Origin of the sequence: uncultured Gilvimarinus sp., from assembly GCF_963972205.1 — a bacterium.
Lineage (GTDB): Bacteria > Pseudomonadota > Gammaproteobacteria > Pseudomonadales > Cellvibrionaceae > Gilvimarinus > Gilvimarinus japonicus.
In genome coordinates, this window is sequence record NZ_CAXAUC010000002.1 from 1 (window position 1) to 115,343 (window position 115,343).

Below are 115,343 nucleotides of genomic sequence, written 5' to 3' on the forward strand. Positions count from 1 at the left end.
TTTGAGCAAGAAGCCCTCGCTAAATTGAGTGTCTAGTTTTGATGGTAGGGATCAAAAAGTGTTCTCGAGGAAATTGAGTCCCATCATGGTGTTTTAGAAAAGTATAGTGCCGAATCTTATACTTTTAGCCATGTATCTTTTCAAGAGTATTTCGTGGCTTGTGCTTTAGTGGCTAAGCATGTAGAGTTTAATTTTGTAAAGAAAAATTATTTCAATGTAAGGGCGTCTTCAGTAATAATATTTATGGTTGCTTTAATGGATGATCCTACCCCAATAATTTACTTTTTGATTGAAAAGTCCAATTTAAAAGGAATTAAGACTTATCCTGCTATGAGCAAGAGGATTGATGTTTTAAGTCTTCTATATCGCTGTATGAACTCAGGCGTATCTATACTTCCAGAGTTCAGAAAGAAAGTATATCGTCATATTGCGGAGTCTCAATTTGAAATATCTAAAATATATAGAGATGCAAAAACATTCCCAATAGCAAAGCTAGAAGATGATGGTGTTAGTCACACATTTTTTTATATCGGAAAAGTTAGAAAAACTCTTGGGGATGCCTTGATTTCATATCGGAAGCTGGCAAATGAGATATTGCTATCGCCGAATGAAAGCTATGCAGAAACTGCAATTGAGGTGTTAGATGAAACAAAAGACTTCGATAGGCCAACTATTAATTTTTGCGTCAATGGGTGCTTGGTAGTACCTCTAGTTGGGGTGATTCCAGAAAAAGTTTTGAGTAGGCTTTATAATCTTAGAGATAGTATGAGTGATGAAAGTGTGTTTTATAAAATCGCAGAAAGTACAATAGAAAAAGTAAAAAAAGTTTATCTAGAGTGATGTGTGGAGTCTGGGTCGGCCTGTAGCCGAATGGTGTCAGGAATTCGAATTCTGGGGACAGTTTACTTAATTAGCCTTTCAGGTGTTGTTAGATGAAGCTTCATTTGTAGGAATGTGTAAGTTTTTCGGCCCACGCCAAGGAAAAGTTAAATAGTGGCACGGTGCAAAAGTCCCTTGCAGCTCGCTGAGTGGAGGTCGATTTTAGGGGGTGAGCGAAAGGGATTTCGCGAAATAGCTTGTCGGGGCATGGAAGCCCTGTCAAGCCGTGCCGCTAAAATCGGTTGGAGCGAGGCTATCCGTATCGCTACATGGATGTAGCTGAATAGCGCAACGCAGGAGCAGTTGCCGAGGGCCGAGGTGCGCTTTTGACGTGAAGGGGTTTACTAATGCCGTGAGCGCACGTGGTTCACATGGATGTGGGGAAGTAGAACAACGCAGGAGCAGTTGTCGAGATGCGCAGGAACGGCTGAGTCCCTTTTTCGTCGTATCACAAAAAGGGACTCGCCCGCCCGGCGACTGAGGGCAAACAACTTGAAGAAAAGCCAAATGTTGGTCGTATAGCGCGGATCTCAGGTCAACGGGCTCAGCGTTGTTGATTTTAGTAAAGCTCTACGGTCAGTAATTCGGCGCCATTGCCCTTGCCGTCGGGCCCGATTTTTACCAAATAAACAGTCATTCGCTCGCCTAGAGATACCGCTTATAAAACAGCACGGCTGCTCTGCCACCTCGCCCCACCTTGCTAGCACCACGGCAGGAATGTGATACTAAAGCTCAACGTCCGAATCTCTTAAATGTTTTACGCCTTATGTCTGAATCCGAGCAAGCGCTTGCCGCTATTATCGACAGTTGCCAGCCTAGCACGATCGTCGCGCTGGGCGAGATGGCACAGGGGTTGGCGCAGCGGTGGTCTGAACATCACAAGTGTGAGGTTACGCGCGTGAGCGCTGATGATACCGAAGGGGCATTATCGCTCTGTGGGGTTCAGGATCTCGGTTTGGTCTCCGACACGTTGGAGCATGTGAGTTTCCAGCAAGGGCAGATACTGATCGGCCAGTTGCGCAATTACGGCACTCGCCAGATCGCGGTGCTGGTGAGGGATCAAAGTTGCTGGAAGTTGAATGACTTTATCGGTCTGGGTTTTAAAAGAGAGGCGCGGCTAGAGGCAGAAGAGGGCGGTGAAGCCTTGATGCTCTACACCTACAATATCAGCAGCTATAACCACCAGCGCCCTTGGAATAACCCCAGATTTTGGGCCAACCCGCATATGTGGGATAAAGCGCGGTGGTAAGGATGCTAGATCGGACTAGTTCCCCCGGCTAATTATTTTAATATCGGTACGCAAATTAATGGCACAGTCGGTTAGATTGGGTCTATCCTAATCAATCTAAGGTGTCGCTCTGCACGATGGTTTGATTGTTACTAATAAAAAATAAGAGATACGTTATGCCATTTTCCCAAGAACAACTTAGTGAACTTAATCTGCTCGCCTCGTTTCATTCATCGTCTTCGCAGGAGGGCATTAAAGTCCATCAACACTCCGCCGAGCCTGCTACCGTGGCCGCCGCGCAGCGGTTACACCAGCGGGGCCTTGTTACCCAGTCCGATGGCGGGTATCTCACCCCTTTGGGCAGTGAAATCACCGAGCAAGTCCACAAAATACTGTCGGTGTTAAGCAGTACCCCTTAATCGCCCCCCCCCCTCAAGCCCAGCAGCGAGCTTCTTATAAAGCCCGTTATTCCCGGTATAGATCAAGCCCTGGCGTCGATAAAAGCCTAAAATTAACCCCACAGACTTGTTAACCCAAACTCTCTCTCTGGGTTGACAGATCCCCCCCACAGATTACTATAGCCACTAACCAAGATTAGCCGCTGCCGGCCGCCGAGCTGGCAGTAGCATTTAAGATTCAAAACGACTTAAAAAGTTACCCGGACGCCTTTATGAACGCCTCTATTACCCCTGCTCCTGTACGTCACGACTGGACTCGCGCCGAGATTATGGCGTTGTTTGCCCAGCCGTTTAACGATTTGTTGTTTCAGGCGCAGACGGTGCACCGCGCCCACTTTAACCCTAATGAGGTGCAGGTAAGCACCTTGTGCTCGATTAAAACCGGCGCTTGCCCGGAAGATTGCGCCTACTGCCCGCAAAGTGCCCGCTACGATACCGGGCTTGAGCGCGAGCGCCTGATGGCGGTAGAGAAGGTGGTGGAAGAGGCTCGTGCGGCCAAGGCGTCGGGTGCGACGCGCTTTTGTATGGGGGCCGCGTGGCGCTCGCCCAAGGGCAAAGACATGCCTTACGTAACCAAGATGGTACAAGAGGTTAAATCCCTCGGTTTAGAAACCTGTATGACGCTGGGCATGCTGGATGAGAAACAAGCGGGCGATTTGGCCGCCGCCGGACTGGATTACTACAACCACAATTTAGATACCTCGCCCGAGTACTACGGCGAAATTATCACCACGCGCACTTACCAAGACCGTTTAGAAACGCTGGATAACGTGCGTGCCGCGGGCATGAAGGTGTGCTGCGGCGGTATCGTGGGCATGGGCGAAGAGGCGGACGACCGCGCCGGCTTGCTGCAGCAGCTGGCCAATATGCCCGAGCACCCCGAGTCGGTGCCCATTAATATGCTGGTTAAAGTGGCCGGCACGCCGCTAGAGACCGAGGCCGATCTGGACCCGCTGGAGTTTGTTCGCACCATCGCGGTGGCGCGTATCTTAATGCCGCACTCCCATGTACGTCTATCGGCAGGCCGCGAAGAAATGAGCGATGAGATGCAGGCCATGGCCTTTTTTGCCGGCGCCAACTCGATTTTTTACGGCGAGAAACTGCTGACGACCGCCAACCCCGAATCAAACAAAGACATGCAGCTGTTTAAGCGGTTGGGCATTAAGCCCGAGTCGCGCGAAGTGCATGAAGACGACTCTGAAGCCGAGGCCTCTATCGCCGCCTCGCTGGAAGCGGCACACAACGACAAATTCTTTTACGACGCTGCCCAGTAAAGCCACTACCCCAGCCCATGAACCCCTTTGATCAACACCTGCAGGCGGTGCTCGATGAGCGCCGTTTACAGCATCGCTATCGCCAGCGGCGCGAGGTTAGCTCGGCCCAGGGGCCGGTGCTGACGGTCGACGGCCGCGAGCTGGTTGGCTTTTGCAGCAACGACTACTTAGGTCTGGTCGCCCACCCGGAGATGGTTGACGCCATGGGTATCGCCGCCCGCGAGCTGGGTGTGGGCAGCGGTGCCTCGCATTTGGTGTGTGGCCACTCGCGCGAGCATCATGAGCTTGAGCACGAGCTGGCCGAGTACACCGGGCGCGAGCGGGCGCTGTTGTTCTCTACCGGGTATATGGCCAACCTTGGCGCTATTACCGCACTGGTGGGCAAGGGCGATGCGATTTGGCAAGACCGCCTTAATCACGCTTCAATGCTGGATGCCGGCGCGCTATCGGGCGCGCGCTTTGGCCGCTTTTTGCATAACGACCCGGCAAGCTTGCACAGCAAAATGGCGGGTTTTACGGGTAACCGCCAATTGGTGGCGGTGGATGGTGTGTTTAGTATGGACGGCGACTTGGCGCCTTTGCCCGAGTTGGCCGCCACGGTAAACGACCATAACGGTTGGTTGATGGTGGATGACGCCCACGGCTTTGGCTGCTTGGGCGCCACCGGCGCCGGCAGTTGCGAGCATTTTGGTTTAAACCAGACCGATGTGCCGGTCATGATGGGCACCCTGGGTAAAGCCATTGGCAGCTTTGGGGCATTTATTGCCGGCTCCGAGCGTTTGATTGAGTCGTTAATTCAATTGTCCCGCAGTTATATCTATACCACCGCCATGCCCCCCGCAGTGGCCGCTGCAACACGGGTAGGGCTGCGCTTGGCGCAAACCGACTCCTGGCGCCGCGAGCATTTAGATGAGCTGATCGCACACTTCAGAAAAGGCGCCAGCGAGCTGGGTTACCAGCTGATGGACTCGCCCACCCCTATTCAGCCCATTGTGATTGGCGCCGATGCCGACGCCGTGGCTTTATCCGAGGCGTTGCGCCAGCGCGGCTTTTGGGTGAGCGCTATACGCCCGCCCACCGTACCTGAGGGCAGCGCCCGGTTGCGGGTGACCTTAACCGCTGGCCACAGTGTGGCGCAGGTAGATGGGTTGCTGGCCGCCTTAAAGGATGTGCAACCGTAACATGCCCCTTCATATTCAATGTTTGCCATCGGCCGCGAATCACCCGGAGCCTATCGTGTTACTGCACGGTTGGGGCTTTGATTCGCGCGCTATGACGCCGTTAGCTGAGGCGTTAACCACCGTAGCCGAGGTGTGGTTAGTGGATGTGCCGGGCTTTGGTGAGTCTGACGCACCTCGCGAGTGGCGCGGAGCGCACGTGCTAGAGCAGCTTGCCGAGGCGCTGCCTGAGCGCTGTCAGTTGGTGGGCTGGTCGTTGGGTGGAATGTTGGCCACGCAGTTTGCGCAATACTATCCCGCGCGGGTGAGTCGTTTAGTCACCCTTGCGAGCAACGCCTGTTTTGTGGCTCAACCCGAGTGGCCGCAAGCCATGGCCCCGGCGGTTAACGCGCAATTTAACGCCGCCTTTAGCGATCAGCCTGCCGCCGCCGCGCGACGCTTTGCCGGGCTGGTGGCGAGCGGTAGCCCCGCCGAGCGCGAGCGTTTAAAGCAGTTGCGTCAGTGGTTGCCCGCTCAAGATGTTATAGCGGCTAGCAAAAACAATTGGTGTGCCGCGCTCGACTATTTAGCGACAAGTGACAATCGCGCCGCGTTGCAGCAATTACAGATTCCCGTATTGCATTTACTGGCCGAACACGACGCCCTGGTGACGGCGGCCGTTGCTCTGCCGCTGGCAACACTTAACCCAGCTCATCAAGTCAGCGTGATCGCAAGCGCCAGCCACGGCATGCATCTAGATCAGCCACAGGCGGTTACGCAGGCAATTTGCGATTTTTTTAAGGCGGGCAATGCGCCGCTTAACCGCCTCGATAAGCAACAAGTCGCCCGCTCGTTTAGCCGCGCCGCCGCTACCTATGAATCGGCCGCCCGCTTGCAGCGCGCGGTTGGTGAGCAACTATTGAGTGCGATTAACCAGCCCGCAGCGCGGGTACTTGATCTGGGCTCTGGCACCGGATTGTTTGGCGCCGGGTTGCGCCGTGCCACAAGCGCGGATCATCACTGGGCGCTGGATTTGGCCGAGGGCATGCTGCGCTATAGCCGCGAGCACCACCCGGAGCCGACCGCCTGGCTGTGCGCCGATGCCGAGGCGCTGCCGCTGGCGGCCGAGAGTGTCGATTTGGTGTTCTCAAGCTTGGCTATTCAGTGGTGCGAAAACTTACCGGCACTATTTGCCGAGCTGTACCGGGCGCTAGCACCCGGTGGCCAGCTGTATATTGCTACGTTGGGCCCTGGCACTCTGGCCGAGTTACAACGCGCTTGGCGGGCGGTCGATGCGTACGTGCATGTCAATAATTTTGTGCCGGCCGCGCACTTGGTACAGACGGCGCGGGCGGCAGGCTTAAGCGAGGTGTGCCAAAGCGTGTACACCGAAACCCTGTTTAGCGCTAATGTGCGCGAGCTAACCCGCGAGCTAAAAGGCTTAGGTGCACACAATGTGAACCGTGGCCGGCCCCAAGGGCTTACCGGCCGCCGGCAACTGCAATTGTTGGAGGCCGCCTACGAGCAATTCCGGGAGCCCCGTGGGCTGCCCGCTAGTTATGAGGTGGTGTATCTAACCGCACGCAAGCCGGAGCTGAGTTCATGAAGCACTTTTTTGTCACAGGCACCGACACGGATGTGGGCAAAACCCAAATCGCCAGTGCGCTGTTGTACAAAGCGCGGCAGACGGGTTTAACGACGGCGGCGGTAAAGCCTGTGGCTGCTGGTTGCGAGCACGATGGTGAGCGCTTACTTAACGATGATGCCTTGCAGTTGCAGGCGCAGTGCTATCCGCCGCTGGAGTATCAAGTGGTTAATCCGGTCGCGTTTGCGGCGCCTATTGCCCCGCACATTGCTGCGGCCGAGCAGTGCGCCGAGTTGAGTGTGACGCAGCTGGCGCCACAGTGTGAGCAGGTGTTGGCGGCGGGCGCTGAGTTTGCATTGGTCGAGGGTGCTGGGGGGTGGCGCGTGCCGCTGAATGATACCGAGACCTTGGCCGATTTAGCGGTTGCGTTGTCGCTGCCAGTTATTGTCGTGGTGGGGGTGCGCCTTGGTTGTATTAATCATGCGCTGTTAACGCTTGAGGCTGTTGAGCGTGATGGTCTTGCGGTGGCCGGCTGGGTGGCAAACGTTATCGACCCGGATACCAGCCGTCTAGAGGCTAATATTGCGGCATTAAAGCAGCGGATAACCGCGCCTTGCTTGGGGGTGGTGCCCTATTTGTCGGCGCCTAAACCAGCGACGCTAGCCCCGTATTTAACGCTTGATTCGCTTATTTGATTCGTTGGATGAGTTATTTGGCTATAACGCGGCGCTTTTTAGCCCTAACTAATCTTACATATGGCGCAATTGGCGATGTTGCTGGCTGTTTTTTGTGCGGTTTTGGCGCTAAAATAGCAGTAAGCATTAATTTTTCGCTCGTTCATTAATCGGAGTGCCCTCGTGGATATCGGATCGGTTGTTAATCAAAGTTTAATTGGCATGCAGAACTCCCGCGCCGAGATGACACAATCGGCGCAACAAATTGCGCAGGCCACGACCTCGACCAGCCCTGCCGTGACCGGCAGCCAATCGGCTGATTTAACGACGCCGTTGGTGAATTTACAGGTGCAGCAGCAAGTGTTTGATAGCTCAGCCCGTGTGCTTGAGGTGGCTGACCAAACCATTGGCGCGCTGCTGGATGTAAAGGCGTAAGCCCAGATGCTAAATACGCTGCCGTCAAACTTTGCCAGTGCCGTTACGCCCTACACCCCACTGGGGCGGGCGCCGGTAAGCGAAGAAAACGTCGAGCAAAAGGCGTCTAGCTTTAAGCCGCTAGAAGAGGGCGCCGAGGCGGCGCGCAACCAAAATCGCCGCTCCCCTGAAGATCAGCCCAATGAAACACAAGAGCAAGAGCGCACCCGCGCCGATGCCCAGGCTAAGGCGGCCGAGGCGCAACAGCTAAAAGAGCGCCAAGAAGAGGTGACTGAGCTGGCTAAGCGCGATCGCGAGGTGCGTGCCCACGAGCGCGCCCATGCTGCCGCCGGCGGCCAGTTTGCCGGTGCGCCTACCTACGAGACAACCCGTGGCCCCGATGGCGTAAGCTACGCAGTGGCGGGTGAGGTAAATATCGATACCAGCAAGGTGGCGGGCGATCCGCAGGCTACGCTAGCCAAAGCGTTGCAGGTTCATGCGGCCGCGACGGCTCCGGCCGAGCCGTCGGCGCAGGATCGCCAAGTGGCGGCCGAGGCCTCACGCATGGCCGCCGATGCGCGGGCCGAGCTGGCGCAATTAGTGCGCGAGGACTTAGCGCAGGACACTGAGTCGGTCAAAGAGCGGGCGCAAAATCAAAAGGACGATAAACCGGTGCCAGTCGATGGTGCCGAGAATAGCGCTGGCGTTGCTGCAGGGTTACAGCCGGCCAGTAGCAGCTCGCTGCTTTATAGCTTGACGTCTCAGTCGGCTGGGCCATACACGCCGGTAGATCTTCGCGCGTAAATACTCCCCTTTGGCATTTATTGTTTTGACGCGGTTGGCTCGACTGCGGCGGCTTGCTATTCTCGGTGCAAATCTACAGTGAGAGAGGTTTAATCATGCCGAGTAAGTTATCGCCCGAAGATCAGGCGCGCGTCGACCGGGTTATAAATAGCGGCATTCACCGTACTGAGCGCAAACCGTTTCGGATCAAAACGTTATTTTTTGGATTGATTTTGTTGCTGACGGGGATGAGCCTGTTGAGTTACGCCATTGCATGGTATCACGGGGTGGTATAGCCATAGCCGTGCGACGCTTGTTGTGGTGCCTTGGTTTAGCTTCGCGCCGAGTGGCGCCTAAAAATCGTTTAGCTGTGTAAGCTCATATTAAGGGTCGTGCACAAGATTGCCTGCAACCTAGCGTTACAGGCAATCTTAACGCGCTTATGGCTTGACGGTAATGGTAATTTTGTCTGACATGACGGGTGTTTTGTGTGGGCGATGCAGGTAATCGCCCAGCAGTAGTTGCAGTGTGTGCTCACCCGGTGCTAGCTCTAGGGTGGTCTCGGTTTGCCCGCCACCAAAATGCTTGTGGTGCGCATCGGCGGCAATGGGTTTGCTTAGGTCCGGGGCTTCGTCTAAGTCAATCAGTAGATGGTGGTGACCGGTGTTGTCGCGCTCGACACCCGCGGGTGCTACGCCCATACCACTGAGGCCAAACTTTACTGTTACCGGACTCGAGACGACGGCGCCATCGCTGGGCTCAATAAAGTAAACGCTGGGCTCGGCGGCCAGCACAGCGCTGCTGAGTAACGCGCTGGCGAGGGACAAGCCAATAAGTTGGGGCTTTAGTTTTGCGATTAGCATAGGTTTACCTCTGTCATAATGTTGTGAAATGCCCCTCCGGTGGAGGGTGTGTTTTTGAGCATGACTACTGCTGAGTGTGACGCGCCTTTGTTGTGGCTCGCCGGAGGCTTCGGTTGCGGCATATGCTGACACATATTGGTGTCATTTGTTGTGGGGTTGATTATAAGCCGACAAGCTTGCTCTGTCATATTGGGCGCCATGCGGTTAGCTTATAGCCAGATTGCCGGCTAAGTGAGCTAACTACCGGTATTTTAAAAGTATTTTGGAATCGGGCTTGACCGATGCCTAAGTGCTCCCTATAATGCGCCACCTCGGTTCAGGGAATACCCGGAAGCGAGTTGATGATGCGGGGTGGAGCAGCCTGGTAGCTCGTCGGGCTCATAACCCGAAGGTCGTTGGTTCGAATCCAGCCCCCGCTACCAAATTACAGTTTGGCGTTGTTTTGAAAGGGGTGTTTATCCCGTAAAAATATCGTTAAACTTGACTAGACGCTTAATTAAGCAATAGTCGGCACGTTACGTTTTTGCGTGCAGGCAGCTTGCCGGGGCTGCTGGAAATACAGATCGTTAGTGTTGTTTGTACATTGTTATAAGCAGGCATGTAATGATCATTGCGCTGAGTGTGCGCAATCCTAAAAGCCCCTGTCTGGGGCTTTTTTGTACCTAAAAATCAGTGGCGTGCCACTGCCACTTTTATCGGTGGTGTAGATGTCAAGGTGGGCCTAGGGCCCATTTTTTGTTTCTGGGCTGGGGCGTCCCCCGCGCTGAAAATTGACTGCTCTGCGCCTCCCGACTTGCGGGCGACTTGCGGGGTTGACCCGCTGCCATTTTAGCGCCGCACTGTGGTGGCGCTACATGTTCATTTAAATCGTTTTGTGTAATCAGTGTTGTCGGGGGCAGTTATGGCGTCGAAAGAAGAGCAGTTGTTAGCGATGTTTGCGCCCGTGGTTACCGCGCTGGAGTGTGAACTTTGGGGCGTCGAGTATATGACCAGTGGCCCCGGTAAAGTGTTGCGCGTTTACATCGATAAAGAAGGCGGTGTTGCGTTAGAAGACTGTGAAAAAGTCAGTCGTCAGATTAGTAGTTTGATGGATGTTGAAGACCCTATTGCCGGCGAGTACAACTTAGAGGTGTCGTCTCCGGGGATGGATCGTCCGCTTTATACGCTAGAGCAATTTCAGCGTTATATCGGCGAAGTAATTGCGGTTCGTTTGCGTGTGCCTTTTGATGGGCGACGTAAATTTAAAGGAAAAATGATCGGCATCGAAGATGGTGATGTCGTTGTGGTAGTGGATAATGAAGAGTATCTGCTGCCGGTAGACTCGATTGAAAAAGCGAATATTGTCCCCCAGTTCTAATCAGACGATTTGATTAGCCCAGGAGTTGAACGAGGCAAACTCATGAACAAAGAAATTTTGCTGGTCGCCGACGCGGTATCCAACGAGAAAGGCGTAGAAAAGGACGTAATTTTTGAGGCGATTGAAAGCGCTTTGGCCATGGCCACCAAAAAGCGTTTTGATGAAGACTCGACCATTGAGGTGACTATCGATCGCGCCACTGGGGACTACGACACCTACCGTAGCTGGGAAGTGGTTGCCGACGATGTACTGGCCGAGCTGGGCACCCAGTTAACCACGCAAGAAGCGGCCGAGGCAGATCCCAACTTGCAGATCGGTGATATTCATCGCGAAAAAATTGAAAACGTCGAGTTTGGTCGTATTGCCGCGCAAACCGCCAAGCAAGTTATTGTGCAAAAAGTTCGCGAAGCCGAGCGCGCGCAAATGGTTGATGAGTATCTCGATCGCGTGGGTGAGCTGGTAAGCGGTACGGTTAAAAAAGTGACGCGCGATAGCATTATTGTCGATTTGGGCAATAATGCCGAGGCGTTGCTGCCGCGCGATCAGCTGGTGGGCCGCGAGATTTTCCGCATGGGCGATCGAGTGCGTGCACTGTTGCAAGATGTTCGCTCGGAAGCGCGCGGGCCGCAATTGTTTTTAAGCCGCTCGTGCTCAGAAATGCTGGTCGAGCTGTTTAAGATCGAAGTGCCAGAAATTTCGGAAGGTATTATCGAAATGAAAGGCGCCGCCCGCGATCCAGGCTTGCGAGCCAAAATTGCCGTTAATACCAACGATGGCCGTATCGACCCCGTTGGTGCTTGTGTCGGTATGCGCGGTTCGCGAGTGCAGGCCGTCTCTAACGAGCTGGGCAATGAGCGAGTTGATATTGTCTTGTGGGACGATAACCCAGCGCAGTTTGTCATTAACGCCATGTCGCCGGCCGAGATCGAGTCTATTGTGGTTGACGAAGACAGCAACTCGATGGACTTAGCCGTGGCAGAAGAGAATCTTGCTATGGCCATTGGTCGCGGCGGGCAAAATGTGCGTTTGGCTTGCGAGCTGACTCAGTGGAAGATCAATGTGATGAGCATTGCCGACTGGGAAGAAAAACAGCAGGCCGAGACCGGCGGTTACATTCAGGTGTTTATGAATGCGCTGGATGTGGATGAAGACGTCGCTGAGGTGTTGGTTGAAGAAGGCTTTACCACCATCGAAGAAGTCGCTTACGTACCGCTGGAAGAAATTGCCTCCATTGAAGGTTTTGACGAAGACGTGGCCGAAGAGCTGCGGGCGCGCGCTAAAGACGCGCTGCTGACTCAAGCGCTGGCATCGGAGGAGCAGCTCGAAGGTGCAGCGCCGGCCGATGACCTGTTGAATATGGAAGGTATGGATAAAGAGTTGGCTGTAATATTGGCCAGTCGTGGCATCGTCACCATGGAAGATCTCGCCGAGCAGGCGATGGATGATCTTTTGGGGATTGACGGCTTGGATGAAGAGCGCGCTGCGGCATTGATTATGAAAGCCCGAGAGCCCTGGTTTGCCTAAGCGCCAGTAGCAATGATTGGTGTTGTGGGCAACATACGAAACTGAGGATATGAAATGGCAGAAGTAAAAGTTAGCGAACTCGCCAAATCAGTGGGTACTCCCGTTGAGCGACTGCTGAAGCAAATGCAGGAAGCCGGGCTGACGCATACCGCTGAGGATGCATTGGTCTCTGATGAAGAAAAACAGCAGTTGCTGGCCTATTTAAAGACCAGTCACGGCGATTCGGCGTCAGAAGAGCCGAGCAAAATTACTCTCAAGCGTAAAACCACCACAACCCTCAAAACGGGTAGTGGCAGTGGACGTAAGACGGTAAATGTTGAAGTGCGCAAAAAACGCACCTACGTCAAGCGCAAGCCTGCCGACTTGTTGGAAGACGAGCCGGCCGAAGAGGCAGTAGTCGATACGCCGGTAGAAACGCCTGAGGCGGTTGCGGCGCCAGAGCCTGTTGTCGAAGCGCCTGAGCCTGAAGTTGTGCCGGAACCTGAGCCGGAGCCTGCTCCAGAGCCCGAACCTGTGGTCGAGCCAACGCCGCCGCAACGCAGCTCGTTTGTGGATGACATTGAAGAGAAGCGTCAGGCTGCACAAGAGCGCCGCAAGGCGGAAGAGGCCGCGCGCGAAGCGCAGTTGCGACAAATTGAAGATGCGAAAGCGGCCGAAAAAGCCGCCGCTGAAGCGGCACCGGCCAAGCCTAAGCCCGCCGCTAAGCCTGCGGCACCGGCAGCGCCTGAAGCGCCTGGTGCGGGCAAGCCAGATACTAAACACGGCCGCAAAAAAGAGCGCCGGGGTACCAGTTTTGATGACGACGATAACCCGCGTGCGAAGCGTGCGGGCAAAGCCGGCAAGAAAGGCATGGGTCCGAAGAAATCATCTAAAGCCGATTTGTATGAAATGGCTAACGATGATGTCGATCAGGCGTTTATGGCACGGCGTAAAGCCGCACGTGCGGCGCACAAAGCGTCTAATCAACACGGCTTTAAGAGGCCCACGCAAAAAATGACGCACGAGGTGGAAGTACCCGAAACGATTATTGTGTCTGAGCTTGCTCAGCGCATGAACGTTAAAGCCGGTGATGTGATTAAGCAGCTGATGAAGCTGGGCGTTATGGCCACTATTAATCAACCGCTGGATCAAGAAACCGCCCAGTTTGTGGTCGAAGAGATGGGCCATAGCGCTAAGCTTGTGAGCGAGAACGACATCGAGATCCACCTCGAAGAAAACATTAAGGTGGAAGGTGAAGAGCACCCGCGTGCACCAGTCGTCACCGTTATGGGACACGTCGATCACGGTAAAACGTCGCTGCTCGATTATATTCGTAAAGCGAAAGTCGCCTCCGGCGAAGCCGGTGGTATTACTCAGCATATTGGTGCTTACCGGGTTAAAACCAGCCAGGGTGAAATTGCCTTTTTGGATACCCCAGGTCACGCCGCGTTTACCGCTATGCGTGCTCGCGGTGCTCAGTGTACAGATGTGGTGATTTTGGTGGTGGCCGCCGATGACGGCGTTATGCCACAGACCGAAGAAGCCATTAACCACGCCAAAGCGGCCGGTGTGCCAATGGTTGTTGCGATTAACAAATGCGACAAAGAGAGCGCCGATCCGGATCGCGTTAAAAACGAGCTGGTTGCCAAGGGTGTTGTTCCGGAAGATTGGGGTGGCGATACGCAGTTTGTTCAGGTGTCGGCACACTCTGGTGCCGGGATTGATGAATTGCTGGAAGCGATCTCATTGCAAGCTGAATTGCTAGAGCTTAAAGCCGTTGTCGATGCGCCAGCGCGCGGCGTGGTAGTTGAGTCGCGGGTCGATAAAGGCCGCGGCGTGGTTGCCACCTTGTTGGTACAGCAAGGTACCTTGAAGCACGGTGACTTAGTGTTAGCCGGCCAAAGCTATGGCCGCGTCCGCGCCGCCACTAACGAGCTAGGTCAGCAAGTGAAAGAAATCGGCCCATCATCGCCGGTAGAGATTCTTGGTCTTGATGCCGCGCCTAGCGCCGGTGACGACTTTGTGGTGCTGAGTGATGAGCGCAAAGCGCGCGAAATGGCTGAGTATCGCACTGAGAAAGAGCGTGCCGATCGTATGCAGCGCCAACAGGCCGCCAAGCTTGAAAACATGTTTGCCGGCATGGACGGCGGCGAGAAGAAGGTCTTGCCGGTGGTTGTTAAGGCTGATGTGCGCGGCTCGCTGGAGGCGATTATTGCCTCGCTAGGCGATATTGGTAACGAAGAGGTTGAAGTGCAAGTGGTGTCATCGGGTGTCGGTGGTATTACCGATAGCGATATTAACCTTGCCTTGACCGCTAACGCCATTGTTTTGGGCTTTAACGTTCGCGCCGGCAGCGGCACTCGTCGTATGGCCGAGCAAGAGAGCGTTGAGATTCGCTACTACAGCATTATTTACCAATTGCTGGATGAAGTGAAAAGCGCGCTGTCCGGTATGCTTGATCCTGAGCGTGTCGAAGAAATCATTGGTATTGCCGATGTACGTGAAGTGTTTAGTTCGCCTAAGTTTGGCCAGGTGGCCGGCTGTATGGTGACGGAAGGCACTGTGCACCGTAACAAGCCTATTCGTGTTCTGCGCGATAACGTGGTTATTTTTGAAGGCGAGCTTGAGTCTTTGCGCCGCTTTAAAGACGACGTTAACGATGTGCGCAACGGCATGGAGTGTGGCATCGGTGTGAAAAACTACGATGTTAAAGTCGGCGATCAAATCGAAGTCTTTGAAGTTAAAGAGGTGGCTCGCGAGCTGTAATAGCCGCGATACCGCTTCGCCCGGCACTGCGAAGTGCCCTTCAGGGTGTCTCTATTTATAGAGGCGCCCTTTATTCTTTTATGGCGGCTCATCTGTCGCACTCATTGAGCAGGTATACCCATGCCTAGAGAATTTACCCGTTCCGACCGCGTTGGTGATGCGATTCAGCGTTACTTGGCGAATATGATTCAGCAAGAAGTTCGCGATCCCCGTGTGGGGATGGTCAATATCAACGATGTCAAAGTCACTCGTGATATGGCCTACGCTAAAGTCTATGTGACTTTGGTAGGTGCCGATGAAGACGAGAGCCGGACCAGCGTTAGCGTGCTTAACAAGGCGTCGGGCTTTTTGCGCACTATGTTGGCTAAAGAGCTCAACATGCGCACGGTGCCCAAGCTGCAGTTTTATTATGATCACACCTCGGTGCGTGGCCAAGAGTTGTCCTCGCTGATTGACCGTGCGGTGGCCGCCGATAAAGCCAAGTCAGACGACGAGAGCGAATAATGGCGCGTCGACGTAAAGGCCGGGCCGTTGATGGCGTATTGTTGTTGGATAAACCTTTAGGCGTAAGCTCCAACCATGCACTGCAGCGCGCCAAGCGCTTGTTTTTTGCCGCTAAAGCCGGCCATACCGGTAGCTTAGATCCGCTGGCGACTGGGGTGTTGCCGGTGTGTTTTGGCGAGGCCACCAAATTTAGCCAGTTTTTGCTGGATGCCGATAAGCGTTACCGTTCGACCTTTGTGCTGGGCGAAAAAACCGCCACGGGGGACGCCGAGGGCGAAGTGCTAGAAACCCTCAGCGCCGCGCATGTTACTGAGGCCGAGGTGCTTAAGGCTATACAGGCGCTGACTGGAGCGATCGACCAAGTCCCGCCGATGTATTCGGCCCTGAAGCAAAACGGCCAGCCGCTGTATAAATTGGCGCGCCAGGGCATCGAGGTCGAGCGCAAGGCTCGGCAAGTGACTATTTACGAGTTTGAGCTGCTGGCGTTTCGGCCCGGCGAGCGCGCTGAGATCGATGTGGACGTTAAGTGCAGCAAAGGTACTTATATTCGCTCGCTGGCCGAGGATATAGGTGAGGCTCTCGAGTGCGGTGGCCACGTTAGCGCCTTGCGCCGCACGGCTACAGGGCCGTTTGATGAGTCTCAGTGCGTTACCGTCGATGAGCTGAATGCCGAGCGCGGCGACGGTTTGTCCGAGCTGCTGGATCACCACTTGCTCCCCACTGACACGCCCGTTGCAGCCTTGGCGGCACTGACCTTGCCCGAGTCTAGCGCCTATTATTTCCGTTTGGGAAACCCGGTAATGGATGCTCAGGTCTACCGCACGGGCGAAGAAGGTGATATGGTGCGTGTCTTTTGTGAAAGTGGCCAATTTTTAGGCGTTGCCACCATTGATGAGGGCCGTGTCGCCCCTAAACGTTTAGTCGCAAACCCCGCTAGCGCAAGCTGAGCGGTTGATTGTGCAGGCGTAATATAAGCGCTTTCGAATTTACCGATTTGTCGGTAAATCCCTTGTCTACGGACTGGGGCTACTATCTGCCCAGCAGATAGCCTTGCTAGTAAGCGATCTTGCTAGTGATAACCTTGGCCTACCTGTAAATATGCACGGGTATGGCTGTAAATCACGCATATTGAATGAGGATATGATTATGGCACTAAGTGCTGCTGATAAAGCTGAAATTGTAAAAGAGTATCAACAAGCTGAAGGTGATACTGGTTCTCCTGAAGTACAAGTTGCACTGTTGACCCACAACATCAACAAGCTGCAAGGTCACTTCGCTGGCCACAAACAAGATCACCACTCCCGTCGCGGTTTGATCCGCATGGTAAACCAGCGTCGTAAGCTGCTGGACTACCTTAAGGGTAAAGATACCAGCCGTTACGCTGCACTGATTCAAAAACTGGGTCTGCGTCGCTAATTGCACTGTGCCCGCTTATGCGGGCACTTTTTTGTTGTACACCATATTTGACCGACAAGCTGCGTAGAGCAAGCAAACGCAAAAAAGGATAGAAGAGTGAATCCGATTATTAAGAAATTCCAGTATGGTGATCAAACCGTAACTCTGGAAACCGGACGCATCGCGCGTCAGGCTACCGGTGCGGTTATGGTGACTATGGGCGAAACCGCAGTATTGGTTACTGTGGTTGGCGCCAAAGAGGCCAAGCCAGATCAGCCGTTTTTCCCGCTGTCTGTGCACTACATTGAAAAAGCGTACGCTGCCGGCAAAATCCCCGGTGGCTTCTTTAAGCGCGAAGGTCGCCCGACCGAAAAAGAAACCCTGACCTCACGCTTAATTGACCGCCCCATTCGTCCGCTGTTTCCGAACGGCTTTATGAACGAAGTGCAGGTGGTTTGTACCGTTATGTCTACCTGCAAAACCACCGACCCAGATATTGCGGCAATGATTGGTACTTCTGCGGCACTGGCGGTATCGGGTATTCCGTTTAGCGGCCCAATTGGTGCGGCGCGCGTTGGTTACACCACCGACGGCGGTTACCTGTTGAACCCTAACTATGAAGCGCAAGGCACTTCTGAGTTAGACATGGTTGTAGCCGGTACAAAAGATGCGGTATTGATGGTTGAGTCAGAGGCTAACGAACTGCCTGAAGACATCATGCTGGGTGCGGTACTGTATGCTCACCAAGAGATGCAAGCAGTTGTTCAGGCTTGTGCCGAGCTCGCCCGCGACGCTGGCAAGCCAACCTGGGAGTGGGCGCCTGCGCCGGAGAAGACTGATTTAGTGGCTGCGCTTGAGCGCGATTTTGCTGAATCTATCGGCGTTGCCTACCGCATTACCGATAAAGCTAAACGCTATGATCGTTTGGGCGAGCTGCGCAATCAGGCGGTTGCCGAGCTGGCTAAAGAAGGCTCTGAGTACAGCGAAGACGACGTTAAAAAAGTCTTTGCCAAAGTCGAGAAATCCATTGTTCGCAGCCGCATTGTGGCCGGCGAGCCTCGTATTGATGGCCGCGACGCTAAAACCGTTCGTGCGATCGACGTTGAAGTCGGTGTGCTGGGTAAAGCTCATGGCTCGGCCCTGTTCACCCGTGGTGAAACGCAGGCTATTGTTGTTGCTACCTTAGGCAACGCTCGCGATGCACAGATTATTGATGCCCTGGAAGGCGAACGTAAAGACCCCTTCATGCTGCATTACAACTTCCCGCCTTACTCAGTGGGCGAAGCCGGCCGTATGGGTGGCACTGGTCGTCGTGAAATCGGTCACGGCCGCTTGGCGCGTCGTGGTATTGCAGCCGTTTTACCTGAACTGGAGTCTTTCCCTTACACCTTGCGTGTTGTGAGCGAGATTACCGAGTCTAACGGTTCTAGCTCGATGGCCTCTGTATGTGGCTCGTCATTGGCACTAATGGATGCCGGTGTACCGCTTAAGGCGCCTGTTGCTGGTATCGCCATGGGCCTGGTTAAAGACGACGAGAAGTTCGCTGTTTTGACCGATATTTTGGGTGATGAAGATCACCTGGGCGACATGGATTTTAAAGTGGCCGGTACCTCTAGCGGTATCACGGCGCTGCAAATGGATATCAAGATTGAAGGTATCACTGAGCAGATCATGGAGATTGCATTGGAGCAGGCCCTGCAGGCTCGTTTGCACATCCTCGATGAGATGAACAAAGTGCTTTCTGTATCGCGCGATACCGTGAGCGACAATGCGCCACGCTTTGAAACCATCAAAGTTAATCCAGATAAAATTCGTGACATCATCGGTAAAGGCGGCGCTACTATTCGCTCGATTACCGAAGAGACCGGTGCCTCTGTGGACATCGATGACGATGGTACTGTTAAGATCTACGCCGTTGACGGCGCAGCGCTGCAAGCGGCCGTTGATAAGATCGAAGGTATTACCGCCGAGGCCGAGATTGGCGCCACCTACGAAGGTACCGTGGTTCGCATTGTCGACTTTGGTGCGTTTGTTAACTTCTTACCCGGTAAAGATGGCCTTGTGCACATCTCGCAAATCGCCGAAGAGCGTGTTAACGCTGTAAGCGATTACTTGAAAGAAGGCCAAGTGGTGAAGGTGAAGTGTCTGGACGTGGATCAGCGTGGTCGTATCAAGCTGTCTATTAAAGAAGCCATCGCCGACCAAAAAGCAGAGCAAGGCGGCGACGCTGAGCCTGTGGCGCAAGAAGAGCCAAAAACAGAATCGTAATTGTTTTTGTCGCTTAGCGTGAAAAGCCGCCTTCGGGCGGCTTTTTTATGCCTCTATAGAAATCGTCGTCTATGTTTGGCACTAATGAGCTGGAGTCGGACAATAACAGGGAGTACCTGCGTGGTGAAGGGTATTGCAGAAAGGTTTGACAACGTTGTCTTTAGCGGATATTGTCTCTTTAGTGAGACAAATAAGTCACTATACTAAAAGGCGAGATACACGCCCGTAGATAAGTTTTAACAATAACGATGTTTCCCCACTGGCGGTGATGCCCTGGGGCACTGGAACGTACAGGTACCTTTATGAGTAACGAAACCGTCGCTGCGACTCCTGCGTCACCCCAATCTAGTCATAGCGTATTGATTCCCATGGCTATTGTGGCAGGCCTATTTTTCATATTTGGCTTTGTCACTTGGCTAAATGGCGCATTAATTCCATTTTTACAAACAATCTGTGATTTGACGGCTTTTCAAGCGATGCTAGTCGCCTCAGCTTTTTATGCCGCCTACACCGTCATGGCGATGCCTATGGCGTATATTATCGAACGTACTGGCTACAAAAACGGTATGGCGATTGGTTTGTTTATCGTCGCTGTCGGCGCACTGGTTTTTATCCCTGCGGCTTATGGTCGTCATTTTAGCGTCTTTCTACTGGCGCAGTTTGTCGTCGGTACGGGCCTTACAATTTTGCAAACTGCGTCTAACCCTTATGTTGTAAAGCTTGGTCCTCCTGAGTCTGCTGCGGTGCGTATCTGTGTGATGGGCCTACTTAATAAAGGCGCAGGTGTGGTCGCTCCTATCGTTTTTTCGGCGCTGGTGTTGTCTGGTATTAGCGGTGTGTCTGACGTGGAGCTGGCGGCACTGTCTGAGAGCGCACGCGATGCAAAGCTACATGAGTTGGCAGCTCAGTTGGTTTCTCCCTACGTAGGTATGGCCATTGTTCTGGCGGTGTTAGGTGTCGCGATGCTGTTTGCTCCCATCCCTGACATTGAAGACGAGGTCCTAGAGGGGCAGGAAGAGGGTGATATTCGCTTGTCGGGCGTGTTTCAGTTCCCGCATCTAGTGTTGGGGGCGTTGGCACTGTTTTTTTATGTCGGTGTAGAAGTAATTGCTGGCGATGCCATCGGCTTATTGGGAAAGCAAGCCGGTCTTAGTAGTTCGGTCAGTTCAATGCTCACCTCTTACACTATGATCTTTATGGTAATTGGTTATTTAGCTGGAGTGGTGGCTATTCCGCGCTATATCAGCCAGCAAACTGCGTTGATGTGTTCCGCTATCTTGGGCATTATTTTTACTGTTTGCGTGATGACGGGATCGCTGCAAAGCACTGTTATGTCCGCCGCAACGCTTAGCCTATTTGGTATGCCTGAGATTCCCAACGCCGTTTACTTTGTGGCGCTGCTCGGTTTTGCCAATGCTATGTGCTGGCCCGCCATTTGGCCTCTGTCATTGCAGGGGCTCGGTAAGTACACCAGTAAGGGCGCAGCGCTGTTAATTATGGGTATTGCCGGTGGCGCTGTGCTGCCACCCATCTACGGTCACTTTGCCGATACGGGTGACGGCCAGCTGGCTTATGTGGTTTCTATTCCCGCTTATTTGTATATCTTGTTTTACGCGGTTAAAGGTCACAAGCTTACCCGCTGGAAATAGTTTGGGGTCGCCCGTTAAGATTACTTTTTGCCCGGCTTATGCCGGGCTTTTTTGTTTGCGCCTTTATAGTATCCGCCAGTTATGGCTGCGCAGTTTTGATTCCCGTCTGGACGTTACTGTCGTGCGATTTAACTGCGACAGCCAAATGTAAACTTGCCAAAAAATTCTCCCTTTTTTTTAAGACGGGGCCATCGATTTAGTGTTTTTGTTTTCAAGTTATTGAATCTAAAGTGAATTCCGGTCTGGCATGGTCTCTGCTTATGCCCTTAGCATATTACAAAAAACAGGAGAAATCGGCATGAGCACTAAAACGGTATCAGGTCTTGGGGTATTAAAATTAACGGCGCTAACGGCGGCCTTGGCTATGGCTGGTTGCGGCGGAGGTGGTGGTGACAATTCAGGTTCGGTTGCCAGTAGCTCATCGTCAATATCTAGTTCGGTGACGAGCAGCTCTAGCAGCTCAGAGCCTGCCGGCAATAGCGCGCCTGTGGTTGAGGCCGGCGATACTGTGACGGTGAATGCGGGTGAGGTAGTGCAGTTGTCCGCGACGGCAAGCGACTCTGATGGCGAGGTGCAGAGCGTCGTATGGCGTCAGATATCGGGTCCCCGAGTACCTTTGGATCTCGTAAACGGTGAGCAGGGCGCAATTACCTTTAGGGCGCCTAGTACGGGCAGCTCGGCTACGGCCGATATGGTGCTAGAGGTGACCGCAAAGGATGATGGTGGCGCGTCGGTTAGTGATACCACGACAGTAACGGTCAATCGCGTAAATCGGGCCCCTGTGGTTGATCTTGGCGGTTTGCGCGCCTTGAGTAATGTGCAAGTCGTGAATTTAAATGCAACGGCTTACGATACCGATGGCGAGATCGAAAGCTATTTGTGGGAGCAAGTCGCCGGTCAGTCGGTGACTGTTGATGGCAGTACCAATAAGTCGGCAAGTTTTTCTGTGCCTGCCTTTGAGGATGAAGCGCGCTTTGAGTTTATGTTGACCGCGACCGACAATGATGGTGCAGAAAATTCAGATCGTGTCACGATTGTATTAACCAGCGAAGACGCCCCGGTCGTCGATGTGGCATTTCCGCCAAGTCACTCTTTTACGAGCCAAAACAGCCTTTCGGCTTTTGGCTCGGTTGAGGTGCTAGCCGGTTCTGAAATCACCGAGGTGGTGGTGGACGCGGGTGTGGCGCCAGTAACCGCGACGCTTAATGCCGACGGGACCTGGCGGGCCGATGATGTGTTATTACCTGATGGCGTCAATGAGGTAAAAATGACGGTGACCGCGTTAGATTCAAGTGGTCGGGCAGGTTACGCTGAATCTGAGGTTGTGTTAAACCAAGATTATAATGTTGGCTATGGTGCGAGCTGGGTGCAATCCAAGGCGCTGGTGCTTCAGCCGGATGGCGAGTCGGTCTGGGTTATTACTGATGGTGAGTTAGACTCTGATTTAAATTTGTTAGAGATTGACCTACACACTGGTCGTCGAAGTGCAGTGGAAACTGACCTTGGGGCCCCCTTGTTTAGTGACACGACTGATAGCTATGAAGATTTTGTCTATGACGAAGCCAGTGGGCAATTTTACTTATCTTCAATCACCTACCCCGAGGGCGACGAGTCTGACCCGGTTGGTAAGATTTTTCAGGTTGATGCAATAACCGGGATGCGAACAGAGTTAGAACTTTCTGGTTTAGGTGAGACTCAGCAGCTTGTGACTCCCACCGGTTTGGAGCTGGTTGCACCTGATGAATTGTATGTTGCAGATCAAATGTCGGGTCGGTTATTTCAGGTAAATATTGAATCCTCTGCGGCCAAAATAGTCTTTGAAAATGAGCCTGAGAGCTCGGATTATAATCAGCCTGGCCAGCTAGCCTATGATCAAAACGCGAATAGAATGTTGACGACAGTGGGCGGTTCTGGCTTCGTCAGTTTATTTGGGGTTACCTTGACAGACCCGGCTCAGTTAGAACTAGTGTCTGATGGGCCTGGTGTCGATTTTGGGCCTATTCCGCTGGGTATTGCTGGGGGGCTCTCTGTAAACCATGATGAAAATATTGCGTATATGATTTCAAATTTAGAGAATGGCATCGTTCAAGTTGTTCTGAACGATGGCTCGCGAGAGGTGCTGGCTGAGGGGGCCTTTTCTAGCGCGGCTGACTCACGTGATGTGGTATTTAATCCTGAGTCTGGTGTTATCTACGTTGTCGAAGGCGAAGATTACCGACAACAATTAATCGCGGTAGATGCTGTGAGTGGCGACGCTGTGGTAATCAGTAAAAGCAGCCTTTAAGTTGTATCTTGCCCCGCTTGCCTTTAAGTAGGCGGGGCTTTTGGTTAAGAATCTTTTGTTGTGGTGTTGGGGGATGTGTCGTTCACCAACACTGCGCCCCAAGCCCGCAGTTTTTCAAAGCCGAGCAAACAAATCGCTACAGCGGCGACTGCGCCGAGAACACCCAGCCCGCCAAGTGCTTGATACTCCGAAAAGCAAGTCCAGATAAACTGTCCAACGCACAAGGCGGCAACGACTAGCAGTGTAGGCTTTCGGCCAATCAGTCCAACGATAAAGACTCCCAGAGGGGCTCCCAGTGCCACTACTGGAGCGGCAGCAAGCCAGTTTTCGTACACGCCCTCTTGCCAGCTTCCCAGTGCACTTTTTATTACCACTCCGTAAATAGAGTTCATGGCCATAATGACCACCGAGGTTGGGATGGCGATCTTTAAATCGGCGCGGCACAACAGCACTAGTGCGGCGTAAATGACCATATCGATACCGACGCCGGTAACGGCCACGGCCAGCGCACTGGATAATATGCCCAGCATTAAGCCTAAGCGAATATCCCAGCGCTCGTTAAAGTCGGTCATGCCGCTGTGACCGGCAATTTCATCGATGCGGTATAGGTGCAATAGGCCAAAGCTGCCCCAGAGAACGGCAAAGATAATTTTGATCCAAAGGTCGGCGACAAGCGGGGCAATAAAAACAATGCCGATCGGTGTGCCGATTAAGGCGCCGAGCATTGCGCCTTTTAATATTGGCCAGGCGAGCGGTTGGCGGCGAGCGAAAATAAAGATGCTGGCACTGACCATGCCGATGGACTGTACGGCAAAGCTGAAGTCGCGCCCCAAGCTTGCGGGTAGATCAAATAGTAGCACCAGCACCGGAAACCCTACGGTACCGCCACCCATGGGGGTAGAGCCTGCCGCGTAGCTACCTATGGCCATCGCCAGCGCAATGGGCCAATGATCTTTGGCAGCCGCCCAAGCACCCTCCGCTTGAATCAAAAACAGCCACACACCATAAAAAATGACTAGCCAGAGCAACCATACCCATAAGTGGGGGCGTGGTTTAGGTTGGATTGACATAGCTTGCTTAGTGCTCCAGGTAGGTTCAAGAGGACGGTCTACAGTGGGCGCTATGATACGTTATCTTTAGGGCTTAGGCATCTGGGGGTATTGATAGGCCGCTTGTCATATTTACACATTGCCTGGCGAGTAATGTAGGTTGTACTGTGATTGGCGGCATGAGGCGGCCAGTGGCGTGCGTGTGTGATTGGAACAACCCTTGCCTAGCAACTAGTATGAGAGAAAGCGTGAGGTTATGGCTCGCCTGCGCGTTTTAACGGTGCACTTATTCGTGCGCTCTTATTGCTCGGTTGCCTGAAATCGGGCCGATCTGAAAGGAGAGGTATGTCGACCTATTGGCACCAGACTCTGGCATTTGCACAGCAATTACGCCATGAGTTACACGCTCAGCCCGAACTTGGCTGGCAAGAGCACAACACGGCACAGCGCATTCGTGCCGAGCTCGATCGTCTCGACATCCGCTGGCGTGCTTGCGCGGGCACCGGAACAGTAGCTTGGCTAAACTCCGGGGCTAAGGGCGCAGGCGTGCGCTCAGTGGCGTTGCGGGGAGATATCGACGCCTTGCCGATTCACGAGCAGTCGGCGGTCGAGTGGCAATCCCAAGTGCCCGGTTGCATGCACGCGTGCGGACACGATGGTCATACTGCGGCACTTATGGCCACTGCCGCGTGGCTCAAGCACGTTGAAGCGCAACTGCCCGGTCCGGTTACCTTGCTGTTCCAGCCCGCCGAAGAGGGCGGCCACGGCGCCCGAAAAATGATTGACGATGGCGCGTTGGATGGCGTCGACTGTATTTACGGCTGGCACAACTGGCCAGCCATCGGGTTTGGCAAGCTGGTGTGCCCAGACGGGATCGTTATGTGTGGCAACGGCACCTTCCAAATTACGGTGCACGGCAAAGGTGGGCACGCCAGTCAGCCAGAGCTTTGCCGCGACCCGGTGTTGGCGGCCAGTGCTATTACTTTAGCTTTACAACAAGTGGTGAGCCGCCGTTTGGCGCCGCAGCAAACCTGTGTGGTCAGCGTCACCTCGATTGACGCGCGCGCGGCCGCGACAGTGATTCCCGAGCAAGCCGTGATTGGTGGCAGTATCCGTGTATCCGATACTGCGGCTCGCGATGCAGTCAATCAGCTGATTACTGACATTGCACAACAAACGGCAGCGAGTTATGGGGTTGAGTGCGAGGTAGAGATTATGCCGCGCTATAACCCAACCATTAACCACCCAGAGCCAGCGGCTGCGGTACGCGACAGCTGGCGGGCGCTGTATGGTGATGATGCGCTCGATACCCCCACCCGCCTTCCCATTATGGCCTCCGAAGACTTTAGTTATTACCTGCAAGAAGTCCCGGGCGCTTTTGCGTTAATCGGCGCCGATGACGGAATTGGCCACGCCGATCCCTGTCACAGTTCACACTACGATTTTAATGACCGCTTGCTTGAACCTGTGGTGCGGTTATACGCCCAACTTGTGGGCGCGCCGCTACCGTAAATTTTATTTTGATCGTTGGCACCAGCCGACGTGTTGTGCCAAGGCACTTTTAAGGAGACGAGTATGAGCATATTTGAACAGCGCGAATCCGAAATAAGAGGCTATTGCCGCGTTTACCCCGTTGTGTTTGACACAGCGAGTAATGCGCGACAGACGGATGACCAAGGCAATGAATACATCGATTTTTTTGCCGGTGCTGGGGTACTAAATTTTGGCCACAACAACGAGCGTATGAAAAAAGCAGTCATTGATTACATTAACGCCGACGGAGTGACGCACAGTCTGGACATGCACAGCACTGCCAAGCGCCGTTTTATGGAGCGTTTTACCAAAACGATTTTAGAGCCGCGCGGTATGCCCCATAAAATGCAATTTATGGGGCCCACCGGCACTAACTCGGTTGAGGCCGCGCTTAAAATTGCACGCCGTGCCACCGGGCGCACCGACATTGTCGCCTTTACCCACGGCTTTCACGGGATGACGTTGGGGGCACTTGCCTGTACTGCAAACCAAGCTTTTCGCGGCGCTGCCGGTGTCCCGCTGAACCATGTGTCGCATTACCCATTTGGTGCTGACAAACACACCGCCGACAACCCGCTAAGCAACGGCAAAGATGTGATCGATGAACTGCGCGCGTTGTACCGCGATGGTTCAAGCGGTATTTTGCCCCCGGCGGCTTTTATGGTCGAGACCATTCAGGCCGAGGGCGGCGTTAATGTTGCCGATAAAAAATGGCTGCAAGATCTGCAAGCGCTCGCTAAAGAGGTAGGCTCGCTCTTTATTATCGATGACATTCAGGCCGGTTGTGGACGCACCGGCAGCTATTTTAGTTTTGATACCTTAGACCTAGATCCAGATGTGGTGTGCCTTGCCAAAGGCCTTGGTGGGTGGGGTACGCCTATGGCGATGAACTTAGTCAAACCCGAGGTGGATAAACACTGGAAGCCCGGTGAGCACACCGGTACCTTCCGCGGCCAGGGCCTGAGTTTTGTGGCAGGCGCCGAAGCGCTCAGTTACTTTGAAGACGACAGTTTTATGCAAACGGTTCTTGCCAAAGGCAAAGTCATGCATGAAGCTATCGCACCGCTTGAGAGCACCTTTGACGATGTGCAAATACGCGGTACCGGGATGATTTATGGCGTAGACGTCGGTAACGGTGAACGTGCCAAAGCGATTGTTGCCGCGTGCTTTGCCGATGGTTTACTCGTGTCTGCCTGCGGCTCTGGTGGGCGCGTCGTTAAATTAATTCCACCGCTTACCATCCCCGACGCTGATTTACAGCAAGGTTTGGAAACGTTAGTGACCCACACTAAAAAGGTGATGGAGGTGGCAGCATGAGACAACGGGATGATATGACGTTTCCGTTTGAGGAGTACGAGCGTCGCTTGAGCGAGCTGCGCACACGTATTCAGCAGCGGCATTTAGACGCGGTGGTGATAACCGATCCTGAAAATATTATGTACCTTACGGATTATCAAACGACTGGGTATTCATTTTTTCAGGCGTTGGTGGTGCCGCTAGAAGATGAGCCTTTTATGATTACCCGGGCGATGGAAGAGTCCAATATTATCGCCCGTACTTGGGTCGAACGCACGCGACCCTACCCAGATACGGGGGACGCCATTCAAATGCTGGTGGATGCACTGCGCTCGTTTGGTTTGGCGAATAAACGTATCGGCTACGAGCGCAATAGCTATTTCTTTCCGGCGTACCAGCAAGATTTTGTCCACACTACCTTAACCGACGGTAAGTTATTGGACTGCTTTGGTATTGTCGAGCAAGGGCGCATTTGTAAGTCGCCCGTCGAGATTGATTTAATGCGACGTGCGGCAACGGCCACAGAAGCTGGCATGCAAGCGGGCATTGCCGCCTGTGAAGCGGGCGCTACCGAGAACGAAATCGGCGCGGCTATTAGCTCCGGGATGTTTCGCGCCGGTGGCGAGCCGCCCGCCGTTATGCCCTACGTTACCTCCGGCCCGCGTTCGATGATCGGGCACGCCACGTGGGAGGGACGCGTTGTGCAACCTGGCGAGCATGTGTTTTTAGAGGTTGGTGGCTGTTATCGCCGTTATCACACCGCCATGATGCGTACCGTGGTGATGGGCAACTTGTCCGATTCTATGTACAAAGCGCAAGAGAAAATGAAACAGGCTCTGGCCGCCGTGCATGAAAATTTTCAACCGGGAATGACCGTGTCGGATGCGGATAATTTAGTGCGCAATATTATTTCTGATAATGACGTCGGTGCACGCCTGGTGACTCGTTCGGGTTACTCCATCGGTATTGCGTTTCCTCCCAGTTGGGATGAGGGCTATATCGTCAGTTTAAAACAGGGCGAGTCGACCATACTGCAAGAGGGTATGACATTTCATATTATCCCTTGGATGTGGGGCGTCGATGGTGACAAAACCTGCGGTACCTCCGATACCATTTATATTACCTCTGAGGGCTGTGAGTCCTTCTTTAGCATGGACCAAAATTTTTCTGTTAAGCCCGAGCATGGCGCGGGGTCGGTAGCGCAGCTTTCCAGCTCGCGAAAAAGTAAAAGTGCATCAAGAAATGAGAAAGACAAAAGCGCTGATAAACCGCACAGCGCAGCCCCCGATGATGCTCAACACGACAGCCAGTGAGGACTTTATGTTAACTGCTACGAACCCTTATTCCGGTAAAAAAATTGCCGATTACCCCGCACTTGATCAAGCGGCAATGAGCGAGCGAATCGGCGACGCGAGTGCCGCGTTCAGCTCCTGGAAAGCCAAAAGTTTTGCCGAGCGTGCCGAGGTGTTGCGCGCTGTTGCCAAAAAGCTTCGCGAGCAAAAGCCAGCCATTGCCAAGCTGATGGCCGATGAAATGGGTAAGCCGATTAAAGAGGGCGGCCCCGAGGTCGAAAAGGCCGCCGTGTGTGCGGAGTTTTATGCCGACAACGCCGAAGGTTTTTTGGCGGCCGAGACGCTGGCATCCGATGCGAGCGTAAGCTACGTGCGTTATCAGCCGTTGGGAGCATTGCTGGGGATTTTGCCTTGGAACGCACCATTGTGGTTGGCGTTTCGTTATTTGGCCCCGGCGCTAATGGCCGGTAACACCTGTGTGATGAAGCACGACCCTAATGTGCCGGCTAGCGCGCAAGCCATCGCCGATGCGTTTGCCGCTGCCGGTGCGCCGGCCAACATCATGGTTAATTTGCCCATCGAAACCTCGCTGGCAGAGGCGGCTATTCGCGATCCGCGCATCATGGCGGTCTCCTTTACCGGCTCTGCCGGCGCCGGTGCCAAGGTGGCGGCGGTGGCCGGCAGCGAGATTAAGCCGGCGGTGTTAGAGTTGGGCGGCTCCGACCCTTGTATCGTTATGGCGGATGCCGACTTAGAAAAGGCCGCGAATATTGCGGTGCTGTCGCGTATTATCAACGCAGGTCAGTCGTGCATTGCGGCCAAGCGCATCTTGGTTGAGCAAAGCATCTACCCCGAGTTTTTGGAGATGCTGCGCACCCGGTTGGCGGCATTAACGTTAGGTGATCCGGCCCTCGATACGACCGATGTTGGGCCTATCGCCCGCGATGATTTACGACAAAACCTGCACCGCCAGGTGAGTGAAACTATTAATGCCGGGGCCCGTTGTTTGCTGGGTGGCGAGCTGCCCGCCGGTGACGGTTATTTTTATCCGGTAACCTTGTTGGCGGATGTCACCTCTGATATGTGTGCGTTTCGTGAAGAAACCTTTGGGCCAGTCATGGCCGTGGCTCCGGTGGCCGACTTAGAGCAGGCGGTCAGTATAGCCAACGATACCGAGTTTGGTTTAGGTGCCGCCTTGTGGATGGCCGATAGCAAGGCAGCACAGGAGGTTGCCGGGCGCATAAACGCCGGCCAGGTGGCGATTAACGGTATCGTTAAAACCGATCCGCGCTTGCCCAGCGGCGGTATCAAGCGCTCGGGCTATGGCCGCGAGCTCGGTCCGCACGGCATTAAAGAGTTTGTAAACGCTAAGCAGGTCTGGGTGGGTTAGAGCGGATTGCATAGGGGCCAACTCTGGCCCCTATAGTGTCGACCGGTTGTGGTATCATGTGTTGTTTTTAACGCCACGGTCGCCCCTGACTCGGATCTTTAAATGGTACAGCGCAAATTATTTTTTGTATCAGCACTTTGCTTGCTGCTGGTGTCGGGTTTTTTGGCCACTAGTTTAGTCAGTTATTTTGTCGCCAAAGACTCGGTTGCCACGCAGCTCCAAGAGCAAATGTTACCGCTGACCAGCGACAATATTTACTCTGAAATCCAGCGCGACTTGCTCCAGCCGTTACTTATTTCGTCGTTGATGGCTCACGATACCTTCGTGACTCGCTGGGTTACCGAGGGTGAGCGCGACCCGCAAAAAATCGCCGAGTATCTCGGCCGCATTCAAAGTAAGTACGACACCATCACCGCGTTTTTTGTCTCGGAGCAAACGCGCAATTACTACCATCCTAGCGGTGTTCTTAAACAGGTCGATGCGACTAACCCCGATGACGATTGGTACTTTCGTGCTCGCAGATTATCGGAAGACTACGAGATTAACGTCGATCACGATACTGCGGACCGCACCCGCCTAAGTATTTTTGTTAATTACCGCGTGCTCGACGATCAGGGCAATCTGGTGGGGGTTACCGGAGTTGGCTTGTCGGTAGCGTCGGTGATGGCACTGATAGAAGACTACCAAGAGCGCTATGGGCGCAAAATTTATTTTGTCGATCGCGAGGGGCAGGTCACTCTGCACGGCAGCGGTTTTAATGACGCCATGCGCTTAAAGAACAAAGCGGGGCTCGACCGTTTGTTTGTGCGTGTTTTGACAAGCCCCAGTGCATCGGTCGCGTATAACGCCAAAGATGGCAATAAAATTTACCTTAATAGCCGCTTGGTGCCTGAGTTTGATTGGTACTTAATTGTCGAGCAGGTCAACGACCCGGCCGCCCAGCGCATTGAGCGAGCGCTGATTATTAACGTGCTGGTATCGCTGGCGATTACCGTTATTGTGTTGCTGATAGCTTATTTTACGCTGCGCGGATATCAGCGCAGGCTTGAGCAAATGGCTACCCAAGACAAGCTCACCGGCGCCGCCAGTCGCCAAGTGTTTGATATTGTTTTTAGTCGCGCGGTTAAAGGCGCGCGGCGACGTCACACCTCGGTAGCATTGGCGAGTATGGATCTGGATCACTTTAAAAATATCAATGATACCTATGGTCACCAATGTGGTGACGAGGTGATTCGTACGGTTTCTTCGATTGCCTCATCCTGCGTCCGCGATACGGATACGTTGTGCCGCTGGGGTGGCGAAGAGTTTTTATTACTACTAGAAGATTGCGATCTAAAGCGTGCCACCGAGGTGGCCGAGTCGATTCGCGCGGTGGTGGAAGCCCACGAGTTTCGGTTTGGACGCGACTTGGTCCGGGTAACCGTTAGCTTGGGGGTGACGGTGCAGCGGCCCGATGAGTCGCTTAATGCCTTGGTGGACCGGGTTGATCGTGCGCTCTATAGCGCCAAGCGGGACGGACGTAACCGGGTCGGTGTGCAGGCTTAGCCAAGGGTGGGTTTTCGCAAACGCCTAATATACGTAAAGATGGGCGTGTAACGGGTTACATTGAGGTTTTTAGCTGCTAAGCTTGCCTCAACCATAACCTTAAGGAGTCGCTATGACGTTGCTTCGCTGTGCTTTTATGCGCTTTACGTTACCTGTCTTACTGGGCCTGACAGCTCTGCCTGTGTATGCCTTTGATGAGTTTATTAGCCGCGATGGTCATAGATTGCTGGAGGGGGGCAAAGAGTTTCGTTTTGCCGGCATTCACGCCCCAGAGCTGCATCGTATTGAAGATGACGCCCGTGGCGCTTGCGCGGCGGACCCTCGAGGCTGGGGGCAGTATTTTCGCTGGCCCACCGCCGATGAACAAGAGAACTGGATAAAAGCGCTGGTCAAAAGTGGCCATCGCGCTATGCGTGTTTACGTTTTATCGGTGGCAACTCCGTCGGATGCCGAATGCGGCCGCGAGACCCATATATTGCCCCCTGTGCAAGCCGATGAGATGCCGCGCTTGAATGAGGCGGCGATGGTGCACTACGATCGTATGATCGCCCTGGCCGATCAGTACGGATTGCGTTTGATTTTACCCTTTATCGATCACTGGAAGTGGTGGGGCGGGCGCGAGCAACTGGCCGCTTTTTACGATGAATCGGCCGATGATTTTTACGATACCGAAAGTAAAACTTACGCCGCCTACCAAGATATTATTCGTCAGGTTATTAATCGCACCAATACCATCACTGGCCGCGTTTATAAAAATGAAAAAGCCATTATGGCGTGGGAGACAGGAAATGAGTTAAGAGACTCTACCGAGCCTTTCGTGCGTAAAACTGCCGCGCTTATTAAAGAGCTGGACAGTAACCACTTGGTGATTGATGGCACTTATTTAAAAGTCAATAAGTTCGCGCTGGATGACCCCAACGTGGATATTATCTCTAATCACTTTTACACCACCAACAACAATAATAACCCCGAACAAGTACTGGCGGACTTGCAGGCGATTGACGGCAAAAAAGTCTATTTGATCGGTGAGTTTGGTCTGCGCGATGCCGAAGGCTTGAATGATATTATGCAAACGGCGGTGCACTCTGATTATAACGGCGCAAGAGCGGCCGGTGTTTTTATTTGGGGGTTTCGCGGGCATCGTCATAACGGTGGTTTTTATTGGCATAAAGAGTACACCGGGCACTACAGTTACCATATTCCGGGCTTCCCCGAAGGCGATGCTAACGAAGAGCGTAAGGTGGTGAACTTAGTGCGTACCGCGCAGGCGCAAATGGTGGGCCTAGATGCGCCTGCGCCTTTGCCAAAACCAGAGCCGCCCAAGCTGCGCGCCATTGCCGATCCGCGTGAGCGCATCGACTTTTTAGGCGCGCCACTGGGGCGCACTTATCGCATTGAGCGAGCCACCGATGCGTCTGGCCCGTGGCAGGTGATCGGAGACAACATCTCTGACGGCTTGCAAGAGTATCGCCCGTATGAGCAAGCGCTGTTTCGCGATACCGACGACTTAGTGCCAGGGCAAATGTATTACTATCGAGTCGTTGCCCGCAACGAGAGCGGTGAATCCGACCCCTCTAATGTGGCGCAAGTAGTCTTACCTTAGCGCTTCCTAAAGCGCTTGTTGCACTGCAAAAAATGGCTTAGGGTAGTGGCTGATATGCACACTTTAAGTCATTTATGCCAACGATTATTGCAATAATGTCAGCGCTTGCCGCTCCTGTTAAACGTTATCGGTTTGCGCTGACGTGGCTGCTTTTTAGTGCTTGCTCGCTCGCTGCGCTGGGGGGGTGCTCCTCTGTGCCCTCCTATGGTGAGGTTCCGCAATCGCTCACGATTCATATCTTAGCTAACAGCAGTAAGCAGTTTACCTATCGTTTGGGGCAGGCCGCCGAAATGTCGCCAAGGGCGTTGGTGCAGTCGCCGCGCTATGTTCCCGATCGCCGTGATTACGAGAAACTACAGCGCCGCACCGCTTACGTGGTAGCGGCGACGGGGTATTGCCGCACGGGATACATGGAGCTGGATTTTCGCCTAAATATGCAGCAGCAGTGGCTGCGGGGTGAGTGTAAAGAAAGTGCCAGTGAGGCTGATATTAAACATTTTGCCAATCAGTCCCGCGTGTCACTAGACAGTCTCGCTGAGTAGGTTTTTGGCTCGCCCCTACTACGAATCTAAATCCAAGGTATACTGGCGCGGTTTCTAGCCCCAGATCCTGGAGATCGCCGATGAACCTGCCGAGCCTTTACCTTAAACCACAAACTGACCGACGCCTGCGTCGTGGCCATTTGTGGGTCTATAGCAACGAGGTGGATGTTAAGCGCAGTCCGCTAAAGGTGTTTAGTCCCGGGCAGCAGGTGCGGCTTCTTAATAATCGAGATGAGCTGTTGGGGGTGGCCCTGATCAACCCCGCCAGCTTAATTTGTGCTCGGCTGATTAGCCGAGATGAAACGCTACTCGATGCCCAGTTGCTGCAGTCGCGCTTTGCCCGCGCACTTTCTTTGCGCGAGCAGGCTTTTAGTCAGCCCTATTACCGTTTGATTTTTGGCGACAGTGATTTGCTGCCAGGTTTGGTGGTGGATCGCTTTGGCGATTATCTCGTCGTGCAAATTGCCTCGGCCGGAATGGAAGCCGTGCGGGATATAGTGGTTGAGCAGCTAGTGGCGCTATTGCAGCCTGTGGGTGTTTTGTTGGCCAACGATCACAGCGCACGCGAGCTGGAAGGGCTGACCCGCTACACCGAAGTGGTTTATGGCACAGTGCCAGATGAGGTTGAGCTGATCGAAAACGAAACGCGGTTTGTGGCACCGGTGGCATCGGGGCAAAAAACCGGTTGGTTTTTCGATCACCGGGTTGGCCGGGCGCAGTTGCGCCAGTGGGTTAAAGGTAAGCGCGTTCTGGATGTGTTCTCTTATATTGGCGGCTGGGGTATTCAAGCGGCGACCGCCGGTGCCGAGCGGGTAGTGTGTGTCGATGCATCGGCCCGTGCGATTGCCTGTGTTATCGCCAATGCCGAGCTAAACGGCGTGCAAGATTGCGTTAGCGGGCGACAGGGCAAGGCAATTGAAGTGATGAAAGCGCTGCTGGCCGAGGGCGCAAAATTTGACGTGGTGGTGCTCGATCCGCCGGCGTTTATTAAGCGTCGTAAAGATCAAAAAGCGGGCGAGGCGGCCTATCGGCACATTAATGAGCTGGGATTAAAGTTATTGGCTGATGGCGGTTTGCTGGTGTCGGCCTCTTGTTCTATGCATTTGGCCACCGAGACTTTGACCGATATTGTGCGTGCCAGCGCGCAAAAAGCCGGGCGCGATGCGCGTTTGATTCACTTTAGCGGGCAGGGGCCGGACCATCCGGTGCACTCGGCGATTGCCGAGACTAACTATTTAAAAGCGGTGTTTGCCCGGGTCTTTAATCGCGATCATTAAGCGCGCGAGCTAATGTTGCAATCGCGTCTTGGGTCGCGGCATCATTGCGCGGCTCGGCGCTTAGGGCGACATTGAAAGCCGCCACACCTTCGTCCCAGCGTGAGCGCTGCTGGCGCGCCAGCGTCGGCAGTAGCGCATCTTTTGCATTAAGCACACCCTGTAGGCCGCGGTAGCGCCATCGAATATCACAGCCCTTGGGCGCAAAATTGCAGTGATGTATTTGGCGCTGATGGTTTAGGGTGTCTATCTCGGCCGCCAGTAGTGTGTGCCATAACTGCAGCCGCGCAGGCGGTGTCAGGGCAAAATAGGGTGCGGCGATAGCCGATTGCCGGTCGTTCCACTGGCGGGCCAGTTGCGCACTGTCATCGCACAGTAATTTGCCGCTTAAGGCGAGGTAGTCCCGCCGCCGGTTTTGCGGCTGGTTGACGCTGGCAAGCTCGGGCGTGCTTTTCGTCTGGCGGGCAAAATCGCTCGCGCTGCGTTGCCCGGTTTCGCCAAATAGAATGAACTCTAGCGGGTGCAGGCCCAGGCTTGCCTCGTTGTCGGCGGTGAGTCCGTGCTGCTGACGCAGTGTGGTGTGATTAATCTCAAGGCTAATGTCATTAATCAGGCCGCTATTGGGGTAACCTTCGACGCTGTCGAGGTACCCGGCGGCAATGGGTTGGCGGTCGATTTTACCGAGCGCTTGTGCCAGCGGAGTAAACAAGCCCGGGTTGCGAGTGGCCAGCGACATTGCCATCGTCAGTTGACGCAGTTCGCCGTGCAATTGGCGCCACTGCTGCTGAGTGTTTTGTAATTGGGATTCGGTGGGGTTTTCTAGTAGCTGTAAAACGCTGGACTCCAGTCGCTGACAGTGCTCGGCAAAGTCTTGCAAGCGGGCGCCAGTGTTGTCCCATAGCTCGATGCTTTTACTCGCAATAGCATCGCTATCTAGCTTACTCTCCGCCAATGCAGGCGAGTCGGAGGCCGGGGAAAGCGCCGTTGAATGGGCGCCACTGGTCTCTGTTGTGCGGTCGCAACTACACAGAAAGGCGGTCAGGGCGATCAATATTACATGGCGGGTCATGGCTGCTCGTGTAGATCCAGTATGGGCCAGTTGCGCTCGCGGGCAACCGCTGCGAGGCGTGCGTCGGGATTGACGGCGACCGGATGGGGGACTTGCTCCAGCAGAGGCAAATCGTTAATGGAGTCGCTGTAAAAATAGCTGCCGTCCAGATCTTGGTTGTGCTTATCAAGCCACAGCTTTAAATTGGTGACTTTGCCGGCGCCAAAGCACGGGGTGCCTAAATAGCCGCCGGTGTAGCGGCCGTTTTTCAGCTCGGGGTCGGTGGCCAGAATCTCATCCACTTCGAGGTGCGCGGCGATAGGGCGGGTAATAAACCCGTTGGTGGCGGTGATAATCAGTAGGTAGTCGCCGCGCTCGCGATGCTCAGTCAGTAGCTGTTTGGCTTTGGGCAGCATAATAGGCTCGATGTATTCGCGCATAAAGTCTTTATGCAGTTGCGCTAAGTCACTCGGGCTATACTGAGTGAGCGGCTGAAGGGCAAAGCGCAAATAGGCGTCGATATCGAGACTGGCGCTTTGGTAGTCTTGATAAAATTGATCATTTTGGCGGCGATACGCCTGTTCGTCGACGAGCTTGCGCGCCAGTAAGAATTCGCCCCAAGAATGGTCGCTGTCGCCGTTAATTAGCGTGTTATCCAAATCAAAAATGGCCAGTGCCACGGAGTTTCCTTAAATGTAGAGTGCCAAACGCGCTAGCATAGCGCCCGATGGCGCACCTCTCAAGCTTGGACGCGATGGGTTTGGTATTCGCGCTCGGTTTGTGTAACCTCAATTGCTGCGGCAGGTCTTTTTGTGGAACAATGCAAAAGTTTCACCGCCATGTGATAAGAAGACGGATACAACAGGAATTTAATGTGATAGACGCCGATGGCTTTCGCCCCAATGTGGGGATTATTCTAAGCAACGATCAAGGTCAGGTGCTGTGGGCACGGCGCGTAGGTGGTCAAGATGCTTGGCAGTTTCCTCAGGGGGGCATACATCAAGATGAAACCCCTGAGCAGGCGCTGTTTCGGGAGTTGGGCGAAGAGGTGGGTTTGACCGAGGCCGACGTTGACGTGCTGGCTTGCACGCGCGGTTGGCTGCGCTATCGGCTGCCGCACCGCTTGATTCGGCAAAATGCTCAGCCTTTGTGTATCGGCCAAAAACAAAAGTGGTTTTTACTAAAAATTAAAAGCGATGATGCCCGTGTTTGCCTGGAAAATGGCGGCCGTGCCGAGTTTGATGACTGGAGCTGGGTGAGCTATTGGTATCCGCTGGGCGAGGTCGTCGCATTTAAGCGCGATGTTTACCGCCGGGCGTTAAAAGAGTTGTCGCCGGTGCACAGTCAGCTTGAGCGTATCGCCGCCGGCTGAGTGGGGCCGCGCGGGCCGTTATAGGCAATACCGACTACTTACTAACTGAGAAACTAATGGATTCTATGCTGAACTCGTTGCGCAGTATTGTTCAAGAGGTGAATGCCGCCCGCGACCTACCCAAGGCGCTGGCGATTATCGTCTCGCGCGTAAAGCGGGCCATGCAGACTCAGGTGTGTTCGGTGTATTTGCGTGGCCCCAACGATGAATTCGTGCTGATGGCCACCGAGGGGTTGCAGCAGCAGGCTGTGGGGCAGGTACGCATGGCCCCCGGTCAGGGCTTGGTGGGACGTGTGGTAACCCGCGAAGAGCCGGTCAATTTAGAGGACGCCGAATCCCACCCCGCCTATCAATACTTTCCAGAGACCGGTGAGGAGCGCTTTAGCTCGTTTTTGGGCGTGCCGATTATTCACCATCGCCAAGTGTTGGGAGTGCTGGTGGTCCAGCAGTCAGAGCGGCGCCGCTTTGATGAGGGCGATGAAGCGTTCTTGGTGACAATGTCGGCCCAGTTGGCAGGTGTTATTGCCCACGCCGAGGCCACCGGTACTATGGTGGCGGTTGGTGCCGCAGCCGAGCAGGCGCGCTTTGCCGGCGTCTCGGGGGCGCCCGGTATTGCTATTGGCGAGTCTGTGGTGGTGGCACCACTGGCGGACTTAAAAGGGGTTCCGTATCAGCAGTGTGACGATATCGCGGCGGAGCTGGAGTTTTTTCAGCGCTGCTTAAATGCTGTGCGCGACGATATCAGGGATCTGGGTACGCAATTGGAGGAGCGCCTCAACCGTGAGGAGCGAGCCCTGTTTGACGCCTATTTGGCGATGCTTGATGACGCCGCTCTGGGGGGCGAGGTCACGGCTAAAATTCGCGAGGGAACCTGTGCGCCTTACGCCTGGAGTGAGGTGATCCTCGAGCATGAAAATAACTTTGCCGGTATGCACGATGCCTATCTGCGCGAGCGTGCCACCGATGTGCGCGATTTGGGGCGGCGAGTGCTGGCCTACCTGCAAGAGTCCAATCAAAGCTGCAAAATTTACCCCGATAACACCATTTTGATCGGCGACGAGCTCACCGCTTCTATGTTGGGCGAAGTGCCTGAAGATAAATTGGTGGGGTTGGTCTCAGTGCAGGGCTCTGGTAACTCTCACGTGGCGATTTTAGCCCGCGCAATGGGTATTCCCACGGTTATGGGGGCGGTTGATCTGCCCTATACACGCATGGATGGCCGTCCGGTTATTGTCGATGGCTACAAGGGCGCGGTTTACAGTGATCCGAGCAAGCAGCTGCGCAAGCATTACCGTGCCATTGCCGAAGAAGAGCGAGAGCTGGTTAAAGGCTTGGAGGCTCTTAAAGACTTACCCTGCGAAACCTTAGATAAATACCGTCTGCCGCTGTGGGTGAATACTGGGTTGATGGCGGATGTAGTGCGTTCGCTGGAGCGGGGCGCCGAGGGTGTGGGCTTGTACCGTACCGAGGTACCGTTTTTATTGCGCGATCGCTTCCCGTCTGAAGAAGAGCAGCGCATTATTTACCGCGAACAACTAGAGGCGTTTGCGCCGCACACGGTGACCATGCGCACCTTGGATATCGGCGGCGATAAAGCCTTGCCGTATTTTCCGATTGAAGAGGACAACCCTTTTTTGGGCTGGCGCGGTATTCGGGTTACGCTGGATCACCCAGAGATTTTTCTCGCCCAGATCCGGGCTATGATCAAGGCCAGCAGTGGCCTTGATAACTTGCGTATCCTCTTGCCGATGATCTCTAGCGTCTCCGAGTTAGAACAGTCCAAGGCGCTGATTTATCGCGCCTACCATGAGCTGTTGGAAGAGGGGTATGAGGTTCACCTGCCGCCGCTTGGGGTGATGATTGAGGTGCCTGCCGCGGTTTATCAGGCGCGCGAACTGGCGGCGAGGGTCGATTTTTTGTCGGTGGGCAGCAACGATTTAACGCAATATCTGCTGGCGGTTGATCGCAACAATGCGCGGGTGGCCGGGCAGTATCAGGCGTTTCACCCCGCTGTGCTGCGCGCGCTACAGCAGGTTGTCAACGACGGCCACACACAGGGCGTCAGCGTTGGTATCTGTGGCGAGCTGGCCGGAGACCCTGGCGCCGCGATTTTGTTGATGGCGATGGGTTATGACGTGCTGTCGATGAACGCTACTAACCTGCCCAAAGTTAAATCGGTTATTCGTGCGATTAACTTAGAGCAAGCCGAAGTGCTGCTGGAAGAGGTGATGCACCTAGTCGATGCCGAGCAGGTGCGTGCGCGCATCGACCAAATGCTGTTGGAAACCGGTGTCAATCGTGTGGTGCGGCCGCTGGAAATTGACGCTTAAACATTTTTGCATGGCGCTTCGCTAAGCGTTACCAGTGGCGGCGTTAAAAAGCGCGGCGGTTTTATCTGACACAATCGCGGTGTTATGATTGCCGCTCTTTTTTTATTGCTGGCGTTCGCTCTATGCTCACCCATCCCAATTTCGATCCGGTTGCCGTGTCTATCGGTCCGTTAGATGTTCACTGGTACGGCTTGATGTACCTGCTGGCTTTTGCCTCGGCGTGGTTTATTGCCATGCGTCGGGCGCTGCGGCCCGACTCTCCCGTCACACGGCCCCAAGTTGAGAATCTTATTACCTATGGTGCCTTCGGGGTAGTGATTGGTGGCCGGGTTGGCTATGTGGTGTTTTATAACTTTGACGCCTGGATGCGCGACCCTCTGTGGCTGTTCCGAATCTGGGAGGGCGGCATGTCGTTTCACGGTGGCCTGATTGGCGTGCTGTTGGCGATGCTGTTTTACGCCCATCGCATTCGCGTCCCCTACTTGCGTTTAACCGACTTCGTCGCCCCGATTGTACCTTTGGGGTTGGCTTTTGGTCGGCTGGGCAACTTTATTGGTCAGGAATTGTGGGGGCGTCCAACCGACTTGCCTTGGGCTATGGTCTTTCCTAAAGATCCAGAGTTGCTGCCGCGTCACCCATCCCAGCTGTATCAGTTTGCCCTCGAAGGGGTAAGTTTATTTGTGCTGGTTTATTGGTTTTCTCGCAAGCCGCGCCCGACGGCGGCGGTCAGTGGTGTGTTTTTGATCGGATACGCTGGTTTTCGTATTCTGGCCGAGTTCGCCCGCGAGCCCGACCAGCACATTCAGTTTGATTTGTTTGGCTGGGTGACTCGTGGTCAGCTGTTGTGCTTGCCCATGGCGGCGCTGGGCATTGGTCTATTGATATACGCTTATAAATTCAGTGGTCACGGAAAGCCCGCAGCAGAGCGTAAACCGGCGGCGTCGAAGGAGGCATCGTGAAGCAGTATCTGGATTTAATGCGCGATGTGGTTGCTACCGGCACTGACCGAGGCGACCGCACTGGCACCGGCACCCGTTCGGTCTTTGGGCGTCAGTTGCGCTTTGATTTGCGCCAGGGCTTTCCGCTCGTGACTACCAAGGCGGTGCACTTAAAAAGCGTGATTGTCGAGTTGCTGTGGTTTTTACAGGGGCGCACCGATGTGCAGTGGTTGCAAGAACGCGGCTGCAAGATCTGGAATGAGTGGGCCAGTAGCGAAGGTGACCTTGGCCCTGTGTACGGTAAGCAGTGGCGTAGTTGGGCGTGCCCCGATGGCAGTACCATTGATCAGATCAGTGATGTAATCGAGCAGATAAAGGCCAAGCCCACTTCGCGCCGCCTGATCGTTAGTGCCTGGAATCCGGCGGATCTGCCCGACGAGTCCGTGGGGCCGCAGGCCAACGTGGCCGCAGGTCGAATGGCGCTGGCGGCGTGTCACACCTTGTTTCAGTTTTATGTCGCCGACGGCAAGCTTTCGTGCCAGCTGTACCAACGCAGTGCCGACTTGTTTTTGGGGGTGCCGTTTAATATCGCCAGCTACGCGCTATTGACGCATATGATCGCCCAGCAATGTGACCTGGATGTTGGGGACTTTGTTCACACCTTCGGCGATTGTCACCTGTATCATAATCACCTGACTGACGATATTGTTTATCAGCAGCTGGCGCGCGAGCCAAAAGCGCTGCCGCGTTTGGTTATCGCGCGTCGCCCAGCATCGATTTTTGACTATCAGTTAGAAGACTTTAGCTTTGAGGGGTATGACCCGTACCCGCGTATCAAAGCGCCTATTGCCGTTTAATCACGGGTCAGCGAGAACTGAGGTTTTTTCGATGCAAGTAGCAATGATTGTCGCCTGCGGGCACGACAATGCAATAGGCAAGGGCAATGCGATGCCTTGGCACCTGCCGGCGGATTTACAATACTTTAAGTGCGTGACCTTGGGTAAGCCCATTATGATGGGCCGCAAAACCTATGAGTCTATTGGACGGCCGTTACCCGGTAGGCTCAATATCGTTATTAGCCGCGACCCGAGCTGGCCTGCGCCAGAAGGGGTTAAATGTGTTACCAACATCCCCGAGGCTATTGCTTTGGCGCGGGCCGAAGCGGATGGCGACGAGGTGATGATTATTGGTGGCGAGCAAATATACCGTGCGGCGTTACCTTATACGGATCGTATTTATAAAACGGAGATAGCGGTAACGGTGGAGGGGGCAGATGCATTCTTCCCCGAGCTACCGGCCGAGAATTGGCGGGAAGTTTCCCGGCAGGAGGGTGATGCAGAGGCTCCGCTGCGTCATCATTTTTTGGTATTGGAGTCGTGCGATGACACCGGTTCTTAATAATTAAACTGTATAAGGTCGGTGAGTTTAGCAACTTTGCGCAGATCAACAAATGATCAGGTGTTACTCGGGCCCAGCTGTGGTGCATTAAAGTGTTACCCCTCTGATACCGATATACACATGTGCAATACCATTTGGATAAAGCATTGAATGTAGAGGAACGCTCTTATTACAATGCTGCGTTCTTAAGCTGCCTCGAAAGAGGTATTCGTGGATTATGTGTCTGTGGCAGCATTCTGTCGCATATAACCTGATTGCAAGCACCCGAGTTGGGGGAAATATGAAAAAGCAGCGATTGAAAGCCGTGGCTCTGACCACTGTGCTTTCTGCCAGCGCGCTAGTGGGTAGCGTGGCAATGGCAGATCAAACCCTGGACGAAATTCTTCAGGTAAGTCAGGCCAAAACTACTTTGGCGCGAGATTCTCAAAAGCGTATCGATCGTTTGGCTCAGGAAACTGAGGACTTGCTGGTTCAATTTAAGCAAGTGAACAAGCAGATCGAAGATATGCGCGTTTACAACAGTCAGCTAGAAAAGCAAATTGCGGCTCAGCTGGCGGTAATCAAAGATCTGGACGAGTCGATCGAAAACGTTACGGTTATCGAACGTCGCATTCAGCCTCTGGTTATGCGCATGCTCGACGCACTTGAGCAATTTGTGAAACTGGACAAGCCATTCAAAATGGATGAGCGCTTGGCCCGTATCGAAATGCTGCGTAACAACCAAGATCGCGCCGATATTTCCGTTGCTGAAAAATTCCGTCAGGTATTGGAAGCATACAAAATTGAGAGTGATTACGGTCGTTTCATCGAAGCGTATCGCGACACTTTGGATGTAGGCGGTCAGGAGCGTGAAGTGAACATTTTACGCATCGGTCGTGTCTCTTTGATGTATCAGACTACCGATACTGAATCTTCTGGTGCTTGGGACCCTACCCAAGGCGCTTGGGTTGAGCTAGACGACTCTTACCGCAGCACTATTTTGAAAGGCTTGCGCATCGCGCGTAACGAAGCCTCTAAAGACATTATGTTTGTACCTGTCCAAGCTCCGGAGGCAGCAAAATGAAAATGAAGTTTGCAAAACGCTGCCTGGTAGCGGTAGCTGCCGGCCTAATCAGCACCAGTGCTGTAATGGCACAAGAAAACGATCAAGCGGCTAGCCTTGACGAGCTGCTAAACATGGTAAAAGAGTCGCGCGTGGCTGAAACAGCCGAGCACCGCAAGCGCGAGCAGCAATTTACCCGTGAAAAAGGCAATCAGGCGAGCCTGCTGAAGCAAGCCCAAGATACTTTGGCTGCGGAAGAGCGTCGTTCTGAGCGCTTGGAAGAAACTCACTCTGAGCAAGAGTTGGACGTAGAAGCTAAGCGTCAGCAGTTTAACGAGCGTCTTGGTTCGCTGCGTGAACTGTTTGGTCACTTGACCTCTACTGCAGGTGACTTGCGCTCAACGTTGAGCACGTCACTGATCTCGGCGCAATACCCGAACCGCGGTGAGTTCTTGTCTGAGTTGATTGACAAAATGAACTCAAACACTCGTTTGCCTAGCCTCGAGGAAATTGAGCGTCTGTGGTACGAGCAGCAGCGTCAAATGGTTGAGAGCGGCCGTGTTGTTTCGTTCACCGGTACCGTGATCAAGCCTAACGGCGAAAATGCCGAGCAAGAAGTGGTTCGTGTTGGTTCTTACAACTTGTTGTCCGAAGGCAAGTACCTCAACTACGTTCCAGACGGTTACAAAATGGAAGAGTTGATCCGTCAGCCTGACGGTAATTACTTGGACGCCGCTTCTGAGCTGCAAAACGCGACTTCTGGTTTGGTTGGTGTGGGTCTTGACCCCACGGGCCCTACTGGCGGCACTTTGCTGGGCGCGCTGATTAACAGCCCGACCTGGAAAGAGCGTCTGCTTACCCAAGGTGGTGTGGTTGGTTATGCCATTATGGCTGTTGGTGCACTGGGTCTGTTGATCGGTCTGTGGCGCATCATCTACCTGTTTACCGTAAATGCTAAAGTAAGCAGCCAGTTGAAGTCTGACAAAGCCAACACTAACAACCCGCTGGGTCGTGTGTTGAAAGCGGCCGAAGAAAATCCGAACGCTGATACCGAAACCTTGGAGCTAAAACTCGAAGAAGCGGTATTGAAAGAGCGTCCTGCGATTGAAAGCGGCTTGGCAATTCTGAAGATTATCGCGGCGGTCGCGCCACTGATGGGTCTGTTGGGTACCGTTACCGGTATGATCTTGACCTTCCAAGCGATTACGATCTTCGGTGCGGGTGACCCGAAAAACATGGCAGGCGGTATTTCTTCTGCATTGATCACAACGGTTTGGGGTCTGTTAGTAGCGATTCCTGTGGTACTGATCCACACCGTGGTTAATGGCCGTGCTAAGCGTGTTATTCATGTTCTTGAAGAACAGTCGGCAGGTATCATCGCCGAAAACGCTGAACGCAAGTAGGAGATAAAGCATGCTGGCATTAATGGAAGCTATCGCAGCCATTAGAGCCTTTTTGGATCAGGGCGGTATGGTATTGTTATTTATCGCCGCCCTTACCTTTGTCATGTGGACCCTGATTTTCGAGCGGGTGTGGTATTTCAAAGGCGGTCTAAAAGGCGACCTTCAAAAGTCTTTGGATGTCTGGGAAGCGCGCAGTGAGCGCAAATCTTGGAACGCCCACCAGATCCGTTCGGCACTGATTTCTAAGATCGAGCTGAAGGTTAATACCAATATGGACATGATCGCCACAATGGTGAGCTTGTGTCCTCTGCTCGGTCTGCTGGGTACGGTTACCGGTATGATTGAAGTGTTTAACGTTCTCGCGATGACCGGTGGTGGTGATGCCAAAGAAATGGCAGGCGGTGTATCTAAAGCGACAATCCCGACAATGGCGGGCATGGTTGCTGCGCTGTCAGGCTTGTTTGCCAACACCTACCTCACACGAACCGCCGAGCGTGAAAATCAGTTGTTTGCCGATCACCTGACAATGGATCACTAAGGCTGGCACGTCGTATCAACCAGTAATAAGAGATTTGTCATGAGCAGGAAAAACGAATCTGAAGACGATCAGACCGGGGCGATCGATTTGACCCCTATGCTCGATGTGGTTTTCATCATGTTGATCTTCTTCATTGTGACTGCCACATTTATTAAAGAGACCGGGGTTGAAGTTGAGCGTCCTGAAGCAACCATGGCTGACCCAAAGAAAAATGCCAGCATCTTGATTGCTATTACAGACGAAGATGAGATCTGGATCGATAAGAACCAGGTTGATCCCCGTGGGGTGCGAGCGCAGATTGAGCGTTTGCTTGCCGACAACCCGAGAGGCTCCGTTGTTATTCAGGCTGATGCCGAGGCTAATGTTAAATTGTTAGCCGAGGTTGCCGATACTGCTCGTCAGTTGAATGTGAGCAACGTCGCTGTCTCTACAGCTAAGAAATAGGCCGCTATGAAACTTGTAAGAGTAATTATTGCTGCCGTTTTGGCGGTGGTCGTGACCCTCGGCCTTTTGTTTCTGATGCACTCTTTGATCAACTCCGATCTTAAGGCAGACGAGCAAGAAGAGCAGACGCGTATCGAAGATATTCGGATGCCGGATACCGAGATCGAAGTCCGCTATGAGACGGCTAAACCCGATAAACCGGAAACGCCAGAAACGCCTCCGCCAGATATTCCGGAGCCAGACTTTGAGTCGCCCGATATTAACCCTGAAGGGTTGAACATGACGGCACCATCGTTAAGCTCTGATATCAATGTTAGCGCCGGTGGTATCGGTGGTGACGGTGAGTATCTGCCTATCGTGAAGGTGGCTCCACAGTATCCGCGTCGTGCGGCGCAACGTGGTATCGAAGGCTTTGTGACGGTTCAGTTCACGGTAACCATTAATGGCTCTACCAAAGATGTAGTGGTGATCGAAGGCATCGATAAAGATGGCGACGAGACCAGTATCTTTGACCGGGCGGCCATTAAAGCTGCTGAGAAGTTCAAGTATAAGCCGCGGGTCGTTGACGGTACGCCTATTGAGGTGCCGGGTGTTCGCAACCGCTTTGTATTTGAGCTTGCGCAATAAGGGTGATGAAAATGAAGAATGTAAAATCGATGATTTCAGGCACCTTCAAAAAGTCACTGCTGGCCTCGGCGCTGTTCGCAGCGCCGGCAATTACAGGCTTTGTTGCGTTTGATTTGGTGCCCGAGCAATCACTGTTTGTCGCCGGTAGTGCGCAAGCGCAAAGCGCTAAGCTCATGAAGCCGGCCGAGAAAAAGCTTGATCCGCGCCGTTTGCCAGGTTTGTCGCAAAGCTTTATTGAAGATCTACAGGAAGTCAGTGAAGCGTTAGACCCGACCGAAGAAGCCATTGCTGAGGGTGCTAAGTCGGACCCGCGTAAAGCGTTGCAGATCGTAAACGAAATGGCCGAAGATATGGGTGACTACAACCCGTATGAAAAGGTTATGGTTTACACCTACTACGGCTCTATTTATTACAACCTCGAAAACACCGAGAAAACTATCGAGAGTTTCGAGAATGTCGTAAAGCAGAGTCCGAACTTACCGGTAGGTACCGAAGCTCAGTACTTGTACACGTTGGCCCAGTTATATAGCCAAGAAGATCAGCCGAAAAAAGCGCTGGATTTTCTTAAGCGCTGGAGCAAGATGGTCACCAGCATATCTGCTGAACAGTATGCCGTTATCGCTCAAGTGTACTACGCCAATGATGATCTAGATGCAGCACTGGTTAACATGCTCGAGGCTATTAGTCTGTATGAAGCCGACGGCAAGATACCCAAGGAAGAGTGGTTAGGCTTTACACGCGCGGTTTATTACACGCGTGAAGAGTATCCTAAGACGCTGGAAGTGGTCGAACAGTTGGTGCGTCACTACCCCAAAATGAGCTACTGGCGTCAGCTGGTAGGTCTGTACTACGAGCTGGGCCGCATCGATGATTACTATCGTGCGCTGGACTCCATGTACGTTATGGGTGGGCTGAAAAAAGATGGTCAGTTGCGTACTCTGGCCGGTGGCTTTATCGACAAAGATGCGCCTTACAAAGCTGCTAAAGTGTTGGACAAAGGCATCAATGAAGACAAAATCATTGAGCCCACCTCCAAAAACTTGGAGCTTTTGGCTAACTCTTGGCGTTTAGCTCAGGAGACTGACAAAGCGTTGGTCGAAATGAAGCGTGCCGCTGCTAAGTCTGACGACGGTGACTTGTACTTTAATCTGGCGCGCTTGTTGTTTTCGCGCGATCAGTTTGATGACGCGGTTGCCGCAGGTAACAATGCGCTGAAAAAAGGTGACTTAAGTCGTCCAGATTCAGTTCACTTGACCATTGGTCAAGCGGAGTTGTCACGCAATAACTTTGACGCTGCTATTGCGTCCTTTAAAAAGGCCGCAAAAGATGAGCGCAGCCGCAAGTTTGCCACTCAGTGGACAAGTTTTGCTGAAAGCGAGAGAAAGCGTCAAGAAGCTCTGAAAGACAACTAAGTTAAAAAAGTTGTTTGTCAGCACAAAAAAACTGGCAATTGCCGGTTTTTTTGTGTCTAGTGATTTAGCTTGAGAGAAGTTTTAGCCCCAAAAAGCCCCGCCTCTACCGAGTAGAAGCGGGGCTTTTTTGTGCTGAACAGTTAATCGAGCAAGTTCAAATCTCTTACGGCGCCTTTGTCGGCACTGGTGACCAACTTTGCGTACGCTTTAAGTGACGCGCTGACCTGACGGGGGCGCTGCTCTATTGGTTTCCAGGGTTTTTCACGGTGCTCCATACGCTCGCGGCGCTCGTGTAGTTCACGGGCGCTAATTTGCACATTGATAGACCGTTCGGGGATATTAATGCGAATGGTATCGCCCGTCTCCACCAAGGCGATGGCGCCACCAGCGGCCGCTTCCGGTGAGGCGTGACCGATGGAAAGACCAGAGGTACCACCCGAAAAGCGGCCGTCGGTTAGTAGTGCACAGGCTTTGCCTAAGCCTTTTGATTTAAGGTAGCTGGTGGGGTAGAGCATCTCTTGCATGCCCGGACCGCCGCGGGGCCCCTCATAGCGGATAATAACGACTTCGCCGGCCTTAACTTTGCCGTTCAGTACGTTTTCGACTGCTTGATCCTGGCTTTCGACCACGTGCGCCGGGCCTTCAAATACCAAGATAGAGTCGTCTACGCCAGCGGTTTTAACCACGCAGCCGTCCTCGGCAATGTTGCCGTACAGCACCGCTAAGCCGCCTTCGGTTGAGAACGCGTGCTCAAGCGAGCGGATACAGCCAGTGGCGCGATCGCCATCAAGGCTAGGCCAGCGCGCCGCCTGCGAAAAAGCTACCTGAGTTGGAATGCCGCCAGGGCCTGCCTTAAAGAACTCGATCACGTCGTCGGACGGGTTGCGCATAATGTCCCATTCGTCCAGTGCCGCCTTGAGAGTATCACCGTACACAGTGGGCACTGAGGTATCGAGTACGCCGGCGCGATCTAGCTCGCCCAAAATACCCATTACCCCGCCGGCTCGGTGGACGTCTTCGATGTGGTACTGCTGGGTGTTAGGCGCGACTTTACACAGTTGTGGCACCTCTCGCGAGATGCGGTCGATGTCGCTCATGCCAAAGTCCAGTTCAGCCTCTTGCGCCGCGGCCAACAAGTGCAAAATGGTGTTGGTGGAGCCGCCCATGGCGATATCCAGTGCCATGGCGTTGCCAAAGGCCGCTTTGGAGCCAATGGCGCGGGGCAGAAGGTGCTCTTCATCGCCCTCGTAGTAGCGTTTGGCTAGCTCGACAATGCGGTGACCGGCCTTTTTAAACAGCTTCTCGCGGTCGGCGTGGGTGGCGACAATCGTGCCGTTGCCGGGCAGAGATAAACCCAGCGCCTCGGTTAAGCAGTTCATTGAATTGGCGGTAAACATGCCCGAGCAGGAGCCGCAGGTTGGGCACGCGCTACGCTCAATTTCGCTGAGGGTCTCGTCGTCGACTGAGTCGTCAGCGGCCATTACCATGGCGTCGATTAAATCGAGACCGTGATCGAGCAGTTTGGTTTTACCGGCTTCCATTGGGCCACCGGAAACAAAAATGACCGGCACATTGAGGCGCATGGCAGCCATCAGCATTCCGGGAGTGATTTTGTCGCAGTTGGAAATACACACCAGCGCGTCGGCGCAGTGGGCGTTGACCATGTACTCGACTGAGTCGGCAATAATATCGCGCGATGGTAGCGAATAGAGCATGCCGTCGTGACCCATGGCGATGCCATCATCGACCGCAATGGTATTAAACTCTTTGGCTACGCCGCCGGCTTTTTCCACTTCTCGCGCCACCAGTTGGCCCATGTCTTTTAAATGGACGTGACCGGGCACAAACTGAGTAAAGGAGTTGGCAATGGCGATAATCGGCTTTTGAAAGTCGTCGTCTTTCATGCCGGTGGCGCGCCAGAGGGCGCGGGCGCCGGCCATATTGCGGCCAGCGGTGGTGGTTCTGGAGCGATAGGTTGGCATAATTACCCCGTTTAACACTATCAAATAAGGCACTCAGCTGTGGGGCTGAGTGCCGGATAAATTCTAACCGGCAAGCATAACAGAATGGTGCCGTCAGGTCAGGAGACGCGGCCGATTTGCTGCGGGTTAGTGACGTTAGCGAATATCTTTGAAAAATACCTTTGAGCCGCGCTGGTAGTTGTAGAGCGACTGGCGCTCCAGCGGCAAATCGTTGATGGCGCCTGGCACAAAGCCGTGCTCTAAAAACCAGTGCGCCGTCTGGGTGGTTAATACAAATAAAGTGTCGATACCACTGTCGCGCGCGCGCCGCTCTAGTTGCTCTAACAGCTGTGCCGCGCGGCCGCCTTTGCGGTACTCGGGGTGAGTGGCGACACAGGCCAGCTCGGCCACCTGGCCAAAGGGATAGACGGCAGCGCAGGCGATAATGGTGCCGTCTTTTTCGAGAACATTAAACTTAGTGATTTCGGTTTCGAGCAGCTCGCGGGAGCGGCGAACTAAAATGCCCTCGGCTTCGAGCGGCTCAATGAGCCCTAAAATGCCGCCCACATCGTCAATTGTTGCGCCGCGCAGCTGCTCGTAGTGACCCGAGTAGACCATGGTGCCTTGGCCGTCACGCGTGAATAATTCGGCCAGCAGTGCGCCATCGGTGGTGTAGTTCACCAGCTGGGCGCGCTGTACGCCTTGTAGGCAGCTTAAATAGGCACTTTCAAGTGCCAGTTGTGTCAATTCGCTGGTTTGGCCGATATTCTCGTTCAAGTGTTGTTTGCACTGCGGCAGAGTGAACTGGCGCACCAGCCGCCCCTGGGCATCGGTAACGCCGTCGGTATCGCAGTAGGCTAAGAGTTTGTCGGCCTTAAGGGCGATGGCGGCCTGCGTGGCAACATCAGTGTAGGTAAGGTTGAAAACTTCGCCGGTGGCGGAGTAGCCCAAAGGCGACAACAGTGCGATAGCTCCGGCATCTAAGGCCCGTGTCAGTTGCGGGACGTTAATGCGGCGCACCTTGCCGGCGTGTTGTAAATCAACGCCGTCAATTACCCCGTGAGGCATGGCTGCCACATAGTTGCCACTGGCGACCTCAATGCGTGCGCCGTGCATGGGGGAGTTGGGTAGCCCGGTAGAGAGCGCCGCCTCCATGGTGATGCGCGCCTCGCCAATGGCCTGCATAACCCCCTGCAGCGATTCGCTGTCAGTGATACGTAAGTTGCGATGAAACACGGGCGGGCGCTGCTCGGCGCTTAAGCGTAAATCAATTTGCGGCCGCGCACCGTGTACCAGTACCAGGCGAACTCCTAAGCTCGATAGCAGCGCTAAATCGTGAATGATGTGGCCAAAATTGGGGTGCGTAAGTGCTTCGCCCGGCAGCATCACCACAAACGTTTTACCGCGGTGAGCGTTGATGTAGGGCGACGAATGGCGAAACCATTTCACATAGTCCTGAATATTACTCACGCTCATGCTTGGCCTTTGTGGTTAGCGGTGGTGGGCGCTGAGCCCAAACAAAAATGATGGATAAGCGAACGCAGTACGTCAATAGCCGGCGGCAATTGTTCGATGGCAATAAATTCGTCCGGTTGGTGCGCCTGATCAATCGAGCCCGGCCCCATTACCACCGCCTGCATATCCAGCTGTCGGTAAAAAGGGGCCTCGGTGGCAAAACCCACCGCCTCGGCTGAGGCTCCGGTCAGTGCTTCACAGGCGCGAATAAGATCGCTGTCACGCGGTTGCAGCAATGGGTCGACGCCCTCAAACAGGGTCGAGAAAACAATGTCAATTTCGCGGCGTTCAGCGATCGGCGCCAGCCGGCGGTTGATGTCGGCGCGCAGCTCGTCGTTATGCATCCCCGGGACTGAGCGTAAATCAAAATGCAGCTCGCACTCGCCACAGATACGATTGGCGCCATCGCCGCCGTGGATACAGCCTAAGTTTAGAGTGGGCACGGCCACTGCAAAACCGGGGTTGTGAAAGCGCGACTGCAACTCTTGGCGGTAACGGATGAGTTCGGTGGTTACTTCGTGCATCGCCTCTAGTGCGCTATTGCCGAGCGCGGGGTTAGATGAGTGCCCGCTTTTTCCCAAGACCCGAATAGACTCCATCAAGATGCCTTTGTGCATATTGATAGGGCGCATGCCAGTTGGCTCGCCCACCACCGCATAGCGGCCCGGGGCGACGCCTGTGTCCAGCAGTGCACGGGCGCCGCTCATGCTGCTTTCTTCGTCCGCCGTAGCCAGCACGATAATCGGGGCTTGTAGCTTGGTGGCATCAATATCCCGTACGGCCTCCATCACTGCGGGAAAGAACCCCTTCATATCGGTAGCGCCCAGCCCGTAAAGCTTGCCTTCGCGTTCAGTCAGGGTGAAAGGGTCGGAGCTCCAGTGCTGGGCATCGTAGGGCACGGTATCACTATGGCCGGCAAACACTAAGCCGCCCTCACCGCGCCCTAAGGTGGCGAGCAAATTGTATTTGCCGGGGTGCTCGGGTACTGGAATGATCTCAATCTGAAACCCCAGTTCGGTAAAGTCTTCGGCAAGCTGCTCAATAACGGCTTTATTGCTGGTGTCCCACTGGGGCAGCGCGCAGCTCACTGAGCGCTGGGCGACTAAGCGGCTTAGCGCATTGCTGTAGCGTTTTAAATCAAAAGTCATACTCGGGCTCTCAGAGGGTGAGCCGAGAGTGTAATACAGCTAGGGCAAACGCAGAAGAGCCCGCATGGACGGGCTCTTGGCGGTGATCTTAGGAGACGCTTGAGGCGGTTAACCAAACATGCCTTTAAACATAAAGAAGAACAAAATGGCCAGGCCGGCGCCCGCAGGCAAGGTGACGATCCAGGACATAAAAATAGAGCCAACCACCCGCAGGTTAAGTGCCCCAATGCCGCGCGCCATGCCGACCCCTAACACCGCACCCACAAGCGTATGGGTGGTTGAAATAGGCAGACCGGTACCTGAAGCGAGCACCACAGTGGCCGCCGCAGCAAGCTCGGCGGCAAAACCGCGGCTCGGGGTAAGCTCGGTGATTTTTTTGCCAATGGTGGCCATCACTTTAAACCCGTAAGTCGCAAGGCCAATGACGATACCTACCCCGCCAATAAGCAAAACCCAGCTGGGCATGGCTGATTTGACGGTGACACTGCCAGTTTTGATGACGTTAATAATGGCCGCCAGCGGACCAACCGCATTGGCCACATCGTTAGAGCCGTGGGCAAACGCCATGGCGCACGCGGTAAAGACCATTAGGATAGCAAACAGGCGTTCAACGCTGGCAAAACGGTTGCCCGACTCGTTCGCCTTATCGCGCTTGATGCGACGTAAAAAATACACCCCAACGCCCGCTACGATTAAACCCAGGATAGTTGCGATGCCGGCGCTCTCGAGAAAGCTTAAGGTAAATCCGGAGTCTTTAAAGACATGCTTGAGGCCCTTAAGAATGGTCACCATGGCGATCAAAAAACCCACGGCGAACATGTAAAATGGGATGTAACGCTGGGCGGACGAGAACGGATCTTCAGTGTTGAGTATAAGCCGCTGTACGGAGCGGAATATCCAAAAGGCCATGGTCCCCGCGAGCATTGGCGAAACCACCCAGCTGGCGACGATAGACAGCACTTTGCTCCAGGCCACGGCCTCTACCGAAATGCCCACTGCGGCAAACCCGACGATAGCGCCGACGATCGAGTGGGTGGTGGAAACTGGCCAGCCCAAGATGCTGGCAATAAGCAGCCAAGTGCCCGCGGCTAAGAGTGCCGATAACATGCCGTAGACCAGCAGCTCAGGCGAGCCGGACATAACCGCCGGATCGACAATGCCTTTGCGGATGGTCGAGGTGACGGCTCCACCGGCGAGGTAAGCCCCCAAAAACTCAAAGATCATGGCGATAATAATCGCCTGCTTAATGGTCAGCGCTTTGGAGCCTACCGATGTGCCCATGGCATTAGCCACATCGTTGGCGCCAACCCCCCAGGCCATAAACAGCCCAAATACGCAGGCGAGTATTAAAAGAATCTGGCCGTATTCTGCAATAACGGTCATGTGTGTATCCCCAGTAGTATTATTGGTGCAAATTCAGGCGGCGTACCGCCGCATATCAGCGCGCGAGCAACAGGTGCAGGCGGCTGCCAACGGCTTGGGAGCGGTCGGCCAAATCGCCAATCCAGTCGATGACTTGATACAGAAACATGACATCGACAGGCGGCCACTCAGATTCGAGTTTAAAGAGCGCGGAGCGAATCTCGACTTGCAAGGCATCGTTTTGGCGCTCGTACTGATCGAGCTTTTCAATCATGTCCTCTACCAGCGTCAGTTCACGCCCGCTAAAGCCGGTTTCAAGCAGCTCGTCCAGCTCGTTAATCGCGGTGAGTGCTTGCTCGGCGGTGCGCTGACCGGACTGAACAAAGTCGATAAACAGCTGTTGCAGTGAGGCAGGGATACGCATTTTGCGGCCAAGCATGATGCCGGCAATGTCTTGCGCTTTATTGGCGATGCGATCTTGCATGCTCAGCAGCTCGAGCAAGTCGGTACGCGGCACCGGTAAAAACAAGCTTTTGGGCAGGTGCAGGCGCAATTGCTTTTTCATATCATCCGCTTGATGTTCAAGCTCGACGATGGCTTGCTGGGTGGCGTGGGCCTGCTCCCAGTCATCGTTGATGACGGCTTCAAAAAAGCTTACCAGCTTACTTGAGGCGTTAACGGCAACGGCCATATGCTCCTGCATAGGCTTGATGGGCGAGCGTCCAAACATGTTGGAAAAGGGGTTACCAAGGGGCATAGAGTGTATTCCTTGTGCAAAATAAGCGGGCAGTATAAAAATATCTGTGCGTCAGGTCACCCGTTAGGGCATATTTGTGATCAAAGAGTGCTGTAGGCCGCCGTGACGGCCGCTGTCGATGCACGCTACAATCGCTGCTGACATGAAGGTTGACGGAGTAAGGTATGACGCAAAAGGTAGCGACTGACCGGGTGCTGGATTTGCGCTCGCTGCTGAACGACTTGGTGAATGCTGGGCGAATGAGCCAAGAAGACGCCAATTTGCTACAGGGCGCTAACCGCAGTCGCCAGCAAGCCGCCATGCACCCGTTAGCGTACATTGCCAGCCAGACGGTTGAAGATCTGAGCCGGCCGGGAAAACTGCTCGACAGTGAAACCTTAACCCACTGGTTGGCCGAGCGCGCCAATTTACCGGTGGTGCATATCGATCCGCTCAAAATTGATGTCTCCCAAGTGACCTCAGTGGTCTCTTATGCCTTTGCCAAACGCCACAATATTTTGTGCGTTGATGTGACCCCCGACGAGGTGGTGATCGCCTGTGCGCAGCCCTTTGTGGCCGGTTGGGAGCCGCAAGTGGAGCATGTCGCGCGTCGTCGGGTGCGGCGGGTATTCGCCAATCCGGCCGATATCGATCGCTTCAGTATAGAGTTTTATACTTTGGCGCGCTCGGTTTCCGGTGCCAGCGGTGGCCCAGGTGCCTCTGGGGCCACTAACTTTGAGCAACTGGTTGAGCTGAAAACCTTAGGCGACCCTGACGCTGACGATAAGCACATCGTTAATATTGTCGATTGGTTGTTACAATATGCTTACGATCAGCGCGCCAGTGATATTCATATCGAGCCACGCCGTGAGGTGGCGCGCATCCGGTTTCGGATTGATGGCGTGTTACACGATGTTTACGAGCTGCCCGCCTCGGTGGCCATGGCCGTGGTTAGCCGTTTTAAAGTCTTGGGCCGCATGAACATCGCCGAGAAGCGCAAGCCTCAGGATGGCCGCATCAAAACCCGCCGCAGTGACGACAGTGAGGTAGAGTTGCGGTTATCTACTCTGCCCACCGCATTTGGCGAAAAGCTTGTGATGCGGATTTTTGATCCAGAGGTACTGTTGAGAAGCTTCCACGATTTAGGCCTGGTGGGCGAAGACTTTGCGCGCTGGGAGGGCATGACCAACAAGCCCAACGGTATTGTGCTGGTAACCGGCCCCACCGGCTCGGGTAAAACCACCACGCTGTATTCATCGTTGCGTAAATTGGCCACCAGCGAGGTGAATGTCAGCACCATCGAAGACCCCATCGAGATGGTGGAAGAGAGCTTTAATCAGACTCAGGTTCACCACAAAATCGACCTCAATTTTGCCGCCGGCATTCGCACCCTAATGCGCCAGGACCCGGACATTATTATGGTGGGCGAGATGCGCGATTTGGAAACATCGCAAATGGCGGTGCAGGCGGCGCTTACCGGGCATTTGGTTCTGTCTACCTTGCACACCAACGATGCTCCTGCAACCATTGCCCGGCTTCTGGATTTGGGCGTGCCGGCGTACCTTATTAATGCCACTTTATTAGGGGTGATGGCCCAACGGCTGGTGCGTACCCTGTGCCCGCACTGCAAAGAGCCCGGCAGTATCGCCCGTGAAGAGTGGGGCGCATTGGTGATGCCCTGGAAAGTTAACATGCCAGAGCTGGTGTACCGCCCCGTGGGCTGCCTTGAATGCCGTAATACCGGCTACTTGGGACGGCAGGGGATTTTTGAAATCCTGGTGCTATCCGATAGCCTAAAACAGTTAATCACCGAAGGTTGCGATCTGCAGGCGCTGCGCAAGCAAGCTATGCGCGAGGGGATGCGCACGCTGCGGTTATCCGGCGCACAAAAAATTGCCGCTGGCCTCACCACTTTAGAAGAGGTACTGCGCGTCGCCCCACCGCAATAACGCGCAGATCTTAGGAGTAACTATGACCGATCGTTGGAAGCTACCCGCGCCGCTATCAAGCAGTGCCGATAACTGTCTAGAAAGCCTGCAAGACGCGCTTGTTCGCGAAAGCGTTAGTGAGCCGGCGGCTCTGATTGATGGCATACAAGGTGCGCCTGATGCTAGCGAGTTTATGGCACAGCTGCGCTACGTGTTGGCGTGCAGTGAGTTTGTGACGAAAACCCTAAACGTGAACCCCGCCCATTTGATCGCTTTGGTGAGTGATGGTTTATTTCGCCCGCAGACCTCAGACGATATCCAGGCACTGTCAGGCCGGCTTGCCGCCTGCGTTGATCAGCGAGAGTTAGACCGGACGCTACGGTTGGAGCGCAACCGCGCCATGGTGCGTATTATCTGGCGTGACTTTACCCGCGCGGCGAGTATGACGGAAACCACGGCCGAGTTGTCGGCGCTGGCCGATACGATGATCCATGGGGCCCTTAATTGGCACTACAGCGCCTTGACTGAGCGCTTTGGCGAACCCGTCGGGCAGGAATCCGGCGCCGTGCAGCCTTTGGTGGTGTTGGGTATGGGCAAGCTGGGCGCGTGCGAGCTAAACGTTTCCTCCGATATCGATTTGATTTTTTCCTACCCCGAGGCGGGCGAGACTAACGGCGAGAAAAAAACCTTAAGCAACCAAGAGTTTTTCGTCCGGTTGGGGCAAAAGCTGATTCAGAGTTTAGATACTAACAGCGCCGATGGCTTTGTGTTTCGCGTCGATATGCGTTTACGGCCGCACGGGCAAAGCGGGGCACTGGTGCAAAACTTTGACGCCATGGAAAGCTACTATCAGTCGCAGGGGCGCGATTGGGAGCGCTACGCCATGATCAAGGCGCGGCCCGTGGCCTGGGTGACCGGGGGCGAGAGTGCCTGCGCTGAGTTAATGCAGTTACTGGCGCCTTTTACCTATCGCCAATACGTCGACTTTAGTGTGATTGAATCCTTGCGCGCCATGAAAGGGCTGATTAACCGTCAGGTGCAACGCAAAGGCATGGACTTGGACGTCAAGCTCGGCGTTGGTGGTATCCGCGAAATCGAGTTTGTGGTGCAGTTGTTTCAGTTGATTCGCGGTGGGCGCGATTTGGCGTTGCGCGAGCGTCAGGTGTGCAAATTGTTGCCCCTGTTAGAGCAGGAAAAATATTTACCAGAGGGCAGCGGCACCGGGTTACTTGAGGCCTATGTGTTTTTGCGCAATACCGAGCACGGAATTCAGGGCTACCAAGATCGTCAGACGCAATCGCTACCGACAGATGAGCTTGATCGTTTGCGCTTGGCGGTGGTGATGGGGTATTCCGACTGGGAGAGCTTTACCGCCGCCCTGGAGGGGCATCGCGCGCTGGTTAATCGAGAGTTTCAGGAAGTGATTGCCGACCCTGATGCCGAGCACGACGTGGACAGCGAATCGTTGGATGCGTGGTTTAGCGTATGGGAGGTATCAGACTCTGACCAGCAAGCACTAGAGGTGTTAACGGAAGCGAACTGGGTTAACGCCGAGCGCGTGCTCGCTTTGCTGGACGATTTGCGCCAAAGTCGTCCGGTGCTGTCGATGCAGGCATCCAGCCGCACCCGATTGGACGCCTTTATGCCGCGTTTACTGCACGCGTTGGATCAGGCCCCTGAAATCGAAGCGGCCGAAGGCTTGAAGCGGGTGTTGCCGTTTGTTGAGGCCGTGGCGCGGCGCAGCGCTTACTTGGTGTTGCTGGTTGAAAACCCTACCGCGATGCAACAGTTGGTGCGTTTGAGCGCGGCCAGCCCCTGGATTGCCGATGAGCTCGCTGCACACCCCATTTTGCTGGACGAGCTGCTCACCCCTGAAAGTCTTTATGCCCCCCCGGGTAAAGATGAGCTGCGCGATGAAATGCGGCGCGAAGTATTACGCATGAGCTGGGATGACCTTGAGGGTCACATGGAGTCGCTGCGCTATTTTCGCTCGGCCCACGCGCTGCGTGTTGCCGCCAGTGAGGTCACCGGTGCTTTGCCCTTGATGAAGGTGAGCGATTACCTCACCTATATTGCCGAGGTGATTTTAGAGCACGTATTAGCGCTGGCGTGGGAAAATATGGTCGCCCGGTACGGCTTCCCTTGCCGCAAAGACGGCTCAGAAGAGCGTGAACCCAACCTAATTATTGTCGGTTACGGCAAGCTTGGCGGCATCGAGCTGGGCCACGGCTCGGATTTAGATCTGGTGTTTATCCACGATACCGACACTCAGGGCAGCACCGATGGCGAAAAATCGGTGGATAACCAAACGTTTTATACGCGTTTGTGTCAGCGCATTATTCATATCATCACCACTCAAATGCCGTCGGGGAAGTTGTACGAGGTGGATATGCGTCTGCGGCCATCCGGCAATTCCGGCATGCTAGTGACGTCGCTGGCGGCCTATGAGAAATACCAATTTACCGAGGCTTGGACTTGGGAGCACCAGGCGGCTGTGCGAGCCAGACCGGTTGCCGGTGATCCGGCATTGGCCGGGCGCTTTGAAAAAGTGCGTGAAGCGGTTCTCACCCGCGGGCGCGATGAGCCGACGTTGCGCCACGATGTGATTGAGATGCGCGAGAAAATGCGTGCGCATCTTGGCTCCTCAGATAAAAAGGAGCAACTATTTCACCTGAAGCAGGATGCTGGAGGTATCGTCGATATTGAATTTATGGTTCAATATGCGGTTTTGGCGTGGGCCCAAAAAGCGCCCAAGCTTACCCAGTACACGGACAACATCCGTATACTGGAGACACTGGAGCAGGTCGGTCTGATGACCGCTGAAACAGTCGCCCAACTGATTGAAGCCTACAAGGCTTATCGGTCCACCGGACACCGCCTTGCGTTACAGCGCCAGGAGGCGGTACTGCAAGGCGCAGATGAATTCACCGCCGAGCGTCAGCAAGTAAGTGATTTGTGGCAGCAACTAATGCTGGGCCCGGATCAAGCCTAACCGCTCGTTGGGGGCATCGCGCCCTTCCCTTATATTTTGTAAATTTTTTAGGAGTTGGCTATGTCATTTGCCGATCGCGACGGCGTTATCTGGCTGGATGGCGAACTGGTACCTTGGCGCGATGCGCGGGTACACGTACTGACCCACACCTTGCACTACGGCATGGGTGTGTTTGAAGGGGTTCGTGCTTACGAAACTGCCGAAGACGGCACTTGTATTTTCCGCTTGCAAGAGCATACCGACCGGTTGTTCCGCTCGGCGCATATTATGCGTATGAAATTGCCGTTTGATAAAGCGCAGCTTAACGAAGCGCAAAAGCTTGTGGTGCGTGAAAATAACCTGCAAGAGAGCTACTTGCGGCCGATGGCTTTTTACGGCTCCGAAGGCATGGGCTTGCGTGCTGACAACCTGAAAGTACATGTCATGGTGGCCGCCTGGAATTGGCCCTCGTATATGTCCCCTGAGGCTCGGGATCTGGGCATTAAAGTTCGTACCTCAAGCTATACGCGTCACCATGTGAACATCTCCATGTGTAAGGCAAAGGCTAACGGCCACTACATCAACTCGTTGTTGGCGCTGCAAGAGGCGCTCGACAGCGGCTGCGAAGAAGCACTGCTGCTCGATAACGAAGGGTATGTGGCCGAGGGCAGTGGCGAGAACGTGTTTGTGATTCGCGACAAAATTATCTATACGCCTGAGCTGACATCGTGCCTCGACGGCATTACGCGCAACACAATTTTTGCCCTAGCCGCTGAGTGCGGTTATGAAGTGCGCGAAAAACGCATCACCCGCGACGAAGTTTATATTGCCGATGAGGTCTTCTTTACCGGTACTGCGGCCGAGGTGTTGCCGATTCGTGAGCTGGATGGCCGTATGATTGGCGAAGGCAAGCGCGGACCGATGACGACCGAGTTGCAAGGCTTATATTTTGATGCCGTTAAAGGCCGCTTGGCACAACACAAAGGTTGGCTGGCCCCCATTGCCGGTTAATTATCTTTGTGAGTAACTCCAGCTCGGCTCGACGTACCCTGATTGTCGGCCCCTCGTGGGTCGGCGATATGGTGATGGCGCAAAGTTTATTTAAGCTGCTGCGCCAAGCGCATCCAGGCAGTGAGATCGATGTGTTGGCACCGGCCTGGAGCCGGCCGCTAACCGAGCGTATGCCCGAAGTGGCCGCCAGTATTGATATGCCTCTGGGGCACGGTCAGTTGTTGCTGGGCGAACGCTATCGGCTTGGCCGTGCGCTTGCAAAGCGCGGCTATAGCCGCGCTTATATTTTACCTAACTCTCTTAAGTCAGCCTTAATCCCCGTCTTTGCTGGTATCGAAACACGTATTGGTTGGCGCGGCGAGATGCGCTTTGGCTTGATCAATGATATCCGCAAACTCGACCCCAAGCGCTATCCGTTAATGGTTGAGCGTTTTGCCGCTTTGGCATTTGCGCCGGGCGCGCCACTGCCAAAGGCTTTGCCGCGCCCCGAGCTACACGTAGAGCCCGAAGCGCTACCGGCATTGGGTGAGCAATATCAATTAACACTCGAGCGGCCGGTGTTGGCGCTGTGCCCGGGTGCCGAGTTTGGCCCGGCTAAACAGTGGCCCGCCGAGCATTATGCGACTGTGGCGGCGCGCGCTATCGATGCCGGCTGGCAGGTGTGGCTATTTGGCTCAGAAAAAGACCGAGCGGTGGCCGAGGCTATTATTGCTGAAGTCCCCGAGCGCGATCGCAAGGCTTGTTATTCGTTGGCAGGGCGTACCAGTTTGGCTGACGCCATTGATCTTATGGCCGCCGCCGCCGCAGTGGTTAGCAACGACTCGGGCTTGATGCACATAGCCGCCGCACTAGGGCGTCCGCTGGTGGCCGTTTACGGCTCGACATCCGCCGATTTCACGCCTCCGTTAAGTGATCGTGTTGCGGTTGTATCGCAATCGCTGGAGTGTCAGCCGTGCTTTAAGCGCGAGTGCCCGCTTGAGCATTTGCGCTGCCTGCGCGAGCTTAAGCCAGCGCGGGTATTAACGGCTTTAGCGGGCTTGACCGATGGCGCCATTGGTCAGTGATGTTACAGTTTTTCACAGCTTGGCAGACTCGCTCGGTATCAGGCTGTTGAGTTTTATGCTTCAATACGCCGGCGCTGGTCGCAGCGAAACGATATCACGGAGACCGGCACTATCTATCGTCACTACAGATGTTCCGGCTGCTACGACATTGAGTGCAATAACAAGCATGAATGCAAAGGTGTAGGTAAGATTTATTGATGAAACCGACAATCGCCGCTGATTTCGTTACGCCTTTTACCCCGCTGTGTCGCTATGCCTCGTACACAGTAGCGGCGGCGGTGGCTTTATGCCTCGCTATCCCCTCAGGTTACTCCTACGCGCCGGCGCTGTTGAGTCTGTGTAGTTTTCCGATTTTGTTAATTAAGCGCCCACACCTGCGTTTAGAGCGCTCGGACTGGTTGCTGATTGCCACGTTACTTTTTTATCTGGTGGTGTCAGCATCGATTAGCGCCTACCACCATTTACCGAGTAGCTCGTTTGAGGAGCCAAGTCGGTTTTTATTGACCATCCCGGTGCTGTTGTTTTTACTGGCTTATCCTCCGCGTGAAAGCTATTGGTGGGGCGCGCTAATAGTGGGGACGTTAGCGGGCGGCGCCATGGCACTGTGGCAAATGTTTGTCGAGGACCGTGTCCGCGCTGGTGGTTTTATGAACCCGATTCAGTTTGGTAATTTATCGCTGTTGATGGGGGGGCTGTGTTTAACCGGCATCGGTTGGGCGCGCCAGCAGCGCCACGCCACACTGTGGTGGGTCGCCCTTGCTGTGGCCGCTTTGGCCGGCGCCGTGGCATCTTTGGTGTCGGGCGCGCGAGGTGGTTGGCTGGCGTTACCGATAATGCTGGTTTTGCTCTATTTAGGTTATCGGCGCTATTTACCTAAGCGCACACTGGCGTTAGCGCTGGCGGTATTAGCGGTGGGGTTGGTAGTGCTGTATTTTACGCCCCAGACTGGGGTTCAGGCACGTATCGATCGTGCGGTTGATGATTATCAGGATTACAGCGCTGGTGTGCGCATGAATAGCTCGGTCGGAATGCGGCTTGAGATGTGGAGCGCCGGCACTAGGTTAGCCGTGCAGAAGCCAATGTTGGGCTGGGGTGAGTCAGCTTATGGCCAAAAGCTAACCGGCATGATTGATGATGATCGTTCGCGGGTTATTATCAGTCATTATGATCATGTTCACAGCGATTCCCTAGATGCTTTTTTACGGCGGGGTTTGTTGGGTCTGTTTGCATTGCTTTTGGTATATGCAGTGCCTTTCACGCTGTTCGCGCGTAAGTTTTTACGCGGTGGTGTAGGAGACACTTACGCGGTCGCCGGTATGATTTTGGTGGCCTCGATTGCAACCTTTGGTTTGACTCAAGCGTTTTTTCGCCATAACAGTGGCGTAACCGTTTATTTGTTTTACTTAGTGGTGTTATGGGCTTATCTGCGGGCCGCGGAGCAGCGTACGGTCGCCTCTTACGTTAAGGGAGCCAATGCCGATGGCAGTGCATCGGCGCTCGCGGGTGAACGCCTTGAGTGAGGCCGCTAAAGCAGCAGCCGAGGTCCGACTGTCCGCTGTCTTAATCGTAAAAGACGAAGCGAATAAGCTGGCAGAGTGTTTGGCTAGTTTGCAATTTGCCCACGAGATTGTGGTGCTTGATTCCGGCAGTGGTGATCGCACGGTCGAAATTGCCCGCGAATATGGCGCCCGTGTTGTCGTTAACAGCGACTGGCAAGGGTTTGGGGTGCAGCGCCAACGGGCGCAAGCGTTGGCGACAGGTGATTGGGTGCTGATGATCGACGCCGATGAGCGGGTGACACCGGAGCTGCGCAGCAATATCGAAACTGCCATTTGTTCAGGGCCCGCAATTTATTATATCAATCGCCTGAGTTGGTGCTTTGGCCGGTTTATGCGTCACACCGCAATGTATCCCGACTGGATTCCACGGTTGTATCCTCGCACGCAAGCGGGCTTTGATGATACCCGGGTCCACGAGCGCTTGAGCAACCCTCAAAATTTACCAGAAAGGCGCCTCGAAGGCGATTTGCTGCATTTAGTGTACGATGATGTCCGGCACTTGGTTAGTAAGTCAGCCCTTTACGCCGAGCAGTGGGCAATCGCCCGCGCTGAGGCAGGGCGTACTTGTTCTTTGCTGTCGGCAATTAGTCACGGGCTGTCTTGTTTTGTTCGGATGTATTTTTTACGTCGCGGCTTTCTCGATGGGGGCCAAGGGTTTGTGATCGCTGTGGTGATGTCTCACTCGACTTTTGTAAAATACGCCGATCTTTGGGTGCGCACACGGCCCAAACCTAATTCACCCTGAACCTGAAGGGCCTATGAATCGCAACAACGCTAACAACCCTAACGCCGCTTCCGAGACGGCCTCACTGACGGTATATTTAAGACTGCTGGCGTACCTTAAACCCCACCGTATGTTGTTTGGTTTTAGCGTCTTGGGTTTTTTGGTGTACTCGGCGGCGCAGCCGGCAATGGCTCAGTTTTTGGATTACCTGTTAACCTTTATTGAAGCCGAAGAGCGCGGCCCCGCATGGATGCCCTCATTGATTATCTTAGGCATTATTGTGGTGCGCGGACTGGGTGGTTTTGTGGGTAATTACCTTATCGCCAAGGTGTCCTTTCTGGTGGTTGATACCTTGCGGGTACAGCTATTCAGCCATATGGTTTATTTGCCCGGCGAGTATTTTGATCGTAATGATTCAGGCCAGCTGATGTCGGTGATCACCTTTAACGTCAATAATGTTACGACCGCATCCACCGAAGCCTTAAAAACCTTGATCCGGGAAGGGACCACGGTCATAGCGTTATTGGCTTACTTGTTTTACAAAGACTGGGCGTTAACGTTGCTGATGATGACGGTGGTGCCGCTGATTGCAGCATTGGTCGGCTTTGTGGGAAAACGTTTGCGTCGGCTGAGTACTAAAGTGCAGCACAGCATGGGCGAGATCACTCAGGTTAGCTCGGAGATGATCAATGGTTACCGAGTGATGCGCAGCTTTGGTGGCGAAGCGTACGAAAAGCGCCGCTTTGCCGACGCCAGTTGGCGCAACTACTTGCAGAATTTAAAAATTGTTTTAACCACCACCCTGAATACGCCTTTGATTCAAACCTTAGTGGCGCTATCGATGGGGGCGCTTTTGTGGGTGGCGCTGGGCTATATCGAGATCAGTGACGCTAGCGCGTTTATCGCTTACTTTATGGCGGTGGGCATGGTGCTAAAGCCCATGCGCCAGTTAAGCGAGATTGTACCGGTGATTCAAAAAGGTGTGGCCGCCGCTGACAGCGTGTTTCAGGTGCTGGACGAAAAAACCGAGCAGGATACCGGTAGCTACAGCGTCGAGCGTGTTAGCGGTAAGGTGTCGATTCGCGATTTAAGCTTTGCCTATGACGACGATAAACCCGTGCTTAAAGGGGTGTCGCTGGAGGTTGGTGCCGGTGAAACAGTGGCATTGGTGGGGCGCTCCGGTAGCGGAAAATCGACGTTAGTGAGCGTGTTGTCGCGTTTTTACCATCAATTTGATGGCGCGCTCGATATCGACGACGTCAGCATCTGTGACTACCGTTTGGCGAACCTGAGGGCCCAAATATCACTGGTGACGCAAAACGTCGTGCTGTTTAACGATACGGTGGCCAACAATATAGCCTACGGCGCGTTGCAGGATATTGGCGAAGAAAAGATCCGCAAGGCGGCGGAGTTAGCTTACGCACTGGAGTTTATTGAGCAGCTACCCGACGGCTTTAATACTGTCATCGGAGAAGGTGGTACGCGCCTCTCTGGAGGGCAGCGTCAGCGCTTGGCGATTGCGCGCGCGATTTTAAAAGATGCGCCCATTTTGTTATTGGATGAAGCCACCTCGGCATTGGATAACGAATCGGAGCGATATATTCAGCAAGCGCTGGAAACCGTCTCTAAAGGGCGCACAACTTTTGTTATCGCGCATCGGTTATCGACCATCGAGCAAGCTGATAAAATCGTGGTCATGGACGCCGGTGAGATTGTCGAGCAGGGCACTCATCACGAGTTAATGGCGCTTAATGGTCACTACGCGCGCTTGCACAGCGCGTCTTTGTCCGATGTGCTGACGCTTTAATATTTACCGCCTGGCAATAAGGGCCGCAAACTATGCAACTTCCCGCAGCGCGTTTCGATCGCTCACAAATTCTCGTGGTTGGCGATGTTATGCTTGATCGTTATTGGCACGGTGACACCTCGCGTATTTCGCCCGAGGCACCGGTTCCGGTGGTACGAGTCGATGAGACAGACGATCGCGCCGGCGGAGCAGGTAATGTCGCGCTTAATATCGCCGCGTTAGGTGCGGGGGCGTCACTGATTAGTGTCGTGGGCGCTGATGAGGCGGCCGAGGTGTTACGCGGCCAATTAGCGGCCGCCGATATCCGCACCGACTTTCAGGTAGCCGAAGGTAAGCCGACCATCACCAAGTTGCGGGTTATGAGTCGTCACCAACAATTGTTGCGCATGGATTTTGAGCAACCCTTTGGTGCTGACGATGCGGCCCAGTTGCCCAGCAAAGTTGAAGCGATGTTGTCGAGTGTTGGGGTGTTGGTATTATCGGATTATGCCAAGGGTACTTTGGCTGACTGCCAGGCATTGATTCGCCTCGCGCGCGTCCGGCAAGTGCCGGTATTAGTGGACCCTAAAGGCACGGACTTTAGCCGCTACCGCGGCGCGACCCTGTTAACCCCTAACTTACACGAGCTAGAAGCTGTTGTCGGAGCCTGTCCGAGCGAACAAATACTAGTTGATAAAGCTTCGGCATTGATGGCGGAGCTGGATCTACAGGCGCTGTTGGTGACTCGTGGTGAACAGGGCATGACTTTGCTGAGACCGGGAATGGGAGAGCTGCATTTACCGGCGCGCGCGCGCGAGGTATTTGATGTTACCGGCGCAGGCGATACGGTAATTGCGACGCTGTCAGCTTCGATCGCCGCAGGTTATTCACTCGCCGAGGCCACCGGACTTGCCAACTTGGCCGCCAGCTTGGTGGTGGGTAAATTGGGTACCGCAACGATCAGTGGCCCTGAATTGCGCCGTGCGGTCGTTGCTGAGCAAGGGGTCGAGCGTGGTGTGGTTAGTACCGAGCAGTTATCACTGATACTGGCGGAGGCTCGCGCTCAAGGTGAAAAAATTGTTTTCACCAACGGTTGCTTCGATATTATCCACGCCGGTCATGTGGGTTATCTTGAGCAAGCCCGGACTTTAGGTGATCGGTTGGTGGTGGCGATTAACTCAGACGAATCAGTGCAGCGACTAAAAGGCCCATCGCGGCCGATCAATCCGGTCGATCGCCGTATGGCTGTGCTCGCAGGGCTGGAGGCGGTGGATTGGGTCGTCAGCTTTGGCGAAGATACCCCCGAGATTTTATTGCGTGAGTTGCGACCAGACGTGTTGGCAAAGGGCGGCGATTACAATGAAACCGAGGTGGTCGGCTGGGAAATCGTTAAAGAGTATAACGGTGACGTGGCAGTCTTGCGTTTTTACGATGACTGCTCAACGACTGGAATAATTAAATCGATACAAACACGTGAAGAGCGGTGAGGTTTCATTGTAAATAATCACGCTGCACGTGGAGCCAATAGTAATACCGAATTTATAGGTCCCATTAAGTGGAGACGCACTGATAAATGCGGGTTGGGTATTATCAGGGATTAATAGAGCGGTATAGGGCATCTCGCTTCGTGCCTTTAGGTCCCCGCGGTTTTTATTCTCATTCGTCGTGGTACAGCTCTTATGTGAACGCTGGCTTGGTATGTGAATGAGGTAGTTCTGGCTCCTCGCTGGTTGTTTTGTCGCCCGCTTAAACAGTGATACAGGAAACGGGCGTGACCTCGAACATGTGATGCAAGCATTTCAGCGATTATTGCTTAATTTATGTATAGTGTCTTAAGAAAATAAACATTATAAAACGCGGCGTTGCTAGGAGTTGCTTGAGGCTCGTTTAGTCGATTCCCGGCGATATACATGTAAATAACAAAATAGTGCGATAGTCAGAGAGTAAGGCGCCCCCAGTTCAAACACCTCTTCGATAATGGTGGTGTGCACCTCAGTGTGCATGCTGACACTGATTCCGATGTCTCCCAGTTTGCGGGCGATACCGTCTAGAGTTCGTGCCACGACGAGTAGCCCGCCTGCGCACGCGACGCTTAGCGCGACCATATTAAACTCTACGGCCCTTGCTAGTAGCGGTTTTAAGTATTTGCTGATCAAAGTGATAAATAGCCAAATTACCAATAGAACAATAGCAAGGGTTATCGCTTTTTCGAGTAGGGAAACGTCGGGCGAGCGGAAGGTGGCTGATTTGAATAGCCCGAGGGTGGAGTAGCGCTTGTCGAAGTCCAGCTCGCGCAACCCGAGTAATGTCACGGAGATAATCAACGGGTAGTGATGTTTTATCACATGCCTTCCGCCGAGCACCAGCATTAGGCCCGCGCAGATTAGGTAGCCGAGCGCTGAGGTCAGGTCAATTAACCCACCCTCACGTGCCGCATGTCTGGTGATAGCGTCGTCGATTTGTAAGTAATAGGCAATAATGGCGCCCAGCGATAGCAGCAACAAACTTTGCAGCCAAAAATAACGCAGTGGACGAAAAGCGGATACGGTGGTCATTATAAAGGGCCAGCTGAGCAAAAGTTGGCTATTGTAGCGAGTAATCAGCCAAAACGCGAAAATGCGCCAATGTTGTAATGAGCGTTAGGTGTGCTTGGGGTAATTATTGTGGTCGGTAGGTAGCCCTTAGGCAAGAGCGTTTACATGAGCTTGATCACTTGGACGTCATCCGGTAAACGGCTCGCGCCGGCTTTTTTTAGGGCTTCGAGGTAATCCTGCCAGTAGCGATCGTGGTGCTGGCAAAAGTCATACAGCTGTGCCCAGGTATAGATACCCGTGTCGTGGCCGTCGTCAAACACTAGCTTAATGGCGTAATTGCCAACCGCCTCAATGCGCTTGATGTTAACGTCCTGCTTGCCGGTTTGCAGTACGGCTTGGCCCGGGCCGTGGCCTTTGACCTCGGCACTGGGGGAGTGCACCCGCAAAAACTCGGCGCTAAGGCGGTAGTGCTCGGCGCCGAACTGGAACTCCAGTTCGGCGCTTTTGCGGTGTTGCGTGATGCGATCCGGGGCTTTACTCATTAGCGCTTTCTATTCAACCTTTACTTAAAGAATGTACCGGCTTAAGTCTTCATTCTGCGCCAGTTCGCCCAGTTGTTCTTCGACATAGGCGGCATCAATCGATACCTCCTCGTCACCGCCGCCAGCATCGAATGAAATGCTTTCAAGTAATCGTTCGAGCAGCGTGTGCAGTCGGCGAGCGCCAATATTCTCGGTGCGCTCATTAACCTCGTAGGCCATTTCGGCAATGCGACGAATACCATCGGCAGTGAATTGAATTTTTACACCTTCGGTATTCATTAGAGCTTGATGCTGCTCCGTCAATGACGCGGATGGTTCCGTCAGAATACGCTCAAAGTCATCGGGAGTCAGCGCCTGCAGTTCTACCCGGATAGGTAGGCGACCCTGCAGCTCGGGGATTAAGTCTGAGGGCTTGCTTAAATGAAACGCCCCTGAGGTGATAAACAGAATGTGATCAGTTTTCACCATGCCGTGCTTGGTGCTAACGGTGCAGCCTTCAATAAGTGGCAGTAAATCGCGTTGTACACCCTCGCGAGAGACATCGGTGCCGCCACTTTCGCCGCGCTTGGCTACTTTATCGATCTCATCGATAAAGACGATACCGTTTTGTTCGACCGACTCAATCGACTGCGCTTTTAAGTCTTCGTTGTTAACGAGTTTGGCGGCCTCTTCCTCTTGCAGGGTTTTAAGGGCCTGTTTAACGGTCATCTTGCTGCTTTGTTTTTTGTCGTTCGACATGGACGAGAACATGTTTTGCAGCTGGCTGGTCATCTCCTCCATGCCGGGTGGCGCCATAATTTCGACTCCAACGGGAGTGGCTGAAACTTCGATTTCGATCTCGCGCTCATCCAGCTCGCCTTCACGCAATTTTTTACGAAAGATTTGACGGGTGTTCTCGCCGCTGTCGGTCTCTTGCTCGCCGCGCGCTTTGGGTAGCAAAACGTCAAGTACGCGATCTTCGGCCGCTTCGGCGGCGCGCAACTCGACGCGCTTCATGGCCTGTTCGCGTTGCATCTTCATGGCGCTTTCGACTAGGTCGCGAATGATGGATTCAACGTCGCGGCCGACGTAGCCGACTTCGGTAAATTTGGTGGCCTCAACTTTAATAAAGGGCGCGTTAGCCAGCTTGGCTAAGCGGCGGGCGATTTCGGTTTTACCGACGCCGGTGGGGCCAATCATTAAAATATTCTTGGGGGTTATTTCAGCTCGCAGGTCGGTATCAACTTGCATGCGGCGCCAGCGGTTACGCAGGGCAATGGCCACTGAACGCTTGGCTTGATTCTGACCGACAATAAAGCGGTCGAGCTCGTGAACAATTTCACGGGGAGTCATGCTAGACATATCGATATTACTCGCGGGTTAGTAGTCCAGTGTTTCGATGGTCTGGTTGTGATTGGTGTAGATGCAGACGTCGCCGGCAATGTTGAGGCTTTTGTTGACGATGCTACCGGCGTCGAGCTCTGTGTTGTCCAGCAGGGCGCGTGCGGCTGATTGCGCGAAAGCACCGCCAGAGCCGATGGCGATTAAGTCGTCCTCGGGCTGAATCACATCGCCATTACCGGTAATAATGAGTGACGCATCTTTGTCTGCGACCGCTAGCAGCGCCTCCAGCTTGCGCAGTGAGCGCTCGGTGCGCCAGTCTTTGGCAAGCTCTACCGCCGCGCGGGTCAGCTGGCCGTTGTAGGCCTCGAGCTTTGCTTCAAAGCGCTCAAATAAGGTGAAGGCGTCGGCGGTGCCCCCGGCAAAGCCGGCCAAAACCTGATCTTTGTATAGGCGCCGCACTTTGCGGGCATTACCTTTCATAATGGTGTTGCCCAGTGATACCTGGCCGTCGCCACCGATGACTACGGTGTTGCCACGGCGCACGGAGAGTATGGTGGTGCCTCGGTACTGTTCCACAGAAAGTCCTTTATGCCTTAGAGGGTGCAATTAAAAATATTAGATGCCGCACAAATGGGTGGCGGCGTTGAAGAGATTAGATGGGGGCGCGCTTGATAATTTCAAGCGCAGTGGTGGACGCGGCTAGCCGCCGGGTTTGCGTTTGAGTACCAGCGCATTGTACTGGTTGGTTACCAGCGTTGTGCGGGCTTTGGATAGTTTGCTTTGATTATCGAACGGGCCGACCACTACGCGGTGCCAGCGCTCACCATTGTTAATGGTCACGCTTTCGGTACGGGCATCTAAATTTAGCAAGATCAGTTGCGCACGCAGTTTATCGGCGTCATCAGGGTTGCGAAACGAACCTACTTGCAACAGGTATTCGACTGGCGTTGCCGGTGGCGTGTCGTCGCTGCGGCGATTTGGCTCAGTGGCTGGCACGATCACCTCTTCCTCTTGCAGTAACTTATAAAAATCAAAGCGTGGCTTGGGCAGCGGCGCTTTTTTGTTTGGGTCGGCAGCGGGTTTTGTTTGTGGCTCGGGTGTGCTTTGTTTGGCCGCTATTTGTGGTGCCGGGTGATTGGGTGAAATACCCCATAGATAAACCAGGAACATGACAAAGGCCCCTAGCATGGAGCCAATAAACAGCCAGACCCATGCAGGTGCTTGGTTGCGGGGCTTTGTAGCCTTGGGTGCAGGGCGTTTTTTGCGGGCGTAATCGCGGGTCATGGCTGTTCGCTTAACGATAAAAGCCGCTATTTTACGGGCGCGAGTGCCACCGCTGCAATTGCTTGTGGTCAATAAGCGCGAATGAGTTGAATCAGCCCATTTCTTGAGGGTCGATATCGATCGACCAGCGAGTGGTGCGGCTGGCTTTTTGCGCGCTAATAAGGGCAATGAGTTGACGGATATAAACGCTAAGCGTGCGGCGACTGAGTGCTTTAAACTGGAGTAAGTAGCGAAACCGCTGGCCGCGCTTTTCCATTAACGCGGGCATGGGGCCTAGTATTTGTATCTGCTGATCGGTTTGAATCGATTCGGCGAGCTCGCGAGCTTGCTGTAAAAACGCCATGGCAGCGCCGGGGTTGGGGGCGTCGGCCCGCAGTAGCGCGAGAAATGCCAGCGGCGGCATTAAGGTTAGCTCGCGCTCATCGAGCAGCGCCTGGGCAAATTGGCCGTAGCCTTGGTTAAGTAACAGTTGCAGCAACGGGTGATCACCGTGCTGACTTTGCAGTAATACTTGGCCGGGTTGCTCAGCGCGACCGGCGCGACCGGCGACTTGAGTAATTAGCTGGCCCATGCGTTCGGGGCCGCGAAAGTCGGCGCTAAAAAGGCCGCTGTCCACATCCAAAATAACGACCAGAGTCACCTTGGGAAAGTGGTGCCCTTTGGCGAGCATTTGCGTACCCACTAAAATACACGGCTCGCCCTCATGAACCCTATCGATGAGGGCGTCTAGCGCGCCTTTGTTGCGAGTTGAGTCTCGGTCAATACGAATGACTGGCGTGCTGGGAAATGCGCGGCTTAAATACTCTTCACTGCGCTCGGTACCGGCCCCTAAGGGCTCTAGCCGGTGACTTTGACAAGACTCGCAGCGCTTGGCTGGCGCTTGTTGATAATCACAGTGATGGCAGTGTAGGTGATAGGGGTTGCGGTGCAGCGTAAGCCGCGCATCACAGTGCGGGCAGCTTAGCTGGTGGCCGCAATCGCGACATTGCAATATCGGGGCAAAACCTCGGCGATTGAGAAATACGAGCGCCTGATTACCAGCGTTGGTGTGTCGCGCCAGTGCCTCTAAGGCCTCTGGCGTTAGGCCGTGGTGCTCGGTGGCCGCTTGGCTATCGATCACTTCGATGGGGGTGGCTGGGTTGGCGGTCGCTCGCCGCGTCAGGTGGAGGTGCTGGTAGCGTCCATTTTGCGCGTTATGCAGTGTCTCGAGCGATGGTGTGGCCGACCCTAAAATCAACGGGATGTTAAGTTTTTGAGCGCGTACAACGGCGAGATCCCGTGCTGAGTAACGAAATCCGTCTTGTTGTTTGAATGAGCCATCGTGCTCTTCATCAATAATGATCAGCCCGGGGGTGGCTAATGGCGTGAATATAGCCGAGCGAGTGCCAATGACGACTCGCGCCTCGCCTTGGGCGGCGCGCACCCAGCTATTGAGGCGCTCGGTATCGTTTAGGCCCGAATGTACGGCGCAGACACTGGGGCCAAAACGGCGGCGAAAGCGCGCTAGGGTTTGTGGTGTTAAGCCGATTTCGGGGACTAGAACCAGTGCTTGCGCCTGCGGATCGGCGGCCAGTGCGAGGGCGATGACTTGCAAATACACCTCGGTTTTGCCGCTGCCAGTGGTGCCGTCAAGTAGGTGCACGCCGAATTCATTAGGGGTAATCGCGTCGACAGCGATTTGTTGCTCGGTGTTTAAGGTGAGCGGCGATTGTCGGATGGTGGGGGTGTTTTGCTCCGTGGCAGGCTGAATAAGTTTTTTATCGCTTAACGCGCGCAGCGCCTCTCGGCTGCAGCCGGCGGCTTTAAGCTCGGCCCAGCTACTGGCGCCAGTTTGTTGTAGTTTGCTAATAATGCCGGCTTGTTGGCGGGCGCGCTTGAGGGCGCCGGTCGGTAGGCCGCGCCCTTCTTCGGTAAGGTCCCACAGTTGCGTGTTGCTGTCTGCTTTATGTTGCGCGGGGTTGCCCTGGCGCAATTGTGCGGGCAGGGCCGCTTGCAGTGCTTCCCCTAAAGGGGCTTGATAGTAGTCAGCGGCCCAGCGAATAAATTCGAGCAAGTGGTTGCTGATTAACGGCTGGTGGTCGATGACGCTGTCAATGGGTTTGATTTTATTGGCATCAAAGTCGCATTGGTCTGTGCTTGCGATGACGATTCCCACCAGTGAGCGCCCGCCAAAGGTGACCTTGACTCGGGCTCCGGGGATTGGCGCAGGCGTGGGCGCGAGATAATGAAACAGGGTGCGAACAGGTACGGGGAGCGCAATAAGTACAAACGGTGCAGAAGTCATCATTGGCGGCATCGGGCCTGACGTGGGTCATAAATAGTGAGGCGGTAGATCGAGGACATAGCTTACTGGATTTAAGGCCTTCTGTGGGTGTATTGGTATGGGCAAATTGTTGCTGGCGTCTATGGGCGGCATGCTTGGATGGAAAATGGGCAATTTTACTTGCTTTCGTTATTTATTCTGCTAGTATCGCCGCTCTCAAAATTTAGTTGCTTTAACCCTGCGGTACCGTGCTCGGCAAGTGATCGGGTGGCGGTACACAAAACATAGGCGAATATCATGCAAGCAGAAATTCATCCCCAGTATGTCGACGTAACTGCGACTTGCAGCTGCGGCAACACCATTAAAACCCGTTCTACTTTGGGCGAAGACTTCCACGTCGATGTTTGCTCTGAGTGTCACCCTTTCTATACCGGTAAGCAGAAAGTGGTTGATACCGGTGGCCGTATCGATCGCTTCAATAAGCGTTTCGGTGGTCGTATCGGCGGTAAAAAGTAAGTTTTTACCCGCTTGCGGAGGCTTAGCCCTCTAGCATTAAAAAGCCCGCCAGGAGACTGAGCGGGCTTTTTTGTGTCCTGCTACCTGTTTGTTTTGCCTGCGCTGAATACGTTTAAAACAGCTCCTCTGGCAGAACTTCCGGTGCGCCTTGGTTGCCGTTGCCTGGGTCAGTGCCCTCGGCACGCTCTGGTACGTTGTCCACCCTAAATATTTCAAAAACAGCGTCGGGGTCTTGCGGCCCCGCGCGTTTGCCGGTCTCCGGATCAATTCGTACCGTAATAATGCCATCGGGGCGCTGGGCGGCGCGCTCGGGCTTTTCTGCAAGAGCCGCACGCATGTAGTCAATCCAAATAGGCAATGCGGCTGAGCCGCCGTATTCGCGATTACCCAGTGGCGTGTTGTTGTCAAAGCCAAGCCAGGTGATGGTGACAATCTCGGGGTTATAGCCGGCAAACCAGGCGTCGCGTGGGCCGTTGGTGGTGCCGGTCTTGCCGGCAATATCGCCGCGCTCTAGCACGCGAGCGCGCTTACCAGTGCCTCGGGCGATAACGTCGCGCAGCATTGAATCGGCAATAAAGGCGGTTTGGGCGTCCAAGATACGCTTGGCTGGCGGCAGCGGATTGGCTCTTGGAGCGTTGGCTTGCTCGCCTAAGAGTTCTTCTAAGGTGCGGGCCTCGGATGGCGTCGCCGGTGTTTTGTTGTCGCAGTCGCGACATACGGTAGCTGGGGTGGCGGTAAAAACGTCGCGGCCGTCTACCGCCTCAATGCGCTTAATAAGATAGGGCTGTACTGCAAAGCCGCCGTTGGCAAAAGTGGTGTAGCCACGCGCTAAGTCAAGTGGGGTAACGTCGTGACTCCCAAGGGCTAGGGAGAGGTCGCGGGGTAAGGCGTTTTTATCGAAACCAAAGCGCGCTAAGCTTTCGTGCGCGGTATCCATGCCCAGTGAGCGTAGGATACGAATCGATACTAGGTTGCGCGATCGGTACAGCGCGGTGCGCATGCGCATAGGGCCTAGAAAGCTACCGCCATCGTTCTCGGGGCGCCACGTGCCTTCTAAACTGGCGTCCTCAATCACAATAGGAGCGTCATTAATGATGGTGGCGGGGGTGTAGCCGTGCTCTAACGCGGTGGTATAGATAAAAGGCTTAAACGCTGAGCCGGGCTGGCGAGTGGCCTGTGTGACGCGGTTGAAGTGGCTCTGTTCAAAATCAAACCCGCCGGCGAGCGAGACAATGGCGCCATCGCTAGGGTCAAGCGAGACTAGCGCGGCCTCCGCCGTTGGCAGTTGCGCGAGAACGGCGCCTTCGGCGGTGTGCCGCAAACGAATGACGTCGCCGGGAGAGAGCACGTCTGAGGTCTGGGTTGGCTTTTCGCCGCGATAATTCTCGCTGAGATAGGGGCGCGCCTCTGAGAGCCCTTGCTCCCAGCTCAGTTGAGCTTCAGAGCCGTCGGGCAGTAGCAATGTGGCCGATTGTTGGTCGGTTTGGCTGACAACGGCGGGCGTTAAGCCGCCGTAGGTGGGGATGTTTTTGAGGGTTTCCAGCCATTGCTCGTCGGAGGCATCCGGGTCTAGTTGCTGCTCGGGGCCCCGGTAGCCATGGCGACGGTCGTAGGTGATAAGGCCGTCGATGATCGCGCTTTGTGCGACCTCCTGTAAGTGAGCGTTCACTGTGGTGTAAATGCTGTAACCGTCGGTGTAGGCAGCGTTTCCGAAGCGAGATATGGCGTCTTGACGGGCCATCTCAGCAACATAGGGAGCGTACAGCTCGGGTGTTAGGCCGTGGTATTTTGCCGTGGCGGGAGCATCGGTTGCGGCTTTCCAGGTAGGTTGGTCGATGTGGCCCAGCTCCAGCATACGACCTAAAATCCAATTGCGACGAATTAGCGCCCGCTCGGGGTTGGCAAGCGGGTTGTAGGCCGAGGGCGCCTTGGGTAGCCCCGCGATCATGGCCCACTGAGGGAGGGTGAGCTCATCCATGTTTTTGCCGTAATACACGTTGGCGGCGGCTTGAATTCCGTAGGCGCGATTACCGAAGTAAATTTTATTGTTGTAAAGTGCGAGAATCTCCTCTTTACTAAGTTCACGTTCTATTTGAAGTGCGAGCAGGATCTCATTGAATTTACGGGCAAATGTTTGCTGAAAGGTCAGAAAAAAGTTACGTGCAAGCTGCATCGTAATGGTGCTACCGCCGGATTGGATCTGACCTGTTTGCAATAATTGTGATGCGGCTCGCAAAAGTCCTCTGATGGAGACGCCGTTATGATCGTAGAATTGGGCATCCTCTGCTGATAATAACGCTTTGATATACAGTGGCGGGATTTCGTCGTAGTTGATGGGGGTGCGGCGCTGTTCACCAAACTCGCCAATCAGTCGGTTGTCATTTGAGTAAATCCGCAGCGGAGTCTGCAATTTCACCTGTCGCAAGCTCTGCACATCGGGCAGTTTTGGGTTTAAATAGAGGTATAGACCGGCAAACGTGACGCCGGTCACACCGCAGCCCGCGATGAGTAACCATAAAAGTACGGTAAGATAAGAATATTTTTTAGGCATTTTTTCTAAGCGAATTAAGTAGTTAGCGGCCGCTGCCGACTGGAAGCTGCATTATACGGGGTTTTTGCCTGTTTACATATGCGCGATCTTGTTGCAGGCTTAAGTTAAAGTGCTATAACATAAACGACGTCTAAGTTACGGATATAGATAGAAAAATGGGCATTTTCGGATTCTTAGAAAAAAAGACGAAGCCAGTTGTGGGGTTAGACATAAGTTCGACGTCTGTAAAACTCTTAGAGCTGAGCCGTAGTGGCGATCGGTACCGGGTAGAGACCTACGCGGTTAGACCTTTGCCTCCCAACGCTGTTGTTGAGAAAAACATCAACGATGAAGAGGCGGTTGCCGAGGTTATCAAGTCGCTGGTTAAACAGTCAAAGACCAAAATCAAGCATGCGGCGGTGTCAGTTGCCGGCTCCGCTGTGATCACTAAGGTCATTGAAATGCCGGCTGGGCTGTCAGAAGACGACCTGGAAAACCGAATCTACATCGAAGCTGATCAGTACATTCCTTTCCCTATTGATGAAGTCTCCATTGATTTTGAGGTTCAGGGCGAGTCGCCCAACGACCCGGATCAGGTGGAGGTACTGCTCGCTGCGTGTCGCACTGAAAATGTCGAATCTCGTGTCTCGACCCTGCTATTAGCCGGGCTAGAAGAAGAGATTGTCGATGTTGAGGCATATGCGATGGAGCGTGCCTTTGAGTTTGTACTTGAACAGCTTGAAGATCAGGATAATCAGGTGGTGGCAGTACTTGATATTGGCGCCACTATGACGACCTTGAGTGTGCTGGTGGATGGCAAGACAGTTTATACCCGCGAACAGCTCTTCGGCGGTCGACAGCTCACCGAAGAGATTCAACGGCGTTACGGATTGTCGATGGAGGAGGCCGGACTCGCTAAGAAGCAAGGAGGCTTGCCCGATGATTATCAGTCGGAAGTCCTTCAGCCCTTTAAAGAGTCTGTGGTGCAGCAGGTTACTCGCTCGTTGCAGTTTTTCTTTTCGGCCAGCGAGTATAACGATGTGGATTACATCGTGTTGGCCGGGGGTGTCGCCTCAATGGAGGGGTTGATTGAGCTCATAGAAGAAAAGCTTGGCACTCAGGCAATGGTGGCAAACCCGTTTGCCAGTATGTCTGTGGCATCGCGTGTGAACGCGGCGGCGCTAGCAAACGATGCGCCCTCATTGATGGTGGCAACTGGCCTGGCGATGAGGAGCTTTGACTAATGGCGCATATCAATCTACTTCCCTGGCGCGTAAAAGAACGCGACAAGAAAAAGAAAGATTTTATTGCGATTATGATGGGCGTGGCTTTTGTCGCGATCGTTATTGCCTATTTGTGGGTTTCGAACGCTAATGGCAAGGTGGATCATCAGCGCCAGCGCAATGAAATGCTGAAAACAGAAATCGCCACGCTAGAAAGCAAAGTGGCTGAGCTGAATGACCTGCAGAAGCGCCGGGAAGATCTTTTGGCGTTGATGAAGCTGATTCGTGACCTCGAAGGAACCCGCTCGGTTATCGTGCATCATTTTGATGAGCTGGTTCGCGCCCTCCCCGATGGCGTGTATCTTGTGTCGGTTAAACGTCAAGGCCAGTTGATGAGTATAGAGGGCTATGCGGAATCCAATAACCGGGTGTCGAGCTTTATGCGTAACTTGGATGCATCGGAGTGGTATGCCGAGCCAAATCTGGCGTCGGTAGACGCCGCACCGGATCAAGGTGGGCAGGCCAACGCATTCTCCATGACGGTGAAGACGATCGTGTCTAAGGCACAAAAAGCCTTACAAGAACAACAGAAGGAGGAGCAGTAATGTCTCTGCGGGAATCCTTCGAGCATGCTCGAGACTTCGACTATAGCGACTCTACTAAGCTTGGGGTGTGGCCGCTTCCTACCAAGATCTTAGTGTGTGTCTTTATTGTGGCAGCGCTATTGGCGGCCACCTATTATTTTAAAATTAAAGACATTGAAAGCTCTTTGGTGCGAGCACAGGCTGAAGAGCAGACTTTGAGAAAAACGTTTGCCACGAAAAGTGCTCAAGCGGCTAACTTAGATGCTTATCGTGCGCAAATGGAGGAGATGCAGCGCTCTTTTGAGTCTTTGTTGGCGCGGCTCCCAACCGACACGCAGGTGCCGGGCTTGTTAGAGGATATTGATGCTCGCAGTGTTGAGAGTGGCTCTAGCATGCAAAGTATTGAGCTTGAGGCGCAGCGTGCTGCGGAGTATTACACTGAGTTGCCGATTAAAATCAACGTGGTGGGTAGCTACCATGATTTTGGTAATTTCGTCAGTGGTGTTGCCGGAATGCCTCGTATTGTGACTCTGCATGACTTCTCAATTAAAAATGCAAAGGAAGGCGGCGATTTGGTGATGCAGATTGACGCTAAAACCTACCACTATCAGCCAGAGGGGGAAGCCAATGAATAGTAATAAGCTCGTATTGGCTGCTCTTGTTGGTGCTATGGCGTTGTTGGCAGGCTGTGGCGGTAACGGCGATTTAGATGAGCTGCGTGATTATATACAAGAGACCAAGCGTCGGCCGGGCAAGCAGATAGAGCCGTTGCCGGTTTTCCGTCCTTTGCCGCCCTTTAGTTATGCGGCGATGACACTGCGTAGCCCATTTGAAAGGCCTGTTGAAGAGTTGGCGCGTGTTAAAGGCGGTAAGTCAGTGAAGCCAGATATGACGCGGGCAAAAGAGTATCTGGAGAGCTTTAATATCGCCAACATGACAATGGTAGGGACCGTCTCTAAAGGCGGCACTTTATGGGCCTTGATCGATACCGGACCGGGTGCTCAGCGCAGTGTGGAGCCGGTGACAGTTGGTAATTATATGGGCCGCAATCACGGCAAAATTATATCTGCGACACCCAATCAGCTTGAGCTGATGGAAATCGTCTCTGACGGTGATGATGGCTGGGTTGAGCGTCCACGTATTATTAAATTAGAAGAAAAGGAATAGGCGGTCATGCGTGCTTTGTTCTTAATGGGGTTAAAAATGAGAAAAACAGTCGCGTTAGTCTTGGTCTGTCTGCTGTCTCCCTTTGCGGGGGCCGCGAGCCTTGATGACATCCGGTTTGCGGAGCTGCCTGATCAACGATTCGAGGTGCGCTTGAGCTTTGATGAAGCTCCTCCGGAGCCTCAGGGTTACACGATTGAGTCGCCCGCGCGCATCGTATTGGACTTCCCAGAGGTCGAAAGCGAGCTGAAAGAGCGGCGATTCCCGTTGGCGTTTGATAATGGCAAAAGCGCTCTAGTACTGACCTCGGGTGGCCGTACCCGATTGATCTTGAATCTTGGAAGCCTGAGTACCTATAGTTCTCGCATTGATGGCAACTCTTATGTCATTGAGGTAGGCGGTACTGGCTCTCGTCAAGTGGCTGCACGTAAGCCCGTGACCGATAGTGCCGCGAGCACTCAACCGCGTACAAGCGCAGAGCGCGCCATAAGCGGCATTGACTTCCGGCGGGGGGATGCCGGCGAGGGTCGTATTATTGTTGATTTGTCCACTGACCGTATCAGTGCTGATATGCGCGATACGGCCGACGGTTTGCGAGTCACTTTTGCTAATACGTCTTTGCCTGGTGAGTTACGTCGCCGCTTAGATGTGCTGGATTTTGCCACGCCCGTGGCGATTATTTCGGCTAGCAGCGACAGTGGCGATGTGGTGCTGGATGTGTCGGCCAATGGTGATTACGATTATTTGGCTTATCAAACGGACAATCAATATGTCATTAGTGTTAAACCCCTGACCCCAGCGGAAAAAGCGGAGCAAGAGCGTCTCTTTGAATACACTGGCTCGCGCTTGTCGTTCAACTTTCAGGATATTGAGGTGCGAGCGGTACTGCAGATCATCGCGGATTTTACCGATTTGAACTTAGTCGCCTCTGATACTGTGCAAGGGCGTATTACCCTTCGTTTGGATAATGTGCCTTGGGATCAAGCGCTGGATATGGTGTTAAAGACCAAGGGCTTGGACAAGCGTCAGGTGGGTAATGTGTTGATGGTGGCACCCGCGTCGGAGATTGCCGAGCGCGAGCGCCAAGAGCTTTCAACCAAACGCCAGCTAGAAGAGTTGGCGCCGCTGCGTACCGAATATATTCGTGTCCGATATGCCAGTGCCAAAGAGATTTTTGCACTGTTTCAGGGGGATGGCGGCGGCGACGCGAGCGGCTCAGATGGGCCTGCCAGTCGCGCCACAGGTAGTATCTTGTCGGGACGTGGCCAAGCTGTAGTTGATGAGCGAACTAACTCGATAATTGTGACAGATACATCTGAGCGTATTGATGCTCTTAAGCGTTTGGTCGAGGAAATTGATATTCCGATCCGGCAGGTGATGATTGAGGCACGCTTAGTGATTGCCAATAAAGACTTCCGTGAGGAGTTGGGGGTTCGCTGGGGGGGCGTAGGTGCCAGTCTTTCATCCGATGCGCTGTTGGAGGTGGGCGGCTCTACCGGTGGTTTGGACTCATCTCCAGGTTCTCCCGCCGATTTTATTTACGGCGGCGGCTCCATAAATCTGGAAGAGAACATGATGGTGGATATGGGTGTTGCTAATCCGGTAGGCAGTATCGCGTTTGGCCTGCTAACTGATAACGCCTACTTGGACCTTGAGTTGTCGGCATTGGAATATAACGGTTATGCCGAAATTGTTTCGCAGCCTAAGGTTATTACCGGCGATAAACAGCGCGCTACCATCTCTACCGGTAGTGAAATTCCCTACCAAGAGGCCTCTGCCAGTGGTGCAACGGCGGCATCTTTTAAAGAGGTGGTGTTGGAGCTGGATGTAACGCCCCAGATCACGCCCGACAACAACATTATTATGGAATTGGCTATTAAGAAGGACCTGTTAGCCGAATTTAACACCGAGTTTGGTGTGCCTATTATTGATATTACGCGCTTAAATACTAAGGTGCTGGTGTCCGATGGGCAGACCATTGTTCTCGGTGGCATCTTTGAAATGCAGCAGTTAAACGGTGTGGATAAAGTCCCGTTTTTGGGTGATATCCCTTATCTTGGGCGCTTGTTCCGCCGCGATGTTAAAACATCGGAGAAAAGTGAGTTGTTGATTTTCATTACCCCGCGCATTATGGCTGAGAGCTTAACCGAATAACGCTATGCTAGATCGGCACGTATTTCTTGTCGGCCCCATGGGGGTCGGCAAGTCGACTATCGGTAGAGTTCTTGCCTCTGAGTTGAATGTCCCCTTTTACGATACAGACCGTGTGATTGAAAGTCGCACTGGTGCGGATATTCCGTGGATCTTTGATATGGAAGGGGAGGAGGGATTTCGGTTGCGCGAAACCGGTGTTCTGCAAGATTTGGTCGCTGAGCCCCCTTGCGTTATCGCCACCGGCGGTGGGATTGTTACCAAGCCTGCAAACTGTGAGTTAATGTCGCAGGGGCTGGTTTGTTATTTAACCGCCTCGGTAGAGCAGTTGGTGGAGCGAACCTCTCGTGATAAAAAACGCCCTTTACTGCAAGTGGATAACCCCCGTGAAAAGATCATAGAAATCCTCGCGGCCCGAGATGAGTTGTATCGCGGTGTCGCTGATGTTCGACTCAACACTGATCGTTTTTCCCCAAAGGCTGCCGTAGCCGAGATCTTGGCGCAACTTCCCTGAATTAGTGATTTGGGGAGGGTTTGCGCTCTGCCTGCCAGCTTTTCCGTCTGTGTGCTAAAGTACAGCCTCTGTATTAGAACATCCATCACCATTTCAAAGACGCTAATTATGAAGACCCTAACCGTTGACCTTGGGGAGCGCAGCTACCCTATTTTTATTGGTACTAACTTAATTGATCGTGCCGATTTGTTGGCCGAGTATATTGGCGGTCAGCAGGTTTGCATCGTGACCAATGATACTGTGGCTAAAATTTACTTGCCCATGCTTAAGCGCGCGCTGGGTAGCCGTGAATTCGAGGTACAGTCGGTTGTTTTGCCTGATGGTGAGCAGTACAAAAACCTTGATACGCTTAATCTTATATTTGATGAGTTGCTAAAAAGTCGCTTTAACCGAACGGTTACGGTGATAGCCCTTGGTGGTGGCGTTGTGGGGGATATGGCGGGCTTTGCGTCAGCGTGCTACCAGCGCGGTGTTAGTTTTATTCAAATACCAACGACGCTGCTTTCCATGGTGGACTCGTCGGTGGGTGGTAAAACTGGTGTCAATCACGCCCTAGGTAAAAATATGATTGGCGCCTTTTACCAGCCTCAGGCAGTCGTGGCTGACGTCGCGGCGCTGAAAACATTGCCTGCGCGCGAACTCTCTGCGGGCGTGGCCGAGGTTATTAAGTACGGCATTATTTGCGACTATGACTTTTTTGTCTGGTTAGAGGCCAATATCGATCGGGTGATGGCCGGGGATGCGAATGCACTAAGTTACTGTATTGAGCGGTCCTGCGATAATAAAGCGCGGGTTGTGGCTCAGGATGAGCGCGAGGGCGGCATTCGAGCTATTTTGAATTTGGGGCATACCTTTGGTCACGCTATCGAAACTGCGCAAGGTTACGGTAACTGGTTGCACGGCGAGGCAGTCGGTGCAGGGATGGTTATGGCGCTGGACTTATCGCAGCGGATGGGGCTGATTTGTGAGGCTGACTTGGCGCGGGCCACTTCGCTGATTGAACGTGCGAACTTGCCGGTGGCGGCGCCCGAAAATATGAGCGAGTTGCAATTTATTGAGCTGATGTCGGTCGATAAAAAAGTGCAAGATGGGCGCTTGCGATTGGTGTTGGTAAAGCAGCTAGGGCAAGCGTTTGTCACGTCCGATATTGACAGAGATCTTCTGAGTCAGACCATCAATGCTTGCCGCTAAGCGAACAGGAGAAGCTGAATGACCCCAGAATACTGTGAGCGTTTTGGTCTTGAAGGTGATCCGTTTGCCAATGACACTTTCTATGTAACACCGGATCTAGAGTGTTTGGCCGATCAAATTACTCATGCAAGCCAGTTTAGTGCCGGCTTTGTTGTCGTGTCCGGCGCCGCCGGTACAGGTAAAACCGCGTTTGCTAAGTTCTTTTACGCTCAGCTGATTGCGATCCAAGAGAGTGTTTTGCTGGATGTGGCGGTTGCCAGCTCGGCTCACGCGTTACTGTTGGAGTTGGCGGACTTTCTTGCCCTACCAGTTTCGGCTGATTCGAGCATGGGGGAACTGCTTGCGCAACTGCGTACTATTGTTAACGGCAGCAATGAAGCGCTAGCCGTTACGGTGGTATTGGATAACGCGCATCTACTCGCAGACGATACTTTGGCTGCGCTCGTTAGCTTGCTGCAAGTACCCGCTGGCCATAGTCGACCATTTAGTTTTGTTTTATTTTCAGAGTTAGAGTTAGCGCATCGGCTTGATCAATTTCAAATGCCGGACGTTGCGGTGCAGGATATAGTCTTTCCTCTGATGACGGCACCCGATGTAACCGCCATGTTGAATTACCGTATGGAGCTAGCGGGCTTTTTGGGTGAGCCATTATTTAGCTTAGGGAAAGTTGAACAGTTGTGCCAAGAGGCTGACGGTCGTTTGGATAAGGTTCTGAAGCTGGCGCAGTTGGATCTTCAGGGCCGGCCCTCGGAGCTTGATGCCGAAGAGCGAGCTAATAAAAAGAGTGCGCTACCGGTTATGCATATAGCCGCAGTGGCAGGGCTTTTAGCGGCGCTGGGGTTGGTATATCTGTATCAGGGTGATAGCGACGGAGATAAGTCTAATGCTGTGGTTAAACGCCTCTCGGTACCGGCGGAGCAGGTTGTTTCGCCTAAAAAGCCTGCCGCCCAGTCTACGACGCAAACCACCTCAGTTACCACGTCAGCGATGGGTGGAAGCGGCGAAACTGGTGCCGAGGTTAAGGTGCGCTCCTCCGCTGAAAAAGCGAGCACTAGGATGATGAGCGTTGAAGGCTCTACGGTAATTGATGCGCCTCCGGTGCCAGAGTCCGAGACTGACAGTCTGTCCGCACAGGATGCAGGAGATATTAAAACACAGGACTCCGTCCCAAAGGGAGCCGAGTCAAATGTCGTAAGTTCCGTCGCGAACCAAGTGCCCACCTCCTCTAGCGCCGCAGCATCTGTCGTTGAGTGGGCAAATGATGAAGCCGAAATTCTTTCGTGGCCTTCCTCAGCTTATTCGCTGCAAGTATTGGGCGTGTCTAGCCGAGATGCCGCCAAAGCCTACGTGCAGCGCCAGAGCAATAGTGACCATTTGCGGGTGATGGCGACTGAGCGCTCGGATAAGCCTTGGTTTATCGTCTTGGAGGGACGTTATAGCTCTCTTGCCCGGGCGAAGCAGGCGGCCTCTAATTTGCCGGCACAACAGGTTAAAGCGGGGCCTTGGCCTAGGAAGGTGAAAGAGCTACAGGCTGAGCTGACAAAATAGTAATGAAGTTTCAAAGGGCTGTGCGGGGTGTCCTTAGGCTGTCTAATAAAAAGGGACGCAACATGCTGTCCCTTTTTATTACAGTAAAGTTCCTTTTTATCGGGTTTGAGCAGGTTGTGGTAAGTGGGGCCGCTGCGGCGTCATCAACAGAACGCCAAATCGGATGCGGTTGAAAAGGTTAATTGCGCTTTACCTGCGCTGGAAAGATGAGGAGGTGAAGTCAGCTTTGTAAAATAAAAAAGCCTGCCTTACTTGCGTAAGGCAGGCTTTTTGTCTTATCGCTTTGGGGTAGTTTACTCTTCGACCTCAAACCCCTCAGCTCGAACAGGAATCAAGAAAGTGCTGGTAATACCTCCCTCGTTATCTTCTCCGTCGCCCGAAGGTCTGCTGATCGAAACGCCGACAGCGCCTGATGGTGGCTCGTCGCTCGAAGTCACAAAGACGGTGACGTAACCGTATTCTTGGCTTTCGGGCCAATCGCCTTCGGGGCTGACTACAACCTCCATCTCAAAGGCCGTTTCGTCATAGGCTTCGGTGGAGGAGCCATAGGGGATGCCGTTACCATTTTGATCGGCGACCATCATGGTAAAGGCGACGGTCTCGTTGGGGCCGAGGACAATTTCATCTGGCTGGCCTGGTAGGCCGCCGTCGGGCATGCGCAGTAAGTTGTAAGACGACATGACTAAGGTCGTATCTGCTCGAACCAGCACTGGCTCGCGCGAGCAGTTGCCGGCGTCGACGTCTTCTTGGCGGCAAAGTAGGCCGTTGTATAGGCCGTTGGCCGGTGTGTAGCTGGCATCAAACTTGTCGTCAATGGTGGCGATTTCTTCGTCCTTATCGTATTGGCCGTTAAAATTGTGGTCAATGTAGGGGTCGCCTATATCGTCACAGCCTCGTGCATCAGATGTGCCGGAAGACACTGGGCGCGACGCCAAGCCCGAAATGGGCTCGTTACGTAGGCAGTTTTGTGCCCGTTTGGTGGTGTTTCCTTCTGGGCTGGTGCTGGTGTAGAACTCATCTTCTTCGTGGTCGTAAAGGCCGTTGCCGTTGGTATCAATAAAAGACTCATTGCCCAAGGTTGTAGCGACAACTTTTAGGCGGCCATGGCGGCATTCAGAGCCGTGCCCAGCCAACTGGCCGTTAGGGCAGATGAGCGTTAGGTTTTCTTCATCCACCAAAAACGGGAAGGGTGATCCTGGTGTCACCTCGTCAGTTTCGGGTTTAGGGTCCTGTGAGCGCCAGGTGGCACTGCAAGCACCCGAGCTTTTATTGGGGGAGTCCTCTTCCGGTTGAATAAAGCACTCGCCTTCAATGGCTCCACCGTTGGTAGTGAAGTAAATTGGCGTGCCGATAGGGGCGGGGTTATTAAACGCGTCTGCCGTACGGATAATGATTTCCGACTCGACACCATCGATGTTCCAGCTATTCGGGGCAAGGCGGCTGGCGGACATGCTAAAGCTATTCTGGTCCGGCAGGCCGGTAGAGAGTACGAGGCTGGATGACTGGGTCGAGATGCCCGTCTCGGTGGTGGTAGCCGTTACTTGTACAGGGCCTGGTACGCTGCCAGATTGCACGGTGGTATAAACGTAGCCATCCACGTCAGAGGTACTGCTTTCATTTACCAGTTTTAGTCCTCCGCTGGTGCGACTAAGGGAAAAGTCGACACCGACATCCTTAATTGGTGCGCCTGTACTGCCTCGCACGCGAAAGCGCAGCGCCGAAGTTTCTTCGCCGCCAGAGCCTTTTAGGGTGATGACCGATGGCGACGCGTCAATAAAGCTGAGGCTGGTGACGGTATCTGAGGCAATGCTAACAGTGCCGTTGGCGCTGATCACCGAGCCGCCGTAAGTGGTGGTCGCCTTTATATTGTCTGTACCCAAGCAGCCGTTCGCTATGTAGCGGATGGTGGCTTGCCCGTTACTGGTGTCCACAATGTTGGTCGGACAGTCTGCGTCGCAAGTTAAGCCGGCTTGAGGTTCAAATAGGGCTTCGCCATTGGCAAAGCAGGTGGAGCTAAAGGTGACTTGGACGCTATCGGTAATCAGGCTGCCATTGTTTACTACATTGACACTGAGTAGTGTGTTGCCACCTGCGGACAGTTCGCTATCGCCAATGCCAACGTTAATTTCTCCGGGGCGGAAGTCTGCCCCGCTGCCAGTGCCAATCTGCGCCAGCTCATTACTGGTATCGCCATCGCCATTGCCGCCACCTCCATTGCCATTATAGTCGTCGAGCGCTGAGCCACTGCTACCGCCGCCGCAGGCCGCAAGGCCCAGGCAAAGGGCAAGCGCTGAGGTTAACTTTATTGTCGTTGACCCAAGTTGTTGTATCCGCATGTTGAATTCCTGGTTGCCGGCGTTGTAATTGTGTTTGGCCGCTGTCGTGCACGCTAAGCCACCTAAAGTGGGGCGCAGCACACCCAAGCGTGGGTTTTAAGGGCGTAGGCGCCCCAATATTTAGTTGTATCGCCTAAATTAGCGTAAATCGCAAGCAGGATAAAGGGGCGAAGGGCCGAAAAAGAGGAATAGTGGCACATTTTCACAAATTTCTTTTGTTTTCAGGCTTTTGTTGGCCGTTTTGCGTGTAAATTCTCGGTTATCGTGCCTCTCGTTTTGTCGCCGATCTTGCATCTTGCGGCGATTGGCAATAACCTGACACTAAAGGCCCGTACCACGCGGCTTATCGTACATTCTCGCCGGCCTTATTGTCTGTAGGTTTGGCACTCTCGCGCCACTGTCCCGCTTGCCTAAATGGCCCTGAGCGGGTAATATTCTGCGCCCATTTGTAATAGCCCCTCTCGTTTAGGGGCTTTTTTGTCGGTGGCACCGCCAAAGCTTGTGTGACGGCGGGTTGCTACAGATACTGAAATTGAGAGACAGCGTATGACCACTGGCCTGTACCGGTTGGACGAGTTTAAAGACAACTGTGGATTTGGTCTTATTGCCCATTTAAAGGGTAAGACCAGCCATCGTCTGCTCGAGACCGCGATCGAATCATTGACGTGCATGACTCACCGTGGCGGTATTGCTGCTGACGGTAAAACTGGGGATGGCTGTGGTCTGTTGCTGCAAAAGCCCGACAGTTTCATGCGTGCGGTGGCGGCGGAGTCATTTGCCACCCCCTTGACCGATATCTATGGGGTTGGCTCTGTGATGCTGAGTCGCGACGCGGCCAAAGCTGATGCCGCGCGCGAGCTGCTGGAGCGCGCAATCGCGGATGAAGGCTTGAGTGTCGCAGGCTGGCGAGAGGTGCCGGTAGATAGCAGTTGCCTTGGACCTATCGCCCTAGAGTCACTGCCGCTGTTTAATCATGTCTTTATCAACAGTCCCGATGGCCTGAGTAACGCCGAGGTGGGCGCCAAGCTGTTGATGGCTCGCCGGCGCACGGAGATTGCGCTGCAAAATGATCCGGCCTTTTATATCGCAAGCTTGAGCACCACGGTACTGTCTTATAAAGGCTTAATGATGCCGGTAGATTTGCCGCAGTTTTTTGCCGACCTTGCCGATGAGCGTCTCGAGACTGCGATCTGTGTCTTCCATCAGCGTTTCTCAACGAACACCACCCCGCAGTGGCCGCTGGCTCAGCCGTTTCGGATGTTGGCTCACAATGGTGAGATCAATACGGTTATGGGAAATCGCAACTGGTCAGTTGCGCGCACCGATAAATTCTCGACGCCTTTGTTGCCTGATATCGCCGATGTGGCGCCTTTGGTTAACCGTACCGGTTCGGACTCTTCAAGCCTGGATAATATGCTTGAAGTGCTGCTGATTGGTGGTATGGAGCTGCATCGCGCCGTCCGTATGTTGGTGCCACCGGCGTGGCAGAATGTCGAGCATATGGATTCAGACTTGCGCGCTTTTTATGAATATAACTCCATGCACGTTGAGCCTTGGGATGGCCCGGCCGGCCTCGTGATTACCGATGGCCGCTATGCTGTGTGTACATTGGATCGCAATGGGTTGCGTCCGTCGCGCTGGGTTATCACCAAAGACGACATTATCACCGTGGCTTCGGAGGTTGGCGTATACAACTACAAGCCTGAAGACGTAGTTGCTAAAGGTCGTTTAGGGCCCGGTCAGATTTTGTCGGTTGATACCGAGACGGGCGAGCTGTTTCATACGCACGATGTCGACAAGCAGCTTAAAGAGGGGCAGCCCTATAAGCGCTGGCTGAAAGACAATGCCGTGCGTATCGAGTCTACCCTAGAGACTGACGTCGCCGAGAACGGTTTGTCGGGCGCCGATATGAAGGCGTTTATGAAAATGTACCAGGTGACCTTTGAGGAGCGCGATCAAGTATTGCGCCCGCTTGCCGAAGGTGGCCAAGAGGCTGTTGGCTCAATGGGGGATGATACCCCAATGGCCGTGCTGTCCAGTAAACAACGCTCGGTTTACGACTACTTTAGGCAGCAATTTGCGCAGGTGACAAACCCGCCGATCGATCCGCTGCGCGAAGCCATTGTCATGTCGCTCGAGACCTGTGTCGGGCGCGAGCTATCGGTGTACGAAGAAACCGAAGAGCACGCCAACCGTGTCATTTTGGCCTCGCCGGTGTTGTCTCCTGCCAAATTTCGCGCGCTGACTAATTTGGGCCGTAGCGATTACAAGGCAGAGACATTTGCGCTGACCTATGACCCGCTTAAAAAAGGCTTGCAGCAAGCCATTGATGACTTGTGTGAGCGCGTGGCGGAGGCCGTGCGCGGCGGCACAGTATTAGTAGTGCTTAGCGATATGGAGCTTAAGCAAGGTCAGCTGCCGATTCACGCATTGCTGGCGACTGGCGCGGTACACCATTACCTGACGCAAAATGGCTTGCGCTGCGATGCCAACATTATTGTTGAAACTGGCACCGCGCGGGACTCACACCAAGTGGCCGCCTTGATCGGTTACGGCGCTACCGCCGTTTATCCGTACCTTAGTTACTACGTGATGAATGACTTGCTGAACAAAGGTGAGTTGTTGACCGACGTTGATCACGCCTATAAAAACTACCGCAAAGGCCTTGATAAGGGCTTGTTGAAAATCCTTTCAAAAATGGGGATTTCTACCGTAACGTCTTACCGTGGCGCGCAACTATTTGAGGCGGTTGGTCTTGCTGACGAAGTGGTTGATACCTGTTTTGTCGGCACCCCATCCCGGATCAAGGGTGCTCGTTTTGAAGATATTGAAAACGATCAAAAAGCCTTGGCGAAAACCGCTTGGTTGGATCGCAAGCCTATTGTTCAGGGGGGCTTGCTTAAATATGTGCACGGACAAGAGTATCACGCGTTCAACCCCGACGTGGTCATGGCCTTACAAGACGCCGTGCAAACCGGCGATTGGAAGCTGTGGCAAAAGTATTCTGACCTAGTGAACACTCGCCCGGTTGCCACGCTGCGCGATTTAATCAGGGTGCAAGGCGGTGTCAACAAGCCTATAGCGCTGGATGATGTCGAGCCAATCGAGAGTATTATTAAACGCTTTGACTCGGCCGGTATGTCGCTAGGTGCGCTGTCGCCAGAGGCGCACGAAGCTCTGGCTGAAGCCATGAACACTCTGGGAGGGCGATCAAATAGCGGTGAAGGTGGTGAAGACCCGGTCCGCTTTGGCACCAACAAGGTGTCTAAAATTAAGCAGATTGCCTCGGGCCGCTTTGGCGTGACGCCGCATTATTTGGTTAATGCCGAAGTGCTGCAAATTAAGGTTGCTCAGGGCGCTAAGCCCGGCGAAGGCGGCCAGCTGCCCGGCGGTAAAGTGAATGCCTTGATTGCCCGGTTGCGCTATTCAGTGCCCGGCGTAACGCTAATTTCGCCGCCGCCGCATCATGATATTTATTCGATCGAAGATTTAGCGCAGTTGATCTACGACTTAAAGCAGGTCAACCCTGACGCGTTGGTGTCGGTTAAGTTGGTGTCTCGCCCCGGCGTCGGCACAATCGCCGCCGGTGTGGCGAAAGCCTATGCGGATTTGATTACTATTTCTGGTTACGATGGCGGTACCGCAGCAAGCCCGCTGACCTCGATTCGCTATGCTGGCTCGCCGTGGGAGCTGGGCCTGTCAGAGACCCATCAAACTCTGCGCGCCAACGACTTGCGCGACAAAGTACGGGTGCAAACCGATGGTGGTTTAAAAACTGGCTTGGACGTTATTAAAGCGGCCATGTTAGGTGCCGAGAGTTTTGGTTTTGGTACCGCGCCGATGGTGGCGCTGGGTTGTAAGTATCTGCGTATTTGCCATTTAAATAACTGCGCTACCGGTGTTGCCACCCAAAACGAAAAACTTCGTGAGGAGCATTACATCGGCACTGTCGAAATGGCGAAAAACTTTTTCCGCTTCGTCGCCGAAGAAGTGCGCCTGATGATGGCTGACTTGGGTGTGAAAACCTTGGCCGAGCTGGTCGGTCGCGTAGATTTGTTGGCGCTGACTGAAGGCAATACAGCTAAGCAGAAACAGCTGGACCTCAGCCCCATTATTTATACTGATGAATTTTTGGCGACGAAGCCACAGTTGTGCGCGGTATCGCGTAACACGCCGTTCGATAAGGGTGAGTTGGCAGAAGCCATGGTGAAAGAAGTCTTGCCTACCATTGAAGCAAAATCGGGCGGCGAGTTTAGTTTTCACCTAACCAACTGTGACCGTTCTATTGGTGCCCGTTTAAGCGGTGAGATCGCTAAGCGTCACGGCAACCAAGGCATGGCCGACAACCCCATCAAGCTTAATTTGACCGGTATTGCTGGGCAGAGCTTTGGTGTTTGGAATGCTGGCGGTCTTGAAATGTACCTCGAGGGTGATGCCAACGATTACGTCGGTAAAGGCATGGCCGGAGGCAAGATCGTGATCCGTCCTCCAGCCGGCTCTGAGTTCGCGTCAAATGTTACCAGCATTATGGGTAACACCTGCTTGTACGGTGCTACCGGGGGCAAGTTGTTTGCCGCAGGTACCGCGGGCGAGCGTTGCGCGGTACGTAATTCGGGTGCGCAGGTTGTAGTCGAAGGTGCCGGCGATCACTGTTGTGAATACATGACGGGCGGCGTTGTTACCGTGCTGGGTGATACGGGTGTTAACTTTGGCGCAGGTATGACCGGCGGTTTTGCCTACGTGTTAGATGAGCACAATCAATTCGTCGACCGTTACAACCACGAGCTAGTGGAGATCCACCGGGTTGATACCGAGTCGTTAGAAGCGCACCGTCACCATTTGCGCGGCGTCATTGAAGAGTTTATCCAAGAGACCGGCAGTGCTTGGGGCGAGAAGCTCTTAGCCAACTTCGATGATTACGTGGGTAAATTCTGGTTAGTAAAACCCAAAGCCGCCAGCGTAAAAAGTCTGCTGGAAAGCGTTAAGACGCGCGGCGAATAACCCCGTTGGGTTTAACAGTTTAGAGGCATTAACTATGGCCGAACGTTTGAGTAATAATTTTCAGTTTCTTGATGTAGGCCGTCAGGATCCGTCGAAAAAAGACATCCAGACTCGCAAACATGAGTTTGTGGAAATTTATGAGCCATACAGTAAAGAGGAAGTGGCGGGCCAGTCCCATCGCTGTCTTGAGTGTGGCAACCCCTATTGTGAATGGAAGTGTCCGGTACACAACTTTATTCCTAACTGGTTAAAGTTAATCTCTGAGGGGAATATCTTTGAGGCGGCCGAGCTAAGTCACCAAACCAACACACTGCCCGAGGTGTGTGGTCGGGTCTGTCCACAGGATCGTTTGTGTGAAGGTGCCTGTACGCTGAATGACGGCTTTGGTGCCGTAACAATTGGCAACGCAGAAAAATATATTACCGATACCGCCTTTGCCATGGGCTGGCGCCCAGATATGTCTAAAGTAAAGTGGACCGATAAAAAAGTCGCGGTTATTGGTGCTGGCCCGGCGGGCTTAGGTTGCGCGGATGTGTTAGTGCGTAACGGCGTCAAGCCTGTTGTGTTCGATCGCTACCCAGAGATTGGCGGCCTTCTGACCTTTGGGATTCCCGAGTTTAAATTAGAAAAGTCTGTGATGACTCGGCGCCGAGAAATTTTTACTGAAATGGGTGTTGAGTTCCGCCTTAACACCAGTGTCGGCACTGACATTACCATGCAAGAGTTGATGAGTGAGTACGATGCCGTGTTTATGGGTATGGGTACTTACAATTACATGAAGGGCGGCTTCCCCGGTGAAGATTTACCTGGCGTGTACGATGCTCTTCCGTTTTTAGTGTCGAATGTGAATCGCAACCTTGGCTTTGAAAAAAGTGAAGACGACTTTGTTAGCGTGAGTGGCAAACGCGTCGTGGTGCTCGGTGGTGGTGATACCGCGATGGACTGCAATCGCACGTCGATCCGCCAAGGTGCCGAGTCAGTATCCTGTGCTTATCGTCGCGACGAAGAAAACATGCCGGGCTCTAAGCGCGAAGTGCAAAACGCTCGCGAAGAAGGCGTCGAGTTTTTGTTTAACCGCCAGCCCGTTGCCATTGTCGGTGAAGATAAAGTCGAAGGCGTTAAGGTCGTTACCACTCAGTTGGGTGAGCCCGACGAGAATGGTCGTCGTCGTCCCGAACCTATTGCGGGTAGTGAAGAGATCCTGCCGGCCGATGTTGTCTTGGTGGCGTTTGGGTTTCGCCCGAGCCCGCCCGAGTGGTTGGCCGAGCAAAAGGTTGACGTTAATAGCTGGGGCGGCGTTGTCGCGCCAGAGGAGCAAGAGTTTAAGTTTCAAACCACCAACCCTAAAGTGTTTGCCGGTGGTGATATGGTGCGAGGCTCTGACTTGGTGGTAACTGCCATTTGGGAGGGCCGCGAGGCCGCCGAAGGAATACTGGATTACCTCGAAGTTTAAATAAAAAAGCCGGTCTTTAGACCGGCTTTTTTATCGGGTAATGACTCTCGCAATCATACGCACCCGGAGGAGTGAAGTGAGGCCTCCATCTGGACTGCGCCGTACGATAACCCATAACAAGACGCCTCAGTGGACAGCCGATAAACCATGAGCCAACTTAAAAATGATCGCTTTTTGCGGGCGCTGTTGCGCGAGCCCGTTGATGTTACCCCCGTATGGATGATGCGCCAGGCGGGCCGTTATTTACCCGAGTATCGCGCTAGCCGCGAGCGGGCGGGAAACTTTATGGGGTTGTGTGGCAACCCAGAAATGGCCTGCGAAGTCACCATGCAGCCGCTAGCGCGTTACCCCCTTGACGCTGCTATTTTATTTTCGGACATACTGACTATTCCAGACGCTATGGGGTTGGGGCTTTATTTTGAAACGGGCGAAGGCCCTAAGTTTAAAAAGCCGGTACGTACCGAGGCGGATATCAATGCTCTGCGTATTATTGATCCGGCCAAAGATCTTCCCTATGTGATTGATGCCGTGTCGTTAATCCGGCGCGAGCTTAATGGTAGTGTGCCCTTAATTGGTTTTTCTGGCAGCCCCTGGACGTTGGCCACCTATATGATCGAAGGCGGCTCCAGCAAAGATTTTCGTCGAGCAAAGCAAATGCTTTACAACCAGCCGGAGTTGATGCACCAACTGCTCGATACTCTTGCGCAATCGGTCATCGTTTACCTTAATGCGCAAATTGAAGCGGGGGCACAGGCGGTGCAAATATTTGATACCTGGGGTGGGGCGTTGTCTCACAATGCCTACCGGGAGTTCTCCCTGAACTATCTGGATAAAATTGTTAAGGGGCTTATTCGCGAGCGCGAAGGACGTCGGGTGCCGGTGATATTGTTTACCAAAGGTGGCGGGCAGTGGCTGGAAACAATGGCCGATACCGGCGCCGATGCACTCGGTCTTGACTGGACAACGGACATCGGTATTGCTCGCGCACGAGTGGGGGCCCGGGTGGCACTACAGGGCAATATGGACCCGACCATCTTGTACGCTAAGCCCGACCGTATCCGCGCTGAAGTCGCCGCGATATTAGAATCTTTCGGGGCCGGTCCCGGGCATGTATTTAATTTGGGGCACGGCATTACCCCAGAGGTTGATCCCGAGCACGCAGGTGCCTTTATTCGCGCCGTTCACGATTTATCGGCGCAATACCACCCTTGATCGGCAGTATATGGCGCCATTTGAGAATATTGATTACACTGGTTGAGCCAATACCCCTTGAAATCGGGCTGTGTCGGTACTTTGGAATACGTCGGCTCGACCCGGCGGTCAGTGGCTGAGCTCGATCAAGGGCTCCGAGGGAGCGGCAGTGGGGATAAAGCAGGTTAAGTTAAGTGTTAACGAGCTAACCATCGGCATGTATGTGTCGGGGCTGGATCGGCCGTGGACGCAAACCCCGTTTCCGCTACAAGGCTTTTACATACGAGATATAGATGAGCTAAAAAAGCTTAAAAGCCTTTGCAATCATGTATACATCGATGTGGTAAAGGGTCGCTCGCCGGTAGCAACTAAACTGCGTTCTTATGACGGTGTGACAGGGGGGGGCAAAAGTGGCCCCACACGTCATGTCGATACTGCACCTGTGACGGTGCCGGTCAAGCCGATTAAGGTTCAGCGCAATCAGTATACTGAGGTAAAGCCTCTCGGGCGTGAAGTAAAAAAGGCCCGCGATTTACACCAAAAAGTGTATTCCGCCGTAGCTGACGTTCTCTCGCAGCTAGATTCAGAAAAGTTCTATGACATCCCCGTAGCCGAGACCCGTCGCTTGGCCAGTGATATGGTCGACAGTGTACTGCGCAACCCCGATGCCTTTACCTGGCTGTCTCGGGTGCAAGAGACGGATGAGTATACTTACAGCCACGCCTTGCGCTCGTCGGTTTGGGCGATATTATTTGGTCGTCATATCGGGTTGGCTAAACGCGAGCTGGATATTTTGGCGATGGGAGTTTTACTTAAAGATGTCGGTAAAACCAAACTGCCCCACGAGCTTATTATTAAACCTGACCGCAGCGAGGAAGAGCAAAAGCAATACGAGCGCTTTGTCGAGTTGGGGGTCGAGCTACTAAAAAGCGCTGACGGCATGGAGCCGCGTGTGCTTAGCGTGGTGCGCACGCACTGTGAGCGTCTAAACGGCAGCGGGTTTCCACAGCACTTGATGGGCGATAAGATTCCACTGCTGGGTAAAATTGCCGGGATAGTCACGTTTTACGATACGGTAATTACCCCTCGTGGGGCGGTCGTACCAATTGCCCCCTCTAAAGCTGTGGCCAGGCTGTATGAGCTACGCAATATACAGTTTCAGGAAGATCTCGTGGTCGAGTTTATTCGGGCAATTGGCCTCTACCCAACGGGAACATTGGTCGAGCTCAATACCGGTGAGGTTGGGGTAGTGGTTGAGCAAAACTTTGAGCGCCGCTTAAAGCCCAAAGTCATGCTGGTAATCGATGCTTTGAAGCAGCCGCTAAAAACGCCGCGATTATTAGATTTGGCCGATGATGACCGCACCAAACAGGCGTTAATTGATGCGGGAAAAGTGTCTTTGTCCGATGTGCAAAAAGTCGAAATCGCCCGTGACCTTGAGCCCGGTAGTTTTGATGTCGATATCATAGCCGTGCGCGATAACTATCTACTCTCTACCGAGAAAAAAGGTCTTATGGCCTTATTAGACCGTTTTACGCGCTAAGCTCCTACTCACAAATCTCGCCCATCATTTCGCCCATGCGGGTTGCCGTCTCTGCACTGAAGTGCTCGCTCCAGCGCACTTTATCTTTCGCAAATAAAACAATCGCGGTCGAACCAAGCTTAAAGCGGCCCATCTCGGCACCTTTTTCTAGCGTAATCGTTGTTGTGTCGTTGGCACTGTAGTGAGTCGTTGTGACCCGGCGTTTAAAGGGCGCGACTTCGCCGGCCCACACAGTTTCAATTCCGGCGACAATCATTGCGCCGACCAATACCACCGCCATCGGGCCGGCCTCGGTATCAAAAATACAAACGGCGCGTTCGTTGCGGGCAAACAGGCGTGGTACTTCTCGTGCCGTGGCGGTGTTGACGGAGAATAAGTCGCCCGGAATGACTGTCATCTGGCGTAGGCGCCCAGTGAGAGGCATATGCACACGGTGATAGTCTTTAGGCGATAAATAAACGGTGGCAAAGTGGCCGTTGGCGAATTCGGCGGCCAGCTTTTCATCGCCGCCGAGTAACTCGCCGGTGCTGTATAGCTGCCCTTTGGCTTGAAAAATACGCCCCTCCTCAATGCGTCCCAGTTGACTAATTCCACCATCGGCGGGGCAGACCACGCTGTGCTCTGCATCATCAATCGGGCGGGCATCGGCTTTTAAGGCGCGGGTAAAAAAGTCGTTAAAACAAGCGTAGCTGGCGGGGTCTTCATTTAACGCCTGCGACATATCCACGTTGTAGCGCTTGATAAACCACTCAATAAAAGTGCTTTTAACGGTTTGGTTGCGACAGCTTGCCACCTTACCGGCCAACCGAGACAGGGCGTGTTGCGGTACAAGGTACTGTAGGCTGGTAAATAACTTATCATTCATGAGGGTTATCCTGTGGGCTCACATGCGGTTAAATCGCGCAGGCGTATGCTACCAGAGATTCGTCGCCTCGGCGTTCTCCCGCTGCGTTCTGGCTGCTAAACTGTTGCTCTTGCAGCTCGCGCTGCCTTCTGTGGTGAATAATGAGGTTTGTGTGCTCCAGTTTCAAATTATTCCGGTAACTCACTACCAGCAAAATTGCTCGTTAATTTGGTGTGATCAAACCAACCAAGCCGCTCTGATCGACCCCGGAGGCGAGCCTGAGCGCATTAAACAGGCCGTTGCACAGGCTGGCGTACGTATTACCAAGATCTTACTCACCCACGGCCATTTGGATCATGTGGGTGCGGCCACGGCTTTGGCGGAGTATTACCAAACCGCCATTATCGGCCCTCACATTGACGATACTTTTTGGCTTGAAATGCTGGATAAGCAAGCTCAGATGATGGGGTTTCATCGGCCCCGACAAAATGTGGTGCCTACTCAGTTTTTGGTCGAAGGCGATGTGATAGCTGTCGGACAAAGCTCGCTTCAGGTGCGCCACTGCCCCGGTCATACGCCTGGCCATGTGGTGCTGATAGACACTGAAGCACGTTTAGCCTTTGTGGGAGATGTGCTGTTTAACGGCGCGGTGGGGCGCTCTGACTTCCCCCGCGGCGACCATGCCACCTTGGTGCGCTCGATTACAGGTAAGTTGTGGCCGCTGGGTGATGATATTCGCTTTGTGCCTGGCCACGGGCCTATGTCGACCTTTGCTCACGAGCGCGCCCACAACCCTTTTGTGGCAGACAAGAATTTTGGCTGATCCGGCCACGCTGCCTTGGCCCGTTGCTTTTCAGTTAAGCGCGCGGCGTCGCTCAGTGAGTATTGAGGTGCGCGAGGGACAAGTGCGCGTGCTGGCTCCGAAAGGCGTTGCCCGTCGCGACTTGCTGGCCATGCTACAAGCAAAACGCCCGTGGGTAGATGCCAAGCTGCGCCAGCAGCAACAGCGTATGGCCGTGCGCCCGCGCTACCAGTATCAAACGGGGGAGCGCTTGCCGTACTTGGACACCGAGCTGACCTTGCACGTGATGCAGGGGACGCGTGGCGCTTGCATCCGCGAGGCCGACACGCTGCATGTGTATTGGTCGCCTCGCAGCCGTAAGACTGTGCCAGAGCAAACGGCCCAAGCGGTTGCTCAGTGGTATCGTGCCGAGGCCTTGCGGCTGCTTGAGGCTAAAACCCAGCGCCTGTGTGACTCCGTCGGACTTACTTGTCACGGTGTCAACGTCCGGGCGACTCGTTCAAAGTGGGGCCATTGCACCTTTGATGGCCGCATTCAGTACAACTGGCAAATAGTGCTGGCCCCTACGCCTGTGGTGGATTATCTTGTAGCCCACGAGGTCAGCCACCTGCGCCACCACAACCACAGCCGCGCGTTCTGGCAACACGTTCATGCTATATGCCCGGATTATCAGCGCTTGCGTGTCTGGTTGCGCGATGAGGGGCACCGCTTGATATTACCGCCCTACGAGAGGTAAACCATGGAACCATTATCGGACGATTTTGAAGAAAACGTAGATCGCTTTATTGTCGAGGGCATCAATACCGGTTGTGTTTGGGGGCTCGAAGGGCCAGACGGCTGGGCCCTGTGCGACTCTGAAAAGCGAGACGACACTGATGTTATGCCCCTTTGGTCGTCGCGAGAGCTGGCTGAGGTGCACTGCGTTGAAGAGTGGCAAGATTATCAGCCTTTACCGATTGCGCTAGAAGAGTTGCTAGAGGATTGGCTGCCGGGTATGCACGAGGATGTTATTTTGATTGGCATCAACTGGAATGAACAGATGGAAGGCGATGAGTGGGAGCCATTGGACTTATTGGCCGAATTTGAGCAGGAGCTTAGTTAAGGCTGGGGCCTCGGGCGTCTTACTAGCCCGCGGTTCCTGTTTCGGTCGGCTCGTCGACACCAAACAAGTAGTCGTGCAAAATATCCACTTGGTTGTCTGTTACGTAGCGCTCTAGCTGGTCGAGGTCGGCAAATGCTGGCGTAATGGCACTGCTGGGGTCGCCGCTGTAATCGGCGCGAGTCATGACGACTACCTTGATCGGCGCTGCGGTTAGGGTGGGGGCATTAAAGAGCAATTGCAGCACTTTAAACTTAAAGTCTAGGCAAAAGCGCATTAGATTCGGGTAAATAGATTCTTGTCGGTTGTGAAATCGCAGTTCTCTGCTGCCTAATAACGTTTTGTTATGCGGGCTGTGATTGTGGGTGTTATGTTCAGGCATGGCATTTCTCGAACGTACGACGTAAGCGGATCACTAAAGAGTCGATTACATCACAGGCGTGCGTGCCGGTAGTGTGACCTGCATCACAAAATGCCTTAGGCGGTGTTTTTCTCTCCCGTGCGGACGCCTTTGCGGTATTTTGAATCCCGCGCCGATTGAATCATAATGCCCCTTGGCCCGCGCAACCGTTGGGCTGCATTCAGGAGTAGCAGTATGTCCGTTATTATTCGCACATTTGGCGTTAGTCGTTTACTGGCTGTGGGCGTAAGCCTACTGCTGCTTGTCGGTTGTGCCAGTTTGCGGCCCGGCTTTACGCAGCCCCAGGTCAACGTCACCGGGTTGCGGTTATTACCGGCCGAGGCCGGTGAGCTGGCGCCGAGAATTGGTGTGCGTTTACGGGTCACTAACCCCAACCCTGACGATCTGGTGATTAGCGGGATGTCATATAGCATGGCGCTGCAAGGGTTTGATTTATTAAATGGCGTCAGTGCCAATGTCCCCGTGCTAAAAGCCTATAGCGATACGCCGATGGAGCTGGAGTTGTCGGCCAATATTTTAGAGCTGGTGCGCTTAGCTCGCTCGCTCAGCCGCACCAAGGCCGGCGAAACAATCGCTTATGAGTTTGCCGCTAAGCTTGACACCGGTCGCTACTCTCCCTCGATTCGTATTAAAGAGTCGGGAGACGTTAATTTTGAATCGATGTACGCGCAACCTTAATGTTTGACGCGCGATAAGTCAGGATAAAAAATGTCTGAACATACGCAATTTTCCGAGGCAGAAGAGTTTATCTCCCTCAAAGAGTACGCCGAGAAAGCCTATCTCGACTACTCAATGTACGTCATCCTCGACCGGGCGCTACCCCATGTGGGTGACGGTTTAAAACCCGTGCAACGGCGTATTATTTACGCCATGAGCGAGCTGGGGCTAAAGTCTACCGCTAAATACAAAAAATCTGCCCGGACTGTGGGCGATGTGATTGGTAAGTTTCACCCGCACGGTGACTCCGCCGCCTACGAGGCGATGGTGATTATGGCGCAACCGTTTTCCTATCGCTATCCATTAGTCGATGGCCAGGGTAACTGGGGTGCGCCGGATGATCCTAAATCGTTTGCCGCGATGCGTTACACCGAGTCCAAGTTAACACGTTACGCCGATGTGTTACTTGAAGAGCTCGGTCAGGGCACCGTCGATTGGCAGCCGAACTTTGATGGCACAATGGATGAGCCCGAGGTGTTTCCCGCGCGGGTACCCAATGTTCTGCTTAACGGCACCACGGGTATTGCGGTTGGTATGGCGACCGATATTCCACCGCATAACTTACGCGAGGTGGTTGCGGCTACTATCCACCTGTTGGATAACCCTAAAGCGGACGTTGCCGAACTGTGTGAGTTTGTGCAGGGCCCGGACATGCCCACCGAATCCGAGATCATAACCTCGCGGGATGACATTAAAACGATTTATCACACCGGGCGCGGCAGCCTGCGTATGCGCGCCATCTACGGGCGCGAAAAAGACAGCGGCGACGTGATTGTTACGGCGCTGCCGCATCAGGTGAGCGGCGCAAAAATTTTGGAGCAAATTGCCGCGCAAATGCAGGCTAAAAAATTGCCCATGGTGGCCGACTTGCGCGATGAGTCTGACCACGAGAACCCGACCCGCTTAGTGATTACTCCGCGCTCCAACCGGGTCGATTGCGAACAGCTGATGCAGCATTTGTTTGCCACTACCGATCTCGAAAAAACCTACCGCATCAATATGAACATGATCGGTATCGACGGTCGGCCACAGGTTAAAAACCTGCAAAAAATCCTCTCTGAATGGTTGAGCTTTCGTACCGTAACCGTACGCCGGCGCTTACAGTATCGCTTGCAAAAAGTGGAGGAGCGTTTGCTACGCTTAGCGGCATTGATGATTGTGTATCTCAATGTCGATGAGGTGATCCGTATCATACGTGAAGAAGATCACCCCAAGCCGGTATTGATCGAGCGCTTTAACTTGGTTGAGATGCAAGCTGAGTACATCTTAGAAACCAAGCTGCGCCAATTGGCGCGCCTAGAAGAGATGAAAATTCTCGAAGAGCAAGAGAAGCTTGAAAAAGAGCGTGCCGAATTAGAAAAGATTTTAGGTTCTGCCACCCGTTTAAAAACCCTTATTCGCAAAGAACTAAAACAAGTGGCTGATGAGTTTGGCGATGATCGCCGCTCGCCGATAGTAGCGCGACAAGAAGCGCAAGCGTTTAGTGAGTCTGAGTTAGTAGGTGCCGAGCCGATCACCGTAGTGGTCTCAGACAAAGGTTGGATTCGTGCCGCCAAAGGGCACGACATTGACCCCGAGGCGCTCAACTACAAAGCTGGCGATCACTTTAAATTGGTGGCGCTAGGGAAGTCGAACCAACAAGCTATTTTGCTCGACTCTACCGGACGAAGCTACGCCATTGCGGCCCACACTTTGCCGTCTGCCAGAGGTCAGGGTGAACCATTAAGCGGTCGTTTAAACCCGCCTAATGGCGCCACCTTTGAAGGGTTGCTGATGGGCGCCGATGATCAGTCCATTTTATTGGCCAGCGATGGTGGCTATGGCTTTATTGCTTCGCTCGCTGATATGTACAGTAAAAACCGCGCCGGCAAAAATGCCCTAACGCTATCAAAAGGCGCCGAAGTGTTGACGCCGAAAGTTGTGCTTGACCCCGAAAATGATTGGGTGGCCGCGGTGAGTAACGAGGGGCGGTTGTTGTTGTTTCCAGTTGCAGAGCTGCCGCGTTTGGCGCGAGGTAAAGGTAATAAAATCATTAACATCCCGGCCGCTCGCGTGCAGGCGCGCGAAGAGTTTGCGCTCGGTATCGTGACTTTGTCGGCCGAGCAGTCGCTGACCGTGTTTTCGGGCAAGCGTCATCTCACACTTAAGCCTAGCGACCTTGAGCATTATCGGGGTGAGCGTGGCCGCCGCGGTAATAAACTACCACGCGGTTTTCAAAAAGTTGATCGCTTAGCGGTTAGCGAAAAATAAGAAAATAAAGGGAGCCTACGGTGAGTGATAAACGAGAACATCTGCGAACCCCGATAACCTGCAGTATTAAAATTGTTCATGCAGAGCTAGGCGAGATGCTGGTTAAAACCCGTGATTTATCTGACGGTGGTGTTTTTGTGCTGCTCGACCCAGAGCAGGCGCCGCCCATCGGCTCTCGTGTAACAGGGCAAGTTCAAGGGCTTATGGAAGAGGCTCCCATCGTGGCAATGGAGGTTGTGCGTGCAGAGCCAGAAGGTATTGGCCTGCGCTTTGTTGAGACGCAATAGGGAGGCGTTTACGTGCGCAGTTGGTTCTTGGGGCTTTGGGTGTGTGTTGTGCTGTTTGCACCGTTAGTGCAGGCGCAAATCTACACGTGGACTGACAGTGACGGACGTATTCACTACTCTGATCAGCCCACGGATAAAAATGCCGTTTTGCAGTCGGTCGATATCGGCACCATGCCCGCGCCGACACTGGTTGCCAGTGAAAAGCCTGCGTTATTTAAGACATCTTTATACCCGCTAATCGTTTCTCAGTTTGAGTACAGCGAGGCGATCGTTAACAGCTCTAAGGTGGCAGCGCGGTTTTATTTTGGTGGCGACTGCGTGTCACCCACCACGATGCGCTTTGATGAAATACGCCTGCAGTTGCCGGGTGTTATCCGCGAGCCAGAGCAGCTGCAGGTGGATGTCTTTCGTGCGATACGTCGTCTGGGACATTCCAGTTTGTATCGCGCCGGCCACTATGGCGGCCCTGCTGTCGATGGCGCGACAGTACGTTATTTAAGCGGTGAGATTATCGCCCTTGATATCGCCGCGTGCCGTGACGATGGGGCCTCAAGCAGAGGCTCAGCCGAGTTAAACGAGACCATGATTCGCAACTTCAAGATTGCCAATACGTGGTTGAAAGTGCGTTGGCAGCTGCGGGATCAACCGGGCGGCATGCCGCTGCTATCGATAGTGACCGAGGGCTCGGCTGCCACCCAAATTAATACGGATGTACAGCTTTACTCTGCCGTGCGCGAGAGTTTTTCGGCGGCTACCGCCAATGTTTTAGACGATGATCGCTTGCGCCAAGCACTCACAAAAACGGACGCACCTTCCGCGTCGATTGACACACCCGCGCCATCGGCAGAGCCTTCGAATACCAACCCGTTTGAGGCGCAAATTTTACAGCGAGCAAACCTTGCAGGTGCGTTAACCGAGTTGGCCGTCGTTAAAATAATGGTGGCCGAATATTACCAGGTGCGCGGAGTGATGCCCTTGTCTATGGCCGCCGTGGGTGTCGGGCCAGATAAAGTTCAGCACAGTCGTTACTTATCAAGATTGCACATGCAAACCCCTGGCGTTATTCATGCTGAATTAAATACTGAAAAGTTCCCCGCGGGGCAGTTTGTCGAGCTAATCCCCGAGATCAGTCAAGGTTTTACACTTATCGAGTGGCGCTGTGAAACCAGCCTCCAGGTGAGTGCTTCGGCCTGCCAATCATTGGCGACCACACCGTAACGGCCTACATTAACAACGTAAAGAGGACACAATGTTGACGGAACATCTATTTGGGAAACGTCTGTACCTAATGTTGCTGATCATTATGGGTGGATGGGCCAGTTTACCAACCCATGCGGCGGTTATTTTGCAGTATCATCATATTAGCGATGAGACTCCCGACTCTACGTCAACCAGCGTGAAACGTTTTACGCGGCACCTCGAATATTTGGATGAGCATCAGTTTGATGTTGTTGCGTTGCCCGCGCTTATTTCTGGACTTAAACGGGGACAAGCGTTTGCGGATAAAACCGTTGCTATTACGTTTGATGATGGTTATCGCTCCGTCTATGACACGGCTTTTCCTTTACTGCGTGAGCACGGCTTTGCGTTTACGGTGTTTGTGAACAGCGCCCCCATCGATCAGGGCTCCGAGGAGTTTGTTACTTGGCCCGAGCTGCAGGAGATGAGCAAAGCTGGCGCTACCATTGCCAACCACACTATGTCCCACCCCTACATGGTGCGTTTATTGCCCGACGAAACCGATGCCCAGTGGCGCGAGCGTATAACGGCTGAGATAACCGGCGCGGAGCAAGCTATTGCATCTCACATCGATCAGTCGGTTAAGTTATTAGCCTACCCCTATGGCGAGTTTGATGAGTCGCTTAAGGCGTTACTGCAGGAGCTGGGTTTTGCCGGATTCGGACAACACTCTGGCCCTGTAGGTGTTGATTCAGATGTGTTGGCGCTGCCGCGTTTCCCGATGGGAGGAGACTTTGGCACGCAGGATAGCTTTATTACGAAAATAAACACTCGCGCATTACCTATTAAGCGGCGCCAACTGATGGATGATCAAGACAAGCCACTGCAAAGCGCTGTGGTGGTAGCCGGTAGCCGCCCACGCTTGCAGTTAACGCTTGATTCGCCAGCTTTGGCTGCACGGTTAACCTGTTACTTGGGTGGTAAAGAGTTGTCAGTCGCGCTCGAGGATGCCACGGTTACTGTGATGCCAGCACAAGCGTTAAAGCCTGGTCGTTCACGCTATAACTGTACCGCACGGGCAGATGATGGCCGTTACTATTGGTTTTCACAGCCCTGGCTGGTTACCGGAGAGCAAGGGCAATGGCAGCACGAGAGTTAGACGCGGTACTCACTTATTGGTTTACAACGCTTAAGCCTGCCGATTGGTTTCGCAAAAGCGCAAAGCTTGATGCTGATATCGCTAAGCGCTTTGGTTCATTGCATAAACGTTTAGTGAGTGAGGACATCGATACGGCGGCATTAACGCCGGCTGAGGTGCTGGCTATTATTATTGTGCTGGATCAGTTTTCTCGCAATATCTATCGCGACCAAGCCGAAGCGTTTGCGGCGGATGATAAAGCATTGTGCTTGGCGCAGCAGCTGGTGGCCGATGGGCGTGATCAGCAGTTGCCTGCTCAGCAGCGGGTGTTTTTATATATGCCTTATATGCACAGTGAAGATTTAGCTGTGCACGATACAGCGCTGACGCTTTTCACTGACTTAGGCTTTGCCAATAACCTTAAGTTTGAGCGTAAGCATCGCGACATTATAAAGCGTTTTGGTCGCTACCCGCATCGCAACCATGCGCTAGGGCGGGTCAGTACCGCGCAAGAGCTAGCGTTTTTGCGCCAGCCCGGGTCGTCTTTTTAGCCCTCTTTGCTGGCGGTATCGCCCAGTGCAGGTTCTTGATCCAGAACGCTGAGTTTGTTGTAGCGAATAAGCTCGGCGAGCTCATCCACATACACCTGACCACGACTTGAGTAGCCGGTCAATCCGGGTATTAATGCGGGCCCGGTAATGGGGGTGCCGGCGTTGCGCAGTGCTGCGCGACGTGCGCGAACATCGCTGTAAGTACGGTGGGTGTTTATGTTGTGGTAGTAGGCATTAACCGCTTGCTCGACGCCGCTAAATTTTTGCACCTCGTGAGTGGCACCCTTAGAGCGACGCTTAGGAACAAGGCCGCAGCCTTTGGTGTAGCACCATTGGCCAAATAAATTCTGTGCCTGTCGGGCAAAGCGCGAGGTTCCCCAGCCGGACTCGGCCGCCGCCTGGGCGACTACCATTGAGGCGGGAATTATATCCACACGTGTTAATAATCGTTTGATTTGTTGTGTGTGCGTCAGGTCTTGATTGGAGCCTTTGTCGGCGCTCTTGCTCACTTTTATCTTGTAGCGCGAGGTTAAGCGCTGTAATTGCTGTTCTTGAACGTGGCTTAAGGTTTTTCCTGCAGCCAGCTCATCCAACATGCCGAGCAGTAGCTCGCGCACCTCTAGCAAAGCATTGTTTTTTTGCACGGTCATGGGCGCGATTAACTGAATAAACGTTTGTTTGCGGGTGGGAATATCGTCAATGCTGCGCATGTCGGGCAGTTTAGTCGAACCACTAATGCTGCCGAGCGTCGCGGGTGTGTAGGTTGTGTTGGCAAAAAATAGTGCCAGTGCCAGGGTGCCTAACGCGTAGGCGACTAACCCAGCGGCTATAAATTGAAACTTAGATTGTAGGCTCATTTACTCTCTCGTTATTGTTAGCGTGTTTTATATGTCTAACGATTCGCGCAATGCCTGCATGCGGCGCAAGTTTTCTTCATTGCTCAAGGGGGTTTCGGTATGCTCGGGCAAGGCCGGTGTATCGGGTGCAGTTAATGTCTCGCCGTTAATTACGCGCTCGCACAAACGTTTGTAATGCTGTGCAAAAACAGGGAACGCTGTGCGCTCTGTGCTGCTGCTTAAAAAATACCAATCGCTGGCGCGGCCGGCATAATAAACCGCGGGGTGGCTCCATTGAAACGTTGTTTTGGGCGAGGGCGCTTGGCAGGCTTCTACGTACGCGGAGTGCGGGTCTTTTAGGCCGTGTTTGCGCGGGTCACCTTGGCAGGCCACCATCATCTTATTAAGGGTCGGCAGATACTCGGAGGTTTCAATCACTTCCCGGGCGCCGCGACGAATGGTGTCTGGCTCAAAGCGCTGCAGAGACTCTAACCACAGTTTTTTGATTTGCCCCAGTACCGCGCCATCACTGTAGGCTTTGTAATATTGGTTGTGGTAATTAATACGAAACAGCGCAAACACCTCATTGAGTGCATCAATGTGAGCATCGCTGGGTGCTGTATGGCCCTCAGCTGGCCCAGCTGCGGTCGGTGAGGTCTTCGATGAGGCTTCGATCTCGCGTTGCGCTTGTTGCAGTAGTTTGTTGCTGTCCTGCATGGCTATGTACCTGTGTCGGCTGAGCATTGAGCGCGTGCTGGCGTGCCCAGTGGTGTTTAACGTGTTGTAAAAACTTGGTGTTCCACGAGGCGTTAAGCTGGTTGCTGTCGCGCCAAAATAAAACAAACTCTGGCACCTGCCTGCGGGCAAAAGCGACGTCAATGTTGGCCAGTTTTAGCACGTCGTAAACATCGCGGCTGGGCTGCCAATCGGGCGCGATCCGCTGGGGGGCGGTATCGTGCTCCAGCGCGCTGGTGTAGCGCGCCCACTGGCGCTTAACGTGTTGAATAAATTTACTGTTCCAGGTGCGCCCCACATCGCCGCGCTCGCGCCAGTAAAGCACAAACTCAGGTATCGCATCTTCCACAAAGGCCTGGCTGATACCGGCGTTGCGCACCAGCAATTGCATGGCATCGCGCGAGGGGCGCCAGGCCTCTTGCATGGCGGCGTCCTGGTCGCGTTTAAACAGGCCGGTTTCGTGCTCGCGCCACTGGCGCACCACATGCTTTAAAAACTTAGCGCCCCACGCGTGGTGCGCTTCACCGCGTTCGCGCCAATAAGTGACAAACTCAGGCAGCTGCTGGCGAATAAAATAGTCGGGAATGTTGTATTGCGCAATTTGCGCCATTAGCTCGCTATCGGGTTGCCACTGAGCACCAATGGTGTTGCTTTGGCGTACCGCAGGGGGTGGGGGCGGTGCTGGCTTCGGTGCCGGCGCGCTCGCTGACGCGGGCTCGGCGATGACGCCTGCAGCAAAGCACACGCGGAGCTCACCGCTGGCGGTGAACGGCGGGCTTAAAATATCGATTAAACCCTTCTCTTGCAGGTTTTTGCTAATCCGCTGGACGTCTTCCGGGCTCCAAAAGCCCAGGCGCTCGGCGGCCCCAGCGGCATTTAAGCTAACGGCGTTTGGTGCCTGCCCCGCGGTTACTAACTCGCTCAGGGTGCTGAGCATCACCGCCTCTTCCAGGCCGATGGTGGCGGCCAGAGAGGGGGAGAGTAACAGCGGTTTTTCGGGCAGTAAGGTCGAGGTCATAAGGTGCACTTTAGCATTGTTCGGGGCGGTGATTGTAGGGGCTTTTGCGTGGTGAGCGCCCCAGCGATAGGGGCGCCACGGCTTTTACTTGGCCGCGCTAGCGGTTTTCGAGCCGGTTGTAGTCCAAAATCCCGGCCGATTGCGGCTGATATGTGCGGTAGATGGCGTGAACCCGATCGCTGATATCCCAAAAATTGGGGTCAGAGCGACCGATTCCGTAGCGGTTTTTCAGGCGCCGGTAGTCGTCTTCGCTCTGCAGCTGGCTAATGGCGGTGGCAAATTCGTCGAGCTTATTATGTTCGACCAGCCAGAAGTTGTTGGGGTAAGCGCCGATAATACCGGCGGTAACGGTTAAGCCGTCCTCGCCGGGTAGGCGATGCTCCTCTTCGCGCAGTAGCGATGTCAGGCTACTGTGAGCGCTGTTGCGTAGGAGGGTAAACAAACCGCCTTGCGGGGTTAAGATAATACTGGCCTCGGGCATAATATTAGCGGCTTGCCCGGTAATGCTTTGCAGCGTCGTGAGTGCGCTGGTTTGCTCTTGGGGCCACTGCAACTGTTGGTAGGGCGCGCTGTGTCGGTAGGCGGGCGCGACCCGTTTTGTCAAAAGTGTGAGCAGCTCAGATTTTGGGTCGTTACTGTCATATTTGACACCGTCTACCGGCGGTAGACGGTTGAGATAGTTGTCTAAAAAGCTGCTGATCTCTTCTTCCGCGCCGCGATACCAGTGGTCAATCACCTCATCTTGGCTGTCTTTAGGCAAAAAGGCGACAAAATTCATTTCACCCTCAATACGCAAGAAGTCCATGTACAGGCGGCTTAATAGCTGGTGTGAGACATTGCCGTAGACATCAAATCCGGCCACCAACAAATAATGAATGCGCTCTAACAGCGAGTAGTTAATCAACCAGGCGGTTTTAGGCTGCTGGCCGATCAGGCCCTTTACGACGGAGGCGCTGTCGTTGTGACGAAAAATGGTCAGGGCGGCGTTGTCATTGTTGCCGTTGCCGTCCCACACACTGTCAAGTGTTACGGGGCCGGTGCTGTCAATAACGCTGCTGATGTGCTCGGCCCGGCGGGCCAAATACTCGCGCTGTAAGTCGGCGTATTTTAGCCAGCGGCTCACTGGCCTAAAGGTGTTGCCCGCCTCGGCCGGCAGTTGTAAAAACTGTCCGTTGTTGGCTAAAAACTCGCCCTCGCGCTCGGTACGGCTGGCCTCGGGTGACACAAAAAAGACCCAAAAATGATCTTGAATAACATTCAGCGCTACTTGTCCGCGACACACGGGTCCTTTAATAAAGTTCATGATGGTAAATTGCGCTTCGTCCAGCAAAAATTGATAACGCGATTGCACCGGGATTTGCTTAAAGCTTACAAACGGGTTGGCCGATATGTCCGGCTCATACCCCGGCAGTTGCGCAACTTGGTAATCGGCGTCCAAAAACCACTCGCGCCAGCGATCCATGCGCGCATCGTCGAGCCGATAGGGTAGGTAGGTTTTGGCTAAGCGGCTGGAAGGGTTGAGCCAAAACCGGTAGTACACCCGGTCCACCCCCGGATCGTCAAAGGGACGGCGCGTACTGATGCGCTCTAGCGGCTTACCCGGTGGGGTTGCTGAGCGGACCAGTCGAAACGAGTCTTGGCTGTTGTCAGCAAAGTGCACTGAAGCGATGAATAAATGCTCGTAAATATAACGCGCAAATAACCGTTGTTTAAAACTGTCGCCGTTTAATAGCGCCTCCCAGTGTTCAATGTCATCTAGTATGCTCGGCGAGACAGATTTTGCCGGGCCACCGTCGGCACCGTGGGCCAGCCAGTTCATTAAGCGTTTATGCTCGTTTTGGGGCAGCCCGGGCAAGCCAAAGGGCATGCCCCACAGCGGGTAGTCGGCGGCAAAACTGTCAAAGGTTTCGATTTTGGGGCACTGCTGGCTGCGCCCGGTCGAGAAGTCAAACGTATCGGGCAACACTTGGCTGCTAGGCAGCGGGTGAGCACTTTTGAGCGTGAGCATACGGGCCATTACGCCAGCACTAAGGTTTGCTTTAGGGGTGTTGCGGCGCTCGTTGATGACAGGAAAAAAGTCTTTGTCGCGCCAGGCGCTGGTGGTGTCGGCGTCTTGAAATAGGCGGGTTAGATTGGCCCCGAGCAGACGGGTGCCATCGTAGACTTTTTCTTGGTTTGCGCCGCGCAGCAGGCCCTCGTACGAGTCCAGCTTTAATTGGCAGGGGGCGTCGTAGCAGCCATGGCATACGGTACAGCGTTTTTCTAATAGTGGCCGGATGTTGCGTTGGTACTCATCCGCATCCGAGCCGGCGCTAACCTCACGCGGCTGCGGTTTACCAAAGCGTTGGTTGAGCTCGGAGGCCCCCATAACAGCGCAGCCAACCACAAGTAGGGCGGTAAGGATAAGAAAACGGCGAGAGGGCATAAGGGTGATCCGAGCAGCAGTACCAATATTGAGGCGATAACCGCCATAGCATAACACAGCGACTTTGTTTTAAAGTGTCACAATGTTCATTCACGGCACTGTTCACGCCGGTAATACCACACAAGGCAAATAGGTAAATCATGGCAAATCCTCCTGGCAATAAGCTCGAAGACCCCAAAGCGCACCTGACGGTACGCAATGCCACCTTGGCCGATGTCGATGCGATCGTGGAGCTATCGGATCGGGTCTACACCCCCGAGGGGATGGACGCGTATGCCCGCTCGCCGATTGTCGGGCAGATAAATAACTTTCCGCAGGGGCAAATCGTGGTGATGGTAGGCGATGTGCTGGTGGGCTATAGCGCCACGTTTCGTATTGCCGGCAAAATCGCGCTAAAGCCCCATACCTGGGTCGAGATTACCGGTAACGGCTACGCTTCGCGGCACGATATTAACGGTGATTGGTTGTACGGCATGGAAGTGTGCATCGACAACGATTATCGCGGCTATCGCATTGGTCAGCGGTTGTACAACGAGCGCAAAAAGCTGTGTCAATCGCTGGGTTTAAAAGGCGTTGTCTTTGCCGGCCGTATGCCTAACTTGGCGCGTCGCCTTAAAAAGTTTAAAACGGTCGAGAACTACATTGATCAGGTGGTACATAAAAAAGCCAAAGACCCCGTGTTGTCGTTTCAGTTGCGCAATGGCTTTGAAATAATCGGCATTATCCCCAACTACCTCGATGAAGATAAGCAGTCGTTGGGCTACGCCGCGCACATGAAATGGGAAAACCCTAAGGTGCCGGGTATCGACGATATGCCCACCAAACAGTTCGGCGTGCGCATGCCAGAGGTGGTGCGGGTGGCAACCGTGCAGTATATGCAGCGGCGCGTTAGCTCGTTTAACGAGTTTATTAAATACATCGAATATTTTGTTGACGTGGTGGCCGACTACAAAAGTGATTTTGTAGTGTTCCCCGAGCTGGTCACACTGCAGCTGCTGTCGATTGAAGATCAGGAACTGTCGCCTCACGAATCCATTGAGGCGCTCACCAAGTACACGCCGCGCTTAAAAGAAGCATTTCGCGATATGGCGTTGCACTATAACGTGAATATTATTGCCGGGTCGCACCCAACGCGAGTGGAAAATGGCCGTATTGAGAATATCGCCTACGTATTCTTGCGCGATGGCCGCACCTTTGAGCAACCTAAAATTCACCCCACACCCAACGAGGTATATTGGTGGGACATCGAGGGCGGTAGCACTTTGCAGGCCATTGATACCGACTGCGGACCAATTGGCGTACTGATTTGTTACGACTCGGAGTTCCCCGAGCTGGCCCGACACTTGGCGGATCAGGGTATCCAGTTTTTATTTGTGCCTTTTTGTACCGACGAGCGACAAAGCTATTTACGGGTGCGCTACTCGTGCCAGGCACGCGCTGTAGAGAATCAGTTTTATGTGGTAATGTCCGGTAACGTGGGCAACTTGCCTAACGTGGCGAACATGGATATACAATATGCCCAAAGTTGTATCCTAACGCCCTGTGACTTTGCTTTTGCCCGAGATGGTATTGCCGCTGATACCACGCCCAACGTCGAGACAGTGGCGTTTGCCGATTTGCGGCCCGAGTCACTATTGATGGCGCGCAACAGCGGTACGGTACAAAACTTAAAAGACCGTCGGCACGACTTGTATCGAATGGTGTGGAAGGGCGATCGTATTAAGCCGATTAAATCGGGCGAATAATTGCCCGCAAAATAGTATGACGAGCGGCGCCCCGTGCGCGGTGCCGCCGATAATGAAAACTCAGTTGAGCATGATAGGTGATTCACTCTTAAAGGAAATCACCAGATGAATAAAATAATAGTTTTACTGGCGCTGTGTGCGTTGTCGGGCGCGTTACGCGCCGAGCCGGTTTCGCACGCGCAGCCGCAATCGCAAACTCCGGCGTCAATGTCAACGTCAACGCCGCACCGCGCTCAGATGGCGCATGCCGGGCACCATCATGGCACCGCCGATGACACCTCAAAAAAAAGTACGACACACAAGGTCGTTATTGGCTATGTGTTTAGCCCCGAACAACCACTAAACCCCGATACTATCGTTGCCGAAAAACTTAGCCACATTAATTATGCTTTTTCTAATATTAAAGATGGCAAAATCGTTAATGGCTTTGCTTTTGACGATCAAAACTATCGCGCCCTACAGTCGCTTAAAAAGCGTAACCCCGATTTGAAAATACTATCGTCTGTAGGCGGTTGGACTTGGTCGGGGGACTTTTCCGATGTCGCATTAACCGAGGCGTCGCGCCAAAAGTTTATCGATAGCGCTGTCGCTTTTGTTAAACGTCACCAGCTTGACGGTATTGATATTGATTGGGAGTATCCTGGCCTTGCTGGGGCTGGCAATACGCACCGTCCAGAAGATGGCACTAATTTTACGTTGCTGCTTAAAGATTTGCGCGCTGCGTTTGATTCGCTAGAGACCGAGCTGGAAAGGTCATTGTTACTCACCATCGCCACCGGTGGGTTTCCCGATTACTTGGCAAAAAGTGATATCGGCAATTGGCAAAAGTATCTCGATTACATCAATATTATGGCCTACGATTTTAACTTTCCGGCGGATGGTCAAAAAACCGGGCATCATGCAGCGCTTTATGCGCACCCCGATGACGACAGCGGGCAATCAGCTGACGATGCGGTACGCAATCACATTGCCGCTGGGGTGCCTGCGAACAAACTGGTGATGGGGGTGGCGTTTTACGGTCGTCACTGGACTGAGGTTGATGCCAACGCTAACGGTTATAAACAACTCGCCAAGGCTGGTGAAAACCCCTATGGCAGTTCGCGGTTTAATAACCTGGCCCCCAATCTGGTTAACAAAAATGGCTTTGTTCGCTACTGGGATGACGTGGCTAAGGCGCCGTGGCTATGGAGTGAGTCGGACCGTATTTTTATCAGCTACGAAGACCCGCAATCATTGGCGGCCAAAACCCATTACATTCACGATAAGGGGCTTGCAGGTGTGATGTTTTGGCAATATACCTCGGACTATCAAACTCAACTGCTGGACGCCATTCAATCAGGTTTTCACGGTTGCCACTAATTATTCACTGACGCTTGCGGGTGACTAAACAAGTCACCCGCTTTACGAATCTTTTACCCGGCGCGCGCGAGGGCGCGTTATGCTGAGCGCCCCTCGAACCTTGTAGGTCGGAGCTTTTTATGTCTCTTAGTGATATCGCTTATTCTGTATTGGATTTAGCCCACGTGCGCATTGATGCCAGTTATGGTGACGCTTATGCCGGAATGGTTGCCAGCGCGCGTCACGCCGATGCGCTGGGTTACCAGCGCTACTGGATGGCTGAGCACCACAGTATGGACGGTATTGGTAGCTCCGCGACTAGTGTCCTGATCGGCCATATTGCTGGCGCCACCGAGCGGATTCGCGTCGGCGCGGGCGGTATTATGTTGCCTAACCACGCCCCCATTATGGTTGCCGAGCATTTTGGGACACTGCACGAGCTGTACCCCGGCCGTATCGATTTAGGGGTGGGCCGTGCCCCGGGTAGTGATGGCGCGACGATGCGCGCTCTGCGCCGCGATATGAAAAGCGGCGTGGATGACTTTCCCGAACAGCTGGCCGAGCTGCAGTACTTTTTAGGCGACGCTCGCAGTGGTCAGAATGTGATGGCGGTACCGGGACAGGGGAGTCATGTGCCGGTTTGGTTGTTGGGCTCCAGCTTGTACAGCGCGCAGTTGGCGGCTAAGCGCGGCCTGCCATTTGCGTTTGCCTCGCACTTTGCGCCGCGTTTAATGCTGGAGGCACTGCACGTGTATCGCGCGGGCTTTCAGCCCTCTGAGGTGTTGGATAAACCCTATGCCGCGATTGGCGTGCCGGTGGCTGCCGCGCAAACCGATGAACAGGCGGAGCACTTATTTACCACGGCGCAGCAGAGTATTTTGGCTCTGCTGCGCGGAGAGCACCTGCGGTTGCGGCCGCCAGTAAAATCGATGGAGGGTTTGTGGAACCCGGTCGAGGCGCAGCATATACGGGATTTTCATCAAATAGCTGTGGTGGGTAGCCCCAGTACCGTGAAGCGTAAATTAACACAGTTAGCTAAAGATACTGGTGCTGACGAGTTTATTTTTGCTGGCAGCTTTTTTGAGCCGCAAGACCGGTTGACCTCATTGCAAATTGTCGCCGAGCAAATGCGCGGCTCAGTCTGACTCCGGTGATTTGGCTTGAATGTTTTTGTCGATAGTGTCGGCTTTTGCCTCGGGCTCGTGTCCAAAGCTAATGGCGCTGGAACGCACATGCAAATCTCTTTGTGGAAATGGAATTTCTACACCCGCCTCGCGTAGCGCATCATCGATAGCCCAGACATAATCAGACGTTACCTGGGTGGGCCTTTTTACCGCTACGGGGTCGACCCAGACACCCAAGGTAAAATCTAAGCTGCTGTCGCCAAAGCCGCTCATCCAAACCACAGGTTTGTGTTTCTCATCACTTAACGTATAGGGCACGGTGGCGGCGGCTTTTAGTACTGCATCGCGCACTAAGGTTTTGTTCGAGCCGTAAGCCACACCAAACGGAATACGAAAGCGGCGAATGTTCTCTTCCAACGTCCAGTTAATTAAATGACCGCTGATAAACTCAGAGCTGGGAATCAAAATGTCGACGTTATCGGCGGTGCGAATTAACGTCGAGCGCAATTTTATTTCTTGCACCTCGCCCATCAAGCCCGATTCCAGTTCGATAAAGTCGCCCACTTTAATGGACTTTTCCAGCAGGATGATAATGCCCGAAACAAAGTTATTAACAATCGACTGCAACCCGAGGCCGATACCGATACCCAGCGCGCTGCCGATGATGACTAGTTTGTCGAGTTGAAACCCGAGCACCGACAGCGAGCCTATGGCGCCTAAGACAATTAAAAAATAATAGACAATACGGTTAACGGTATAAAGCTGATGCGCTACCGTCGAGTGACGATGAAGCGCAACGCGAGTGATCGTGCGGCTGACTAGCGAGGCAATGACGAAAGTCGCAATCAGCACCACAATACTGGCCAGTAAGGCGCCCGTCGTAAGGGTGTATTCACCGACTTTTAATAAGGTGATGTCGAGCCAGTCTGACACAGGTTATACCTCGACCGGTGTGTCCGGGTGGTTGCCCCACTCAGACCAAGAGCCGTGGTAACCCTCAATGTCAAAGCCGAGGGATTTGCCCACTAAATAGGTAAAGCCCGAGCGGTGATGGCTTTGGC

Annotated in this window: 96 protein-coding genes and 1 tRNA gene (1 of these 97 running past the window's edge); 72 read left to right on the top strand and 25 right to left on the bottom strand. The window is 53.7% G+C overall.

Annotation, left to right across the window (positions count from 1 at the left end; all coding sequences use genetic code 11):
* Positions 1–153: 153 nt before the first annotated feature.
* The 10 genes from AACY82_RS04580 (at position 154) to AACY82_RS04625 (ending at position 8,748) form a co-directional block, all read left to right on the top strand.
* Positions 154–840 (top strand): hypothetical protein, encoded by a 687-nt coding sequence (locus AACY82_RS04580; protein ID WP_339615603.1) that lies wholly within the window; start codon positions 154–156, stop codon positions 838–840.
* A gap of 805 nt (positions 841–1,645) precedes the next feature.
* A complete protein-coding gene (locus tag AACY82_RS04585; protein WP_339615604.1) occupies positions 1,646–2,128 on the top strand; it encodes a DUF6231 family protein in 483 nt (160 codons plus the stop codon).
* 155 nt (positions 2,129–2,283) lie between these two features.
* Positions 2,284–2,526 carry a TIGR02647 family protein gene (locus AACY82_RS04590; protein WP_339615605.1) on the top strand — a complete coding sequence of 81 codons (243 nt, stop codon included), beginning with the start codon at positions 2,284–2,286 and terminating at the stop codon, positions 2,524–2,526.
* 251 nt (positions 2,527–2,777) lie between these two features.
* Positions 2,778–3,839, top strand: a complete 1,062-nt coding sequence (gene bioB / locus AACY82_RS04595; RefSeq protein WP_339615606.1) for a biotin synthase BioB — start codon at positions 2,778–2,780, stop codon at positions 3,837–3,839.
* Between the two features lie 17 nt (positions 3,840–3,856).
* Positions 3,857–5,020, top strand: a complete 1,164-nt coding sequence (gene bioF / locus AACY82_RS04600) for an 8-amino-7-oxononanoate synthase (RefSeq protein WP_339615607.1) — start codon at positions 3,857–3,859, stop codon at positions 5,018–5,020.
* 1 nt (position 5,021) lies between these two features.
* Positions 5,022–6,602, top strand: a complete 1,581-nt coding sequence (gene bioC, locus AACY82_RS04605; protein ID WP_339615608.1) for a malonyl-ACP O-methyltransferase BioC — start codon at positions 5,022–5,024, stop codon at positions 6,600–6,602.
* Positions 6,599–7,276, top strand: a complete 678-nt coding sequence (gene bioD / locus AACY82_RS04610) for a dethiobiotin synthase (RefSeq protein WP_339615609.1) — start codon at positions 6,599–6,601, stop codon at positions 7,274–7,276. Before bioC ends, bioD begins: the two co-directional genes overlap by 4 nt.
* A 162-nt stretch (positions 7,277–7,438) precedes the next feature.
* Positions 7,439–7,690: a hypothetical protein gene (locus AACY82_RS04615; RefSeq protein ID WP_339615610.1), complete on the top strand. Its 252-nt coding sequence runs from the start codon at positions 7,439–7,441 to the stop codon at positions 7,688–7,690.
* A 6-nt stretch (positions 7,691–7,696) separates the two neighbouring features.
* Positions 7,697–8,473 (top strand): putative metalloprotease CJM1_0395 family protein, encoded by a 777-nt coding sequence (locus AACY82_RS04620; RefSeq protein WP_339615611.1) that lies wholly within the window; start codon positions 7,697–7,699, stop codon positions 8,471–8,473.
* Between the two features lie 95 nt (positions 8,474–8,568).
* On the top strand, positions 8,569–8,748 hold the full coding sequence (locus AACY82_RS04625; RefSeq protein ID WP_339615612.1) for a DUF3094 family protein: 180 nt from the start codon (positions 8,569–8,571) through the stop codon (positions 8,746–8,748).
* Between the two features lie 144 nt (positions 8,749–8,892).
* On the opposite strand, the gene AACY82_RS04630 is transcribed toward AACY82_RS04625, so the two are convergent.
* Positions 8,893–9,315: a DUF4399 domain-containing protein gene (locus AACY82_RS04630; RefSeq protein ID WP_339615613.1), complete on the bottom strand. Its 423-nt coding sequence runs from the start codon at positions 9,313–9,315 to the stop codon at positions 8,893–8,895.
* Between the two features lie 345 nt (positions 9,316–9,660).
* Between AACY82_RS04630 and AACY82_RS04635 the strand changes: the two genes are divergently transcribed.
* The 10 genes from AACY82_RS04635 (at position 9,661) to AACY82_RS04680 (ending at position 23,041) form a co-directional block, all read left to right on the top strand.
* A tRNA-Met gene (locus tag AACY82_RS04635) sits at positions 9,661–9,737 on the top strand.
* Positions 9,738–10,216: 479 nt separating this feature from the next.
* Positions 10,217–10,672 (top strand): ribosome maturation factor RimP, encoded by a 456-nt coding sequence (gene rimP / locus AACY82_RS04640; RefSeq protein ID WP_339615614.1) that lies wholly within the window; start codon positions 10,217–10,219, stop codon positions 10,670–10,672.
* Positions 10,673–10,714: 42 nt separating this feature from the next.
* Positions 10,715–12,196 carry a transcription termination factor NusA gene (gene nusA / locus AACY82_RS04645; RefSeq protein ID WP_339615615.1) on the top strand — a complete coding sequence of 494 codons (1,482 nt, stop codon included), beginning with the start codon at positions 10,715–10,717 and terminating at the stop codon, positions 12,194–12,196.
* Between the two features lie 54 nt (positions 12,197–12,250).
* Positions 12,251–14,941 (top strand): translation initiation factor IF-2, encoded by a 2,691-nt coding sequence (gene infB, locus AACY82_RS04650; protein ID WP_339615616.1) that lies wholly within the window; start codon positions 12,251–12,253, stop codon positions 14,939–14,941.
* Between the two features lie 120 nt (positions 14,942–15,061).
* Entirely contained in the window at positions 15,062–15,445 is a 384-nt protein-coding gene (rbfA, locus tag AACY82_RS04655) for a 30S ribosome-binding factor RbfA (protein ID WP_339615617.1), read from the top strand.
* On the top strand, positions 15,445–16,392 hold the full coding sequence (gene truB / locus AACY82_RS04660; protein ID WP_339615618.1) for a tRNA pseudouridine(55) synthase TruB: 948 nt from the start codon (positions 15,445–15,447) through the stop codon (positions 16,390–16,392). The genes rbfA and truB overlap by 1 nt, the downstream gene beginning before the upstream one ends.
* A gap of 199 nt (positions 16,393–16,591) precedes the next feature.
* Complete coding sequence (gene rpsO / locus AACY82_RS04665; RefSeq protein WP_339615619.1) at positions 16,592–16,861, top strand: 30S ribosomal protein S15; 270 nt, start codon at positions 16,592–16,594, stop codon at positions 16,859–16,861.
* Positions 16,862–16,957: 96 nt separating this feature from the next.
* Positions 16,958–19,108 (top strand): polyribonucleotide nucleotidyltransferase, encoded by a 2,151-nt coding sequence (gene pnp / locus AACY82_RS04670; protein WP_339615620.1) that lies wholly within the window; start codon positions 16,958–16,960, stop codon positions 19,106–19,108.
* A 302-nt stretch (positions 19,109–19,410) separates the two neighbouring features.
* Positions 19,411–20,757, top strand: a complete 1,347-nt coding sequence (locus AACY82_RS04675; RefSeq protein ID WP_339615621.1) for a sugar MFS transporter — start codon at positions 19,411–19,413, stop codon at positions 20,755–20,757.
* Between the two features lie 298 nt (positions 20,758–21,055).
* Positions 21,056–23,041, top strand: coding sequence for a hypothetical protein (locus tag AACY82_RS04680; RefSeq protein ID WP_339615622.1), 1,986 nt, complete (start codon positions 21,056–21,058; stop codon positions 23,039–23,041).
* A gap of 44 nt (positions 23,042–23,085) precedes the next feature.
* On the opposite strand, the gene AACY82_RS04685 is transcribed toward AACY82_RS04680, so the two are convergent.
* Positions 23,086–24,111, bottom strand: coding sequence for a sulfite exporter TauE/SafE family protein (locus AACY82_RS04685; RefSeq protein WP_339615623.1), 1,026 nt, complete (start codon positions 24,109–24,111; stop codon positions 23,086–23,088).
* Between the two features lie 324 nt (positions 24,112–24,435).
* On the opposite strand from AACY82_RS04685, the gene doeB2 reads away from it, so the two are divergent.
* The 8 genes from doeB2 (at position 24,436) to AACY82_RS04725 (ending at position 34,568) form a co-directional block, all read left to right on the top strand.
* Positions 24,436–25,602 (top strand): N(2)-acetyl-L-2,4-diaminobutanoate deacetylase DoeB2, encoded by a 1,167-nt coding sequence (gene doeB2, locus AACY82_RS04690; RefSeq protein ID WP_339615624.1) that lies wholly within the window; start codon positions 24,436–24,438, stop codon positions 25,600–25,602.
* Between the two features lie 63 nt (positions 25,603–25,665).
* Positions 25,666–26,940, top strand: a complete 1,275-nt coding sequence (locus tag AACY82_RS04695) for an aspartate aminotransferase family protein (protein WP_339615625.1) — start codon at positions 25,666–25,668, stop codon at positions 26,938–26,940.
* Positions 26,937–28,232 carry an ectoine hydrolase gene (doeA, locus tag AACY82_RS04700; RefSeq protein ID WP_339615626.1) on the top strand — a complete coding sequence of 432 codons (1,296 nt, stop codon included), beginning with the start codon at positions 26,937–26,939 and terminating at the stop codon, positions 28,230–28,232. The genes AACY82_RS04695 and doeA overlap by 4 nt, the downstream gene beginning before the upstream one ends.
* A 7-nt stretch (positions 28,233–28,239) precedes the next feature.
* Positions 28,240–29,601, top strand: a complete 1,362-nt coding sequence (locus AACY82_RS04705; protein ID WP_339615627.1) for an aldehyde dehydrogenase family protein — start codon at positions 28,240–28,242, stop codon at positions 29,599–29,601.
* A gap of 102 nt (positions 29,602–29,703) precedes the next feature.
* The gene (locus tag AACY82_RS04710; protein WP_339615628.1) at positions 29,704–31,146 is read left to right on the top strand and encodes a diguanylate cyclase; all 1,443 of its coding nucleotides are present in this window, start codon (positions 29,704–29,706) and stop codon (positions 31,144–31,146) included.
* Positions 31,147–31,282: 136 nt separating this feature from the next.
* Entirely contained in the window at positions 31,283–32,749 is a 1,467-nt protein-coding gene (locus tag AACY82_RS04715; protein WP_339616060.1) for a beta-mannanase man5E, read from the top strand.
* 194 nt (positions 32,750–32,943) lie between these two features.
* The gene (locus AACY82_RS04720; protein ID WP_339615629.1) at positions 32,944–33,291 is read left to right on the top strand and encodes a hypothetical protein; all 348 of its coding nucleotides are present in this window, start codon (positions 32,944–32,946) and stop codon (positions 33,289–33,291) included.
* An 80-nt stretch (positions 33,292–33,371) separates the two neighbouring features.
* Positions 33,372–34,568, top strand: a complete 1,197-nt coding sequence (locus AACY82_RS04725) for a class I SAM-dependent rRNA methyltransferase (RefSeq protein WP_339615630.1) — start codon at positions 33,372–33,374, stop codon at positions 34,566–34,568.
* Here AACY82_RS04725 and AACY82_RS04730 read toward each other — a convergent pair.
* Both AACY82_RS04730 and AACY82_RS04735 read right to left on the bottom strand, forming a co-directional pair.
* Positions 34,552–35,634, bottom strand: coding sequence for an imelysin family protein (locus AACY82_RS04730; RefSeq protein ID WP_339615631.1), 1,083 nt, complete (start codon positions 35,632–35,634; stop codon positions 34,552–34,554). The genes AACY82_RS04725 and AACY82_RS04730 overlap by 17 nt on opposite strands.
* Positions 35,631–36,293: an HAD family hydrolase gene (locus tag AACY82_RS04735; protein ID WP_339615632.1), complete on the bottom strand. Its 663-nt coding sequence runs from the start codon at positions 36,291–36,293 to the stop codon at positions 35,631–35,633. The genes AACY82_RS04730 and AACY82_RS04735 overlap by 4 nt, the downstream gene beginning before the upstream one ends.
* 194 nt (positions 36,294–36,487) lie before the next feature.
* Between AACY82_RS04735 and AACY82_RS04740 the strand changes: the two genes are divergently transcribed.
* The 11 genes from AACY82_RS04740 to AACY82_RS04790 all read left to right on the top strand — a co-directional run bounded on the left by AACY82_RS04740 (position 36,488) and on the right by AACY82_RS04790 (position 47,117).
* Positions 36,488–36,985, top strand: coding sequence for an RNA pyrophosphohydrolase (locus tag AACY82_RS04740; protein ID WP_339615633.1), 498 nt, complete (start codon positions 36,488–36,490; stop codon positions 36,983–36,985).
* Positions 36,986–37,050: 65 nt separating this feature from the next.
* Positions 37,051–39,315 carry a phosphoenolpyruvate--protein phosphotransferase gene (ptsP, locus tag AACY82_RS04745; RefSeq protein WP_339616061.1) on the top strand — a complete coding sequence of 755 codons (2,265 nt, stop codon included), beginning with the start codon at positions 37,051–37,053 and terminating at the stop codon, positions 39,313–39,315.
* Positions 39,316–39,437: 122 nt separating this feature from the next.
* Positions 39,438–40,274, top strand: a complete 837-nt coding sequence (gene lgt / locus AACY82_RS04750) for a prolipoprotein diacylglyceryl transferase (protein ID WP_339615634.1) — start codon at positions 39,438–39,440, stop codon at positions 40,272–40,274.
* Positions 40,271–41,110: a thymidylate synthase gene (locus AACY82_RS04755; protein WP_339615635.1), complete on the top strand. Its 840-nt coding sequence runs from the start codon at positions 40,271–40,273 to the stop codon at positions 41,108–41,110. Before lgt ends, AACY82_RS04755 begins: the two co-directional genes overlap by 4 nt.
* A gap of 31 nt (positions 41,111–41,141) precedes the next feature.
* On the top strand, positions 41,142–41,651 hold the full coding sequence (locus AACY82_RS04760; RefSeq protein ID WP_339615636.1) for a dihydrofolate reductase: 510 nt from the start codon (positions 41,142–41,144) through the stop codon (positions 41,649–41,651).
* A 280-nt stretch (positions 41,652–41,931) separates the two neighbouring features.
* Complete coding sequence (locus AACY82_RS04765; protein ID WP_339615637.1) at positions 41,932–42,714, top strand: DUF3450 domain-containing protein; 783 nt, start codon at positions 41,932–41,934, stop codon at positions 42,712–42,714.
* Positions 42,711–44,096: a MotA/TolQ/ExbB proton channel family protein gene (locus tag AACY82_RS04770; RefSeq protein ID WP_339615638.1), complete on the top strand. Its 1,386-nt coding sequence runs from the start codon at positions 42,711–42,713 to the stop codon at positions 44,094–44,096. Before AACY82_RS04765 ends, AACY82_RS04770 begins: the two co-directional genes overlap by 4 nt.
* A gap of 10 nt (positions 44,097–44,106) precedes the next feature.
* Positions 44,107–44,634: a MotA/TolQ/ExbB proton channel family protein gene (locus tag AACY82_RS04775; RefSeq protein WP_339615639.1), complete on the top strand. Its 528-nt coding sequence runs from the start codon at positions 44,107–44,109 to the stop codon at positions 44,632–44,634.
* Positions 44,635–44,673: 39 nt separating this feature from the next.
* Positions 44,674–45,078, top strand: a complete 405-nt coding sequence (locus AACY82_RS04780; RefSeq protein ID WP_339615640.1) for a biopolymer transporter ExbD — start codon at positions 44,674–44,676, stop codon at positions 45,076–45,078.
* A gap of 6 nt (positions 45,079–45,084) precedes the next feature.
* On the top strand, positions 45,085–45,705 hold the full coding sequence (locus AACY82_RS04785) for an energy transducer TonB (RefSeq protein ID WP_339615641.1): 621 nt from the start codon (positions 45,085–45,087) through the stop codon (positions 45,703–45,705).
* An 11-nt stretch (positions 45,706–45,716) separates the two neighbouring features.
* Positions 45,717–47,117, top strand: a complete 1,401-nt coding sequence (locus AACY82_RS04790) for a hypothetical protein (protein WP_339615642.1) — start codon at positions 45,717–45,719, stop codon at positions 47,115–47,117.
* Positions 47,118–47,257: 140 nt separating this feature from the next.
* Here AACY82_RS04790 and ilvD read toward each other — a convergent pair whose 3' ends face one another.
* The 5 genes from ilvD to AACY82_RS04815 form a co-directional block, all read right to left on the bottom strand.
* On the bottom strand, positions 47,258–49,099 hold the full coding sequence (gene ilvD / locus AACY82_RS04795; protein ID WP_339615643.1) for a dihydroxy-acid dehydratase: 1,842 nt from the start codon (positions 49,097–49,099) through the stop codon (positions 47,258–47,260).
* 135 nt (positions 49,100–49,234) lie between these two features.
* A complete protein-coding gene (argA, locus tag AACY82_RS04800) occupies positions 49,235–50,554 on the bottom strand; it encodes an amino-acid N-acetyltransferase (RefSeq protein WP_339615644.1) in 1,320 nt (439 codons plus the stop codon).
* The gene (gene argE / locus AACY82_RS04805) at positions 50,551–51,741 is read right to left on the bottom strand and encodes an acetylornithine deacetylase (protein WP_339615645.1); all 1,191 of its coding nucleotides are present in this window, start codon (positions 51,739–51,741) and stop codon (positions 50,551–50,553) included. Before argE ends, argA begins: the two co-directional genes overlap by 4 nt.
* Before the next feature lie 108 nt (positions 51,742–51,849).
* Positions 51,850–53,124 carry an inorganic phosphate transporter gene (locus AACY82_RS04810; protein ID WP_339615646.1) on the bottom strand — a complete coding sequence of 425 codons (1,275 nt, stop codon included), beginning with the start codon at positions 53,122–53,124 and terminating at the stop codon, positions 51,850–51,852.
* Between the two features lie 55 nt (positions 53,125–53,179).
* Positions 53,180–53,860 (bottom strand): TIGR00153 family protein, encoded by a 681-nt coding sequence (locus tag AACY82_RS04815; RefSeq protein WP_339615647.1) that lies wholly within the window; start codon positions 53,858–53,860, stop codon positions 53,180–53,182.
* Positions 53,861–54,024: 164 nt separating this feature from the next.
* Between AACY82_RS04815 and AACY82_RS04820 the strand changes: the two genes are divergently transcribed.
* The 8 genes from AACY82_RS04820 to hldE all read left to right on the top strand — a co-directional run bounded on the left by AACY82_RS04820 (position 54,025) and on the right by hldE (position 66,369).
* Positions 54,025–55,788 (top strand): GspE/PulE family protein, encoded by a 1,764-nt coding sequence (locus AACY82_RS04820; RefSeq protein WP_339615648.1) that lies wholly within the window; start codon positions 54,025–54,027, stop codon positions 55,786–55,788.
* Between the two features lie 22 nt (positions 55,789–55,810).
* Positions 55,811–58,759, top strand: coding sequence for a bifunctional [glutamate--ammonia ligase]-adenylyl-L-tyrosine phosphorylase/[glutamate--ammonia-ligase] adenylyltransferase (gene glnE / locus AACY82_RS04825; RefSeq protein ID WP_339615649.1), 2,949 nt, complete (start codon positions 55,811–55,813; stop codon positions 58,757–58,759).
* A 60-nt stretch (positions 58,760–58,819) separates the two neighbouring features.
* Positions 58,820–59,749, top strand: a complete 930-nt coding sequence (locus AACY82_RS04830; RefSeq protein WP_339615650.1) for a branched-chain amino acid transaminase — start codon at positions 58,820–58,822, stop codon at positions 59,747–59,749.
* Positions 59,750–59,757: 8 nt separating this feature from the next.
* Positions 59,758–60,813 carry a lipopolysaccharide heptosyltransferase II gene (gene waaF / locus AACY82_RS04835; RefSeq protein WP_339615651.1) on the top strand — a complete coding sequence of 352 codons (1,056 nt, stop codon included), beginning with the start codon at positions 59,758–59,760 and terminating at the stop codon, positions 60,811–60,813.
* 197 nt (positions 60,814–61,010) lie between these two features.
* Positions 61,011–62,333, top strand: coding sequence for an O-antigen ligase family protein (locus AACY82_RS04840; protein WP_339615652.1), 1,323 nt, complete (start codon positions 61,011–61,013; stop codon positions 62,331–62,333).
* Complete coding sequence (locus AACY82_RS04845; RefSeq protein ID WP_339615653.1) at positions 62,293–63,117, top strand: glycosyltransferase family 2 protein; 825 nt, start codon at positions 62,293–62,295, stop codon at positions 63,115–63,117. Before AACY82_RS04840 ends, AACY82_RS04845 begins: the two co-directional genes overlap by 41 nt.
* A gap of 13 nt (positions 63,118–63,130) precedes the next feature.
* Positions 63,131–64,903, top strand: coding sequence for a lipid A export permease/ATP-binding protein MsbA (msbA, locus tag AACY82_RS04850; RefSeq protein WP_339615654.1), 1,773 nt, complete (start codon positions 63,131–63,133; stop codon positions 64,901–64,903).
* 32 nt (positions 64,904–64,935) lie between these two features.
* Positions 64,936–66,369, top strand: a complete 1,434-nt coding sequence (hldE, locus tag AACY82_RS04855) for a bifunctional D-glycero-beta-D-manno-heptose-7-phosphate kinase/D-glycero-beta-D-manno-heptose 1-phosphate adenylyltransferase HldE (RefSeq protein ID WP_339615655.1) — start codon at positions 64,936–64,938, stop codon at positions 66,367–66,369.
* Positions 66,370–66,747: 378 nt separating this feature from the next.
* Here the strand turns inward: hldE and AACY82_RS04860 are convergent, their stop codons facing one another.
* From AACY82_RS04860 to AACY82_RS04885, 6 genes are all read right to left on the bottom strand, one after another.
* The gene (locus tag AACY82_RS04860; RefSeq protein ID WP_339615656.1) at positions 66,748–67,437 is read right to left on the bottom strand and encodes a hypothetical protein; all 690 of its coding nucleotides are present in this window, start codon (positions 67,435–67,437) and stop codon (positions 66,748–66,750) included.
* Positions 67,438–67,577: 140 nt separating this feature from the next.
* Positions 67,578–67,958, bottom strand: a complete 381-nt coding sequence (locus tag AACY82_RS04865) for a DUF971 domain-containing protein (protein ID WP_339615657.1) — start codon at positions 67,956–67,958, stop codon at positions 67,578–67,580.
* Positions 67,959–67,982: 24 nt separating this feature from the next.
* A complete protein-coding gene (hslU, locus tag AACY82_RS04870) occupies positions 67,983–69,299 on the bottom strand; it encodes an ATP-dependent protease ATPase subunit HslU (RefSeq protein ID WP_339615658.1) in 1,317 nt (438 codons plus the stop codon).
* A gap of 18 nt (positions 69,300–69,317) precedes the next feature.
* Positions 69,318–69,857, bottom strand: coding sequence for an ATP-dependent protease subunit HslV (gene hslV / locus AACY82_RS04875; protein WP_339615659.1), 540 nt, complete (start codon positions 69,855–69,857; stop codon positions 69,318–69,320).
* Positions 69,858–69,980: 123 nt separating this feature from the next.
* Positions 69,981–70,565, bottom strand: a complete 585-nt coding sequence (locus tag AACY82_RS04880; protein WP_339615660.1) for an SPOR domain-containing protein — start codon at positions 70,563–70,565, stop codon at positions 69,981–69,983.
* A 91-nt stretch (positions 70,566–70,656) separates the two neighbouring features.
* Positions 70,657–72,852, bottom strand: coding sequence for a primosomal protein N' (locus tag AACY82_RS04885; RefSeq protein WP_339615661.1), 2,196 nt, complete (start codon positions 72,850–72,852; stop codon positions 70,657–70,659).
* A gap of 273 nt (positions 72,853–73,125) precedes the next feature.
* On the opposite strand from AACY82_RS04885, the gene rpmE reads away from it, so the two are divergent.
* Positions 73,126–73,344 (top strand): 50S ribosomal protein L31, encoded by a 219-nt coding sequence (gene rpmE, locus AACY82_RS04890; protein ID WP_339615662.1) that lies wholly within the window; start codon positions 73,126–73,128, stop codon positions 73,342–73,344.
* A 112-nt stretch (positions 73,345–73,456) separates the two neighbouring features.
* On the opposite strand, the gene AACY82_RS04895 is transcribed toward rpmE, so the two are convergent.
* Positions 73,457–75,835, bottom strand: a complete 2,379-nt coding sequence (locus AACY82_RS04895) for a penicillin-binding protein 1A (protein WP_339615663.1) — start codon at positions 75,833–75,835, stop codon at positions 73,457–73,459.
* A 215-nt stretch (positions 75,836–76,050) separates the two neighbouring features.
* Between AACY82_RS04895 and AACY82_RS04900 the strand changes: the two genes are divergently transcribed.
* From AACY82_RS04900 to AACY82_RS04935, 8 genes are all read left to right on the top strand, one after another.
* Positions 76,051–77,118: a pilus assembly protein PilM gene (locus tag AACY82_RS04900; RefSeq protein ID WP_339615664.1), complete on the top strand. Its 1,068-nt coding sequence runs from the start codon at positions 76,051–76,053 to the stop codon at positions 77,116–77,118.
* A complete protein-coding gene (locus tag AACY82_RS04905; protein ID WP_339615665.1) occupies positions 77,118–77,702 on the top strand; it encodes a PilN domain-containing protein in 585 nt (194 codons plus the stop codon). The genes AACY82_RS04900 and AACY82_RS04905 overlap by 1 nt, the downstream gene beginning before the upstream one ends.
* Positions 77,702–78,316, top strand: a complete 615-nt coding sequence (locus AACY82_RS04910; protein ID WP_339615666.1) for a type 4a pilus biogenesis protein PilO — start codon at positions 77,702–77,704, stop codon at positions 78,314–78,316. Before AACY82_RS04905 ends, AACY82_RS04910 begins: the two co-directional genes overlap by 1 nt.
* A complete protein-coding gene (locus tag AACY82_RS04915) occupies positions 78,309–78,848 on the top strand; it encodes a pilus assembly protein PilP (RefSeq protein ID WP_339615667.1) in 540 nt (179 codons plus the stop codon). Before AACY82_RS04910 ends, AACY82_RS04915 begins: the two co-directional genes overlap by 8 nt.
* 36 nt (positions 78,849–78,884) lie before the next feature.
* On the top strand, positions 78,885–80,999 hold the full coding sequence (locus AACY82_RS04920) for a type IV pilus secretin PilQ family protein (protein ID WP_339615668.1): 2,115 nt from the start codon (positions 78,885–78,887) through the stop codon (positions 80,997–80,999).
* A 4-nt stretch (positions 81,000–81,003) separates the two neighbouring features.
* Complete coding sequence (aroK, locus tag AACY82_RS04925; RefSeq protein WP_339615669.1) at positions 81,004–81,510, top strand: shikimate kinase AroK; 507 nt, start codon at positions 81,004–81,006, stop codon at positions 81,508–81,510.
* A 108-nt stretch (positions 81,511–81,618) separates the two neighbouring features.
* Positions 81,619–82,701, top strand: coding sequence for a 3-dehydroquinate synthase (gene aroB / locus AACY82_RS04930; protein WP_339615670.1), 1,083 nt, complete (start codon positions 81,619–81,621; stop codon positions 82,699–82,701).
* An 18-nt stretch (positions 82,702–82,719) separates the two neighbouring features.
* Positions 82,720–84,249 carry an AAA family ATPase gene (locus AACY82_RS04935; protein ID WP_339615671.1) on the top strand — a complete coding sequence of 510 codons (1,530 nt, stop codon included), beginning with the start codon at positions 82,720–82,722 and terminating at the stop codon, positions 84,247–84,249.
* A gap of 293 nt (positions 84,250–84,542) precedes the next feature.
* Here AACY82_RS04935 and AACY82_RS04940 read toward each other — a convergent pair whose 3' ends face one another.
* Positions 84,543–86,585, bottom strand: a complete 2,043-nt coding sequence (locus tag AACY82_RS04940; protein ID WP_339615672.1) for a hypothetical protein — start codon at positions 86,583–86,585, stop codon at positions 84,543–84,545.
* 546 nt (positions 86,586–87,131) lie between these two features.
* On the opposite strand from AACY82_RS04940, the gene gltB reads away from it, so the two are divergent.
* From gltB to AACY82_RS04960, 4 genes are all read left to right on the top strand, one after another.
* Positions 87,132–91,586 (top strand): glutamate synthase large subunit, encoded by a 4,455-nt coding sequence (gltB, locus tag AACY82_RS04945; protein ID WP_339615673.1) that lies wholly within the window; start codon positions 87,132–87,134, stop codon positions 91,584–91,586.
* Between the two features lie 34 nt (positions 91,587–91,620).
* Complete coding sequence (locus tag AACY82_RS04950; protein WP_339615674.1) at positions 91,621–93,039, top strand: FAD-dependent oxidoreductase; 1,419 nt, start codon at positions 91,621–91,623, stop codon at positions 93,037–93,039.
* Positions 93,040–93,186: 147 nt separating this feature from the next.
* Positions 93,187–94,251 (top strand): uroporphyrinogen decarboxylase, encoded by a 1,065-nt coding sequence (gene hemE, locus AACY82_RS04955; RefSeq protein ID WP_339615675.1) that lies wholly within the window; start codon positions 93,187–93,189, stop codon positions 94,249–94,251.
* 148 nt (positions 94,252–94,399) lie between these two features.
* Positions 94,400–95,773, top strand: a complete 1,374-nt coding sequence (locus AACY82_RS04960; RefSeq protein WP_339615676.1) for a DUF3391 domain-containing protein — start codon at positions 94,400–94,402, stop codon at positions 95,771–95,773.
* Between the two features lie 4 nt (positions 95,774–95,777).
* On the opposite strand, the gene asd is transcribed toward AACY82_RS04960, so the two are convergent.
* Positions 95,778–96,638, bottom strand: coding sequence for an archaetidylserine decarboxylase (gene asd / locus AACY82_RS04965; protein WP_339615677.1), 861 nt, complete (start codon positions 96,636–96,638; stop codon positions 95,778–95,780).
* Positions 96,639–96,789: 151 nt separating this feature from the next.
* Between asd and AACY82_RS04970 the strand changes: the two genes are divergently transcribed.
* From AACY82_RS04970 to AACY82_RS04980, 3 genes are read left to right on the top strand one after another with little or no spacing between them, the layout of a single operon-like run.
* Entirely contained in the window at positions 96,790–97,440 is a 651-nt protein-coding gene (locus AACY82_RS04970; RefSeq protein ID WP_339615678.1) for an MBL fold metallo-hydrolase, read from the top strand.
* Positions 97,433–98,155 carry a SprT family zinc-dependent metalloprotease gene (locus tag AACY82_RS04975; RefSeq protein WP_339615679.1) on the top strand — a complete coding sequence of 241 codons (723 nt, stop codon included), beginning with the start codon at positions 97,433–97,435 and terminating at the stop codon, positions 98,153–98,155. The genes AACY82_RS04970 and AACY82_RS04975 overlap by 8 nt, the downstream gene beginning before the upstream one ends.
* 3 nt (positions 98,156–98,158) lie before the next feature.
* Positions 98,159–98,521: a DUF2750 domain-containing protein gene (locus AACY82_RS04980; RefSeq protein WP_339615680.1), complete on the top strand. Its 363-nt coding sequence runs from the start codon at positions 98,159–98,161 to the stop codon at positions 98,519–98,521.
* 22 nt (positions 98,522–98,543) lie between these two features.
* Here the strand turns inward: AACY82_RS04980 and AACY82_RS04985 are convergent, their stop codons facing one another.
* Positions 98,544–98,900 (bottom strand): hypothetical protein, encoded by a 357-nt coding sequence (locus AACY82_RS04985; RefSeq protein ID WP_339615681.1) that lies wholly within the window; start codon positions 98,898–98,900, stop codon positions 98,544–98,546.
* Positions 98,901–99,113: 213 nt separating this feature from the next.
* Between AACY82_RS04985 and AACY82_RS04990 the strand changes: the two genes are divergently transcribed.
* From AACY82_RS04990 to AACY82_RS05015, 6 genes are read left to right on the top strand one after another with little or no spacing between them, the layout of a single operon-like run.
* Positions 99,114–99,617 (top strand): LEA type 2 family protein, encoded by a 504-nt coding sequence (locus tag AACY82_RS04990; RefSeq protein ID WP_339615682.1) that lies wholly within the window; start codon positions 99,114–99,116, stop codon positions 99,615–99,617.
* A gap of 30 nt (positions 99,618–99,647) precedes the next feature.
* Entirely contained in the window at positions 99,648–101,906 is a 2,259-nt protein-coding gene (parC, locus tag AACY82_RS04995) for a DNA topoisomerase IV subunit A (protein WP_339615683.1), read from the top strand.
* Positions 101,907–101,926: 20 nt separating this feature from the next.
* On the top strand, positions 101,927–102,193 hold the full coding sequence (locus AACY82_RS05000; protein ID WP_339615684.1) for a PilZ domain-containing protein: 267 nt from the start codon (positions 101,927–101,929) through the stop codon (positions 102,191–102,193).
* A 12-nt stretch (positions 102,194–102,205) separates the two neighbouring features.
* Positions 102,206–103,411, top strand: coding sequence for a DUF4124 domain-containing protein (locus tag AACY82_RS05005; RefSeq protein WP_339615685.1), 1,206 nt, complete (start codon positions 102,206–102,208; stop codon positions 103,409–103,411).
* 31 nt (positions 103,412–103,442) lie between these two features.
* A complete protein-coding gene (locus AACY82_RS05010; protein ID WP_339615686.1) occupies positions 103,443–104,531 on the top strand; it encodes a polysaccharide deacetylase family protein in 1,089 nt (362 codons plus the stop codon).
* Positions 104,513–105,061 carry a DUF924 family protein gene (locus AACY82_RS05015; RefSeq protein ID WP_339615687.1) on the top strand — a complete coding sequence of 183 codons (549 nt, stop codon included), beginning with the start codon at positions 104,513–104,515 and terminating at the stop codon, positions 105,059–105,061. Before AACY82_RS05010 ends, AACY82_RS05015 begins: the two co-directional genes overlap by 19 nt.
* On the opposite strand, the gene AACY82_RS05020 is transcribed toward AACY82_RS05015, so the two are convergent.
* From AACY82_RS05020 to AACY82_RS05035, 4 genes are all read right to left on the bottom strand, one after another.
* The gene (locus AACY82_RS05020; RefSeq protein ID WP_339615688.1) at positions 105,058–105,918 is read right to left on the bottom strand and encodes a glucosaminidase domain-containing protein; all 861 of its coding nucleotides are present in this window, start codon (positions 105,916–105,918) and stop codon (positions 105,058–105,060) included. The genes AACY82_RS05015 and AACY82_RS05020 overlap by 4 nt on opposite strands.
* A 27-nt stretch (positions 105,919–105,945) precedes the next feature.
* A complete protein-coding gene (locus AACY82_RS05025; RefSeq protein ID WP_339615689.1) occupies positions 105,946–106,614 on the bottom strand; it encodes a replication protein P in 669 nt (222 codons plus the stop codon).
* Complete coding sequence (locus AACY82_RS05030) at positions 106,526–107,650, bottom strand: DnaT-like ssDNA-binding domain-containing protein (protein WP_339615690.1); 1,125 nt, start codon at positions 107,648–107,650, stop codon at positions 106,526–106,528. The genes AACY82_RS05025 and AACY82_RS05030 overlap by 89 nt, the downstream gene beginning before the upstream one ends.
* A gap of 97 nt (positions 107,651–107,747) precedes the next feature.
* On the bottom strand, positions 107,748–110,075 hold the full coding sequence (locus AACY82_RS05035; protein WP_339615691.1) for a fatty acid cis/trans isomerase: 2,328 nt from the start codon (positions 110,073–110,075) through the stop codon (positions 107,748–107,750).
* Between the two features lie 140 nt (positions 110,076–110,215).
* Here AACY82_RS05035 and AACY82_RS05040 point away from each other — a divergent pair, with 140 nt between their 5' ends.
* The 3 genes from AACY82_RS05040 to AACY82_RS05050 all read left to right on the top strand — a co-directional run bounded on the left by AACY82_RS05040 (position 110,216) and on the right by AACY82_RS05050 (position 114,303).
* Positions 110,216–111,820 (top strand): nitrilase-related carbon-nitrogen hydrolase, encoded by a 1,605-nt coding sequence (locus AACY82_RS05040; protein ID WP_339615692.1) that lies wholly within the window; start codon positions 110,216–110,218, stop codon positions 111,818–111,820.
* Positions 111,821–111,925: 105 nt separating this feature from the next.
* The gene (locus tag AACY82_RS05045; RefSeq protein ID WP_339615693.1) at positions 111,926–113,179 is read left to right on the top strand and encodes a glycoside hydrolase family 18 protein; all 1,254 of its coding nucleotides are present in this window, start codon (positions 111,926–111,928) and stop codon (positions 113,177–113,179) included.
* A 119-nt stretch (positions 113,180–113,298) separates the two neighbouring features.
* A complete protein-coding gene (locus AACY82_RS05050) occupies positions 113,299–114,303 on the top strand; it encodes an LLM class flavin-dependent oxidoreductase (protein WP_339615694.1) in 1,005 nt (334 codons plus the stop codon).
* On the opposite strand, the gene AACY82_RS05055 is transcribed toward AACY82_RS05050, so the two are convergent.
* Both AACY82_RS05055 and AACY82_RS05060 read right to left on the bottom strand, forming a co-directional pair.
* Positions 114,295–115,215: a mechanosensitive ion channel domain-containing protein gene (locus AACY82_RS05055; protein WP_339615695.1), complete on the bottom strand. Its 921-nt coding sequence runs from the start codon at positions 115,213–115,215 to the stop codon at positions 114,295–114,297. The two genes, AACY82_RS05050 and AACY82_RS05055, sit on opposite strands and share 9 nt — an antisense overlap.
* A gap of 3 nt (positions 115,216–115,218) precedes the next feature.
* Positions 115,219–115,343, bottom strand: partial view of a rhodanese-like domain-containing protein gene (locus AACY82_RS05060; RefSeq protein WP_339615696.1) — the 3' end only. 682 nt of this gene lie beyond the right edge of the window; the window shows 125 of its 807 coding nt (coding positions 683–807); its start codon lies beyond the right edge, outside the window; the stop codon is at positions 115,219–115,221.

Excerpts from the sequence above, each read along its gene's own strand:
- AACY82_RS04585 (WP_339615604.1), top strand. The coding sequence starts at position 1,646 with ATGTCTGAATCCGAGCAAGCGCTTGCCGCTATTATCGACAGTTGCCAG.
- AACY82_RS04590 (WP_339615605.1), top strand. The coding sequence starts at position 2,284 with ATGCCATTTTCCCAAGAACAACTTAGTGAACTTAATCTGCTCGCCTCG.
- bioB (WP_339615606.1), top strand. The coding sequence starts at position 2,778 with ATGAACGCCTCTATTACCCCTGCTCCTGTACGTCACGACTGGACTCGC.
- bioF (WP_339615607.1), top strand. The coding sequence starts at position 3,857 with ATGAACCCCTTTGATCAACACCTGCAGGCGGTGCTCGATGAGCGCCGT.
- bioC (WP_339615608.1), top strand. The coding sequence starts at position 5,022 with ATGCCCCTTCATATTCAATGTTTGCCATCGGCCGCGAATCACCCGGAG.
- bioD (WP_339615609.1), top strand. The coding sequence starts at position 6,599 with ATGAAGCACTTTTTTGTCACAGGCACCGACACGGATGTGGGCAAAACC.
- AACY82_RS04620 (WP_339615611.1), top strand. The coding sequence starts at position 7,697 with ATGCTAAATACGCTGCCGTCAAACTTTGCCAGTGCCGTTACGCCCTAC.
- AACY82_RS04625 (WP_339615612.1), top strand. The coding sequence starts at position 8,569 with ATGCCGAGTAAGTTATCGCCCGAAGATCAGGCGCGCGTCGACCGGGTT.
- AACY82_RS04630 (WP_339615613.1), bottom strand. The coding sequence starts at position 9,315 with ATGCTAATCGCAAAACTAAAGCCCCAACTTATTGGCTTGTCCCTCGCC.
- rimP (WP_339615614.1), top strand. The coding sequence starts at position 10,217 with ATGGCGTCGAAAGAAGAGCAGTTGTTAGCGATGTTTGCGCCCGTGGTT.
- nusA (WP_339615615.1), top strand. The coding sequence starts at position 10,715 with ATGAACAAAGAAATTTTGCTGGTCGCCGACGCGGTATCCAACGAGAAA.
- infB (WP_339615616.1), top strand. The coding sequence starts at position 12,251 with ATGGCAGAAGTAAAAGTTAGCGAACTCGCCAAATCAGTGGGTACTCCC.
- rbfA (WP_339615617.1), top strand. The coding sequence starts at position 15,062 with ATGCCTAGAGAATTTACCCGTTCCGACCGCGTTGGTGATGCGATTCAG.
- truB (WP_339615618.1), top strand. The coding sequence starts at position 15,445 with ATGGCGCGTCGACGTAAAGGCCGGGCCGTTGATGGCGTATTGTTGTTG.
- rpsO (WP_339615619.1), top strand. The coding sequence starts at position 16,592 with ATGGCACTAAGTGCTGCTGATAAAGCTGAAATTGTAAAAGAGTATCAA.
- AACY82_RS04675 (WP_339615621.1), top strand. The coding sequence starts at position 19,411 with ATGAGTAACGAAACCGTCGCTGCGACTCCTGCGTCACCCCAATCTAGT.
- AACY82_RS04680 (WP_339615622.1), top strand. The coding sequence starts at position 21,056 with ATGAGCACTAAAACGGTATCAGGTCTTGGGGTATTAAAATTAACGGCG.
- AACY82_RS04685 (WP_339615623.1), bottom strand. The coding sequence starts at position 24,111 with ATGTCAATCCAACCTAAACCACGCCCCCACTTATGGGTATGGTTGCTC.
- doeB2 (WP_339615624.1), top strand. The coding sequence starts at position 24,436 with ATGTCGACCTATTGGCACCAGACTCTGGCATTTGCACAGCAATTACGC.
- AACY82_RS04695 (WP_339615625.1), top strand. The coding sequence starts at position 25,666 with ATGAGCATATTTGAACAGCGCGAATCCGAAATAAGAGGCTATTGCCGC.
- doeA (WP_339615626.1), top strand. The coding sequence starts at position 26,937 with ATGAGACAACGGGATGATATGACGTTTCCGTTTGAGGAGTACGAGCGT.
- AACY82_RS04705 (WP_339615627.1), top strand. The coding sequence starts at position 28,240 with ATGTTAACTGCTACGAACCCTTATTCCGGTAAAAAAATTGCCGATTAC.
- AACY82_RS04710 (WP_339615628.1), top strand. The coding sequence starts at position 29,704 with ATGGTACAGCGCAAATTATTTTTTGTATCAGCACTTTGCTTGCTGCTG.
- AACY82_RS04715 (WP_339616060.1), top strand. The coding sequence starts at position 31,283 with ATGCGCTTTACGTTACCTGTCTTACTGGGCCTGACAGCTCTGCCTGTG.
- AACY82_RS04725 (WP_339615630.1), top strand. The coding sequence starts at position 33,372 with ATGAACCTGCCGAGCCTTTACCTTAAACCACAAACTGACCGACGCCTG.
- AACY82_RS04730 (WP_339615631.1), bottom strand. The coding sequence starts at position 35,634 with ATGACCCGCCATGTAATATTGATCGCCCTGACCGCCTTTCTGTGTAGT.
- ptsP (WP_339616061.1), top strand. The coding sequence starts at position 37,051 with ATGCTGAACTCGTTGCGCAGTATTGTTCAAGAGGTGAATGCCGCCCGC.
- lgt (WP_339615634.1), top strand. The coding sequence starts at position 39,438 with ATGCTCACCCATCCCAATTTCGATCCGGTTGCCGTGTCTATCGGTCCG.
- AACY82_RS04760 (WP_339615636.1), top strand. The coding sequence starts at position 41,142 with ATGCAAGTAGCAATGATTGTCGCCTGCGGGCACGACAATGCAATAGGC.
- AACY82_RS04765 (WP_339615637.1), top strand. The coding sequence starts at position 41,932 with ATGAAAAAGCAGCGATTGAAAGCCGTGGCTCTGACCACTGTGCTTTCT.
- AACY82_RS04770 (WP_339615638.1), top strand. The coding sequence starts at position 42,711 with ATGAAAATGAAGTTTGCAAAACGCTGCCTGGTAGCGGTAGCTGCCGGC.
- AACY82_RS04775 (WP_339615639.1), top strand. The coding sequence starts at position 44,107 with ATGCTGGCATTAATGGAAGCTATCGCAGCCATTAGAGCCTTTTTGGAT.
- AACY82_RS04780 (WP_339615640.1), top strand. The coding sequence starts at position 44,674 with ATGAGCAGGAAAAACGAATCTGAAGACGATCAGACCGGGGCGATCGAT.
- AACY82_RS04785 (WP_339615641.1), top strand. The coding sequence starts at position 45,085 with ATGAAACTTGTAAGAGTAATTATTGCTGCCGTTTTGGCGGTGGTCGTG.
- AACY82_RS04790 (WP_339615642.1), top strand. The coding sequence starts at position 45,717 with ATGAAGAATGTAAAATCGATGATTTCAGGCACCTTCAAAAAGTCACTG.
- ilvD (WP_339615643.1), bottom strand. The coding sequence starts at position 49,099 with ATGCCAACCTATCGCTCCAGAACCACCACCGCTGGCCGCAATATGGCC.
- argA (WP_339615644.1), bottom strand. The coding sequence starts at position 50,554 with ATGAGCGTGAGTAATATTCAGGACTATGTGAAATGGTTTCGCCATTCG.
- argE (WP_339615645.1), bottom strand. The coding sequence starts at position 51,741 with ATGACTTTTGATTTAAAACGCTACAGCAATGCGCTAAGCCGCTTAGTC.
- AACY82_RS04810 (WP_339615646.1), bottom strand. The coding sequence starts at position 53,124 with ATGACCGTTATTGCAGAATACGGCCAGATTCTTTTAATACTCGCCTGC.
- AACY82_RS04815 (WP_339615647.1), bottom strand. The coding sequence starts at position 53,860 with ATGCCCCTTGGTAACCCCTTTTCCAACATGTTTGGACGCTCGCCCATC.
- AACY82_RS04820 (WP_339615648.1), top strand. The coding sequence starts at position 54,025 with ATGACGCAAAAGGTAGCGACTGACCGGGTGCTGGATTTGCGCTCGCTG.
- glnE (WP_339615649.1), top strand. The coding sequence starts at position 55,811 with ATGACCGATCGTTGGAAGCTACCCGCGCCGCTATCAAGCAGTGCCGAT.
- AACY82_RS04830 (WP_339615650.1), top strand. The coding sequence starts at position 58,820 with ATGTCATTTGCCGATCGCGACGGCGTTATCTGGCTGGATGGCGAACTG.
- AACY82_RS04840 (WP_339615652.1), top strand. The coding sequence starts at position 61,011 with ATGAAACCGACAATCGCCGCTGATTTCGTTACGCCTTTTACCCCGCTG.
- AACY82_RS04845 (WP_339615653.1), top strand. The coding sequence starts at position 62,293 with ATGGCAGTGCATCGGCGCTCGCGGGTGAACGCCTTGAGTGAGGCCGCT.
- msbA (WP_339615654.1), top strand. The coding sequence starts at position 63,131 with ATGAATCGCAACAACGCTAACAACCCTAACGCCGCTTCCGAGACGGCC.
- hldE (WP_339615655.1), top strand. The coding sequence starts at position 64,936 with ATGCAACTTCCCGCAGCGCGTTTCGATCGCTCACAAATTCTCGTGGTT.
- AACY82_RS04860 (WP_339615656.1), bottom strand. The coding sequence starts at position 67,437 with ATGACCACCGTATCCGCTTTTCGTCCACTGCGTTATTTTTGGCTGCAA.
- AACY82_RS04865 (WP_339615657.1), bottom strand. The coding sequence starts at position 67,958 with ATGAGTAAAGCCCCGGATCGCATCACGCAACACCGCAAAAGCGCCGAA.
- hslU (WP_339615658.1), bottom strand. The coding sequence starts at position 69,299 with ATGTCTAGCATGACTCCCCGTGAAATTGTTCACGAGCTCGACCGCTTT.
- AACY82_RS04880 (WP_339615660.1), bottom strand. The coding sequence starts at position 70,565 with ATGACCCGCGATTACGCCCGCAAAAAACGCCCTGCACCCAAGGCTACA.
- AACY82_RS04885 (WP_339615661.1), bottom strand. The coding sequence starts at position 72,852 with ATGATGACTTCTGCACCGTTTGTACTTATTGCGCTCCCCGTACCTGTT.
- rpmE (WP_339615662.1), top strand. The coding sequence starts at position 73,126 with ATGCAAGCAGAAATTCATCCCCAGTATGTCGACGTAACTGCGACTTGC.
- AACY82_RS04900 (WP_339615664.1), top strand. The coding sequence starts at position 76,051 with ATGGGCATTTTCGGATTCTTAGAAAAAAAGACGAAGCCAGTTGTGGGG.
- AACY82_RS04905 (WP_339615665.1), top strand. The coding sequence starts at position 77,118 with ATGGCGCATATCAATCTACTTCCCTGGCGCGTAAAAGAACGCGACAAG.
- AACY82_RS04910 (WP_339615666.1), top strand. The coding sequence starts at position 77,702 with ATGTCTCTGCGGGAATCCTTCGAGCATGCTCGAGACTTCGACTATAGC.
- AACY82_RS04915 (WP_339615667.1), top strand. The coding sequence starts at position 78,309 with ATGAATAGTAATAAGCTCGTATTGGCTGCTCTTGTTGGTGCTATGGCG.
- AACY82_RS04920 (WP_339615668.1), top strand. The coding sequence starts at position 78,885 with ATGAGAAAAACAGTCGCGTTAGTCTTGGTCTGTCTGCTGTCTCCCTTT.
- aroK (WP_339615669.1), top strand. The coding sequence starts at position 81,004 with ATGCTAGATCGGCACGTATTTCTTGTCGGCCCCATGGGGGTCGGCAAG.
- aroB (WP_339615670.1), top strand. The coding sequence starts at position 81,619 with ATGAAGACCCTAACCGTTGACCTTGGGGAGCGCAGCTACCCTATTTTT.
- AACY82_RS04935 (WP_339615671.1), top strand. The coding sequence starts at position 82,720 with ATGACCCCAGAATACTGTGAGCGTTTTGGTCTTGAAGGTGATCCGTTT.
- AACY82_RS04940 (WP_339615672.1), bottom strand. The coding sequence starts at position 86,585 with ATGCGGATACAACAACTTGGGTCAACGACAATAAAGTTAACCTCAGCG.
- gltB (WP_339615673.1), top strand. The coding sequence starts at position 87,132 with ATGACCACTGGCCTGTACCGGTTGGACGAGTTTAAAGACAACTGTGGA.
- AACY82_RS04950 (WP_339615674.1), top strand. The coding sequence starts at position 91,621 with ATGGCCGAACGTTTGAGTAATAATTTTCAGTTTCTTGATGTAGGCCGT.
- hemE (WP_339615675.1), top strand. The coding sequence starts at position 93,187 with ATGAGCCAACTTAAAAATGATCGCTTTTTGCGGGCGCTGTTGCGCGAG.
- asd (WP_339615677.1), bottom strand. The coding sequence starts at position 96,638 with ATGAATGATAAGTTATTTACCAGCCTACAGTACCTTGTACCGCAACAC.
- AACY82_RS04980 (WP_339615680.1), top strand. The coding sequence starts at position 98,159 with ATGGAACCATTATCGGACGATTTTGAAGAAAACGTAGATCGCTTTATT.
- AACY82_RS04985 (WP_339615681.1), bottom strand. The coding sequence starts at position 98,900 with ATGCCTGAACATAACACCCACAATCACAGCCCGCATAACAAAACGTTA.
- AACY82_RS04990 (WP_339615682.1), top strand. The coding sequence starts at position 99,114 with ATGTCCGTTATTATTCGCACATTTGGCGTTAGTCGTTTACTGGCTGTG.
- parC (WP_339615683.1), top strand. The coding sequence starts at position 99,648 with ATGTCTGAACATACGCAATTTTCCGAGGCAGAAGAGTTTATCTCCCTC.
- AACY82_RS05010 (WP_339615686.1), top strand. The coding sequence starts at position 103,443 with ATGTTGACGGAACATCTATTTGGGAAACGTCTGTACCTAATGTTGCTG.
- AACY82_RS05015 (WP_339615687.1), top strand. The coding sequence starts at position 104,513 with ATGGCAGCACGAGAGTTAGACGCGGTACTCACTTATTGGTTTACAACG.
- AACY82_RS05020 (WP_339615688.1), bottom strand. The coding sequence starts at position 105,918 with ATGAGCCTACAATCTAAGTTTCAATTTATAGCCGCTGGGTTAGTCGCC.
- AACY82_RS05025 (WP_339615689.1), bottom strand. The coding sequence starts at position 106,614 with ATGCAGGACAGCAACAAACTACTGCAACAAGCGCAACGCGAGATCGAA.
- AACY82_RS05030 (WP_339615690.1), bottom strand. The coding sequence starts at position 107,650 with ATGACCTCGACCTTACTGCCCGAAAAACCGCTGTTACTCTCCCCCTCT.
- AACY82_RS05035 (WP_339615691.1), bottom strand. The coding sequence starts at position 110,075 with ATGCCCTCTCGCCGTTTTCTTATCCTTACCGCCCTACTTGTGGTTGGC.
- AACY82_RS05040 (WP_339615692.1), top strand. The coding sequence starts at position 110,216 with ATGGCAAATCCTCCTGGCAATAAGCTCGAAGACCCCAAAGCGCACCTG.
- AACY82_RS05045 (WP_339615693.1), top strand. The coding sequence starts at position 111,926 with ATGAATAAAATAATAGTTTTACTGGCGCTGTGTGCGTTGTCGGGCGCG.
- AACY82_RS05050 (WP_339615694.1), top strand. The coding sequence starts at position 113,299 with ATGTCTCTTAGTGATATCGCTTATTCTGTATTGGATTTAGCCCACGTG.